This window comes from Marinobacter sp. S6332, assembly GCF_023016045.1.
In the GTDB taxonomy this organism is placed as follows: domain Bacteria; phylum Pseudomonadota; class Gammaproteobacteria; order Pseudomonadales; family Oleiphilaceae; genus Marinobacter.
Genome location: NZ_JALKAP010000006.1, coordinates 34,072 through 129,858 on the forward strand (window position 1 = coordinate 34,072; position 95,787 = coordinate 129,858).

At 52.9% G+C, this 95,787-nt stretch carries 92 protein-coding genes; 40 read left to right on the forward strand and 52 right to left on the reverse strand.

Annotated features, from left to right (window positions below; genetic code table 11):
• Positions 1-141: 141 nt before the first annotated feature.
• The 8 genes from bioF (at position 142) to MWU62_RS10190 (ending at position 8,892) form a co-directional block, all read left to right on the forward strand.
• Entirely contained in the window at positions 142-1,317 is a 1,176-nt protein-coding gene (bioF, locus tag MWU62_RS10155) for an 8-amino-7-oxononanoate synthase (protein ID WP_247114735.1), read from the forward strand.
• The gene (locus MWU62_RS10160; protein WP_247114736.1) at positions 1,314-2,066 is read left to right on the forward strand and encodes an alpha/beta fold hydrolase; all 753 of its coding nucleotides are present in this window, start codon (positions 1,314-1,316) and stop codon (positions 2,064-2,066) included. Before bioF ends, MWU62_RS10160 begins: the two co-directional genes overlap by 4 nt.
• Entirely contained in the window at positions 2,063-2,902 is an 840-nt protein-coding gene (gene bioC / locus MWU62_RS10165) for a malonyl-ACP O-methyltransferase BioC (protein ID WP_247114737.1), read from the forward strand. The genes MWU62_RS10160 and bioC overlap by 4 nt, the downstream gene beginning before the upstream one ends.
• Before the next feature lie 19 nt (positions 2,903-2,921).
• Positions 2,922-3,614, forward strand: a complete 693-nt coding sequence (bioD, locus tag MWU62_RS10170; protein ID WP_247114738.1) for a dethiobiotin synthase — start codon at positions 2,922-2,924, stop codon at positions 3,612-3,614.
• Positions 3,615-3,665: 51 nt separating this feature from the next.
• Positions 3,666-3,911, forward strand: coding sequence for a flagellar biosynthesis protein FlgE (locus MWU62_RS10175; RefSeq protein WP_200365128.1), 246 nt, complete (start codon positions 3,666-3,668; stop codon positions 3,909-3,911).
• A gap of 12 nt (positions 3,912-3,923) precedes the next feature.
• Positions 3,924-4,745, forward strand: a complete 822-nt coding sequence (locus tag MWU62_RS10180) for a putative metalloprotease CJM1_0395 family protein (protein WP_247114739.1) — start codon at positions 3,924-3,926, stop codon at positions 4,743-4,745.
• A 316-nt stretch (positions 4,746-5,061) separates the two neighbouring features.
• Positions 5,062-6,861 carry an acyl-CoA dehydrogenase C-terminal domain-containing protein gene (locus MWU62_RS10185; protein WP_247114740.1) on the forward strand — a complete coding sequence of 600 codons (1,800 nt, stop codon included), beginning with the start codon at positions 5,062-5,064 and terminating at the stop codon, positions 6,859-6,861.
• 234 nt (positions 6,862-7,095) lie between these two features.
• On the forward strand, positions 7,096-8,892 hold the full coding sequence (locus MWU62_RS10190; protein WP_247114741.1) for an acyl-CoA dehydrogenase C-terminal domain-containing protein: 1,797 nt from the start codon (positions 7,096-7,098) through the stop codon (positions 8,890-8,892).
• Between the two features lie 136 nt (positions 8,893-9,028).
• On the opposite strand, the gene MWU62_RS10195 is transcribed toward MWU62_RS10190, so the two are convergent.
• The 5 genes from MWU62_RS10195 to leuS form a co-directional block, all read right to left on the reverse strand.
• Positions 9,029-9,664, reverse strand: a complete 636-nt coding sequence (locus MWU62_RS10195) for an endonuclease (protein ID WP_247114742.1) — start codon at positions 9,662-9,664, stop codon at positions 9,029-9,031.
• 199 nt (positions 9,665-9,863) lie between these two features.
• The gene (locus MWU62_RS10200; protein ID WP_200365120.1) at positions 9,864-10,127 is read right to left on the reverse strand and encodes a hypothetical protein; all 264 of its coding nucleotides are present in this window, start codon (positions 10,125-10,127) and stop codon (positions 9,864-9,866) included.
• A gap of 109 nt (positions 10,128-10,236) precedes the next feature.
• Complete coding sequence (gene holA, locus MWU62_RS10205; RefSeq protein WP_247114743.1) at positions 10,237-11,244, reverse strand: DNA polymerase III subunit delta; 1,008 nt, start codon at positions 11,242-11,244, stop codon at positions 10,237-10,239.
• Positions 11,241-11,831 (reverse strand): LPS assembly lipoprotein LptE, encoded by a 591-nt coding sequence (lptE, locus tag MWU62_RS10210; RefSeq protein WP_247114744.1) that lies wholly within the window; start codon positions 11,829-11,831, stop codon positions 11,241-11,243. Before lptE ends, holA begins: the two co-directional genes overlap by 4 nt.
• Before the next feature lies 1 nt (position 11,832).
• On the reverse strand, positions 11,833-14,418 hold the full coding sequence (leuS, locus tag MWU62_RS10215; RefSeq protein ID WP_247114966.1) for a leucine--tRNA ligase: 2,586 nt from the start codon (positions 14,416-14,418) through the stop codon (positions 11,833-11,835).
• A 340-nt stretch (positions 14,419-14,758) separates the two neighbouring features.
• Between leuS and MWU62_RS10220 the strand changes: the two genes are divergently transcribed.
• Positions 14,759-15,307: a zinc ribbon-containing protein gene (locus MWU62_RS10220; RefSeq protein ID WP_247114745.1), complete on the forward strand. Its 549-nt coding sequence runs from the start codon at positions 14,759-14,761 to the stop codon at positions 15,305-15,307.
• Between the two features lie 182 nt (positions 15,308-15,489).
• Here MWU62_RS10220 and lnt read toward each other — a convergent pair whose 3' ends face one another.
• The 5 genes from lnt to miaB form a co-directional block, all read right to left on the reverse strand.
• Positions 15,490-17,040: an apolipoprotein N-acyltransferase gene (gene lnt, locus MWU62_RS10225; protein ID WP_247114746.1), complete on the reverse strand. Its 1,551-nt coding sequence runs from the start codon at positions 17,038-17,040 to the stop codon at positions 15,490-15,492.
• A complete protein-coding gene (locus MWU62_RS10230; protein ID WP_247114747.1) occupies positions 17,030-17,878 on the reverse strand; it encodes a transporter associated domain-containing protein in 849 nt (282 codons plus the stop codon). The genes lnt and MWU62_RS10230 overlap by 11 nt, the downstream gene beginning before the upstream one ends.
• Positions 17,875-18,348: an rRNA maturation RNase YbeY gene (gene ybeY, locus MWU62_RS10235; RefSeq protein ID WP_247114748.1), complete on the reverse strand. Its 474-nt coding sequence runs from the start codon at positions 18,346-18,348 to the stop codon at positions 17,875-17,877. The genes MWU62_RS10230 and ybeY overlap by 4 nt, the downstream gene beginning before the upstream one ends.
• Entirely contained in the window at positions 18,345-19,340 is a 996-nt protein-coding gene (locus MWU62_RS10240; RefSeq protein WP_247114749.1) for a PhoH family protein, read from the reverse strand. The genes ybeY and MWU62_RS10240 overlap by 4 nt, the downstream gene beginning before the upstream one ends.
• 464 nt (positions 19,341-19,804) lie before the next feature.
• Positions 19,805-21,151, reverse strand: a complete 1,347-nt coding sequence (miaB, locus tag MWU62_RS10245; RefSeq protein ID WP_247114750.1) for a tRNA (N6-isopentenyl adenosine(37)-C2)-methylthiotransferase MiaB — start codon at positions 21,149-21,151, stop codon at positions 19,805-19,807.
• Between the two features lie 331 nt (positions 21,152-21,482).
• Between miaB and trmH the strand changes: the two genes are divergently transcribed.
• Positions 21,483-22,214 (forward strand): tRNA (guanosine(18)-2'-O)-methyltransferase TrmH, encoded by a 732-nt coding sequence (gene trmH / locus MWU62_RS10250; RefSeq protein ID WP_247114751.1) that lies wholly within the window; start codon positions 21,483-21,485, stop codon positions 22,212-22,214.
• 147 nt (positions 22,215-22,361) lie between these two features.
• Here the strand turns inward: trmH and MWU62_RS10255 are convergent, their stop codons facing one another.
• From MWU62_RS10255 to MWU62_RS10280, 6 genes are all read right to left on the reverse strand, one after another.
• Positions 22,362-23,378, reverse strand: coding sequence for a nucleoid-associated protein (locus MWU62_RS10255; protein ID WP_247114752.1), 1,017 nt, complete (start codon positions 23,376-23,378; stop codon positions 22,362-22,364).
• Positions 23,379-23,623: 245 nt separating this feature from the next.
• A complete protein-coding gene (locus tag MWU62_RS10260) occupies positions 23,624-23,944 on the reverse strand; it encodes a helix-turn-helix transcriptional regulator (protein WP_247114753.1) in 321 nt (106 codons plus the stop codon).
• The gene (locus MWU62_RS10265) at positions 23,941-24,303 is read right to left on the reverse strand and encodes a type II toxin-antitoxin system RelE/ParE family toxin (RefSeq protein WP_247114754.1); all 363 of its coding nucleotides are present in this window, start codon (positions 24,301-24,303) and stop codon (positions 23,941-23,943) included. Before MWU62_RS10265 ends, MWU62_RS10260 begins: the two co-directional genes overlap by 4 nt.
• Before the next feature lie 192 nt (positions 24,304-24,495).
• The gene (gene cysN, locus MWU62_RS10270; RefSeq protein ID WP_247114755.1) at positions 24,496-26,154 is read right to left on the reverse strand and encodes a sulfate adenylyltransferase subunit CysN; all 1,659 of its coding nucleotides are present in this window, start codon (positions 26,152-26,154) and stop codon (positions 24,496-24,498) included.
• 1 nt (position 26,155) lies between these two features.
• On the reverse strand, positions 26,156-27,064 hold the full coding sequence (gene cysD / locus MWU62_RS10275) for a sulfate adenylyltransferase subunit CysD (RefSeq protein WP_247114756.1): 909 nt from the start codon (positions 27,062-27,064) through the stop codon (positions 26,156-26,158).
• Between the two features lie 168 nt (positions 27,065-27,232).
• Complete coding sequence (locus tag MWU62_RS10280) at positions 27,233-27,643, reverse strand: PilZ domain-containing protein (RefSeq protein WP_247114757.1); 411 nt, start codon at positions 27,641-27,643, stop codon at positions 27,233-27,235.
• A 330-nt stretch (positions 27,644-27,973) separates the two neighbouring features.
• On the opposite strand from MWU62_RS10280, the gene rimO reads away from it, so the two are divergent.
• Positions 27,974-29,317, forward strand: coding sequence for a 30S ribosomal protein S12 methylthiotransferase RimO (rimO, locus tag MWU62_RS10285; RefSeq protein ID WP_200365092.1), 1,344 nt, complete (start codon positions 27,974-27,976; stop codon positions 29,315-29,317).
• A 72-nt stretch (positions 29,318-29,389) separates the two neighbouring features.
• On the opposite strand, the gene oadA is transcribed toward rimO, so the two are convergent.
• Positions 29,390-31,195, reverse strand: a complete 1,806-nt coding sequence (gene oadA / locus MWU62_RS10290) for a sodium-extruding oxaloacetate decarboxylase subunit alpha (protein ID WP_247114758.1) — start codon at positions 31,193-31,195, stop codon at positions 29,390-29,392.
• A gap of 19 nt (positions 31,196-31,214) precedes the next feature.
• Complete coding sequence (locus MWU62_RS10295; protein ID WP_247114759.1) at positions 31,215-32,630, reverse strand: acetyl-CoA carboxylase biotin carboxylase subunit; 1,416 nt, start codon at positions 32,628-32,630, stop codon at positions 31,215-31,217.
• Positions 32,631-32,762: 132 nt separating this feature from the next.
• Here MWU62_RS10295 and MWU62_RS10300 point away from each other — a divergent pair, with 132 nt between their 5' ends.
• Entirely contained in the window at positions 32,763-33,713 is a 951-nt protein-coding gene (locus MWU62_RS10300; RefSeq protein WP_247114760.1) for a LysR family transcriptional regulator, read from the forward strand.
• Between the two features lie 221 nt (positions 33,714-33,934).
• Here MWU62_RS10300 and gatB read toward each other — a convergent pair whose 3' ends face one another.
• The 4 genes from gatB to MWU62_RS10320 form a co-directional block, all read right to left on the reverse strand.
• The gene (gene gatB, locus MWU62_RS10305) at positions 33,935-35,401 is read right to left on the reverse strand and encodes an Asp-tRNA(Asn)/Glu-tRNA(Gln) amidotransferase subunit GatB (RefSeq protein ID WP_348645643.1); all 1,467 of its coding nucleotides are present in this window, start codon (positions 35,399-35,401) and stop codon (positions 33,935-33,937) included.
• A 6-nt stretch (positions 35,402-35,407) separates the two neighbouring features.
• On the reverse strand, positions 35,408-36,865 hold the full coding sequence (gene gatA, locus MWU62_RS10310) for an Asp-tRNA(Asn)/Glu-tRNA(Gln) amidotransferase subunit GatA (RefSeq protein ID WP_247114762.1): 1,458 nt from the start codon (positions 36,863-36,865) through the stop codon (positions 35,408-35,410).
• Between the two features lie 39 nt (positions 36,866-36,904).
• A complete protein-coding gene (gene gatC / locus MWU62_RS10315; protein WP_247114763.1) occupies positions 36,905-37,192 on the reverse strand; it encodes an Asp-tRNA(Asn)/Glu-tRNA(Gln) amidotransferase subunit GatC in 288 nt (95 codons plus the stop codon).
• An 82-nt stretch (positions 37,193-37,274) separates the two neighbouring features.
• A complete protein-coding gene (locus tag MWU62_RS10320) occupies positions 37,275-38,675 on the reverse strand; it encodes a mechanosensitive ion channel domain-containing protein (RefSeq protein WP_247114764.1) in 1,401 nt (466 codons plus the stop codon).
• 291 nt (positions 38,676-38,966) lie between these two features.
• Here MWU62_RS10320 and MWU62_RS10325 point away from each other — a divergent pair, with 291 nt between their 5' ends.
• The 6 genes from MWU62_RS10325 to MWU62_RS10350 are packed head-to-tail and all read left to right on the forward strand — an operon-like array spanning position 38,967 to position 47,324.
• Positions 38,967-40,007, forward strand: a complete 1,041-nt coding sequence (locus MWU62_RS10325; RefSeq protein WP_247114967.1) for a rod shape-determining protein — start codon at positions 38,967-38,969, stop codon at positions 40,005-40,007.
• Positions 40,008-40,036: 29 nt separating this feature from the next.
• Positions 40,037-40,933 (forward strand): rod shape-determining protein MreC, encoded by an 897-nt coding sequence (gene mreC, locus MWU62_RS10330; RefSeq protein ID WP_348645644.1) that lies wholly within the window; start codon positions 40,037-40,039, stop codon positions 40,931-40,933.
• Positions 40,933-41,409: a rod shape-determining protein MreD gene (gene mreD / locus MWU62_RS10335; RefSeq protein WP_247114766.1), complete on the forward strand. Its 477-nt coding sequence runs from the start codon at positions 40,933-40,935 to the stop codon at positions 41,407-41,409. The genes mreC and mreD overlap by 1 nt, the downstream gene beginning before the upstream one ends.
• 2 nt (positions 41,410-41,411) lie before the next feature.
• Positions 41,412-42,014, forward strand: a complete 603-nt coding sequence (locus tag MWU62_RS10340) for a Maf family protein (RefSeq protein WP_247114767.1) — start codon at positions 41,412-41,414, stop codon at positions 42,012-42,014.
• Positions 42,011-43,492, forward strand: a complete 1,482-nt coding sequence (gene rng, locus MWU62_RS10345; RefSeq protein ID WP_247114768.1) for a ribonuclease G — start codon at positions 42,011-42,013, stop codon at positions 43,490-43,492. The genes MWU62_RS10340 and rng overlap by 4 nt, the downstream gene beginning before the upstream one ends.
• Before the next feature lie 37 nt (positions 43,493-43,529).
• Entirely contained in the window at positions 43,530-47,324 is a 3,795-nt protein-coding gene (locus MWU62_RS10350) for an AsmA-like C-terminal region-containing protein (protein ID WP_348645642.1), read from the forward strand.
• A gap of 19 nt (positions 47,325-47,343) precedes the next feature.
• On the opposite strand, the gene yjgA is transcribed toward MWU62_RS10350, so the two are convergent.
• The 12 genes from yjgA to MWU62_RS10410 all read right to left on the reverse strand — a co-directional run bounded on the left by yjgA (position 47,344) and on the right by MWU62_RS10410 (position 56,705).
• A complete protein-coding gene (gene yjgA / locus MWU62_RS10355; RefSeq protein WP_247114769.1) occupies positions 47,344-47,871 on the reverse strand; it encodes a ribosome biogenesis factor YjgA in 528 nt (175 codons plus the stop codon).
• 22 nt (positions 47,872-47,893) lie between these two features.
• Complete coding sequence (mgtE, locus tag MWU62_RS10360; protein WP_247114770.1) at positions 47,894-49,255, reverse strand: magnesium transporter; 1,362 nt, start codon at positions 49,253-49,255, stop codon at positions 47,894-47,896.
• 116 nt (positions 49,256-49,371) lie between these two features.
• Positions 49,372-49,641: an HPr family phosphocarrier protein gene (locus MWU62_RS10365; protein WP_200365066.1), complete on the reverse strand. Its 270-nt coding sequence runs from the start codon at positions 49,639-49,641 to the stop codon at positions 49,372-49,374.
• A 6-nt stretch (positions 49,642-49,647) separates the two neighbouring features.
• A complete protein-coding gene (rapZ, locus tag MWU62_RS10370; RefSeq protein ID WP_247114771.1) occupies positions 49,648-50,532 on the reverse strand; it encodes an RNase adapter RapZ in 885 nt (294 codons plus the stop codon).
• Positions 50,533-50,561: 29 nt separating this feature from the next.
• Entirely contained in the window at positions 50,562-51,032 is a 471-nt protein-coding gene (gene ptsN, locus MWU62_RS10375; RefSeq protein WP_200365061.1) for a PTS IIA-like nitrogen regulatory protein PtsN, read from the reverse strand.
• Between the two features lie 84 nt (positions 51,033-51,116).
• A complete protein-coding gene (gene hpf, locus MWU62_RS10380) occupies positions 51,117-51,425 on the reverse strand; it encodes a ribosome hibernation promoting factor (protein ID WP_247114772.1) in 309 nt (102 codons plus the stop codon).
• A 105-nt stretch (positions 51,426-51,530) separates the two neighbouring features.
• The gene (locus tag MWU62_RS10385; RefSeq protein WP_247114773.1) at positions 51,531-53,060 is read right to left on the reverse strand and encodes an RNA polymerase factor sigma-54; all 1,530 of its coding nucleotides are present in this window, start codon (positions 53,058-53,060) and stop codon (positions 51,531-51,533) included.
• A gap of 178 nt (positions 53,061-53,238) precedes the next feature.
• Entirely contained in the window at positions 53,239-53,964 is a 726-nt protein-coding gene (gene lptB / locus MWU62_RS10390; RefSeq protein ID WP_200365055.1) for an LPS export ABC transporter ATP-binding protein, read from the reverse strand.
• 27 nt (positions 53,965-53,991) lie between these two features.
• Complete coding sequence (gene lptA / locus MWU62_RS10395) at positions 53,992-54,528, reverse strand: lipopolysaccharide transport periplasmic protein LptA (protein WP_247114774.1); 537 nt, start codon at positions 54,526-54,528, stop codon at positions 53,992-53,994.
• On the reverse strand, positions 54,512-55,132 hold the full coding sequence (gene lptC, locus MWU62_RS10400) for an LPS export ABC transporter periplasmic protein LptC (protein ID WP_247114775.1): 621 nt from the start codon (positions 55,130-55,132) through the stop codon (positions 54,512-54,514). Before lptC ends, lptA begins: the two co-directional genes overlap by 17 nt.
• Before the next feature lie 2 nt (positions 55,133-55,134).
• Positions 55,135-55,698: an HAD hydrolase family protein gene (locus MWU62_RS10405; RefSeq protein ID WP_247114776.1), complete on the reverse strand. Its 564-nt coding sequence runs from the start codon at positions 55,696-55,698 to the stop codon at positions 55,135-55,137.
• Positions 55,699-55,724: 26 nt separating this feature from the next.
• Positions 55,725-56,705 carry a KpsF/GutQ family sugar-phosphate isomerase gene (locus MWU62_RS10410; protein WP_247114777.1) on the reverse strand — a complete coding sequence of 327 codons (981 nt, stop codon included), beginning with the start codon at positions 56,703-56,705 and terminating at the stop codon, positions 55,725-55,727.
• A gap of 266 nt (positions 56,706-56,971) precedes the next feature.
• On the opposite strand from MWU62_RS10410, the gene MWU62_RS10415 reads away from it, so the two are divergent.
• From MWU62_RS10415 to MWU62_RS10465, 11 genes are all read left to right on the forward strand, one after another.
• A complete protein-coding gene (locus MWU62_RS10415) occupies positions 56,972-57,784 on the forward strand; it encodes an ATP-binding cassette domain-containing protein (protein ID WP_247114778.1) in 813 nt (270 codons plus the stop codon).
• Complete coding sequence (gene mlaE, locus MWU62_RS10420; RefSeq protein WP_247114779.1) at positions 57,781-58,563, forward strand: lipid asymmetry maintenance ABC transporter permease subunit MlaE; 783 nt, start codon at positions 57,781-57,783, stop codon at positions 58,561-58,563. Before MWU62_RS10415 ends, mlaE begins: the two co-directional genes overlap by 4 nt.
• 34 nt (positions 58,564-58,597) lie before the next feature.
• Positions 58,598-59,047, forward strand: coding sequence for an outer membrane lipid asymmetry maintenance protein MlaD (gene mlaD, locus MWU62_RS10425; protein ID WP_200365039.1), 450 nt, complete (start codon positions 58,598-58,600; stop codon positions 59,045-59,047).
• A gap of 31 nt (positions 59,048-59,078) precedes the next feature.
• Positions 59,079-59,732, forward strand: a complete 654-nt coding sequence (locus MWU62_RS10430) for an ABC transporter substrate-binding protein (protein WP_247114780.1) — start codon at positions 59,079-59,081, stop codon at positions 59,730-59,732.
• On the forward strand, positions 59,729-60,037 hold the full coding sequence (locus MWU62_RS10435) for an STAS domain-containing protein (protein ID WP_247114781.1): 309 nt from the start codon (positions 59,729-59,731) through the stop codon (positions 60,035-60,037). The genes MWU62_RS10430 and MWU62_RS10435 overlap by 4 nt, the downstream gene beginning before the upstream one ends.
• A gap of 25 nt (positions 60,038-60,062) precedes the next feature.
• Positions 60,063-60,305, forward strand: a complete 243-nt coding sequence (locus MWU62_RS10440; protein WP_247114782.1) for a BolA/IbaG family iron-sulfur metabolism protein — start codon at positions 60,063-60,065, stop codon at positions 60,303-60,305.
• A 40-nt stretch (positions 60,306-60,345) separates the two neighbouring features.
• Positions 60,346-61,608 (forward strand): UDP-N-acetylglucosamine 1-carboxyvinyltransferase, encoded by a 1,263-nt coding sequence (gene murA, locus MWU62_RS10445; protein WP_247114783.1) that lies wholly within the window; start codon positions 60,346-60,348, stop codon positions 61,606-61,608.
• Positions 61,609-61,637: 29 nt separating this feature from the next.
• Entirely contained in the window at positions 61,638-62,276 is a 639-nt protein-coding gene (hisG, locus tag MWU62_RS10450; RefSeq protein ID WP_247114784.1) for an ATP phosphoribosyltransferase, read from the forward strand.
• 270 nt (positions 62,277-62,546) lie between these two features.
• Positions 62,547-63,857, forward strand: coding sequence for a histidinol dehydrogenase (gene hisD / locus MWU62_RS10455; protein ID WP_247114785.1), 1,311 nt, complete (start codon positions 62,547-62,549; stop codon positions 63,855-63,857).
• Positions 63,850-64,902, forward strand: coding sequence for a histidinol-phosphate transaminase (hisC, locus tag MWU62_RS10460; protein WP_247114786.1), 1,053 nt, complete (start codon positions 63,850-63,852; stop codon positions 64,900-64,902). The genes hisD and hisC overlap by 8 nt, the downstream gene beginning before the upstream one ends.
• Before the next feature lie 247 nt (positions 64,903-65,149).
• On the forward strand, positions 65,150-65,893 hold the full coding sequence (locus MWU62_RS10465; protein WP_247114787.1) for a Nif3-like dinuclear metal center hexameric protein: 744 nt from the start codon (positions 65,150-65,152) through the stop codon (positions 65,891-65,893).
• 14 nt (positions 65,894-65,907) lie between these two features.
• Here MWU62_RS10465 and MWU62_RS10470 read toward each other — a convergent pair whose 3' ends face one another.
• On the reverse strand, positions 65,908-66,336 hold the full coding sequence (locus MWU62_RS10470) for a YhcB family protein (RefSeq protein ID WP_200365020.1): 429 nt from the start codon (positions 66,334-66,336) through the stop codon (positions 65,908-65,910).
• Positions 66,337-66,529: 193 nt separating this feature from the next.
• On the opposite strand from MWU62_RS10470, the gene zapE reads away from it, so the two are divergent.
• The 4 genes from zapE to MWU62_RS10490 all read left to right on the forward strand — a co-directional run bounded on the left by zapE (position 66,530) and on the right by MWU62_RS10490 (position 74,018).
• Entirely contained in the window at positions 66,530-67,663 is a 1,134-nt protein-coding gene (gene zapE / locus MWU62_RS10475) for a cell division protein ZapE (protein WP_247114788.1), read from the forward strand.
• A gap of 255 nt (positions 67,664-67,918) precedes the next feature.
• Positions 67,919-69,772 (forward strand): DUF1302 domain-containing protein, encoded by a 1,854-nt coding sequence (locus MWU62_RS10480; RefSeq protein ID WP_247114789.1) that lies wholly within the window; start codon positions 67,919-67,921, stop codon positions 69,770-69,772.
• 33 nt (positions 69,773-69,805) lie between these two features.
• Positions 69,806-71,167 (forward strand): DUF1329 domain-containing protein, encoded by a 1,362-nt coding sequence (locus MWU62_RS10485; RefSeq protein ID WP_247114790.1) that lies wholly within the window; start codon positions 69,806-69,808, stop codon positions 71,165-71,167.
• A 163-nt stretch (positions 71,168-71,330) separates the two neighbouring features.
• On the forward strand, positions 71,331-74,018 hold the full coding sequence (locus MWU62_RS10490) for a LuxR C-terminal-related transcriptional regulator (protein ID WP_247114791.1): 2,688 nt from the start codon (positions 71,331-71,333) through the stop codon (positions 74,016-74,018).
• Between the two features lie 33 nt (positions 74,019-74,051).
• Here the strand turns inward: MWU62_RS10490 and MWU62_RS10495 are convergent, their stop codons facing one another.
• The 12 genes from MWU62_RS10495 to pilB all read right to left on the reverse strand — a co-directional run bounded on the left by MWU62_RS10495 (position 74,052) and on the right by pilB (position 88,005).
• Entirely contained in the window at positions 74,052-74,963 is a 912-nt protein-coding gene (locus MWU62_RS10495; RefSeq protein WP_247114792.1) for an acyltransferase, read from the reverse strand.
• A gap of 53 nt (positions 74,964-75,016) precedes the next feature.
• A complete protein-coding gene (locus tag MWU62_RS10500) occupies positions 75,017-75,934 on the reverse strand; it encodes a glucosaminidase domain-containing protein (RefSeq protein ID WP_247114793.1) in 918 nt (305 codons plus the stop codon).
• Between the two features lie 103 nt (positions 75,935-76,037).
• A complete protein-coding gene (locus tag MWU62_RS10505) occupies positions 76,038-78,227 on the reverse strand; it encodes a hypothetical protein (protein WP_247114794.1) in 2,190 nt (729 codons plus the stop codon).
• 26 nt (positions 78,228-78,253) lie between these two features.
• A complete protein-coding gene (locus tag MWU62_RS10510; RefSeq protein WP_247114795.1) occupies positions 78,254-78,814 on the reverse strand; it encodes a YfaZ family outer membrane protein in 561 nt (186 codons plus the stop codon).
• A gap of 169 nt (positions 78,815-78,983) precedes the next feature.
• Positions 78,984-79,172 carry a DNA gyrase inhibitor YacG gene (yacG, locus tag MWU62_RS10515; protein WP_200365002.1) on the reverse strand — a complete coding sequence of 63 codons (189 nt, stop codon included), beginning with the start codon at positions 79,170-79,172 and terminating at the stop codon, positions 78,984-78,986.
• On the reverse strand, positions 79,169-81,469 hold the full coding sequence (locus MWU62_RS10520) for a response regulator (RefSeq protein WP_247114796.1): 2,301 nt from the start codon (positions 81,467-81,469) through the stop codon (positions 79,169-79,171). Before MWU62_RS10520 ends, yacG begins: the two co-directional genes overlap by 4 nt.
• A 91-nt stretch (positions 81,470-81,560) precedes the next feature.
• Entirely contained in the window at positions 81,561-82,304 is a 744-nt protein-coding gene (gene tsaA / locus MWU62_RS10525; protein ID WP_247114797.1) for a tRNA (N6-threonylcarbamoyladenosine(37)-N6)-methyltransferase TrmO, read from the reverse strand.
• 5 nt (positions 82,305-82,309) lie between these two features.
• The gene (locus tag MWU62_RS10530; RefSeq protein WP_247114798.1) at positions 82,310-83,461 is read right to left on the reverse strand and encodes a hypothetical protein; all 1,152 of its coding nucleotides are present in this window, start codon (positions 83,459-83,461) and stop codon (positions 82,310-82,312) included.
• The gene (gene coaE, locus MWU62_RS10535; protein WP_247114799.1) at positions 83,433-84,044 is read right to left on the reverse strand and encodes a dephospho-CoA kinase; all 612 of its coding nucleotides are present in this window, start codon (positions 84,042-84,044) and stop codon (positions 83,433-83,435) included. The genes MWU62_RS10530 and coaE overlap by 29 nt, the downstream gene beginning before the upstream one ends.
• Positions 84,041-84,916, reverse strand: a complete 876-nt coding sequence (locus tag MWU62_RS10540; RefSeq protein ID WP_247114800.1) for an A24 family peptidase — start codon at positions 84,914-84,916, stop codon at positions 84,041-84,043. The genes coaE and MWU62_RS10540 overlap by 4 nt, the downstream gene beginning before the upstream one ends.
• Positions 84,917-85,069: 153 nt before the next feature.
• A complete protein-coding gene (locus MWU62_RS10545; protein ID WP_247114801.1) occupies positions 85,070-86,287 on the reverse strand; it encodes a type II secretion system F family protein in 1,218 nt (405 codons plus the stop codon).
• Positions 86,288-86,289: 2 nt separating this feature from the next.
• Entirely contained in the window at positions 86,290-88,005 is a 1,716-nt protein-coding gene (pilB, locus tag MWU62_RS10550; protein WP_247114802.1) for a type IV-A pilus assembly ATPase PilB, read from the reverse strand.
• Between the two features lie 399 nt (positions 88,006-88,404).
• Here pilB and MWU62_RS10560 point away from each other — a divergent pair, with 399 nt between their 5' ends.
• Positions 88,405-88,860, forward strand: a complete 456-nt coding sequence (locus MWU62_RS10560; protein ID WP_281494872.1) for a pilin — start codon at positions 88,405-88,407, stop codon at positions 88,858-88,860.
• A 698-nt stretch (positions 88,861-89,558) separates the two neighbouring features.
• Here MWU62_RS10560 and MWU62_RS10565 read toward each other — a convergent pair.
• Entirely contained in the window at positions 89,559-90,557 is a 999-nt protein-coding gene (locus tag MWU62_RS10565; protein WP_247114803.1) for a transposase, read from the reverse strand.
• Between the two features lie 120 nt (positions 90,558-90,677).
• On the opposite strand from MWU62_RS10565, the gene MWU62_RS10570 reads away from it, so the two are divergent.
• The 3 genes from MWU62_RS10570 (at position 90,678) to MWU62_RS10580 (ending at position 92,095) form a co-directional block, all read left to right on the forward strand.
• Positions 90,678-90,947, forward strand: a complete 270-nt coding sequence (locus MWU62_RS10570; protein ID WP_023011846.1) for a BrnT family toxin — start codon at positions 90,678-90,680, stop codon at positions 90,945-90,947.
• Complete coding sequence (locus MWU62_RS10575) at positions 90,931-91,236, forward strand: BrnA antitoxin family protein (RefSeq protein ID WP_247114804.1); 306 nt, start codon at positions 90,931-90,933, stop codon at positions 91,234-91,236. The genes MWU62_RS10570 and MWU62_RS10575 overlap by 17 nt, the downstream gene beginning before the upstream one ends.
• Positions 91,237-91,393: 157 nt before the next feature.
• The gene (locus tag MWU62_RS10580; RefSeq protein WP_247114805.1) at positions 91,394-92,095 is read left to right on the forward strand and encodes a Fic family protein; all 702 of its coding nucleotides are present in this window, start codon (positions 91,394-91,396) and stop codon (positions 92,093-92,095) included.
• Positions 92,096-92,117: 22 nt separating this feature from the next.
• On the opposite strand, the gene MWU62_RS10585 is transcribed toward MWU62_RS10580, so the two are convergent.
• On the reverse strand, positions 92,118-92,399 hold the full coding sequence (locus MWU62_RS10585; protein ID WP_247114971.1) for a pyrimidine/purine nucleoside phosphorylase: 282 nt from the start codon (positions 92,397-92,399) through the stop codon (positions 92,118-92,120).
• A gap of 244 nt (positions 92,400-92,643) precedes the next feature.
• Here MWU62_RS10585 and MWU62_RS10590 point away from each other — a divergent pair, with 244 nt between their 5' ends.
• Positions 92,644-93,714, forward strand: coding sequence for a transposase (locus MWU62_RS10590; RefSeq protein WP_247114806.1), 1,071 nt, complete (start codon positions 92,644-92,646; stop codon positions 93,712-93,714).
• Positions 93,715-93,735: 21 nt separating this feature from the next.
• On the opposite strand, the gene MWU62_RS10595 is transcribed toward MWU62_RS10590, so the two are convergent.
• The 3 genes from MWU62_RS10595 to MWU62_RS10605 all read right to left on the reverse strand — a co-directional run bounded on the left by MWU62_RS10595 (position 93,736) and on the right by MWU62_RS10605 (position 94,857).
• Entirely contained in the window at positions 93,736-94,011 is a 276-nt protein-coding gene (locus MWU62_RS10595; protein WP_247114807.1) for a type II toxin-antitoxin system RelE/ParE family toxin, read from the reverse strand.
• Positions 94,011-94,280, reverse strand: a complete 270-nt coding sequence (locus MWU62_RS10600) for a ribbon-helix-helix domain-containing protein (protein WP_144822404.1) — start codon at positions 94,278-94,280, stop codon at positions 94,011-94,013. Before MWU62_RS10600 ends, MWU62_RS10595 begins: the two co-directional genes overlap by 1 nt.
• Before the next feature lie 235 nt (positions 94,281-94,515).
• Positions 94,516-94,857, reverse strand: a complete 342-nt coding sequence (locus MWU62_RS10605) for a type II toxin-antitoxin system HicB family antitoxin (RefSeq protein ID WP_247114808.1) — start codon at positions 94,855-94,857, stop codon at positions 94,516-94,518.
• A 416-nt stretch (positions 94,858-95,273) separates the two neighbouring features.
• Here MWU62_RS10605 and MWU62_RS10610 point away from each other — a divergent pair, with 416 nt between their 5' ends.
• Together MWU62_RS10610 and MWU62_RS10615 are read left to right on the forward strand one after the other, a co-directional pair.
• On the forward strand, positions 95,274-95,537 hold the full coding sequence (locus MWU62_RS10610) for a BrnT family toxin (protein ID WP_247114809.1): 264 nt from the start codon (positions 95,274-95,276) through the stop codon (positions 95,535-95,537).
• Positions 95,521-95,766 (forward strand): BrnA antitoxin family protein, encoded by a 246-nt coding sequence (locus tag MWU62_RS10615; RefSeq protein WP_200364980.1) that lies wholly within the window; start codon positions 95,521-95,523, stop codon positions 95,764-95,766. The genes MWU62_RS10610 and MWU62_RS10615 overlap by 17 nt, the downstream gene beginning before the upstream one ends.
• Positions 95,767-95,787: the final 21 nt, after the last annotated feature.

Below are 95,787 nucleotides of genomic sequence, written 5' to 3' on the forward strand. Positions count from 1 at the left end.
GTGCGCTTGTTTCGGGCCGTCCTTGGCCCTCTACAATCCCGGAGCACACCGCCCGCACGGCACCTGTAGCTTTCGGAAGCCCTCGAACACACCTCAATATCAGTAAGCATGAATGCTTGTCATTTCACTGGATGCTCACTCGTGCGTGATTTCACAGCTGAACTGGAACAACGAAAACAGGCAGGTTTGTACCGAACACGCCGGCATATTTCCGGGCCTCAGCAGCCGGTTTTGGCCGCTGATGGTAAGCGGTTACTTTCGTTTTGCAGCAACGACTACCTTGGCCTTGCCAATCATCCTTCCAGTATTGAGGCTCTGAAGAACGCCTTGCCGGAAACGGGGTTGGGTGGTGCGGCTTCTCATCTTGTTTGCGGGCATCACGAGGCGCATCACTTGCTTGAGGAGCGTCTTGCAGCTTTTACCGGACGTAGTTCAGCACTGTTTTTCTCCACTGGTTATATGGCCAATCTGGGTGTGATTTCTGCGCTAGCAGGGCGGGGCGATACGGTTTTTTCGGATCGTCTGAATCATGCCTCCATTATTGATGGCTGTATTCTCAGCCGCGCGAAGGTGCGCCGTTATGCCCATGGGGATGTGGCGGCGCTTGCGGCCATGCTGGCTGAGACTTCGGGACACAAATTGGTGGTTACCGATGGTGTGTTCAGTATGGATGGTGATGTGGCTCCTCTGCGGGAGTTGGCATCATTGTGTCGTGAGCATGATGCGTTGTTGGTGGTCGACGACGCCCACGGTTTTGGGGTGCTTGGGCCGCATGGGCAGGGGAGTGTGGCGGAGTTTGGTTTGTCGGAAGACGATGTGCCGGTTCTTATAGGAACTTTAGGCAAGGCCGCAGGCACGAGTGGCGCGTTTGTGGCAGGGCCTGAGGTGTTGATGGACTATTTGGTGCAGAAGGCTCGTACTTATATCTACACAACGGCTATGCCTCCTGCGCTTGCGCTTGCTACCTGCGCCAGTATTGATTTGATAGAGGGTGGTGATGGGCGTCGGAGTCATTTGCAGAGCCTGATTGATCGGTTTCGGCGGGAGGCCACGGCTTTGGGCTATTCGCTTATGCCCTCTCGTACGCCTATTCAGCCGATTATGGTTGGTGAGAACTGGTTGGCTTTGGCACTAAGCAAGGCGCTTGAAGAGTGTGGGTTGTTGGTGACGGCGATTCGACCGCCGACTGTGCCGGTAGGTGAGGCGCGGTTGCGGGTTACGTTCAGTTCAGCCCATTCCCATGACGATTTGAGTCATTTGTTGGAGGCTTTGTCTAGCTGTCGGCATTTGCTGGATGAGAAAGGGATTGCGTCATGAGCGCTCAGCGAGAGCCGTTGCGGCGTCTTGTTGTGGTTGGGGGTTGGGGCGTTCGTGTTGAAATGCTGGAAGAGCTATACCGGTTCTGGCCGGGGCCTGTTGAGTTGGTATCTCTGGGTGACGATCTTGTCGGACGTTGTGAATCAGTGGTACAGGTGGCCGATGAGCTTCTGTCGCGATATACCGAGCCTTCCGTTTGGATGGGCTGGTCGCTAGGTGCTCAGGTTGTTATGGAAGCTGCTAGTCGGGGTACGGGAGAGGTTTCTGCGGCTATTACACTCGCAGGCTTTCCGAAGTTCATCGCTGATGAACGCTGGCTTAATGGCATGTCTGTAGAGGAATTTAGTGTGTTTAGCCGAGGTTTGAGCCGTGAGGCTGATCGGTATTGGATGCATTTTTTGCTGCTAATGATAAACGGCTCGGCAAGCGCTTTGTCCGAGCGCCAGCGTCTCAAGAAATGGCTTGGCAAAGGATCCCCGGTCTCGAAGGGCAATTTGGTAAAAAGTTTGGGCTGGCTGGAACAATCCGACCAGCGGCTGCTGTGGTCGCTAGTTGATCTTCCTGTTCTTCACATTACCGGTGCTTGCGATCAGGTCGTGGCGACTTGGGCTGGTGCTCTGGAAACTCGGTCATCGTCGGTGGAGGTCATTGTTCCGGGTATGGCCCATTGGCCCGGCGGTGCATTTGCGGACGACTGTCGCGTTGGTATCGAAAGGTTTCTTCAATCGCTGGAAGGGGTGAGTGCATGAGCGTCCTAGGTGCGGTTGTCTCTTGCCCTGCCGGTAAGGCCGATATAGCACGGGAGTTCGGCAAAGCGCGGGCTAGCTACGAGAGTGCGTCCCGATTGCAGCGGCTTATGGGTAACACCATGCTGGAGAGGCTTGGGCGCCAAACTCACATCAAGGGCGGAAAAACTCTGGATCTTGGCTGCGGAACCGGGTGGTTTAGCCGCGAGCTGGCTAATCTCGAAGGCTCTGAAGGTGTGATAGGCATAGACCTGTCGATTGGCATGGTAGAGCACGCCGGAGAGAATTCCCCTCCTGAAATTGCATGGATTGTTGCCGATGCTGAGGCGATTCCCCTCCCTGACCAGAGTTGTGATTTGGTATTCAGTAACCTGATGATCCAATGGTGCGCGACGCCGTCTCAGGTTCTGCGAGAGTGCCGGAGGGTGCTCAGGCCTGGTGGCAAGTTGATGGTCTCAACGCTTCTTGACGGCACCTTGAGAGAGCTGGACCACGCTTGGCAACGAGCAGATCCCGGGCAAAGGCACATAAATCGGTTTGAGTCAGAAACGGCACTCAGGCGCTCGGCTTCTCAAGAACTACCAGACGCTGAAATTGAAACAAAAACTCTAACGCTGCCCTACGACTCTCCTTTCACCCTCGCATCGGAGCTGAAGCAACTGGGCGCGGGTTATAAAAATGCCGACAGGCGCCCAACCGTAACTGCACCGGGCCGCTTTCGCGCCATGTGCCAGCATTATCCCAAGGGTCCGGAGGGAGGTGTTTTGGCAAGTTACGAGGCAGCATGGATTTACTGGGCATGCCCGGATTCCAACCACGATACACTGACCAATAAATAGAGTGGATTAACCTGCTGGTATGGCTAAAAAAACGTTTTTTGTGACTGGTACAGATACGGGCGTTGGCAAGACCATGGTGTCTGCTGCAATTTTGGAAGCTGCTAAATCGGCTGGCAAGCGCACTCTGGGTATGAAGCCCATCGCCTCCGGCTGTGAAAGCACGCCAGCGGGGTTGCGCAATGACGACGCGCTCATACTCCAACATGCCGCTACGGAACCCCTGAGCTACGAGCTTGTAAACCCTATTGCACTAGAGCCCGCGATTGCGCCCCACGTTGCTGCCGCGCAAGCAGGGCGTGTTGTGTCTGTGGATCGTCTGGTTGGTTTCTGTCGCGGCATGCAGATGCGACCTGCAGATCTTTTGCTGATTGAAGGTGCCGGTGGTTGGCGGGTGCCGTTGAATGATCGGGAAACATACGCAGCTGTGCCCCGGGCTCTGGATGTGCCTGTGATAATGGTGGTTGCTCTCAAACTTGGGTGTATTAACCATGCATTACTAACTGCAGAAGCAATCCGCAATGATGGGTTAATTGTGGCTGGTTGGGTGGCAAATCGAGCTGAACCGGATGTAATGAGCTGTGAGCAGGAAACCCTGAGTTACTTGATGGAGCAACTTCCGGTGCGTTGTTTAGGCGTTCTGCCTTGGATTGAGGGCGCTGGGCCAGAGGCTCTGAGCCGCTATCTCGATATCGATTTGTTGTTTGAAAATTGAACAACAATGTGGCCTAATGGGTTAAGTTAATGGTCACGGGAAGCAGCAGTCATGATCAATAATACGCTTGCAATGGGTGTCCAAGGTATTCAAGATGGTATGTACGGCATGGAAAATGCCGCACGAAAAATTGCTCGTGCGGGCATTGACGGCCCTCAGGGCAGTGCCGAGACAGGGAGTAGCCTGATTGAGCCGATCATCGACCTCAAGCTCTATGAACGCAGTGTTGAGGCCTCGGCGCAAGTGGTGAAAGTCGCGGATGAAACGCTTGGAACGCTTCTAGATATCGTGGTCTGAGAGCTTTCATTCGTGAGCCCGCTTTCGTCACTTCCCCCCGCATTGAATTACTCTGCCAGAGGCGTGTCTGGCAGTTTTCCAGCTAGCCAGCAATCCGGCCCCCTATCTAATTCAGATTACAGCTCTTCAGCGCCCGCTGTCCGTGAGTCCCGTAGTACGGGCAATGCGACGGGAGAGGCGTCTTCCGAAACAGGCCCTAAAGCAGTACGTGCCGCAGATGAGAACGAAGGTGCGGGCTCAAGCCGCAGGGCGCTCGAAGCCGATGCTTCTGATAAGAAAGTGGGTGGTTTGGATGAGGCGGAACTGAAAGAGCTTACCGAGCTCAAAGCCCGGGACCGGGAAGTTCGAGCTCATGAGGCGGCCCATCAGGCCGCGGGTGGTCAATATGCGGGTGCTATGTCGTTTTCATACCAGCGTGGCCCCGATGGCGCGCAGTATGCAGTTGGTGGCGAAGTGTCGATTGATATTTCTCCTGTCAACGGCAACCCTCAGGCAACTATTGAAAAAATGCGAGTTGTGCGATCAGCCGCCATGGCCCCAGCCGAACCTTCTGGCCAGGACCGTGCAGTTGCTGCTCAGGCAATGCAAATTATGTTGCAGGCCCAGTCGGAGCTTGCATCGGAGGGTGAATCTTCAAATCCTTCAAGCGAAGAGCCCGCGAATGATTCCGACGACCCCTCAGGGAGCTCTCCGGTAAGTGACGGTGATCAGGAACGTGTATCTGCACAGTCTCCCAGATCTGTTGAGCAGGCCAGAACTGCCTATCAAAGTGTTGCAGGTTTTGGGTCAGGGTTGGACTCACCGGGGGACGGCTTCCTTCCCATATCGGTTTGATTTCGTCTTTCTTTAGTCTGCTATTGTTTGGGCGTCTATCGTCGCTCCTCCATATTAATAAAAAACCAATTCAAATCCTTCGCAGGCACGGGAATGCGGCTGCCTGTAAGTTTTGCCCAAGCCTTGATAACCGTTTCGGTGACCAATTACTACACAAATTATGCGTCCGGCTATTGACAATTCTGTGCCTCTAAACGTATGTTTCAAACAAGTGTTTAATTAATGCTGCAGCAGACCCTGTTGCAGTGTCTGAGCAAACCTAAGGCCGCGAGCTGTTATTACTTTTCAGCCAAGACCGATAACCGAGGTGGTTTACATGCCTGAGTACAAAGCGCCCCTGCGTGATATCAAATTCGTAATGAACGAGCTGCTGGACAGCGAAGCCCACTACGCCAATCTGGAAGGCGCTGAAGACGCAACTCCGGATATGGTTGATGCCATTATTCAGGAAGGTGCAAAGTTTGCTGAGCAGGTACTGTCCCCGCTGAATGCGGTTGGCGACAAAGAAGGCTGCGTCTGGAGCGAAGACGGTGTAAAGACACCGACTGGCTTCAAAGAGGCCTACGATAAGTATGTTGAAGGTGGTTGGCCATCATTGGCAGCTGACCCCAACTATGGCGGTCAAGGCCTGCCAAGCTCGCTCGGGATTGTAATGAGTGAGTTGAACGGCACGGCTAACTGGTCTTGGGGCATGTACCCCGGCTTGAGCCACGGCGCCATCAACACTGTAGAAGCGCATGGTACAGAAGAACAGAAGCAAACGTATCTCACCAAAATGATCAGCGGTGAATGGACTGGAACCATGTGTCTCACCGAAGCACATTGCGGCTCAGATCTGGGAACACTGCGCACCAAGGCAGAGCCCAACGCAGACGGATCATACAGCATTACTGGCACCAAGATTTTCATCTCTGCCGGTGAGCACGACATGACTGACAACATTGTTCACATTGTGCTGGCGCGACTGCCGGGCGCACCGGAAGGCACCAAGGGTATTTCCCTGTTCATCGTGCCCAAGTGTTTGCCCGCCGAAGACGGCTCTGCCGGTGAGCGCAACGCCGTAACCTGTGGCTCCATCGAGCACAAAATGGGTATCCACGGCAACGCTACCTGCGTGATGAACTTTGATGGCGCACAAGGTTGGTTGATTGGGCCTGAGAACCGTGGCTTGAACTGCATGTTCACCTTTATGAACGTAGCCCGTATCGGTACTGCTATTCAGGGCCTAGGCGCTGCAGAACTAGGCTTTCAGGGATCACTGGCCTACGCCAAGGATCGTCTGGCCATGCGTTCACTGAGTGGCGCTAAGAATCCGGAAAGCTATGCCGATCCGATTATTGTGCACCCGGACGTGCGCCGTATGCTGTTGACTCAAAAAGCGGTTGCAGAAGGCGCCCGCGCATTGATCTATTTGACAGCACAGAAAGCAGATCTTATTGAGCGTGCGAAAACCGAAGAAGAGCGCAAAGAAGCCGACGAGCTTTTGGGCTTCTTGACCCCTATTGCCAAGGCCTTCCTGACCGAAATTGGTTACGAAGCATCTAACTTGGGCATGCAGGTATTCGGTGGCCACGGTTTCATCTCTGAGTGGGGCATGGAGCAGAACGTACGCGATGCCCGTATTGGCATGATCTACGAAGGCACGACCGGCATTCAGGCGCTGGATCTTCTGGGCCGTAAGGTTCTGATGACTCAGGGCGAGTCTCTAAAGGGCTTCACTAAGCAGGTTCACACCTTCTGCAAAGAGAATGCCGATAACGAGCAAATGAAGCCGTTTATCGAGCCTTTAGCAGCGATCAACAAGGAGTGGGGCGACTTGACCATGAAAGTGGGTATGACGGCCATGAAGAACCGCGAAGAAGTAGGCGCTGCCTCTGTGGACTATCTGATGTACTCAGGTTATGCAGTATTCGCATACTTGTGGGCCCGAATGGCTAAGATTGCACAAGATAAGCTTGCAGAAGGCTCCAGTGAAGAGTTGTTCTACAACGCTAAGTTGCAGACAGCACGTTTCTACTTCACCCGCATGTTGCCGCGTACTAAGACCCACGCTGCAACCATGCTGGCAGGAGCTGATACTCTGCTGGATATGCCGGAAGAAGCCTTCGCGCTCTGAGATAATTTGAGCATGAAAGTTTAACTGGTAAAAAAGCCCGTACTCCTTCAGGAGCCGGGCTTTTTTCATGAGTTGAGATCAACTTTAAGTTAGAATAACGTCCATAAAATATAACTAGCCCAGACACACGGCCCGAGTAGGTGAGTTGGTTTTATATCCACAAGCCGCCTACGCAGACAAGTTTTGAACTTGGACTTTTCGAAATTGAACTGTTTTTGATATTGGAGAAAGTTGATGGCTGATTATCAGGCACCCTTGCGTGACATGCGTTTTATACTAAATGAAGTTTTTGATGCTCCTGCGCTTTGGGCATCACTACCCAAAGTGGCGGAGAATGTTGATCCGGACACCGCTGACGCGATTCTTGAAGAGGCCGGTAAAATCACCAGCGGTGTTCTTGCCCCTTTGAGTCGGGAAGCGGACGAGCAGGGTGCTCATTGGAAAGACGGTGAAGTAAGTTCACCGGATGGTTTCAAAGAAGCCTACCAGACGATTGTTGAAGGCGGTTGGAACGGCCTTGGCGGCAACCCTGAATTTGGCGGAATGGGTATGCCAAAAACTTTGGTGGCCCAGTTTGAAGAGATGATGCAGGGCGCCAACATGGCTTTTGGTTTGGCCCCTATGCTGACAGCCGGTGCTTGCCTTGCACTCGACGCACACGGCAGTCAGGAGTTGAAAGAAAAGTACCTTCCTAATATGTACTCCGGTGTTTGGGCTGGTGCTATGGACTTGACAGAGCCCCATGCCGGCACGGATCTGGGTATTATCCGCACCAAAGCTGAGCCAAACGACGACGGGTCATTCAATGTAACTGGCACCAAGATTTTTATCACTTGGGGCGAGCACGACATGGCAGAGAATATTATTCATTTGGTGCTGGCCAAACTGCCGGGAGCCCCGAAAGGGCCCAAGGGTATTTCTCTGTTGCTGGTTCCCAAATTTTTGGTAAACGAAGACGGCTCTCTGGGCGAACGAAACAGCTTCAGCTGTGGTTCCATCGAGAAGAAAATGGGCATCAAAGGTTCCGCAACCTGCGTGATGAACTTTGATGGTGCAAAAGGGTGGCTTGTAGGCGAGGAAAACAAAGGCCTGAACGCTATGTTTACCATGATGAATTACGAGCGCTTAGGCGTTGGTATTCAAGGCGTAGGCGCAGCAGAGGCTTCCCTGCAAAGTGCGCGGGAATACGCTATGGAGCGCATCCAGAGTCGTGCTCCAACCGGTGCACAACAACCGGAAAAGGCGGCAGATCCGATTTTGGTTCATCCGGATGTGCGTCGTATGCTGCTGACCATGAAGGGCTACGTTGAGGGTGGTCGTGCTTTCTCAACCTATGTGGCGCAATGGCTGGATATTTCCAAGTACGCAGATCCGGCTGATGAAGATCGTCGCAAGCACGCCGAGGGCATGGTTGCGTTGCTAACGCCAGTCGCAAAAGCATTCCTAACTGACCGTGGTCTTGATGCCTGCATTATGGGGCAGCAAGTGTTTGGTGGTCACGGGTTTATCCGTGAGTGGGGCCAAGAGCAGTTGGTACGTGACTGCCGTATTACCCAGATCTACGAGGGTACCAACGGTATTCAAGCGCTGGATTTGATGGGGCGTAAAGTTGTTGGCAGTCAGGGCAAGCTGTATGAGCTGTTCGCTGAAGATGTCGCCAGCTTCATTGAAGAAAACAGCAGTGAAGAAAGTCTGCGTCCATATATCGAGCCACTCGCAGCTGCATTTGAGCGTTTGTCTGACGTGACTGAGCATGTTATCAAGCAAGCCTCCGACAACCCCAACGCTATCGGTGCAGCTTCAGTAGACTATCTGGATTTGTTTGGGCTGACGGCGTTGGGCTACATGTGGGCCCGGATTGTAAAAGCGGCCGCACCAAAGGCGGGTGATGATACGTCTGGCTTCTACAGTGGAAAGCTGAAGACTGCACGCTTCTACTATGACCGACTACTGCCGAAAACCGTGTCTCTTGCAGAGGGCATTCGCAGTGGTAGTGATTCTATGATGGCGCATACTGCCGAGGAATTCTAACGGCCCCGTGTCGGGGCCTCTAAGTAGTTGAGGCCCCTGTCGACCATAAAAAAAGCAGGCTCTTTGGCCTGCTTTTTTTATGGAATTTCAGTTTTGTCGTTGGGCACTTAGCACTTAGCTACGCTGGAGCACTAAACTAAAGGCGCTCCATGCGAGTCGGATCAGCGATAAAGGGATTTTCATTTCCTTGAATCTCCGCTATGCGTTTATGCCGCGATAGCTCTCTGTCGTCTGGTGGGTCGACTTGGTTCCAGCCTTGGAATACCTGAGCTGGCCCAAGCCAGGGCAGGCCGTAGGTGCCAACCATATAGCCCATGCTGCGGGCGACATCGCCTTTTACCTTGGGGGGAGGTTCGAAGAAGAGGCCGCTTTCTCGGATGCCACAATCGTTCTTTTCAATCGAGGTTCCAATATTGTCATAGCGGGTGTTTCGTCGCCGAAGTTCGGTACGGTTTCCTACCGGAATCATATTGTGAAGGTCAGAGGCAATTTGCCGATAGCGGTTGTCTTGCTCGCACTGACGTGTGGTGCCACATGAAAGAGCATTGCGTATATCGGCGAGAGGATAAATATATCCCTCTGTCAGCGAGAAGCCTTTCTTAGAGAATTCCTTGTCGCAAAAGAAGGATTTACCACCCTCCGAGTAGAGGTTCCCCCAGAACTCCTCCTTAATGACCGTGTCCGGATCGCTGAAACGTGTATTTTGTGCGACAACAAGTGCCGTTGCTAGAAACAGAACAAGAGCTGTAATGATGGTAAGCGAGTTTTTCATGAGCCAATGTTACCTCTTAGCGTCAGGCTGCGCCTTGGCGAACTGGGCCTCATTTGTCGCTGTAATTGGTAAAATAGGCCAGACTTTCTGGAAAATTATGACGCTCAGTTCACTTATGAAGAGGATTATGGCATGAGGGCTCTTGAAACAAGAGCCCTTGGATTAAAATTTACAGCGTAGTGTTAACGGCTTAACGTTTTTACTTCATTTTGTCGCGAATATTCTGGTAACTTGACTTCAAATCTTCGCCCAGCTTTTTTGCCGTTTGACGTGCTTCCTGAGATGCTTCGCTCGCCTCATCCATGACTTGATCAAACCGGACTCGGAATTTATCCCATTCCTGTTCGAGATCATCAAACTCATCTTTCACTTCCTGACGCGCCAAATGCAGCTGAACGCGTGCTTCGTCGCGGTATTGTTTGATTTTATCCGAGAGCGATTTAAGTTCTTCTTGAATACCCATATCAAGCACCTCTGTTAATGAGTGGTTCTCCACCATGCGCCGGGGTATGAAAAACAGTCAAGTGACAGTGAAGCAAGGAAGGTTATATATAGGTTGCGTTTGATCTATGTCAGGATCTGGCAGCTAGAAGCGCCGACATATCGCGTAAGTAGTGCCAGGGGGACAGGGTGTCAAAGCCTTTCGTTGCTCGATCTACCTGGCTGCACAGTCTCAAGGCTTCATGCAGTTGCAGCGGGTTTAGGCGCCGGGCCGCTTGCTCCAACGCCCGCGCTCGTTGGGGCTGGAAGACACCGCGCTTCTTGAAGAAGGTGGAGGGAGATTCAGCTCTGTTCTCACCCGTTTTTAATTCCAGAAGTAAATTGATGTCACGGGTTAGTACCGCGAGAAGTCCGAGGGGATTTTCACCTTCTTGCTGCAGCACACCAATCATCTTGCCAGCGTGTGGCGCACGGCCGCTAAGTAGCTCGGTTACCAGTTCAAACCCGTTAAAACGCGAACTGTCCTGAACGGCTTGCTCTATTGTTTCTTCATCTATCGTGCTGTTATTGCTCAGCAGTGACAGTCGGTCGAGCTCCTGACTGGCGGCTAGCAGGTTACCCTCAAGTCGTTCTGCCAGCATTGCGAGTGCTCCGCGGGTTAGGCTAAGGCCTTGGTTTTTAGCCCGCTGCTGAAGCCAACCAGAAAACTTGTCGGCATCCACCGGCCATACCGGTACATGCACACCTTTGGATTGGAGTTCTTTGTACCACTTTCGACGGGTTTCCGCCGCGTCCAGACGTGTGCTGATTAGCAGGAGGATAATGTCTTCCGGCGGTTGTGCGAGAACCCTTTCTAGAACGGTGCGGCCGTCTCCCAACTTACCTGTCGGCAAACGGATTTCGATTCGGCGCCGGTCGGAGAATAGGGACATGGCACTGAATTCGTCGGCCACAGTGTTCCAATCGAGTTGTTGATCCGCATGAAAGGTTAGACGGTCGTGAAAACCTGCATCTTTAGCGGCACTTCGGATTTGATCGCAGCATTCCTGTACCAGTAACGGCTCATCACCGGAAATTAGGTAGACTGGTGCGAGACCTTTTCGGAGCAGTTGTGTCAGTTGGCCCGGATTGGTCTTCATGGTGCGGCGTTTTGCGGTTTTACCGGAGAGTTGGGCTTCGGGTGCTGGTCTCGGATTTCCCGCAGCCGCTCTTTGGTGATCGGAGCAAGTCGGAATACGATCTGTTGAGCTAATCGATCGCTTAATTGCTGCTGCAGGTTGTCTTCCTCGCGCTGTTTGGCGAGTACATTGGTCTCGTCGTACCTGTAGCTCTCAGTAGTGCTGAGGCGGCTGTTGGCAATAACGGGAACGCCATCCGTGCTTATCAGCTCGAGGTTCACCGAGTGCCTAAGTGTATACTCTGCGGCTGCGGCTTGAATGGTAATAGCCGAGGCGCGACGATCTTGCTCAAAACTGTGAATCTTAAGCTGATAGTTTGAGTCTGCTTCCTCCGATGCCAGCTCTACGCCTCCAAGTTCAAGTTGCTGACGCACAGCTAAGCAAAGGGAAGCGGGAACAGGAGGCCGACAGTCCAACATAAGCGGCTCCAAGGCCGCAGAAACCGGCGGCGCACTCCGCAACTGAAAGCCGCAGGCACCTAGGTTGGTCGCCAGTAACCCGGCGACAACCCATTTGGCGGTGCCTGCATGCACAGTGCGGAGCTGCATATCAGTTAGCTACCACGTTAACCAGTTTGCCGGGCACGACAATGACTTTACGAACCGTGGCGCCTTCAGTGAAGCGCCGGATGTTTTCGTTTTCCAATGCTAAAGCCTCAAGATCAGCTTTGCTGATATCCGCAGGAACATCGACTTTGGCGCGCACCTTGCCGTTAACCTGTAGAACCACCTGAATCTGGCTGCGAACCATAGCGGATTCGTCGGCTACAGGCCAGGATGCGTCAACTACGGGATCGCTGTGGCCCAAAGACTGCCAAAGGGTGTGGCAAATATGCGGCACAATGGGTGCCAGCATCACCACAGCGGCCTCGAGAGCCTCTTGGCGCACAGCGCGCGTCTGCGGCTCATCGTTGTTCAAGCGGCTGACATCGTTCAGCAGCTCCATTACAGCAGCAATGGCGGTATTGAACGTGAGGCGTCGGCTGATGTCATCGCTCACCTTTGCAATGGTTTCATGGGTTTTGCGCCGCAAGTCCTTTTGGGCGTCATTCAGAGCATCGGCATCAAGGGCCGGGGCGGCGCCGCCCGCGACCTGTTCGTTCACTAAACGCCATAGGCGCTTGAGGAAGCGGTGAGCGCCCTCTACGGCACTGTCTGACCATTCAAGAGACTGCTCGGGAGGAGCAGCGAACATCATGAACAGGCGAACGGTATCGGCACCGTGAGCGTCAATAATGGACTGTGGGTCTATACCGTTGTTCTTGGATTTGGACATCTTGGTAACGCCACCGGCGATTACAGGTTGCCCGTCTTCCTTGTGTACCGCGCCAATGGCGTGGCCTTTGTCGTCACGCTCCACAATGACATCTGCAGGTGCAATCCAGACCTTGCCGCCCTTATCGTCTTCACGATAGTAGGTGTCTGCTAATACCATGCCTTGGGTCAGTAGCTGTTTGAAAGGCTCGGAGCTGTTTACCAAGCCGACATCACGTAGAAGTTTGTGGAAAAAACGTGCGTACAGCAGATGCAGGATGGCGTGTTCTATGCCGCCGATATACTGGTCCACTGGCAGCCAGTAGTTTGCAGCCGCCGGGTCCAACATGCCTTTGTCGTAATTCGGGCTGCAGAAACGTGCGTAATACCAAGACGACTCCATAAAGGTGTCGAATGTGTCGGTTTCCAGTGTTGCTGGCTGGCCGTTGAATGACGTCTTTGCCCACTCTGGGTCGGCTTTAATGGGAGACTGGACGCCGTCCATTTCAACGTCTTCCGGCAAACGCACAGGGAGTTGGTCATCCGGAACCGGGCGCTGGGTGCCATCTTCCATGGTCATCATGGGAATGGGCGCGCCCCAGTAACGCTGGCGTGACACGCCCCAGTCACGTAGGCGGTAGTTGACCGTGCGCTTACCGATGCCTTTGTCTTCAAGGTGTTCGGCTATGGCGTCAAAGGCTTCATCGCTGGTCAGGCCGCTGTATTTTCCAGAGGAAACCAGTACACCTTTTTCTGTAAAGGCCTTTTCTTGAACGTCGATTTCGCGGCCATCATTGGCGGCGATAACTTGTTTTACAGGCAAGCGATACTTGAGTGCGAATTCGTGGTCGCGGTCATCATGGCCGGGAACCGCCATCAGAGCGCCGGTGCCATAATCTGTAAGCACAAAGTTGGCGATCCAAACCGGAATTTCTTCCTGAGTCAGCGGGTGTATGGCCTTGAATCCGGTATCAACGCCTTTCTTTTCCATGGTGGCCATTTCGGCCTCGGCAACCTTGCTGTTACGGCAATCCTCTACAAAATTAGCCACATCTGTGTGCCGTTCTGCAGCCGCTTTGGCCAGCGGATGCTCTGCGGCTACGGCCATGTAGCTCACACCCATTAAAGTGTCGGGGCGGGTAGTGTATACCGTTAGGCCGTCTTCGCTGTCTTTCAGTGGGAAGGTCAGCTCAGTGCCAACAGATTTGCCGATCCAGTTGCGTTGCATGGTCTTGACCTGCTCAGGCCAGCCATCGAGATCGTCCATGTCGTTCAGTAGTTCTTCGGCGTAATCGGTAATGCGGATAAACCACTGGGGAATCTTTTTCTGCTCAACCAGAGCGCCTGAACGCCAGCCGCGGCCGTCAACCACTTGCTCATTGGCAAGAACGGTTTGATCCACTGGATCCCAGTTAACGGTGGACATTTTCTTGTACACCAAGCCTTTTTCGTAAAGGCGAGCGAAGAACCATTGTTCCCAGCGATAGTAGTCTGGCTTGCAGGTAGCCAGTTCGCGGCTCCAGTCGTAACCAAAGCCCAGTTGTTTGAGCTGGTTTTTCATGTAGTCGATGTTGGCGTAAGTCCACTTGGCTGGTGCCGTTTTGTTGGCGATGGCTGCGTTCTCAGCGGGGAGGCCGAATGCGTCCCAGCCCATGGGCTGCATGACGTTCTTGCCTTGCATACGCTGATAACGGGAGATAACGTCGCCAATTGTATAGTTGCGTACGTGGCCCATGTGCAGCTTGCCGCTGGGGTAGGGGAACATAGACAGGCAGTAGTATTTCGGCTTACCCGGCTCTTCCCTGACTTCAAAGGTTTTGTTCTCGTCCCAGAAGGTGCGCGCATTGTGTTCAACGTCACGGGGATTGTACTGCTCGTCCATACCTGCCATTACCAAAGTTACCCTGTATCAAAATGATGTGCGGAGCGGCCGAACATTCTAACGCACAGAAGGCGTAACAGGTAGCCTGCCAAAAGCCTGATACTGTGCCATGATGATAAATATGGTGAAGGTTGCCAGCCGATGGGTCTCCCCGGAACACGCCGTGAATCCCCCTGCGGGGTCCGGCCAGCAATCGCAGATTGCTGTCGTTCAGCTGCGCATGAAGCTTTGCTTCATAGACGCTTGCTTCACCCCTGTAGGCTTGACGGCAGTATCCCTGCTGCCGACAGTTCCGGGGAGACCCACCGGCTGACGCCCCGTTAATTATGAGGAGTCCTCAATGACAGAGCCCGAAAGAAGTCACTTATCCGGAAAAGCCCTCGAGGTGTATGACCGCATGCTCGAGCGGGTGCAGAGCCGCCTAAGAGCAATACAGGAAACTTCTTTGGACACTTTGGAAGAAGAAGTCGATAAAGCGATTGAGGCAGAGCAAGAGCTGGAGGAGATGACCAGAGATGAAATCAGCCTCCTCGGGACCTACCTTCAGCGAGATCTTGAGCACCTTATCCACTTTGTGGACGAAACCGGAGAAGGGCTGGCAGAATGGTTGCAGCTTGATTTGGCGTTGCTAGAACAGCGGCTTACCGAGCGCTTGCTGTCGGTTGCCGACCAAACCTTGGTCGACACTCTGGCACTGCGACAAAAACTCGAAAGCCATGACGCCGGGCAATACATCGCCGGGGAAGTCGCCACCGCTGGTATGTTCCAGTGTCTGAACTGCGAGCACATGCTGTGTCTCACATCGACTAGCCATTTAGAACCATGCGAAGCTTGTGGTTCGCAATACTACAAGCGGGTTACTAGTATTTGGCCGCGGAAAGAAGGCTGAAAAAACACGTTAGGTGGAAAGCGTGTTCGCTGGTGGGTTCTCGCTGGCTCAGAGGTAGCCAAGGCCGTGTAGGTTTTCAAAACTGTGCGGAGCCATGGATGGCGGAGCCAAGCGTACACGGACGTATTCACAGCGTGTTTTGAAAACCTACACGGCCTTGGCTGTATGCTCCTAGGCTAGAATCAGTTTTTAGGAATAACCCGCTCACGAACAAACACAATCAAAATCAACGCCAAGGTAAGAACCGGCCAAGAAGCCGTCATCATATACGGCGTGCTACCACTAGCCTTAAATACTTCACCAGTTAGCACCGCACGCTCAAACTGCGGAATACGTGCCGTAATCTGCCCCTTGTTATCAATGATCGCCGTCACCCCATTATTGGTACCGCGAATCATATAACGTCCGGTTTCCAAAGCTCGCATACGCGCAATCTGTAAATGCTGCAACGGTCCCACAGAATCACCGAACCAGCCATCGTTACTGATCGTTAGCAGCAAATCCGAATTAACCGCATTACGGGCAAGAAAGTCCGGGTAAGCCACCTCGTAGCAAATAAATGGCATCACCTTGGTACCGTTAGCAACCAAAGGTGACTGGTTTTCAGGGCCTCGAGTAAAGCTCGACATGGGTAAATCAAAGAAACCGATCAGCCCGCGTAAAACACCCTCAAGCGGAACATACTCCCCAAAAGGCACCAACTTCTGCTTGTGATAAATTCCTTCGCCGTTCCCAATGGCCGTAATACTATTGTGGAAGGTAAAGCCGTTGGCCCGCTCGCTGAAACCGTACCACGGGATACCGGTTATCAGCGTGCTCTCGTCACCAAGCTTCTCCGCAATGTGGTCAATGATCTTGCCTGCCTGATCCTGAGGGATGGGGATAGCCGTTTCTGGCCAAAGGATTAGGTCAGTGTTCCAGTGGGGTTCCGTCATGCCCAGATAAGCCACAATCTGGTCCTTCAAAAACTCCGGGTCCCACTTTACCTGCTGCGGAATGTTGCCCTGTATAGCGGCCACAGACGTGGGTTCGGTACTAATATTAGTCCAATCAACCTTGTTGAGCGCCGGGGCGGCAAGCCAAGGAATGAGTGCTGCAAATGTCACGACTCCAGCGCTAGTTAGGCTCTGCCTGACGATAAGCCAGCCTGCAGCGACAATGGCAGCACCGCTTGCCGCGATCACGAAAGTTAGACCGTGAACGCCGACCACGGGCGCCAGCCCTGCTAGTGGCCCATCGGTGTGTGCAGTTCCGAGATAGAGCCAGGGAAAACCTGTCAAAAGCCAGCCACGGAGCCAGTCGCCGAGAATCCAGATGGCCGGGAATAGAATAAGCCGCCGCACAGCGCTGTTTTTAGCCAGCTTGCCCCAGAACCAGAAGGCGAGTGCCGGGAATAAAGCCAGTACCGCCACAAAGGCCGCGGTGAGCAAAATAGAAACGGGAATGGAGGTGTTGCCGAATTCACTGATGCTTATGTAGACCCAAGTGGCACCCGAGCCGAATAGGCCCAAGCCCGTTAGCAAACCCGAAATAAAAAGCTTGTTTGCTGGTATGGGAATAGTAACCAGCAAAATTAGTACCACAGACACAGGCCCAAGCCACCAGAAGTGGAAAGGCGAGAAGGTCAGGGTTTGCAAAGCGCCGGCAACCAAAAGGGTTGCCGCACTCAACCAAGGGTTGGATAAAAACGAAAAAGCTGGGGTGTTAGAAGGCGATGCTTGATCAGGGCTCACTACGGGTTACCTGTAACAGACGGATGACACGGTTATCAGCGTTGGCTATGGTAAAGCGCAAGCCGCCAAACTCAACCGTTTCGCCACGTCTGGGCAGGTGACCAAATTCCTTGAGCACTACGCCGCCAATGGTGTCGAACTCTTCTTCATCAAATCCGGTATTAAAAAACTCGTTGAAATCATCAACCGGGGTGACCGCCTTTACAGCGTGAGAACCATCGCCCCGGGCTTTGATGTGTGTTTCTTCGTCGACATCGTGTTCGTCTTCGATTTCTCCGACGATTTGCTCTAGCACATCTTCAATGGTTACCAGGCCCGCTGTGCCGCCGTACTCGTCCACGACTATAGCCATGTGATTGCGGTTTTCCTTGAACTGCTTCAGCAACTGGTTCAGGCGTTTGCTTTCAGGAACAAAGGTGGGCGGGCGCAGAAGTTCTCGCACGTGCGACCAGTCCATATCGTCATCAAGCGCCAGAGGCAGGAGGTCTTTTGCAAGAAGTACACCGATGACATCATCCTGACTATCGCCAATAACCGGGAAGCGGCTATGGGCAGATCGGATAATTTCACCAAGGTACTCTTTAGGATCCTGAGAAGCGCGTACAGTGACCATTTGGGAGCGGGGGATCATGATTTCATCCACCCGCATGTCCACCACCTGCATGGCACCTTCGATGATGCTCATCGCATCGGCGTCGATGATACCTTCAGTTTCCGCGCTTCTTAGTACCTCCAGCACGTCTTCGATAGATTCCGGCCCGCTGGAGAAGGCGTGTGATATACGCTCCAGCCAGGACTTGTTGGAGCCCTGACTGCGACTCGACTGATCGTCGCTCATGAGTCTTTTACCGTTTCCTCTGCATCGTAGGGATTGCTGAAGCCAAACTTTGCCAGCAATTGAATTTCCAAGGCTTCCATGGCCTCTGCATCTTCGTCATTTATATGGTCGTAGCCCTGAAGATGCAACATGCCGTGAATCACCATGTGTGCCCAATGGGCTGATGATTCTTTGTGTTGAACATTTGCCTCATTTTCCACAACTGGGGCACAAATAACGAGGTCTCCTGCCAATGGAACCGTTATACCGGCTGGCGCTTCAAATGGAAAGGACAACACATTGGTGGGTTTGTCCTTGCCTCGGTATTGGTGATTTAATGACTGGCTCTCTTCAGTATCGACGATACGAATTGTAACTTCTGATGGATCCGCACCCAGCCAGGCTGCTTGAGCCCAAGCCTGAAAATGTGGCTCACCGGGTACGCCAGACCCATCGAATACATTCTGGAGGTCAACCGTCAGTTCATTCACTGTTTGCGGTCGCTCCCTTTGGTGCTTCCTTCGTCAATTGAATCATAGGCTTCTACGATTCGCTGGACCAGTGGATGTCGAACCACGTCTTTGGCTTCAAAACGAGTAAAACCGATGCCAGTCACATTTTTCAAAACGGTTGCCGCGTGGATCAACCCCGAGTTTTGGCCGCGCGGAAGATCTACCTGAGTAGTATCGCCGGTAATCACTGCAGTAGACCCAAACCCGATGCGGGTTAGGAACATTTTCATCTGCTCGCGGGTGGTGTTTTGGCTTTCATCGAGAATAATAAACGAGTTGTTCAGGGTGCGACCACGCATGAAGGCCAGAGGCGCAATCTCGATCACACTTTTCTCGATCAAGCGTGTGACGTTATCAAAGCCAAGCATTTCATAGAGGGCGTCGTATAGCGGCCGCAGATATGGATCGACCTTCTGCGCTAGATCCCCGGGCAGGAAGCCAAGCTTCTCACCCGCCTCGACGGCTGGGCGTACCAAAAGAATCCGTTTCACTTGCTCGTCTTTCAGTGCTTCCACAGCGCAGGCTACCGCTAGCCAGGTCTTGCCTGTACCGGCGGGACCAATGCCAAAGTTAATGTCGTGGGAGCGAATGCTGTGAACATACTTCTGCTGATTCGCACCGCGGGGTTTGGCGGTGAGTTTGGGGGTTTTGATGATGGTGACGGCGCCATCAAAGGGTATGTCTTCGGGCAGCCTTTCAAATCCGGTTTCCCGGATGTACAGGTGCACGGTGTCTGGAGATATGTCGTCTGTGGCTTCGGTTTCCCGATACAAGTGTCGAATCACTTCTACCGCAGCGGCAACGTGTTCGGTTTCACCCTCCACTCGGAAGTGGTGGCCTCGTCGGCTAATTGAGACTTGCAGGCGTCGTTCGATGTGTTTCAAATTCTCATCAAACTGTCCACACAGGGTGGTAAGCCTGCGCTGGTCTGCCGGGTGTAAATCAAATTGTCTGGAATCGTTGGTGTTCAATATTACTCCGGTTCTGGTGGCTCTCAATTTAGGGAGAATGCATATCTGACTTTAGCGTAACGGGCCGGAGCGTGGGCCTACCTCCCAAAAAACGCCCGTGAATACGTCCTTGTAGGGCTCGGTCGGGCCATCCTTGGCCCTCCACGTTTTTGGGAGGTAGGCCCACGCTCCGACCCTTTTTAGACTATGTGCAGGCCCGCAGTGGAAAAACAAGTAGGAAGGTTGTTTTTGGTACGGGAGAATTCAAAGTTGTTGGGTGTGCTTTGATAATCATTTTGTTTCTTCTGGACTACGAGGACTACTACTGGGTGACTAATAAAGAGCGCTTGAAGCCACTTCCCAAAAATGTAGAGGGCCAAGGATGGCCCGAAACAAGCGCACATGGATGTGCTTGTAGCGGTTTTTGGGAAGTGGCTTCAAGCGCTCTTACCACCACCCAAAAATGATTCGATGGGAAAGGAGCTTTAATACAACTCCGAACCCACAGGCACACCCCTCAACGAGTTAGCGTAGGCCTCGACAATTTCGACGTCTATGAAGTGCCCGATAATCTCTGGATTCTCATGCCGGAAGTTTACAATCCGGTTGTTCTCCGTACGCCCTGAATACTCCCCCGGATCCTTCTTCGATAGCCCGGTTACCAGAATGCGCTGAGTCGAACCTACCATCTTGCGGCTGATATCCATGACCGTTTGATTGATGCGATCCTGCAGGATTTTAAGGCGCTGCTTCTTCACTTCCATCGGCGTTTCGTCCGGCAAGTCCGATGCAGGCGTGCCGGGACGGGCGCTGTAGACGAAGCTGAAGGACATGTCGAAGCCGATATCGTTTATCAACTTCATGGTGTCTTCAAAGTCTTTCTCGGTTTCACCCGGGAAACCAATAATGAAGTCTGAAGAAAAGCTGATGTCAGGCCGAATCTTGCGCAGGCGGCGTAGTTTGGATTTGTATTCCAGTGCAGTATGGCCGCGCTTCATGGCGGCCAGAATGCGGTCGGAGCCGCTTTGTACGGGCAGGTGCAAGTGGCTGACGAGTTCGGGTACTTGCTCGTAGACTTCAATCATTGCATCGGTGAATTCAACCGGATGCGAGGTGGTGTAGCGAATGCGGTCGATGCCGTCGATGGTGGCAATTAGGGTAATTAGCTCCGCCAGATCCATTACATCGCCATCGTGAGTATCCCCGCGGTAAGCGTTAACGTTTTGGCCCAGTAGGTTTACTTCCCTAACGCCTTGGCTGGCTAAGTGGGCAACTTCGGCGATTACGTCGTCGGCTGGTCGGCTGACTTCTTCGCCGCGGGTGTAGGGCACCACGCAGAAGGTGCAGTATTTGCTGCAGCCTTCCATGATAGAGACGAAGGCAGACGGGCCGTCGGCGCCGGGTTCTGGCAGGTTGTCGAACTTTTCGATTTCCGGAAAGCTCACATCTACCACGCCCACGCCGTTACCTTTCATGCGCACTTCGGTAATCATATCCGGCAAGCGGTGAAGGGTTTGCGGGCCGAAGACCATGTCGACATAGGGCGCGCGATCAAGAATGGCCTGGCCTTCTTGGCTGGCGACGCAGCCGCCCACGCCGATAATCAGTTCTGGCTTGTTTGCTTTGAGCTTTTTCCAGCGACCCAGCTGGTGGAAAACCTTTTCCTGTGCCTTTTCACGTATGGAGCAGGTGTTTAGCAGCAGGATATCGGCGTCATCTGGCGATTCGGTCATTTCCACCGCTTCGCCGGTTTTAAGTAGGTCGGCCATGCGGGATGAATCGTATTCGTTCATCTGGCAACCGTGGGTTTTGATGTACAGCTTTTTGGCCATGGGTCTCAACACAACTGGATGTATTTGGCGCCCGGAATTATGAAATGTCCGGAATGGGCGCTCTGAAAAGGAGAACTGCGCATTATAACGGGGTGATCATTCTGCAACCAGCGTTGTCTCGGTAATCTGCCAGTTTTGCTGTGGTATTATTTGCGGGTTTTGTATTTCGGAGTGGGCAGCGATTGGTGCAGGTCTCTCCAAAAAGCGCCCGTGAATACGTCCATGTAGGGCTCGGTCGGGCCATCCTTGGCCCTCCACGTTTTTGGAGAGACCTGCACCAATCGCTGCTTCGACTTCGGAGTTTGATCGCCCAATACCTACAGTGAAAACGATGACCCCCGAACGCCTTGCCCGCATCAAACAGGTTTTGAACACCCGACAGCCGGACCTGACAGTCCTGACTGATCAGGTTCACAAGCCAAGGAACCTCTCGGCCATACTGAGAACCTGCGATGCCTTCGGGCTCGCTAATATGCACGTCGTGTGGCCAAAAGAAGGCTTCCGGGCCTTTCGGAAAACTGCCGGCGGTAGCTTCAAGTGGGTAACACCTCACACCCACCGCACCATGGACGAGGCTATCGCAAACCTGAAAGGGCAGGGCCAAAGGATTTACGCCGCGCAGCTTTCGGACCGGGCGATCGATTACCGATCTGCAGACTTCACCGTGCCCTGCACAGTGATCATGGGCAACGAAGTGGACGGTGTCAGTGCGGAAGCGGCGGAGCAGGCGGATGAGCACATCGTTATCCCCATGATGGGCATGGTCGAATCCCTCAACGTGTCCGCCGCCTGCGCTATTATCCTCTCCGAAGCCCAACGGCAGCGCAAAGAAGCTGGCCTGTTCGATAGCCGACGCATACCGGATGAAGACTACAATCGCCTGCTTTTCAGTTGGTGCCAGCCCGTCGTCAAACGCTACTGCGACGACCGAAACCTGCCATACCCGCCCATTGATCACGAAACCGGTGAGCTAATCGACGGAGTAGGCTGGATGCAGAAAGTAAGGGTGCAGCGGGCAAACCGCCCCCGCTGGAATGAAGAAAACCCAGTAGAAGCCAGCTAACGTAAACACCTTTTGCCCGGATCGGCCCGTGGCGTGGTGAAGCTTTTCTGCCGGAAAAAGATGTCTGAGCGAAGCGAGTTGTTTTTCCAGAAGAAAAGCTTCACCGCGCCGCGGAGCCAGCCCCCAAAGCGGCAGGCCCCAAATAGATCAGTCCTCGCGATTTTCCAAATACCGTTCCAACTGCTCCCGCAAAGCCTTAGGCAGGCGAGTAATCGTCAGCGCATCCTTGTCGCGGTCGTAGTAAATTGCCTGATTCACTAAATCTGAAGAAAACGAAACACTCATGCCGCCGCCAGAGCCCGCAATACGCACCAGCTTCTTTACCTTCCGATGGTCCGGATGCAACACACCGCTCTCCGGCATCTCCGCAGATTTACTGGCAAACTCCTTGAAACGCCCCGGCTCATCCTCATCCAGATAACCAGACAGCGCCTCAATGGCAACCGGTTCACCCAAGGCATGCTGTTCCTTGCAGAACTCATAAGCCCGTGTGCGCACTTCGCCAGCCTTCTCAGGCTCCGAAGACTTGGCAAACGCCTCCACCGCATCCAGAAACGTCAGAGTTTCCTTCTCAACATCGATCTGATTGGTGAAGCCGCACATCCGGATAAACAGCTCTCCCGGCTCGCCAGTTCCTCGCGCATGAACCAGCGTAAGGTAGTTCTCTGCGGCGTTATCCCCAAGCCAGTCATCCAGTTCAACCCGCATGGCAAGGTTCAAGCGCGATGTACTCAGCACATCCGTTGTATCAAGCGCCTGATTACCATCAAAACGCAGAGCTCCATCAGTCTCCAGAATCATCACGTAAACTACATCTGAATCTGCCAGCGCTTCGTGCACTACCACAAGTTGCCCCACAAACTCTTCTTGGCAGCTCGTAAGCAACTCCTGCCACTGCCCAAACACTCGATCCGTGAACGAAGCAAAACTTTGCTTTTCCTCCAAATAATCCTTAAGCCAGCTGCTCAAAGGGCTCTCCCCAATATCTTCCGAGAATCGCCCGTACTTCTTGCCCGGTTTGCTGTTAAACAGCCGCTTCATCTGCTTATGCAGGCCCTCATAATCACCACCCGGTTCCTGCATCGCCTCACCACTTTGAAGGCGGGCAGGCTGCCCCGGCTGATACTGACTGGAAAACGTAGTGCGCAGATGCTTGATAGCCATAAACAGATAATCCCGAATAAAGAAACAAAAAAGCCCCGAAGGAAACCTTCAGGGCCAAAGATTCTGCCATGGACACCAAATACATTCACGACTAATAGGAAGAATTACTCTCAAGCCTGATAGCCGTGGGGTGGGGTGTCTTTTCTGGCGGGAAAAAGATGTCTGAGCGAAGCGAGTTGTTTTTCCCGCCAGAAAAGACGCCCCGCCCGCGGCAGACATCATAGCATTCAGGCCAGTTGCAGCCCTCAGGCCTCCACCACAGAAACACGCCCTGCCGTTGTTGAGCGTCGCTCAGCACCGATCACTATTTGCACATCCCGACCCAGACGAGTCAGACACTCAAGCATTTTTGTTTCACTGATACCGCGAAACTTACCGTTCAGCAGGTTGGACAGCTTGGACTGGGTCAAATCCAGAACCTTGCAAGCCTCCGCCTGTGTCCACTGATTAGCTCTGATGATATTACGGATTTGCGCCGCCAACTGCGCCTTGAGCAGCATCGTGCCAGCGTCGCGGGAGCCAAGATCCTCGTAGACGTTAGCGCCACCTTCTTCAATACTGGTCATTTCCCTCCTCCCTCGGCGTGCCTTTTCGCCGCTTTCAGGCGCTCATTGATCACATCTATCTCAGGCTTCGGAGTGGCAATGCCCCGCGTTGATTTTTTCTGAAAACAGTGCAAAACGTACACAGCATCGCCATATTTAACGGTATACACGGCCCGGTAAGTGCCGTCACTGTCTCGCTCCACCACTTCCAGAACGCCCGCTCCCCCAAAGCCTTTCAGAGGCTTGGCTTTGTCGTGTTTGTATCCGGTTTGGGCCAGATGTAACGCAAAGCCAAATACATCTTTCACATCATCCGGCATGGCAATCAGGTCTTTTTTGGTCGACCCCATCCAGAATAGTGTTTTTGTTCTCGAGTCCATGAGTAATTTATACCTATTTAGATATAAATGGTAGCAGATAAATTAAGCAAAGGAGAATGACTACCAAGCATGATAGCCGTGGGATGGGGTGTCTTTTCTGGCGGGAAAAAGATGTCTGAGCGAAGCGAGTTGTTTTTCCCATAAGAAAAGACACCCCGCCCCGCGGCATACACCTTTTGACCAGTCCTGTCCTTAAACCCGCTTGTTACGAGCCAGCTCTTGCACCAGCGTTGCAGCAACACCTGAAACTTCGTCAGTGCTATCAGCTGCTATGGAAACGCTGGCTATGTCAGTACCCAGATTCACGGCAATGGCTATCAAACCGTAAGCCGTCAACAACTGCGCAGTGCGGCGGCGGTCGTCGGCATCACCGGCATTATCTTCGCTCAAAATCACCGACGTTTTGCCTTGATCAAACAGCGCCCGTTCAACCGCCAAGGCAAGGGCATGAGCCTGTTTGCCCGAGCAGCCAATAATCATCGGCTTCTGTGCCAATCTGCGCTCACGTTCCTCAGGGCTTACGGGCTCCAGAGTTCCTGCTGTATCTGCCAAGCTATCAATCATGCCCGCACCAACAGTCACGTTTGTAAGCCTGTCGATCACAATAAAGCTGCCAGTGGCATGGTTACGCTGGTAGGCGTCAAAGGCGATGGGCTGGCTCAGGGTCAGATCACACAGGCCAATTTCATTCACCTGCAACAGGGCAGGATTGGCATGCTGCTCCAGCGTGTTTACGTCAGTCTGATAGTGAATCTTGCGAACCGTGCCCGATGTGAATGTGGGCCCCAGTTTGATGTCGTAAAGGCGGCCGGTATGCAAAGGCGCATCTGCCATCCACACGATGTTGGCCTTAAAACGGTTGCCCACTTCCGGCTCGTCTTCCGGTTTAACCAGCATGTCGCCACGACTGATATCGATCTCATCTTCCAGCGTCAGTGTAACGGCTTGGTCAATATAAGCTTCGTCTAGATTGCCATCAAAGGTTACAACTTCCTTGATGGTACTGGTACGCCGCGAGGGCAGGGCCATTACCTTGTCGCCAGGGCGGATGGCGCCAGAGGCGATGGTGCCGCAGAAGCCGCGAAAGTTCAGGTTGGGGCGGGTGACGTATTGCACGGGGAACCGGAAGTGTTCCAGGTTCTTGTCGCGGTTTACTTCCACTGTTTCCAGAATGTCCATTAGTGGCTGGCCGTTAAACCAAGGGGTGTTCTCACTTCGGTTGACTACGTTGTCGCCTTCCAGTGCCGAGATGGGTACAAAGCGGATGTCTTTCAGCCCGAGTTTGGCGGCAAACGAGAGGTATTCTTCTCTGATCTCATTGAAGCGATCTTCGCTGAAATCCACCAGATCCATCTTGTTCACCGCCACAACGATGTGCCGGATGCCCAGCAGTGAGGCAATGTAGGAGTGTCGGCGGGTTTGCGTTAATACACCGCGGCGGGCGTCAATCATCAGAATCGCAACCTGAGCCGTAGATGCGCCGGTAGCCATGTTGCGGGTGTACTGCTCATGTCCCGGCGTATCGGCAATGATGAACTTGCGCTTGTCGGTGGAGAAGTAGCGGTAGGCAACATCAATAGTAATGCCTTGCTCGCGCTCGGCCTGCAAGCCATCAACCAGCAGAGCAAGATCCAGCTTTTCACCAGTGGTGCCCATCTTGGCGCTGTCGGTTTTCAGGCTGGCCATGTGATCTTCGTAGATCATTTTGGTGTCGTGCAGCAGGCGACCGATAAGGGTGCTTTTTCCGTCGTCGACGCTGCCGCAGGTGAGCAGGCGCAGCAGTTCCTTGTTTTCGTGTTGTTTCAGGTAGGCCTGAATGTCGTCGGCAATAAGATCAGATTGATGTGACATATCAGAAGTACCCTTCGCGTTTTTTCTGTTCCATGGAGCCAGCCGAATCGTGATCAATCACGCGGCCCTGACGTTCTGAGCTGGTGGCCAGCAGCATTTCCTGAATGATTTCCGGCAATGTATCTGCCTCGGATTCAATGGCGCCGGTCAGCGGGTAGCAGCCCAAAGTGCGGAAGCGGATGGATTTCATCATCGGCTTTTCACCCTCTTTCAGGGGCATACGGTCGTCGTCCACCATGATCAGCGACCCATCGCGCTCTACCACCGGGCGAACTGCCGAGTAGTACAAGGGAACAATCTCGATGTTTTCCAGATAGATGTATTGCCAAATATCCAATTCTGTCCAGTTAGACAGTGGGAATACGCGAATGCTTTCGCCCTTGTTCACTTTGCCGTTATACGTGTTCCAGAGTTCAGGGCGCTGATTTTTGGGGTCCCAGCGGTGGTATTCGTCGCGGAAGGAATATACGCGCTCTTTGGCCCGGGACTTTTCTTCGTCCCTGCGGGCACCACCGAAAGCGGCATCAAAGCCGTACTTGTCCAGCGCCTGTTTAAGGGCTTGGGTTTTCATCACGTCTGTATGCTTTGCGCTGCCATGGGTAAAGGGGCCAATGCCCTGATCCACACCATCCTGATTCGTGTGAACAATCAGGTCCATCCCATATTCCTTTACCTTACGTTCCCGGAAATCGATCATGTCCCGAAACTTCCAGGTGGTGTCTACGTGCATCAAGGGGAAAGGCATTTTGCCGGGGTAAAAAGCTTTGCGGGCAAGGTGCAGCATAACCGCTGAATCTTTGCCAATGGAGTAGAGCATCACCGGGTTATCAAACTCGGCAGCCACTTCCCGGATGATGTGGATGCTTTCCGCTTCCAGTTGTTTTAGATGCGTAAGGTTGTATGTGGTCATGATAATCCGTTGCCGCAGCGGGCCTTGAGGGCGTGCAAATTAGTTTATTGATTGTATCAGAGCCGATATGGCTATAAGAAGCGTTGCAGTTAGAGTTTTAAGTTATAGAAATATAGCGCTCCCGTTAGCGGGGCAACTAACGGGGTTGGGTGATCTGGTTTCGCGGGGTTAGGCTGGTTTGCGCATGTCGGATAGAAGTTTGCGTACATACCGGTCTACGTAATCAAAGCCATTGCCTTCAAAATCTTCAAACTGAATACCGAGCTGAAACTCGTCTCGTGCCATGCGCCTGAGGTGAACAATGTGCCCGGTGGCGAAAATAGATACAGGTTGAGTCGCAACGACTGGCACGGAAAAATGGGCTTTTACATCAATCCAGCTTCCCGGAGTAGGGGCTTGCAGGCGAGGAATAAGTTGGTCTGCCGTTTTTTGGTTGCAGCAAACCATAACGCCGGTACGCGACAGGTTGGATATCTTGCAGGTGAGTTGGCAACCATCCGGTTTTTCGATAACGATGTCACTCACAATATCCACACGTTGCTGGTTGCGCAGGTTTGGCTTAACTGTGGCTGCTTTCATGTGGACTCTTGTTGGCTAAGTTAGTTGGCAACGTTTGGGCGTTCTTAGATTTAAATACTGTTTCAGAACAAGGTGTAACCGATCAAAAGTGTAGTTGTTTGTTTTCTGATCAGCAACTTTCGTGTCGCAGCTTGTGGCAGGTTTTTATAGCTTTCCTGAACATTGGTTCATAATTTTGACTCAGATCACGCATCGTTCGCTTCAAAAGCCGTTCCGCTTTTGCTGCAGAAGAGGGTGTTACTGGTGTAAAATTGTGGGTTCTATTCATTAGCACGTTCCCGCCGGTCATTCGCGTGTTTCCGCCGGGCGTCAGGAATCCTGAAACGTTTTATGACAGAAAAAACCGAAAACACAGTATCCGGTAACGGCAAAGTTGGCTTTATCAGCCTAGGTTGCCCCAAAGCTTTGGTAGATTCCGAACGCATACTCACTCAGTTGCGACTGGATGGTTACGATGTGGTGCCCACATATAACGATGCGGACATTGTTGTCGTGAACACCTGCGGATTTATCGATGCGGCAAAGCAGGAATCTCTGGATGCTATTGGTGAGGCAATCAGCGAGAACGGCAAGGTGATTGTTACCGGTTGTATGGGTGTGGAGGCGGACAAAATCCGCGAAACCCATCCGGGTGTGTTGGCGGTTTCAGGCCCCCATGCCTATGAAGAAGTGGTGGGTGCCGTGCATCAGTTTGTTCCGCAAACCCGCGAGCATGATCCATTCACCGATCTGGTTCCGCCTCAGGGTATCAAGCTGACGCCAAGGCACTATGCTTACCTCAAAATTTCCGAAGGCTGCAACCATCGCTGCACCTTCTGCATCATTCCATCCATGCGCGGTGATCTGGTTAGCCGACCAATTGGCGATGTGATGGACGAGGCCCAGCGGCTGGTTGACGCAGGTGTGAAAGAGTTGCTGGTAATCTCACAAGACACCTCGGCCTACGGTGTGGACACCAAGTACCGCACCGGGTTCTGGCAGGGCCGCCCGCTGAAAACCAAAATGCAGTCGTTGTGCGAAGCCTTGGGCGAGATGGGCGTTTGGGTTCGCCTGCATTATGTGTACCCCTATCCGCACGTAGACGACATTATTCCGCTGATGGCCGAAGGCAAAATCCTGCCGTATCTGGATATTCCATTTCAGCATGCCAGCCCGAAAGTATTGAAGGCGATGAAGCGCCCGGCCCACGACAGTAAAACTCTGGACCGCATCCGTAAATGGCGTGAAATATGCCCCGAACTGACGATTCGCTCCACTTTTATTGTGGGCTTTCCGGGCGAGACGGAAGAAGATTTCCAGTATCTGTTGGATTGGCTTGATGAAGCACAGCTGGACCGCGTGGGTGCGTTTACTTACAGCGCGGTAGAGGGTGCCAAGGCCAATGAGATTGAAGGTGCTGTGCCTGAACACGTCAAAGAAGAGCGCTTGGCGCGCTTCATGACAAAACAGGCCGAAATCTCAGCTGCCCGTTTACAGGCGAAAATTGGCACGACCATTGACGTGTTGATTGATGAGGTAGACGAAGAAGGTGCCATCGGTCGCTCGAAAGCCGATGCACCAGAAATTGATGGTATGGTTTACCTCAACGATGCCACAGACCTGCAGCCCGGCCAGATTGTTCGCGCGGTGGTTGAACACGCAGACGAACACGATCTTTGGGCTGTTCTGGCCTGATCTGTTGTTGAAACTAGTAGGCCGCCCCTAAAATGGAGGCGGTCTACTAGTGTTTAGCGTTGCTTTAGCTGATCATACAATCTCGATCAGCACTTCGGCAGGCGTTACCCGGTCACCCTTCGTTACGTATATGGCGTCTACTTTTCCGTCGATATTGGCGTGTACCTCAGTTTCCATCTTCATGGCTTCGGTAATCAGTACGGCTTGACCAGCACTGACGGTGTCTCCCTCGTTAACCAGAACCTCAACCACGTTACCCGGCATGGCCGTGCTTACGTGGCCGGGCGTAGACGCTTTTTTGCGGCCACTACCGCCTTCAGCCACATAATCGTTAAGGGGCTCGAATACCACTTCTTCCGGCATGCCATCAAGTGAGAGATAAAGCTTTCGCCTTCCCGCACCTGAATCGCCAGAGCCGGTAACCGCCACTTCGTAACTTTCGCCGTGAACTTCAATGCGGAATTCCGTGGCTACGCCAGTGTTCAGGCGTTCCCGAGACGTGTCTTCCGGTGGCAACAGTGGCTCTGGTACAAGGGTGCCGTCTTTACGTTGCTGCAGGAATTCCCGGCCCAGATCGGGGAACATGGCATAGGTGAGGACATCTTCTGCGTTTAGGGCCAGCTCACCTATGTCTTCGCGCAGTTTGTTCATCTCTGGGTTGAGCTGGTCTGCGGGGCGGCCTTCATCAACCGGTTCGTTGCCAATCGCTTTGTTGCGCACATCGGAATTGACCGGAGCAGGTGGCTGACCATAACCCCCTTGTAGATAGCGTTTCACTTCGTTAGTGATGGTTTTGTAGCGTTGGCCAGCCAGCACGTTGTATACCGCTTGAGTGCCAACAATCTGTGAGGTTGGTGTAACCAGTGGTGGGAAGCCCAAATCTTCCCGCACCCGAGGAATTTCTTCAAAAACTTCGCGGATTCGGTCCAATGCATTCTGCTCTTTTAGCTGGTTCGCCAGATTGGACATCATGCCGCCAGGCACCTGATTGATCTGTACCGACACGTCCTCGCGGGTGAACTCGCTTTCGAACTGGCGGTACTTCTTGCGCACTTCGCGGAAGTAATCGGCAATTTCGCTCAACAGCGTCAAGTCTAGCCCTGTGTCGTATTCGGTGCCCTTGAGTGCGGCCACCTGAGATTCTGTTGCGGGGTGGCTGGTTCCGGAAGAGAACGAAGAAATCGCGGTGTCGATTCGGTCGACGCCTGCCTCTATGGCCTTCAGCTGGCAAAGTGGGGCCAAACCAGAGGTTGAGTGGCTGTGGATAACCAGAGGCAGATCTACTTCCGTCTTGATGGCTTTAACCAAATCGTAAGTTGCGTAAGGCGTTAGCAGCCCTGCCATATCCTTTATGGCAATAGAATCGGCGCCCATAGCCTGCATTTCTTTCGCTTGCTGCACGAACAATTCAGGAGTGTGCACCGGGCTGGTGGTGTAGCAAATAGTACCCTGCGCGTGCTTGCCGGCTTTCTTGACCGCTTTCATGGCGGTTTCAATGTTGCGCAGATCGTTCAGCGCATCAAATACCCGAAAGACATCTATGCCGTTATCGGCCGCTTTTTGCACAAAGGCTTCAACAACGTCGTCAGCGTAATGGCGATAGCCCAGCAGGTTTTGGCCCCGTAGCAGCATTTGCAGGCGAGTATTAGGCAGGGCTTCGCGCAGTTTGCGCAAACGCTCCCAGGGGTCTTCCTTCAGGAAGCGTACGCAGGCATCAAAGGTGGCTCCGCCCCAAACTTCCAGCGACCAGTAACCCGCTTGGTCCAGTTTGTTGCATATAGGTAGCATATCTTCGGTGCGCATGCGGGTAGCGATAAGCGACTGGTGCGCATCGCGCAGAACAAGGTCGGTGACTTCAATTTTCTTTGCATGGGTCATAATGTGTTACTCCTGCGGATTACCAGCCTGCGTGCGCAGCAATGGTGGCGGCGAGGGCAAGCGCAATTTCACTGGGGTGGCGCTTGGTGGAATAGTTCAGCAATTCTGGGTGATCGGGCACAAAGCTGGTGTTGAAATCCCCTTTGCGGAAATCCGGGTGATCCAGAATTTGCTGGTAGTAGTTGGCGGTCGTTTTGATCCCGTGCAGTCGCATATCATCCAGCGCCCGCTTGCCTCGGGCGATCACCTCGTCCCAAGTCAGCGCCCAGACTACAAGCTTTAGGCACATGGAATCGTAATAGGGCGGGATTTCGTAACCGGTATAAATGGCCGTATCTACCCGAACGCCGGGGCCGCCGGGGGCGTAGTAATGGGTAATGCGACCAAAGCTGGGCAGGAAGTCGTTTTTTGGGTCTTCCGCATTAATGCGAAACTGCAATGCATAGCCCCGGTATTGAATGTCCTCCTGCCGATAGCTCAAACGCAGGCCAGCGGCAATGCGCAGCTGCTCGCGCACAATGTCCACGCCCGTGATGGCTTCGGTGATGGTGTGCTCCACCTGAACCCGGGTATTCATCTCCATGAAATGCACTTCATTGCCCGATAGCAAAAATTCCACGGTACCAGCGTTCTCGTAGCCAACGGCCCTGGCTGCGCGCACCGCCAAATCGCCTATGTATTGGCGCTGTTCAGGCGTTAATTGCGGGCTGGGGGCAATCTCGATCAGCTTTTGATTGCGGCGCTGGATGGAGCAGTCGCGCTCAAACAGGTGGATAGCATTGCCCTGACTGTCTGCCAGAACCTGCACCTCAATGTGGCGCGGGTTCACAATGCACTTTTCCATAAACACTTCGGCGGAGCCAAACGCCTTGGTGGCCTCGGAAATCACTCGAGGGTACTGAACCTTTAGCTCTTGCGGCGTGTCGCAGCGGCGAATACCACGCCCGCCCCCGCCGGAAGTCGCTTTTAGCATCACCGGATAGCCGATATCGTTCGCTAGCTCCAGCGCGTCTTCAAGGCTATCTAGATTGCCTTCTGAGCCCGGAGTAATAGGAATGCCAGCCGCACGCATACTGTCTCGGGCCTGAGTTTTATCGCCCATGCCATGAATAACACTGGATTTCGGCCCGATAAACGCCACACCCTTCTGTTCGCACAAGCGGGCAAAGTTGGCGTTCTCCGACAAAAAACCATAGCCGGGATGAATAGCATCGCAGCCGGTTTCCACCGCCAGATTCACGATGCGGGCGGGGTCGAGATACCCCGCAAGTGGATCCTCACCCAGAGAGTAGGACTCGTCGGCCCTTTTTACATGCAAGCCATAGCGATCCGGTTCGGTGTAAATGGCCACCGAACGAATCCCCATCTCTGCACAGGCCCGCACGATGCGGACAGCAATCTCGCCGCGATTAGCGATTAACACTTTCTTCAGCATGGGAAATTCCTCATTGCTTCGTCCCGAATGAAGGTGGAGAAAGAATAACGAGGAGTACTGATCAGTAAAAATTGATATTATTTCGCTTGTGTATAACTGATTGCTTATGGGTGAAATCGTGGAGGAGAGTCCGTGCCGCTCAGTATTCAGAAGTTGGCGAATAGACTGACGTTTCGTCAGTTGCAGGTATTCAAGGCCGTCTATGATCTAAAAAGCTACAGCAAGGCCGGGGAATTGTTGGGCTTAACCCAACCCGCCGTCAGTAGCCAAGTACGCCATCTGGAACAGGCGCTGGACATGCCGATGTTCGAATACATAGGGCGAAAGCTCTATTGCACAGCGGCAGGAGAAGAAATGGCCGCATGTGTGCGAGCGGTGTTTGGCGAGCTTGCTAACATGCAAAACCGCTTAGCGGCGCTAGAAGGGCGAGTAGCCGGGGATTTGCGATTGGTTGCAGTGAGCACAGCGCAATACGTAGTGCCCTATCTGCTAGGCCCGTTTCTTCAACTCAACCCACAAGTCAACATATCCGTAGCTGTTGTCAATCGAGCGACAGCGTTGGAACGGTTAAACGAAAATAACGATGACCTCGTGATCATGGGCATGGTGCCGCAGGGCCGCCCACTTACTTCTCTCCCGTTTCTGGACAACGAACTGGTACCTGTGGCTGTGGCTGGCCACCCCTTGCTTAAGCAAAACACTGTCACCGCAGAGGAATTTTTGAATAGCAAGCTCCTGACTAGAGAGCCAGGATCTGGCAGCCGGTTGGCACTGGAAGTCTACTGCCAGCAACACCATTTGAAAATCAATCCAATTATGGAATTGGGCTCCAACGATGCGGTTAAACATGCGGTGTTAGCGAGCTTGGGTATAGCCGTGTTGCCCAAGTTAAGCATTCTTTCTGAGCTAGCCTTGGGCTCCTTGGTTGCTCTTGATATATCAGGCTTCCCGCTGAGGCGGAGCTGGTGTGTGGTCTATCCGCAGGGGCGTTACCCAACGCCTGTGATGAAGGCTTTTGTCGACTACGTTCAGGAGAATATTGCTCAGTTTGAGCAGTTATTTCGGCGGCTGGCTGCGAATTAAGATTGGTTTAGATCAAGCAATAGATGTGGTGGTTCTTAAGAGATATCTCAGATCCAGGTCGGGTGGGTTTAAAACCCCTTCCCAAAAATCTCGGAGGCCATGGATGGCCGGAGCGAAGCGCACAAGGATGTGCTCGTAGCGTTTTTTGGGAAGGGGTTTTAAACCTACCCCTCCCCATATCTAAAAGGCTAGGGCCGATTCAGAGGCCCTATCCAAACCCATCAACCACCAAGCTTCCGAACAAGAATCTCATTAAACAACTTGGGATTCCCTTGGCCTTTAGAAGCCTTCATTAAAGGCCCCATAAACCCACCCAACATCTTCTTCTGCTTCTTAGGGTCAGCTTCCTCCTGATACTGAGCAACCTGATCCGGCATCCCAGCCAGAACCTCATCCACCATCTGCTCCAAAGCACCGGTATCAGAAACCTGCTTCAAGCCTTGAGCTTCAATAATGGCATCCGCATTATCCGCATCCCCATTCCAAAGCGCTTCAAATACCTTCTTGGCTCCCGAGGACGACACAGTGTTATCGGCAATACGCGCCACCAACTGGCCCAGCTGCGAGCCAGTGATAGGCGCCTGAACCACGGTTTTGTCCTCGGCATTCAGACGTGCAGAAAACTCACCCAACACCCAGTTAGCAGCCAACTTGGCATCCTTACCCTGACTTACAGCCTCTTCAAAAAAGGCTGCAATCCGGGCGTCGTCACTGAGCAAGCGAGCATCATAATCGTTGAGGCCATACTGCTCCTTGAATCGAGCCTTACGCTCATCGGGCAGTTCCGGCAGCAAATCGCGGGCACTTTCAATAAACGCATCGTCGATCACAACAGGCAACAAGTCCGGGCAGGGGAAGTAACGGTAATCGTTGGCTTCCTCCTTGCTGCGCATGGAACGGCTTTCATCCCGCTCGCCGTTGTACAACCGGGTCTCCTGAATAATACGACCGCCGTCTTCCAGAATATCCATTTGCCGCTCTACTTCATGGGCAATGGCCTGCTCCATAAAACGGAACGAGTTCAGGTTCTTGGTTTCTGTGCGAGTGCCCAACTCATCCGAACCTTTCGGTTTGAGAGAGATGTTTACATCGAAACGCAAGGAGCCCTGGCTCATATCCCCGTCACAGATGCCGATTGATGACACCAAACTGTGCAGCTTTTTGGCAAAGGCAACGGCTTCTTCGGCACTGTTCATATCCGGTTCGGTAACAATTTCAATCAACGGTGTGCCCGCGCGGTTCAGATCGATGCCTGTCATGCCATCAAAATCTTCGTGCAACGACTTGCCCGCATCTTCTTCCAAATGGGCATGGTGAATGCGCACGCGCTTGCTGCTGCCATCTTCCAGATCAATATCCACAAAGCCGGGCCCGACAATCGGGTGGTCCAATTGTGTGGTTTGATAGCCCTTGGGCAAATCCGGATAAAAGTAGTTTTTACGATCGAACACCGAGCGCCGACCGATCTCGGCGTTCACCGCCAAGCCGAACATGACTGCATAGCGGAAAGCCTGCTCATTCGGAACGGGCAGGGTGCCCGGCATCGCCAGATCAACGGCACTCGCTTGAGTGTTGGGCTCGGCACCAAAGGCGGTGCTGGAGCCGGAAAAAATTTTGGTTTTGGTGGCAAGCTGAACGTGAATTTCCAGCCCGATCACAATATCCCACTGCATAACTGTTCTCCTGATTCGGGCTTACTGAGGAAGCTTCTGGTGCCAGTCGGTAACCTGCTGATACTGGTGCGCAGCGTTCAGAAGACGGGCTTCTTCGAAATAGTTCCCGATAATCTGCAGCCCCACTGGTAGGCCGTCTACAAAGCCTGCTGGCACAGACATAGCAGGCACGCCCGCAAGATTCACAGCGATGGTGAAAACATCTTCCAGATACATGGTCACCGGGTCGCTGGTTTTCTCACCTTGCACAAATGCAGGTGAGGGCGTTACCGGGCTCATCAGCACATCCACTTCTTTAAAGGCGTTAACGAAATCCTGCTGAATCAGGCGGCGAACCTTTTGGGCTTTGAGATAGTAGGCGTCAAAATAGCCTGCTGAAAGCGCATAGGTGCCAACCAGAATACGGCGCTTCACCTCGCCTCCAAAGCCTTCTGCCCGAGTGCGGGTATAAAGGTCGTTGAGATCCTTTGGGTTGTCACAGCGGTAGCCATAACGCACGCCGTCAAAGCGCGACAGGTTGGCGGAGGCTTCGGCAGGTGCAATTACGTAATAAGCGGCAATGGCCAGCTTCGCGCGGGGCAGTGATACTTCTTTTACCGTAGCGCCAAGCTTCTCGTATTCCTTCACAGCATTGCGAACCTGCTGCTCCATTGCGGGGCTGAGCTGGTCGGAGAAATACTCTTTTGGAAGACCAATGCGAAGACCTTTTAAAGGCTCATCCAGAGTGGCTGTATAGTCCGGCACCGCACGATCAACGCAGGTGCAATCCTTTGGGTCAAATCCGGCCATCACATTCAGCATTAGCGCATTGTCTTCAGCGGTGCGCGCCATAGTGCCGCCCTGATCCAGACTGGAGGCAAAGGCAATCATGCCGTAACGGGATACCCGGCCATAAGTGGGTTTAAGGCCAGTGACTCCACACAAAGCAGCAGGCTGGCGGATGGAACCGCCGGTATCCGTAGCCGTGGCTGCAGGCACCAAACGAGCAGCTATGGCTGCCGCAGAGCCGCCGGAAGAACCGCCGGGCACGCGCTTTTCGCCATTGTTCAGGCCCCAAGGATTGGTTACTGCGCCGAAAAAGCTGGACTCGTTGGACGAGCCCATGGCGAATTCGTCCATATTGGTTTTGCCAAGACATACTGCGCCAGCAGCGCGAAAGTTGGCGGTTACGGTGGCGTCATAGGGCGGCACAAAGTTGGCCAGCATCTTGGAGCCGCAGGTAGTGGCTACACCATTGGTGCAAAAAATGTCTTTGTGGGCGAAAGGTACGCCCGTCCAAACGCTGGCTTTACCCGCAGCACGCTGCTCGTCTGCCGTTTTGGCATCTGCCAGAGCTTGATCTTCGGTAACGGTAATAAAGCTGTTGTACTGGCGGTCTTCAGCCTTAATGCGATCGAGGAACTCACGGGTCAGTTCCACGCTTGAAATCTTGCCGCTTTCCAGCTCGCGGGAAAGCTCTGCTACGGATTTGTTATGCATGTTCAATCCTGATAGTGGGCTGATTATGGCTACGACAGATCACTCGATAACGCGTGGCACGAGATATAGGCCGCTTTCGGTGGCCGGGGCAATAGCCTGAAAGGCTTCCCTTTGATTCGTCTCGGTCACTTCATCGGCCCGCAAGCGCTGAACAGCATCAAGCGGATGAGCAAGGGGCTCTACGTTGTCGGTGTCGGCGGCGCTGAGCTCGTCGACCAGACTGAGGATGTTGCCTAGGTCGTTCTCCAGTGCAAGTATCTGCTCTTCGTCGAGGCGAATACGGGCCAGCACGGCGACTTTTTCAATGTCTTCGCGGGAAATGGTCACGTTGACTCCAAAGTATAAAACAGCGTTTTTAAGAAGGTCGTTATGGTAACAGATTCGTGGCTGGGCGGGAGGGGCCGAAAACCTACTCAATTGGCCGGGTATCATCCAGCAAATCTTCGGCTGCGGCGTCGCTCCGCTCCTCCTGCACTTGGCGGGAAATGTGAGTGTCTGGACGCACATCCAGTAACTCTTCAGCTGGCAATTCGGAAGTTGACGGGGCTTTAGTCTTTTCTTTCGCCGGCTCTTGAGTCTGTACTGGCTGTTCTGGAGCATCCAAGGGCGTCAGTGTGGCGGGCGTTTGATCAAAGCGTAGCCGGTAGATGGGCTCAGGTAAGGTAAAGCCCTGCGTTTCTAGTGCATTTTTGGCGGCACGAATCGAAAGGCTGCGAGCTTTGCCGTAATCGGATTCGCGTTGATCAATCCAGGCCATAAATTTAATCAGAATGTTCGAGTCACCCACGGACTCGATGATGCCGTTGGGCTCTGGATCATCCAGCACCCAGTCCAGTTGCTGCAGCACCGCTAAGCCTGTTTGTATTGCGAGGGCCGGGTCGTCTTCTGCGTCGACGCCTAACACGAAATCAAAGCGGCGTTGAGGGTTGCGGGAGTAATTCAGAATAACCGCTTTGAACACGGTGGCGTTGGGGATGCGCAAATGGTTGCCTTCCAGCGTCATTAAAACCGTTGAGCGGGATGTTAGCCGAACTACAACACCTTCGTAGTCGTTAATAAGGACATGCTCTTGGGCCCTGAATGGCTGGCGGATGCTCAGCATGATGCTGGAAATATAGTTCTCCATAGAGTCTTTAACAGCAAAGCTGATAGCTAGCCCTAGTACGCCTGCACCCCCGAGCAGAGTGCCCATCAGTGCGGTGGCTCCAAGAATGTTAAGAGCAAGCAACAAGCCCAGAAGAATCGTTACCAGCCTGACTGCGTGGCCCGCGAGTTCGGCGAGAAAGGGGTTTTTGGTTATTCGCGACCAGAGCGGAGTGTGTCCAGCCAGTCGATGCCCGGCAAAGGCTACAATAATGAAAATGGCCAGAGCCACTAGTAATAGGGGTAAGGCTCTTATCCATTCCCGCAGGGAATTTTGTAGTGAATCCCAAAGCGGGTTGAGATTGTCTTGTAAATCCAGCGTGCGAACGATTCTATCGTCAACGGCGATGGCGCCTTCAACCCGTTCAGACAGCTTTAACGCCCTTTGCGCTTGAGCTTCGTTGGCAATTTTGCCTGACAAGGCCACAACACCGCTGTTGACACCAACCTGTAAGGATTCGAACTGAGGGATCTGTTCAAAAATACTGTTAATGCGTTGAGCAATCAGTTTGTCGCTCTCGGCGCCGGGCTCTAAGGCGATGGTGCTAGCTTGCTCAGCATCACCCTGCTGAGCCAGTGCAAATGAAGAAGCCCCTGTCGTGAGAAAAAGCGCCAACGCCAGCAATAGGTGCAATGAAATGGAAGAGGCGGAAGAGCGTACTGCCATGCTAAATTTTGGTAGTGTCAACGGCAGCCTCGATTTTGGCGAATTTAGTAGAGGTGTGTATGGCTTTTTAGGCCGACTTTAGTGTGTAGCAAAGTTCAACTCAATGCCCGCGTCAACCAGCAAATTGCCCGCTTGCGGAATCTGATACTGCGAGTGCATGAACAATTGTTCATGCTGGGCAGGATATCATTTGCCTTAACAGCAGGCTGTGCCTTGCCTGAGAGGGGGGGCGCTGCTAAAGTTGCCGCATCTTTCTGCAACCGCAACTCTTAGGTTGAAACTACACGAATGTTGATTAAAAGACTCCGAGGCTTATTCTCCAGCGACCTGTCCATCGATCTGGGCACCGCCAACACCCTTATTTTCGTGCGTGACCGCGGGATTGTGCTGAATGAGCCATCCGTAGTAGCCATTCGTACCAGTAATTCCCAAAAAATGGTTGCCGCTGTCGGCGCCGAGGCAAAACGTATGCTGGGCCGCACGCCCGGTAACATCACTGCTATTCGTCCCATGAAAGATGGCGTAATCGCCGATTTTGTGGTGACCGAAAAAATGCTTCAGCACTTTATTCACAAAGTGCATGAAAACAGTTTTATTACTCCAAGCCCACGAGTGCTTGTGTGCGTGCCGAGCAAATCTACCCAAGTAGAGCGCAAAGCCATCCGTGAATCGGCTCTAGGCGCCGGTGCCCGGGAAGTGTTTCTAATTGAAGAGCCCATGGCGGCTGCAATTGGCGCCGGGCTACCGGTAGAGGAAGCCAGTGGTTCAATGATTGTGGATGTGGGTGGTGGTACCTCTGAAATCGCTATTATCTCCCTAAACGGCATTGTATACGCTGATTCAGTGCGGGTGGGTGGTGATAAGTTTGATGAAGCCATTGTTACCTACGTGCGCCGTAACTACGGTAGCCTGATTGGCGAAACCACCGCCGAACGCATCAAGCATGAAATCGGTTGCGCTTACGAAGGGCTGGAAATTCTTGAAATTGATGTGCGTGGTCGTAATCTGGCAGAAGGTGTGCCTCGCGCCTTCACGCTTAACAGTGAAGAAATTTTGGACGCCCTACAGGAATCATTGGCTCAGATCGTACAGACGGTTAAAAGCGCGCTGGAGCAGTCACCACCCGAGCTGGCTTCTGATATCGCCGAGCGTGGCATTGTTCTGACCGGTGGCGGTGCATTGCTGCGTGGACTGGACAAGCTGATCAGCGAAGAAACCGGGCTGCCGGTGATCATCGCAGAAGATCCGCTGACCTGCGTTGCCCGTGGTGGTGGCAAGGCGCTGGAGGTTATTGATCGGGGTGGTATTGGAATGTTCTCCCAGGAGGGATAATCCTTTGGGGAGGGATCGCCATTAAAACCATTTTTGTTCAGGGGCCGGTACCTGGCCTCAGGCTCTTGCTGGTTATTATTGTATCGGCGACGTTAATCGTTGCCGATTATCAGTTTGAGCGTGTAACTCCTATTCGCAGCACCTTGGCAACCGGCCTCACGCCAGTCTATTGGCTTGGCAATGCTCCTTATCAATTTAGTGATTGGGTTGCCGGGCTTTTTACCACCCGCGAAGATGTAAAGCAGGAAAACGAAGACCTGAAAGCCCGGTTGCTTATTCTTGAGCGCCGGGCCCTCAAATATGCCGCTTTAGCCTCCGAAAATAACGAACTCCGCCGCTTGATGAATTCCTCGGAACTCCTTGATGACCGGGTTATCGTCAGCGAAGTCGTGGGCGTGTCTCCCGACCCTTATTCCCATGAAATCGTTATCAATAAAGGTCGTAGTGATGGCTTGCAAGTGGGGCAAGCCATACTGGATGCCCACGGCCTGATGGGGCAAGTAGTACAGACCAGTCAGGTTACCTCCCGCGTACTCCTCGTTTCAGACAGCAGTCACGCTGTGCCGGTTGAGGTTGTGCGTAATGGGCTTCGTGCGATTCTGTTGGGCACCGGCGATTCCGACACCCTTGATTTGGTTCACGTGCCAGACACAGCGGACATCCGGGAAGGGGATCTGTTGGTGAGTTCCGGGCTTGGTGGGCGCTTTCCTAGAGGGTATCCGGTTGCCGAGGTGAGTCTGATCAACAAGGAACCGGGTGAGCCTTTTGTTGATATTCGCGCTCGCCCAAAAGCACAGCTAAACCAAAGCCGCCTGGTGCTGGTGGTATTTCCGCCATCAAGCGAATCCCCGGCTGGGTCTGAGGCGAACATTGAAACGCCTTCCTATGTTCCGGCATACGAAACGGCACAGGAGGGGCAGGGCTGATGCTATCCGTTATCAGTTACCCGGTATTTGTGCTGTCCGTGGTTGTATCGCTGGTACTGAGCATTTCGCTCTTCCCCGTGGGTTGGTTTGAATTTCGTCCTGAATGGCTTGGGCTTGTGGTGTTTTATTGGACCTTCCGCACACCGGCTCAGTTCGGCATATTACTGGCATGGTGTTTAGGCTTGCTGCTCGATGTGCTCGAGGCAACTCCATTGGGCGTGAATGCGCTGGCAATGGGGTTGATAGCCTTTTTGGTTCTCACCATTCATCAACGGTTGCGAATGTATCCTATGCCACAACAATGCTTGATGGTGTTTCTGTTGCTGGGTATCAATCAAATGTTGGTTCACTTCCTAAAGCAAATGTTTGGCGGTGAAGATGCCGGGTTCAGCTATCTTTGGCCCGCGCTCACCAGCGCTTTACTTTGGCCGGTGTTCTGCATACTGATGGATAACATTAACCGGAAGCTGGGTTAGCCATGACATCGATTATTCTCGCCTCAGCCTCACCACGCCGCTCGGAGTTGCTTACGCAGATTGGTGTGGCGTTTTCTGTGCAGCCTGCACACATTGACGAAACGCCAAAGGCATCCGAACCACCGGGTGATTACGTGGAGCGGCTTGCCCGGGAGAAAGCTCTGGCGATTTCAACCGATTTTCAGGGTGATATTGTTCTTGGCTCCGACACTTCTGTGGTTTTGGAAGGCGCCATTTTGGGTAAACCATCTGACGAGGCTGAGGCCACAACCATGCTGACACGGTTATCTGGCAAAACCCATCAGGTGTTGACAGCCATTGCAGTGACCAAAGGCGAACACTGTGAATCCTGCCTAGTAGTTACAGATGTGAGCTTCCGGGTGCTGTCGCAAGGCGAGATTGCAGCCTACGTAGCCACAGGTGAGCCGATGGACAAGGCCGGAAGTTATGGAATTCAGGGACTTGGTGGTATTTTTGTGAAGCAACTGAAAGGGAGTTACAGTGCGGTTGTAGGGCTGCCGTTGCAGGAAACCGCCGCCTTGCTGGCCAACGCTGGCTGTATTGTATGGAAACACTGGCCGAGTAGTAGGGAGAGCCAATCATGAGCGAAGAAATCCTAATCAACGTAACGCCGGTTGAAACCCGGGTCGCCTTGGTTGAAAACGGAATGTTACAAGAGGCCTACATAGAGCGTGCCAGCCGCAAGGGCATTGTGGGCAATATATACAAAGGCAAGGTTGTGCGCGTGCTTCCCGGCATGGAGGCGGCGTTTGTTGATATAGGGCTGGAACGCGCAGCGTTTATACATGCCTCTGATGTGGTTCCGAACCAGTCTAGCACAGCCGATTCCAGTGATGGCCCAAAAACCGTTCCGGATATCCGCACCTTGCTGAGGGAAGGACAATCACTGGTCGTGCAGGTCACCAAAGACCCTATCGGCACAAAAGGCGCACGCCTGACCACGCAGCTTTCAATCCCCTCCCGGTATCTGGTGTTTATGCCAGATGTTAGCCATGTGGGCATTTCACAAAGAATTGAGGATGAAGCCGAGCGCAGTCGTTTAAAAGCCTTAGTTGAGGAAGGCGCCGCAGCACACCCGGATATACAGGGTGGATACATCATCCGAACGGCGGCTGAGGCGGCAACGGCTGAAGAACTGCTCGCCGATATGAACTACCTGCACCACCTGAGCCAGTCCATCCATGACCGCATTGCCAAGGTGCAGGCGCCTGCAGCCGTCTACAAAGACCTGCCCCTGTTTATTCGCACTATTCGGGATCTTATTCGGCCGCAGACGGAGAAAGTGCGCATAGATAGCCGCGAGAGTCATCAGCGGGTTATGGAATTTGTTGATGAATTTGTCACGGAATTTGCCGACAAGGTGGAATACTACCCGGGTGAACGGCCCATTTTTGATCTTTATTCAGTGGAAGATGAAATTCAAAAGGCCCTGAGCCGCAAAGTGCAGCTTAAATCCGGTGGCTACGTGATCATTGATCAAACCGAAGCCATGACCACCATTGACATCAATACCGGTGCTTTCGTGGGGCATCGAAATCTTGAAGAAACGATTTTCAAAACTAACCTTGAGGCTGCGCGGGCGATCAGCCGTCAGCTGCGCCTGCGTAATCTCGGTGGCATCATCATCATCGACTTTATTGATATGGAAGATGTTGAACACCAGCGCCAGGTGCATCGGATGCTGGAAAAGATGCTTGAGCGGGACCACGCCAAAACCAAGATCACCGGCGTGTCTGAGCTTGGATTAGTGGAGATGACGCGAAAGCGAACCACTGAAAGCCTCGGCCAGGTTTTGTGCGAACCCTGTCCAATCTGTGATGGCAGAGGCTTCCTGAAAACCAGCGAAACCGTGTGTTTCGAAATTTTCCGGGAAATTCTGCGAGTGAATCGTGCCTACGATGCCGAGAGCTATCTGGTGATGGCATCGCAGAGCGTGGTAGACCGCCTCGTTGATGAAGAATCTGACAACGTGGCAGATCTCGAAACCTTCATTGCCAAGACTGTCCGCTTTCAGGTGGAGCCGTTTTACAGCCAGGAGCAGTACGATGTGGTTTTGCTCTGACTTCGAGGCGACATGTCGGCGTAGGGGGTGATTAAGCGTGACACCCCGAACGCCTTCCTCCGAACGACAACCGCCTTTACCGGAGAACTGCCCGGAAAGCCAACCTGTCCGCTTGATGGCTGTTTTAACCAATGCCGTTTGGTGGCTGCTGCTGATTGTCCTTGTATTACTCGCGCTCTACGCGGGCATTGGACGCCAGCTTACGCAAAATGTGGACGCTTTCCGGGATGACCTTTCCCGAGAACTCTCAATACGCCTAGGCCACGAAGTCAGCATTGGAAGCCTCTCGTCGCGCTGGTTCTGGCTCGATCCCTCGTTTACCGCACAAAACATAGACGTGACCAACCCGGATTCCGGAGTGCGGGTGGTGAGCTTGCAGCATTTAACCATCCGCTTTGATGCTCTGGCATCGTTAATGCGTTTTCGAATCGTGTTCGAGGATTTTGAGGCCGACGGGCTTGAATTGACGCTGAACCAAATGGATAGCGGTGAAGTGGGGGTTCGGGGTGCTGATTTCCCGGAACCCCTCAACAATCGTTTCCGCCATTGGCTCGAAGTTGCCGGAAAATGGCTGTCAGATCCCTATATAAAAGTGACTCGGGTGAACCTAGGCATTCGAGATAATCAAGGTCAGCTTCGCCACCTTGACATACCGCAACTCGATCTGCGATATCAACAAGGCTTGTTCCGTGCATCGGGGCGTGCCATGCAATCTTCCACAACCCAACAACTTGCCAGCTTTACTCTGGTTGGAAAACACTTCTTCCGCGGTGATTTCAGTGGCCAGCTTTACCTTGATGTGGATTCTGGCCGCCTGTTTGATGGCTTGATTGACGAATACCAATGGCGAGATATCCGTGTTGAAGGGTTTGATCTGGGAGGTGAAGCCTGGCTGACTTTTCGCAAAGGTACCTTGCAACAAGTCAGTGGCACCGTAAGAACGCCCTACATGCAGCTGGGCGTTGACGGCGAATCCTTGGCTCCCCTAGAAGATATCAGCGCACAATTTGGCTGGCGCCGCCATAGTACTGTGATGGAAAACCCCGAAGAGGGTAGTGACCAACCAGAGACCATCGGTGAGTGGCACCTTAAACAACTAGCCTGGACCTGGGATGGGGACGAGGTACCGCCGTTCAGCCTGAAGCTGCTCCCGGAGCCCGACGGCATAACCATCACCGCCGACGCTTTGCCTCTGCGCCCCCTAAGACGCCTAACTGCCAGACTCCCGATCCTGCCCCCATGGGCTATTGACGCGCTTAACGACTATCGCCCAGTGGGTTTTCTGGATGGTATGAAGGTTCGGGTGCCGGGGAGTGGAGACAATATGTTTGAGTTCTCAGGCCGATTACGGGATGCAGGGGTCGCGGCATACGATGGTGCCCCGGCAGCGAGTGGGGTGAACGGCTTTATATATGTGGATCAGGGTGCCGGATATGTGCGTGCGCGTTCAGGAGTGCAGCCGGTAACCCTAGGGTTCCCGGAACTGTTCGGCGGCGAATGGGCTTTTCCTGAGTTGTCTGCCACGGTCGCCTGGCGCTTGGATGGCCCGGTAACCCGGGTTTATGCAGATGACATAGGCCTGAGCTATGGCGAACGTACCCGTTTGCGCGGTGCTTTCGATCTCAGGCTAGATGAACAAGGCGAAGACAACCTCGGCCTTCGTGTGGGTGTCGAGAACGGTGAGGCTTCCATGCTATCGGCCTTCGTTCCACAAAAAGTGGTGGATGCAGGGCTCTATGAGTGGCTGACCACAGCCATTACGAAAGCTGATGTAACATCAGGTGTTTACTATGGGCACGGCCAAATTGGCGAAGACTCCCCCTCGGGTTCATTTGTATCTTCCATGTGGTACGAGTTTGAAAACGCCACCGTTCGCTACGACGACCAATGGCCGGAGGTAACGGACGCAAAAGGGCGCGTTGATGTGCAGAACGGCGACACGTTGGTGTCTCTGGCGACCGGAACAACCGGTGGCTTGGCATTGGAGCCAAGTACCGTAGCGGTTATCCCTGAAAAAGAGGGTGCGTTGGTGCGCGTGGACGTTTCAGCGCCGGTGCCGGCTAATGCCATCGTGTACTGGATGGCCAACACCCCGTTTGGCGATATGGCTGGCACCGAGGCCGCTAATTTGAAGTATGGCGGTAGCTACAAGCTCGATCTAGCCATTGATCTGCCGCTTAAAGACAAGGCAATCCCCGTGGTGGAGGCGGATATACGCACAAGGAACGGCTCGATAACCTACCCCGATGCGGATCTGCACTGGGACAGAATCTCCGGTGGCCTGACTTACCATTCTGTAAAAGGCTTTTCGGGAGCACCCTTAAGAGCAAACTTTCTTGGTGAGCCGGTGACTGTTGCGCTCAGTCAGCCCGGAGCGGCACGTGCGCTACGGATCGAGCAAACCGGCACTCTGTCTGTTCCTAGCGTACTCCGCATGGCAGGTATGGCCGACCAGAAGTCTATTGGCGATGATTCCACTAGCGGCCAGTACGGGCTCAAAGGCACGTTTGAATACTCTGCACAACTGGATATTTCGGAGGAAGGGCCCCCGCGTTTGACAGTTCGTTCCAATCTGGAAGGTCTCACTATCGATTGGCCAGAACCTTTTTCCAAAGAGGCAAGTCAGGCCGCACCTCTGATCGCCGAGATAGATACTGGGGCGGAAAGGGGGCTGGGCATTTCGGGTACATGGGAGAACCGTGGGACCTTTGATTTGTTGTGGAAAGATTCTGGGATTGAGCTGACTTTAGAAGAGCTTCACCTAGGGGGGCAAACCCTTACAAACATAGAGTTAGAGGCTCTTGATTTGGGCGACCGCTGGGTTTTAAGTACCATTTCAGAGCGGGCGATTGGCCGGGTTGTTATTCCTGACGATCGAAGCCTGATTACCGCCGATTTTGCTGTAGTGCGTTTGGTGCGGGACGAGACAGCAGCAAAGGAAGCCCCTGAACTGTTAACCATAGAGCAGCAACTGGAAGCCTTTCGCTCTATGGATATCGGAAGCTGGCCAGATGTGAATATCGCGATCTCCGATCTGCGCCTTAACGATGAAAGCCTTGGGCGCTGGTCTTTCCACATACGGCCCGAGCACCAGAGGCTCAACATAACCGGCATCGAAGGTCGTCTCAAATCGATTAGGCTACTGGGCGATATGTCGTGGAGTGTAGTAGATAATCGAGAGACCAGTCAGTTTGCCGGTTCGATTACGGGTGGCGCGCTGGCAGATCTTGGCGAGCTGTTTGATGCCGAAGTGCCTCTCTCCAACAAACAGACCAATATTGAATTGGATTTGGCTTGGCCCGGGAGTCCGGATGAGTTTGAGCTCGCGAGCCTAAGCGGAAATGTCAGCTTTCGTTTAGATGACGGCGTTATTCTTGAGAGCAACAATAGCGCGCAGGTATTTAGGATTTTCAATCTGCTCAATGCCGATACGCTTTGGCGCAGGCTCAAGCTGGATTTCTCTGATTTGTATGAACGGGGCGTTGCTTTCGATGCCATTTCTGGCCATGCCCGTCTTGAAGGTGGCCTGCTGACGATGAACCCAGAGCTTCAGGTGGTGGGGCCTTCAGGTGCTTTCAAACTCAGCGGAAGTACCAGTCTGGCACGCGAGGAATTTGATATGCGGCTGGTTGTGGTATTGCCGCTAACCCAAAACCTGCCCTTGGCTGCCTTGCTGATGGGAGCCAGCGCGCCCATTGGTGGCGCGCTGTTTGTGCTGGATAAGGTGCTGGGTGATCCCCTGAGCAGGCTTACAAGCGCCACCTACAACGTGACCGGAACCTGGGACGACCCTTTGGTTGATCTGCGCAGCGTATTCGATACGGGTGATTAACCGGGCGACGCTGGCAGAATCAGGCCTCCGCTTCGTCAACGCACTCTCGCAAGTAGCGGAATAGCTTACGGGCTTGTCCGGTATTTTTCTGTTTTTCCATATCCTTGCGGGCATTGCGAACAAGGTTACGTAGGTGTTGTATGTCAGCATCGGGGCAGTAATTGAAAAATTCGCCAGCTACCGAGTCGCCCTCTGCAATCATGCGGTCGCGCCAACGCTCAGCCAAGTGGTGGCGGCGCGTGTGTTCCTCGCTCCCTGAATCGAAAGCATCAATAGCCCGTTCCACAGCCTCGGGATCGTCTTCTTGCCGGATAATTTTACCGATGTACTGCAGGTGGCGGCGCTTGGCCTCGTTTTGCTTGATCCTGCGGGACTCTTCAATAGCACTTCGAAGCGTATCACTGATCGTCAAGGTATCAAGCTGTTCGTTGCTCAGCTCCAGCATGCGCTTTCCAATACCTTGGAGTGCATGCATATCCCGTTTAAGTTGAGACTTGCTTGGGCCCGAGTATTGCGGCGCCTCGTCGTCTTGGTGTTCGTCGATCATGATTTCATCCAAATTTGCCGGTTCAGGCGTAAAAAATGGTCGCAAGGCCGAGAAAAGACATAAACCCGACCACATCTGTGACGGTTGTCAGTATAACGCTGCCTGCCAGTGCTGGGTCGATATTACGGGATTTTAGGAACAGTGGCAGCACTGTGCCCACAAGCGCCGCGGCAACCAGATTAATAATCAGTGCGGCAGCAATAATGGCGCCTATCATTAAGTCCTGAAACCATATGGTAGCAGCCGCGGCCACCACGCCTGCCCAGAGCATGCCGTTGAGAATACCGGAAAGAAACTCTCGGTTCAGCAGCCAGCCCACGTTGGTGCCGCTGATTTGGCCAACCGCCATGCCCCTAATCACCAGTGTTAAGGTCTGGCTACCCGCGATTCCGCCCATGCTCGCCACAATGGGCATGAGCACCGCCAGCGCAACCACCTTCTCAATCGTGTCTTCAAACAGGCCAATCACGCCAGAAGCAATAAAAGCGGTTAGCAGGTTAACGCCCAACCAGACTGCCCTGCGGCGGGTTGTTTTCCAAACTGGCGCGAAGGTATCTTCATCGTCATCAAGACCGGCCATGCTCATCAACGAATGGTCTGCGTCTTCTCGGATAACATCTACCACGTCATCGATAGTGATTCGGCCTAGCAGGTGCCCCTCCTGATTCACCACCGGCGCGGAGATAAGGTCATAGCGCTCGAACAGGGTGGCTACCTTGGTATCCGAAAGTGTGACGGGTATGGGTTCAATGTCGGTATCCATTACCTCGCGAACGGTGGCCGCCTGATTGGAAACAAGCATTTTGGTAATAGACAGCATACCGATGAACTCGTCGCGTCGGCTTACTACAATCAGGCTGTCGGTCATCGGGGGCAGGGCGCGATGACGACGAAGGTAACGTAATACGACGTCGATACTGATATCAGGGCGGACAGTGATGGTGTCCGTATTCATCAGGCCGCCGGCAGTGTCCTCGGGGTAGGATAGGACTTCCTCAACCCGCTGCCGGTCTTGGTCATCCATGGTGTCCAGAACTTCTTGGATGACTTTGTCTGGCAGCTGTTGCAGAAGGTCGGCGAGATCGTCCGACTCGAAGTCTTCAATGATATCCGCCAGTTCCTGAGCGTTCAGTCGGCTTAGGTATTCGGCGCGAATATCCTCGTTAAGATACTGAAGAACATCGCCTTCCAGCTGCTTATCGACCAGGTTCCAGAGCAGGGCTCTCTGGCGCGGTGGCGATGACTCCAGTAGGTGAGCAATATCGCTGGGGCTCAGACCGCCGTTGAGAATGCGGGCGACCTGCTTCAGCGCGCCACTATCTAGCGCTTCACTCAGTGAGCGTAAACGTTGGCGGGCTTGGCTTTTTTCCAGAATATCGGACATGAATCACCTACAGTCAGAAAACGCCTGCATTATAGCGGAGTTAGCCGGTGCACGTGAGAAAGAGTTATAGGAATGTATCGGAGTAAAGAGGCAGGGTGACGCAAAAAAAGAGCGGTTTACTCGCCTTCGCCAAAATAGTCATTAATCAATTCGGACAAAGCCTCAATCGCTTTTTGCTCATCCGGCCCATCGGCCACCAATTCCACTTCGGTACCTTTGCTGGCGGCGAGCATCATCACCTGCATGATGTTTTTAGCATCCACCTCGCGGCCTTTACCACAAACCTTAACGGAGCTGTCGAACTGCGACGCGGTGGCTACCAACTTCGCAGTAGCCCGAGCGTGTAAGCCAAGCTTGTTAATAATTACAATGGGGTGACGTATCACGGTAAATCAGACCTCATTTCTGGCCTGCAGGTGGGGCAATTCGGTATGGCGTACTTGCACATTGCTGGAGTGCTCGCTGAAGTGCTGTTCCAATTGCTCGCAAATATACACAGAACGGTGTTGGCCGCCCGTACAACCAATGGAAATGGTCATGTAGCTGCGGTTGCTGTCAGCGAAGGCCGGTATCCAGTTTTCCAGAAACGCAATCAGGTCGTTCACCATTTTACGGCTAGCGGATTCGTTCTCGAGAAACTCGATAACCGGCTGGTCCAGACCTGTAAACTTGCGCAGGCTGGTGTCCCAGTAGGGGTTCGGCAAACACCGAACATCAAATACATAATCCGAATCCAGAGGCACGCCGTGTTTAAACCCGAAGGACTGGAACAGTAGCGCCAGCTCCTGATCTTTTCGGCCAGCAACCCGCTGCTTCACCATATCCCGAAGCTCGTACATCGACAGACCGATGGTGTTGATGTACAAATCTGAAAGTTTTGAAAGCGGTTCGAGCAGATCTTTTTCGTTGGTAATGGCTTCTCTTAGGGAAGTCTTGTCGTCGCTCAGCGGGTGCTTCCGCCGCGTGGCGTGGAATCGTTGCAGCAGAGACTGCTCGTCAGCGTCAAGGTAGATGATCTCTACCTGAATCTCTTCTTTGCGGAGCTTGCGGTAGATCTCCTCAAAATTAGCCAGCTCGCCAGACAGATTACGGGCATCAATGCTGACGGCCATCTTATCGAGCCGCCCTGGCGCGCTCTGATTTGCGGCTTCCCGTGTAAGAGGGAACAGAAGCCCGATAGGTAAGTTATCAATGCAGTAGAATCCCAGATCCTCCAGCACGTGAAGAGCGGTACTCTTGCCGGAGCCAGACCGGCCACTGACGATGATCAGCTTCATGGTGAAACAGCCTGTTGCCAGAGTGAATATCAGCCGCTTGTTGCGGTCATGCGTTGGTAAAGCGTTTGCGCATCTTCGCACTGTCGAAGACTGTCGCAAAATGTGCGCTCGTTGAACTTTTCGGCGAGTTGGCTCAGTAACTCAAGGTGCTCGCTGGTGGCTTCTTTGGGCACAACAAGTGCAAATACAAGATCAACCGGCTGGTTATCGATTGCATCAAAATCAACGGCCTCTTCCAAAGTCATCAATACGCCGATGACTTGCTCAAGCCCTTCCAGACGGCAGTGGGGAATCGCGATCCCCTGGCCGATTCCGGTGCTACCAAGTCGCTCGCGAGCAATCAGATTGTTGAAAATCTGGCCTTCGCTAACAACATCATTGTGCTGGCGAATCTGCTCTGCAATGAATTCCAGAACCCGCTTTTTACTGGATGCGGGTACCTTGCATAGCGTCAGTTCCGGCGCAAGGATATTGTCTATTGTTAGGGATGTGTCGCTCATGAATCGACCGCGCTTCCGTTAAAAAAGCTGCGACACGTTGCTCGCGCCGCAGCCTGATTAGATGACATGCCTGAAAACTATCGCCTAGCGGGCGGTGTTTCCCTGCATCCTGTCCAAATTTTTCTCTTTATGCTTGATGATCTGTCGATCAAGCTTGTCGACGAGGCCATCGATTGCCGCATACATATCTTCATTTTCAGCTTTTGCGTGGATTTCACCACCCACCACGTGGAGCGTCGCATCTGCAATCTGTCGAACCTTATCCACTTCCAGTGTCACCTGGCAGTTACTGATGTGGTCGAAGTGCCGCTCAAGTCGTTCAAATTTTTCAGCTACATAGTCTTTCAGGGCTGGAGTCAATTCTACGTGATGGCCTGAAATATTGAGTTGCATAGACGTCTCCTATTGTCATCCGTTCCGGCTTTAGTGGCCGGCCTGAGTGCCGGAGCATGGCTGCACCAGCGAAAAATCCACGTAAATCTATTTTCGGTGCCGGGTTTAAACCAGTCGCTTACGCTCGTTGGAAGGCGGAATGTGCATCGCCTCACGGTACTTTGCAACCGTACGCCTTGCCACCTTAATTCCCTGTTCTCCCAGCATGGCTGCAATTTTGCTATCACTCAATGGCTTTTTTGGTGTTTCTGCCGCGATCAATTTTTTGATCATGGCACGGATAGCCGTTGATGAGCATTCTCCACCTTCATCGGTACTGACGTGGCTGGAGAAGAAATACTTTAGCTCGAATACACCTCTAGGTGTGTGCATGTATTTCTGCGTGGTTACACGAGAAATCGTCGATTCATGCATTTCCACAAGCTGGGCGATATCCGAGAGAATCAGCGGCTTCATTGCCTCTTCGCCGTGATCTAGAAAACCTTGTTGGTACTCCACAATTCGGGTTGCAACTTTCAACAAGGTTTCGTTGCGGCTTTGCAGGCTTTTGATAAACCACTTTGCTTCCTGAAGCTGGTCGCGTAGGTAAGTATTGTCAGCACTGCTGTCCGCACGTTTTATTAATGAAGCATAGCTGGCATTCACGCGTATGCGTGGTGCAATTTCAGGATTTAGCTCGACTCGCCAGCGGTCATTGTGTTTGCGCACAATAACATCCGGAATTACGTAGTCCGGCTCAGTGCGGTCAATGATGTCTCCCGGGCGTGGGTTGAGGCTAGTTATCAGCGCGAGTACATCGCGTAGCTGGTCTTCTTTTAGGCGGCTGCGGCGCAGTAGTTGGGCGTAGTCTCGGTTGCCTAGAAGGTTTATGTAATGGGTGATGACCAGTCGCGCCTGAGCGAGCCACGGGGTTTCTGGCGGCAGTTGGTTTAGCTGAATCAGCAGGCAGTCCTGAAGATCTCGGGCGAAGACCCCGGGTGGATCAAAGTACTGCAGCCTGCGTAACACGGCCTCTACCTCGTCTAGCTCCAGTGGGTCTGCATCTGTATCGTCAGCCAACCCGCTGTAGATTTCCTCTACCGAGCTTGTGAGGTAGCCTTGCTCGTCTACGGCGTCCATGAGCGCATGGGCAATGGCTTGATCACGTTCGCTCAAAGGCGTGAGGTTTAGTTGCCACTCAAGATGGTCTCTTAGGGTTTCGCTAGGGGAGTTGCGGGTCTCGAAATCGTGATCGCTTTCGTCTTCGTTGCGCGCTGCCGGGGTAGGGGCAGACTGATAAATATCGTCCCAAGCAGTATCAACCGGAAGGTCGTCTGGAATGGTGTCGGGAATATCGTTTTCAGATTGCCAGTCAGGACCGTTTTCGCTCTCATCCCAGTCCGAGCCGGATGCATCTGTTACCGGTTCGGATGAGCTCTCGTCCGAGGTTTGGTCCTGATTCTGCTCGCCGTCGGCAGCAGGCATATCGACTTGATCGTCGTCTTCTTGGGATTCCAGCAGGGGATTGGATTCCAGAGCTTGCTGGATTTCCTGCTGAAGGTCGAGTGTTGATAACTGTAGAAGCCTGATCGCCTGCTGCAGCTGGGGCGTCATTGTCAGGCTCTGACCCAGCTTTAATTGTAATGAGGCTTTCATAACCATTGCTCAGTATCCGTCACTAATACCCACTCCGAATTTCTTGCATTGGCAAAAAGTCTTTGTATGTCGGCTACTTGCCGCCACCTAAGTATACCCTAGCAAGTTCTCTGCCGAGTTTACTTGCTCCGGGTCAGCAAAACAATCGAGCGGTCGTTCTGTCGCAGCGAAAACCAAGCTACAGGCGAAACTCGTTGCCAAGATAGACTTCTTTAACCAGTTGGTTGGCAAGAATGGTTTCGGAGTTCCCAGAGGCGATAATGTGTCCGCCAGAGACAATATAGGCGTTCTCGCAAATATCCAGCGTTTCCCGAACGTTGTGGTCGGTTATCAACACGCCAATGCCTTTGTCCCGCAAGTGGCGGATAATCTGTTTGATGTCACTGACGGAGATAGGATCCACGCCTGCAAATGGTTCGTCCAGTAGAATAAAGGCAGGCTCCATTGCCAGAGCCCGGGCAATCTCTACACGTCGCCGCTCACCGCCAGAAAGTGCCATGCCCAGACTGTCGCGGATATGGGTAATGTGGAACTCTTCCAGCAGTTGTTCAAGCTTGCTCAAACGCTCGGCCCGAGTGAGCTTCTTGCGAGTTTCGAGAATTGCCATAATGTTGTCCCGCACCGACAGCTTTCGGAACACCGACGCCTCTTGCGGCAGATAGCCAATCCCTTTGCGCGCCCGGCCATGCATGGGGAGAGGTGTAATATCTTGGCTGTCGATGGTTATACGGCCGTTATCAGCGTTTACTAGCCCTACAATCATGTAAAAGCATGTGGTTTTGCCTGCGCCATTGGGACCAAGCAAGCCGACGATTTCACCGCTGCGAATTTCCAGCGAAACATCGATAACCACTTTTTTTTGCTTGTAGCTTTTCGCCAAGTTGCTCGCTCTGAGAACTGCCATCGGATTCCTGTTTACTGTGATCAGCTGTTATTGGGTGGAGCCGGAGCTGTTGCCGCGGGGCTGGATAATCATCTCGACCCGGCCCGAGCCGCCACCGGTATCCTCACCGCCCTCTGCGGTAACCACGCGTTGCTCGGTGTCATAGCGAATAATATCGCCACGGAATATATTGCCATTTTGCTCAATTACAGCCTCTCGTTCAAAGATGAGCTGCTTGTCAGTGGCTGACCAGACAATGTTTCGGGCTCTGGCATCGGTTTCACCCTCGCCGCCGGCAACCGGTTGCTGGTAGCGGGCAGGGGAACCGTTGGCCTCGATGCGGTTGAGACCTTCGGCGCTGCGGTACAGCACGACCCGCTCAGCAGTAAGCCGGGTACTGCCTTGTGCCAGTTCAACCGCCCCGGTGTATGTGGCAATGCCCTGACCGTCGTCGAGCCGGGCGCTGTCGGCACTGACTGTGATTGGCTGATCGGAATCAAGATCAAAAGCCATTGCAGGGCTGGCAAGGCCTACAGCCAGAAAGGCCGCCAGAAGCTTGCGCATAAGATTATTGAGCGGTTTCATAGCGTCCTTTTACCTGAGAGTTGAGCTCCAGAATTCGTTCGTCGATCCACGCTTTCATTCCCGTCGCGCTTGTGGTGCCAACGCTGTCTGTAATTTCAACAGGGTCGCCGGTGTACACCGTGCCTTTCTTGTTGTCTAAGGTAAGGCTCTCGGTTTTGAGTGTAGCTTCCCGTTCTCCAATTGTTCGCACGACACTAACCTTCCCAGTGAGATAAAGCTGGTCTTCGTTTTGTCGCAGCTTGCCGTTTTCAGCATTCAGAACCCAAGGCCCTTCTCCTGTGGTGCCAAACAGTTCTGCTCTGGGAAATTCCATAGTGGCCAAATTTCCCTCTTCAAACTGTTCTATTCGCGGGCTTGTAAAAACGATCTTGCGATTGCCAGCTTCATCGTATGATGTGTAGCTGCCATTGATGACAAAACCGTCTGGCTCAGCGTCACCTCGGAGCTTTTTTGCGTCACTGTAGCTGCTAAGCGGTGGTTCATCGCTTTGCCAAAGCAGAAAAAAAGTGGCGGCAATGGTTACTGCCAAGCCAAGCATGCGCAATCTTGGCTTGTTTGCCAGAGCCGGTTTTGAGAGGCGGCTACTTTTGGCGCTTTCAGCCATGCTTACGGCTCCAAGTACGGTGTCAGGGTTGCATTTAGGTGCCCGCCGGCTGTCAACAGTAGGTCGCAGAGTTCGCGCACTGCACCCTGCCCTCCGCTGGCCTGAGTGCAGTAATCCGCATGCTCTTTGATCAGCCAATAACCGTTGGGTACCGTCACCCCTAAGCTGGCATAGCGAATGGCGGGTAAGTCCGGAAGATCGTCGCCCATGTAGGCAATGGCATCCGGTGCCATGTTCAGAGCGCTGGCCAGCTCTTCAAGTGCGACCTTCTTATCTTCACGCCCTTGCATTAAATGGGTGATTTTCAGGTCTGACATGCGCTTTTCAGTTAAGGGCGAGCTGCGGCCGGTAATGACCGCCACGGTGATCCCGGCGGCCATTAGCTGTTTCAGGCCAAGTCCATCCAGAATATTGAAGCCTTTAAGTTCGTCGCCTGTCGCGCTGAAGTAGACCGTGCCATCACTCATGATGCCGTCAACGTCCAAGGCAAGCAGCTTTATGCCTGCCGCTTTCGCAAGTAGCGGTTCTGGCCAGATATCTTCCAGCGGGCTTTTCAGTTCTGCCATGATGTTGCCCTTTTGATTTGTGTTTCTCAGATAACACCGGCGCGCAGCAGGTCATGCATGTTGATGGCTCCAACAAGAGCACCGCTTCCGTCAGTAACAGGGAGTGCACTGATTTTTAAGCCTTCCATAATGTTAAGCGCTTCAGCAGCCAGTTGATCCGCTTGGATGGTTTTACCATTTTGCGTCATTACATCCCGTATAGGGGTAGTGTGAACGTCAATGGATTTGTCCAGTGTGCGGCGAAGATCGCCGTCTGTGAAAATTCCGGTCATGGTGCCGGTGGCGTTCACTACCGTGGTCATGCCCAGACCCTTTCGGGATATCTCCAGCAAAGCGCCGCTGAGGGTAGTGTCTTCATCAACCATGGGAATGCGGTCACCAACGTGCATGATGTCTGATACCCTTAGGAGAAGCTTCCGCCCCAGACTACCGCCCGGGTGCGAGAACGCAAAGTCTTCTGCGCTGAATCCCCGAGCTTCAAGCAACGCCACCGCTAAAGCATCGCCCATTACCAGCGTAGCAGTGGTGCTGGACGTCGGCGCCAAGCCAAGCGGACAAGCCTCTGTTTTAACGCTGACATCCAAATTCGCCACAGCCTCTTTAGCCAGTGTGGAATCCGGATTGCCTGTCATGCTGATTAAGGGCGCGCCCATCCGTTTGATAAGTGGCAAAATGGTAACCACTTCGCTGGTGTTGCCGCTGTTCGAAATGGCAATAACCACGTCTTGGCTGGTAATCATTCCCATGTCGCCGTGGCTGGCTTCACCTGGGTGAACAAAAAAAGAGGGGGTGCCAGTGCTGGCAAGCGTGGCTGCAATCTTATGGCCAATATGGCCGGATTTACCCATGCCTGTAACAACAACACGGCCCCTGCATGCCATGATAACTTCACAGGCACGAACAAAATGATGGTCTACGCGGTTTTCTAGGGCGCTAATGGCGTCACGCTCAATGCGTATGGCTTGAAGTGCAGAGTTCCGGAAATCCTGTGCTTTGAGTTCAGTCATTGGGCGAAGGGCCTGCTTTCTCGTTAATGCTTTCTAATTGAAAGACGGGAGCGCGATTCGGTTGAAGGAGTATAACATTTCCCGCGGGTTGAGCAGTTCGGTTACGGTAAGTTCAGCGAAATTGATCATTGCTATCAATTCATTTTGGGAACCATAGATTGAGCTTGAAGGCTCCTTCGCATAATGTAGCCGCTCCCCCAAAGCGAAGCGTTATCGATTCAATAGCAAGTTACGGGGTGGAAGCTAAGGGCTTAAAGGTAAGAGCTATGGGTTTGGGTTCGTACATATCATTAAAAGACGTTGTGTTTTCCCGCTCAGGGCGCCGAATTTTTAACGGTGTGACTGTGGATATTCCCCGTGGAAAAATCACCGCCATTATGGGGCCAAGTGGCAGTGGGAAAACCACCCTGTTGCGCCTAATAGGTGGCCAGCTGCGGCAAGATTCCGGGAGTTTAACGGTGGATGGTCACGCGATCTCCGAACTTCGCCGCAAGGAGCTTTATAAGTTTCGGGAAAAAATGGGCATGCTGTTTCAAAGTGGTGCGCTGTTTACTGATCTGAGCGTGTACGAGAATGTGGCCTTCCCGATGCGAGTGCACACTAAGCTGCCGGAAGACATGATAAACGACATAGTGTTGATGAAGCTCGAAGCTGTTGGATTGCGCGGTGCCCGCAAGCTTATGCCCTCAGAACTTTCCGGCGGTATGAATCGGCGCGTGGCACTTGCTCGTAGTATTGCGCTGGATCCTGAGCTGATTATGTACGATGAACCCTTTGCCGGGCAGGACCCGATTGGCATGGGTGTGCTGGTAAAACTCATTCGTGATCTCAACAGCTCCATGGGGCTTACCAGCGTTCTGGTCTCCCACGATGTGAAAGAGTCTCTCAGTATCTGCCACTACGCTTGCATTATTGCGGACGGAAAAGTGATCGGAACCGGAACGCCGGAAGAGCTTCAGACGCACCCGTCGGAACAGGTGCAGCAGTTTTTAAACGGGCATCCTGACGGCCCAGTGCCGTTCCATTATCCATCTTCTGCGGCCGCCGAAGACTTCGGGCTAGCCGGAGGTGTTTCGTGATTGACAGAATCGCGTCCTTCGGGCGCAGCGGCATAAGCTTTGTTATATCTATCGGGCGCGCTGGCCGGTTTCTAGGAGGAGTGCTTTCAGGCGTTCCTCGCCCGGTAACGGGCTTCCCGCTCTTGTTGAAACAGTTGTACTCGGTTGGCGTGCTTTCGCTGGCTATCATTGTTGTTTCCGGCTTATTTATCGGTATGGTGCTGGGCCTTCAGGGCTACACCATACTTAGTGATTTTGGCTCCGAAGCCGCTATCGGTCAGATGATTGCGCTTACTTTGGTGCGGGAACTTGGGCCCGTAGTGACGGCGTTGCTATTTGCTGGCCGCGCAGGTTCTGCGCTGACTGCTGAAATCGGCCTAATGAAAGCCACAGAGCAGCTCTCCAGTATGGAAATGATGGGTGTAGACCCGTTGCGCCGGGTTATCGCCCCAAGGCTCTGGGCGGGTTTTATAGCTATGCCGGTATTGGCTATCATTTTTTCAATGGTAGGCATTTGGGGTGGCATGTTGGTTGGCGTTGAGTGGCTTGGTGTTTTTGAAGGCTCCTACTGGGGCAACATGCAGGCCTCTGTGGACTTCCGGGATGATGTTATAAACGGCGTGATAAAAAGCGTTGTCTTCGGTTTTGTTTGTGCCTGGATTGCTGTTTACCAAGGCTACGACTGTGTGCCCACCTCTGCGGGAATCAGCTCTGCCACCACAAAAACGGTGGTCTATTCCTCGCTGGCTGTGTTGGGTCTGGATTTTGTGCTGACTGCCGTAATGTTCGGCAACTTCTGATTAACGATTGACGAGATAACACCGGGAGCCGGTAATGACACAAAGAACAACGGATATTGCAGTTGGGCTGTTTATGCTTGCCGGGTTGGCTGCGCTACTGTTTTTGGCGCTGCAGGTAAGTGGGTTATCACCCAAGTCGGCCAAAAGCACCTATACCGTTTATGCTGACTTTAACGACACCGGCGGTATCACGCCCCGTGGCAGGGTTTCTATGGCAGGTGTAACCGTCGGTAGTATCGACTCCATTACCCTGAACAAAGAAACCTTTCAGGCGCGGGTTGCCATGTCCATTCACGGCGAAGTGGACAATATTCCGGCAGATAGCGCCGCAGTAATACGTACATCCGGTCTGCTGGGTGAGCAGTACATTGATATATCTATTGGCGGTGACATGGACTCCCTCAAGCCGGGTGACACGTTTTACGCCACTCAGTCTGCTATGAACATTGAGCGACTGATCAGCAATTTTGCGTCTGGCAAATAAGCCAGTTGAGCACCAGAGCAGGAGAAGCCAGATGATTGCATTTACACAACGATTTTTTCTCGCCCTGACACTGATGGCGTTTTGTGTGGCATCGGTTCAGGCAGGTCCGGAAGAAGATTTACAGCAGTACGTAGACGAAAATACCCAGCGGTTAGTGGATAAGCTCATGTCTGAGCGCGGGCTTTATGAGCGAGATCCCGAAGCGTTTTATCAAAATATGGATGAAGCGTTAGACGGTTTTGTTGATTTCCGCCGAATTGCAGCGCGAGTTATGGGCCGCTATGCCCGCCAAACCACCCCCGAACAACGGGATGAGTTTGTGGCCAAATTTAAGCGCAGCCTTTTCGACAGCTACGCGCAGGCGCTGGTGAGCGCTGAAAATTTTAAGATCAACGTGAACGATGCCACGATTAACCCACAGGACGACAACCGCGCTTCTGTGGCCATGGAAGTGATTACCGCTTCCGGAAACCGTCATTCAGTTACCTATTCCATGTACCGCAAGGAAGATAGTAATTGGATGATGGAAAATGTGATTGTTGAAGGTGTGAATATCGGGCTAGCCTTCCGGGACCGTTTTACCCAAGAGATGGAAGCCAACCGTGGACAGGTTCAGGTGGTGATTGATGGGTGGAGCGACGCCGTGAAATCACTCAACCTGGAAGACGAAATGGATAAGTCATGAGCACTGGAGCCCCGAGTGTTCAGCTGGAGGCAGGCGTACTGTTTGTCTCCGGCGCGATCGATGCCCATAACGTCGCGCCAATGCGCGCAGAGGGCGAGCGCCTGATTGCAGCCGCCAGCGAGGGGCTAGAGGTGGATCTGGCGGGCTTGGCTACGACCCACAGTGTTATCCTCTCAATGCTTCTTTGCTGGGCTCGGCTGGCGGAAAAGCAGGGCGTTTCTATATCTTTCACTGGTGCGCCTGATCGTCTCGTTTCGCTTGCCGCTTTGAGCAACCTCGCGGATTGGTTACAATCCCGCCCCTGATTTCATAAATACCTGAGGATTTACTATGGACGCCACCGAAGTCACCCAGTTGGTCAAACAAGCACTGCCCGATTGCGAAGTGCAGGTGCAGATCGACGGTAACCATTACATGGTGGTTGTTATAGGTGAGGTTTTTGAAGGTCTGTCGAGCATAAAGCGGCAGCAGCTGATCAACAAAGCGCTATTCCAGCAAATTATGGATGGCACTATTCACGCCCTTCACCCGAAACCGTTTACACCGGCTGAATGGGCTGCGCGCCAGAGCTGAGGTCAGAGCTGAACTGCTCGCATACGACAGGATTATTATTGTGGATAAATTATTAATCCGGGGCCGTAAGCCTCTGGACGGCGAAATCCGGATTTCGGGAGCCAAAAACGCCGCGCTTCCAATCCTTGCTGCAACCTTGCTGGCAGATGAGCCGGTAACGGTTGGCAACCTGCCGCATCTGCACGACGTTACCACCATGATCGAGCTGCTGGGCCGCATGGGCGTGGATCTGATGATCGATGAGAAAATGAGTGTGGAGATACACGCCAATACCATCACCCAGTTCCACGCACCCTACGAACTCGTCAAGACCATGCGTGCCTCTATTTTGGTTCTTGGTCCGCTAGTAGCGCACTTTGGAGAGGCGGAAGTGTCTTTGCCAGGCGGCTGTGCCATCGGCAGCCGTCCGGTAAATCTGCACATCCAAGGCCTTGAGCAAATGGGTGCACAGATCAAGGTAGAGAACGGCTATATCAAGGCAAAAACCAACGGCCGCCTGAAAGGTGCGCACATCTTCATGGATGTAGTGACGGTAACCGGCACAGAAAACCTATTGATGGCTGCAACCCTCGCTGATGGCAAAACCATTCTTGAGAATGCCGCCCGTGAGCCAGAAGTGGTGGATTTGGCCGAGTGCTTGATTGCCATGGGCGCGAAGATCACCGGTCACGGTACTTCGACCATTGAGATTGAAGGCGTCGAGCGTTTGCACGGTTGTCATTATAACGTGTTGCCAGACCGCATCGAAACCGGTACCTATCTCGTGGCAGCGGCTGCAACCGGCGGCCGGGTAAAATTGAAAGATACGCGTGCGGATCTTTTAGACGCGGTGTTGCTCAAGCTGGAAGAGGCTGGCGCTCACATCACTTCTGGTCCTGGCTGGATCGAGCTGGATATGAAAGGCCAACGGCCAAAGGCAGTCAATATTCGTACCGCGCCTTACCCGGCTTTTCCAACTGACATGCAGGCCCAGTTTGCTGCTATGAACGCCGTAGCAGAAGGCACAGGTACCATCATTGAAACCGTATTCGAGAACCGCTTCATGCACATACAAGAGCTGACTCGCATGGGCGCTGATATCACCCTTGAGGGTAACGCAGCCATTATCAAGGGTGTTGAGCACCTTACAGGTGCGCCAGTTATGGCGACGGATTTGCGCGCTTCCGCGAGCCTTGTTATCGCAGGCTTATTGGCCGACGGAGATACGATTATTGATCGTATCTACCATATTGACCGTGGTTATGAGTGCATTGAAGAGAAACTGCAACTGCTGGGTGGAAGCATCCGCCGTTTGCCAGCGTGACAGACACAAACGGGAAACCGGAAGGACGCATGACAGATTCCATTACCATCGCCTTGTCGAAGGGGCGAATCCTGGAAGAAACCCTGCCATTACTGGCGGAAGCCGGGATTGAGCTAGTTGATGATATTAAAAAATCCCGCAAACTGGTGTTTCCCACCACAGATCCTAATGTGCGGGTGCTTATTCTCCGCGCAACCGATGTGCCTACTTATGTACAGTACGGTGGTGCGGATTTGGGTGTAACGGGTAAAGATGTGCTGATGGAGCATGGCGGAGAAGGGCTTTATGAGCCGCTGGATCTGAATATTGCCCGTTGTCGTTTGATGACGGCTGGACCTAAGGGCGAAACGCCCCCTGCCGGCCGCATCCGTGTAGCAACCAAGTTCGTTAATATGGCCCGCCGATATTATGCGGCGCAGGGGCGGCAGGCGGACATCATCAAGCTGTATGGTGCGATGGAGTTGGCACCGATTTTGGGTTTGGCTGATGAGATTGTTGATATCGTAGATACCGGCAATACGCTGAAAGCAAATGGTCTTGAAGCCCGTGAGCTGATTGATCACATTAGCACGAGGCTGGTGGTGAATCGTGCTTCGATGAAGATGAAGCATCAGCAGATTAATCCCATCATTGAGAAGATGGCGGCTGCTGTGGATAAACGCCGCTAGAGTTACGTTGAGCATTGTGCGGGAAGAGCTTTGGGCACTGACCGTAGTGCACGAAGCAATTGGGGCCAGCTTTCCAAAACACGCTGTAAATACGTCCTTGTACGCTTGGCTACGCCATCCATGGCTTCGCACAGTTTTGGAAAGCTGGCCCCAATCGCTTCCTCGAACTGTAGGTGTTTGAAAGCTCTTCTCGAGCATTTTTTCTGGTCTGCAGTCGGTAGATTAGATAGCCTCAATAGTGAACCATCAATCCAAAGCAGGATTTGAGAAATGACCGTTAACATCAAACGATTAAACGCCTCCCAAAATGACTTCGATAGCCAGCTAGCTGCGCTGCTGGCTTGGGATGACAGTGTTGATCATCAGGTGAACGAGTCAGTGCGTCATATTCTGCATCAAGTGAAAACTCGCGGTGATCAGGCGGTTCTGGAGTTTACGGAGAAGTTTGATCGGCTGAGTGTGAGCAGCGTTGCTGAGCTGGAGATGAGCCAGGGCCGTTTGCAGCAGGCTTTGAAGGCGATTCCAGAAGACCAGCGCGTGGCGCTGGAGCAGGCTGCGGATAGGGTTCGGGATTATCACGAGCGCCAGAACCAGAAGTCTTGGCAGTATCAAGACGAAGACGGCACTGTTCTAGGCCAGAAGGTGACGCCATTGGATCGTGCCGGTCTGTATGTGCCTGGCGGTAAAGCGGCTTATCCTTCTTCTGTTTTGATGAACGCTATTCCCGCCAAGGTGGCCGGTGTAGGCGAAGTCATTATGGTTGTGCCCACTCCGGATGGTGTGGTGAACGATTTGGTTCTTGCCGCCGCCGCTATTGCAGGTGTTGATCGTGTATTCACTGTAGGTGGTGCGCAAGCCGTTGGCGCTCTGGCCTATGGCACAGAAACCATCCCTGCTGTCGACAAAATCGTTGGTCCTGGCAACATCTTTGTTGCCACAGCCAAGCGGGAAGTCTTCGGCACTGTCGGCATCGACATGATCGCTGGCCCTTCGGAAATTCTTGTGATCTGCGACGGCAAAACTGACCCGGACTGGATCGCCATGGATCTGTTTTCTCAGGCTGAACACGATGAGCAAGCCCAGTCCATATTGATCAGCCCGGATGCCGATTTTTTAGATGCCGTCGAAGCCAGTATCAACAAATTGCTACCCACCATGGAGCGAGCGGACATTATCCGCACCTCCATGACTGACCGGGCGGCTTTGATACAGGTTGTAGATCTAAGCGAAGCGGCCAAGGTGTCCGACCGCATTGCTCCCGAACACTTGGAGCTATCGGTAGAAGCTCCAGAAGCCTTATTGGATGAAATCCGTCACGCTGGCGCTATCTTCATGGGCCGATATACGGCTGAAGCTTTGGGCGATTACTGCGCAGGCCCGAACCATGTGTTGCCCACCAGCGGTACAGCCCGGTTCTCTTCGCCGCTGGGTGTATACGACTTCCAGAAGCGTTCATCTATCATAGGTTTCAGCGCCAAGGGCGCAGACCGTATGGGCCGTGTTGCGTCGGTTTTGGCGCGAGGTGAGGGGCTTACTGCCCATGCTCGTTCAGCTGAGTACAGGATTCAAAACGATGAGTAAATTCTGGAGTCCAATGGTGGAAAGTCTGGTTCCTTATGTACCAGGCGAACAGCCAAAAATGGCGAATTTGGTAAAGCTAAACACCAACGAAAACCCGTACGGGCCGTCACCGAAAGTTATAGAAGCTATTGAAGCAGAACTTAATGACAGCCTGCGCCTCTACCCGGATCCCGAAGGCGAAAGCCTGCGCCAAACCATCGCTGACTATCACAGCGTAAAACCCGAGCAAGTATTTCTCGGCAACGGCTCAGACGAAGTGCTGGCTCACATATTTTATGCCCTCTTCCAGCACGGCCAACCCATCCTGTTCCCGGATGTAACCTACAGCTTCTACCCGGTGTACTGCGGTCTTTACAATATTGAAGGCACCAAAGTACCCCTCACAGACAGCTTCGAAATCAATCCGGATGACTACAAACAGCCCAACGGTGGGATCATCTTCCCCAACCCCAATGCGCCCACGGGCCGTTATCTTGGGCTGGAGCATGTAGAGACTATCCTGCGGGCCAACTCTGAACGTGTTGTCGTGGTCGATGAAGCTTATGTGGATTTTGGCGGCGAATCCGCCATCAAGCTTGTGGATCAGTACCCCAACCTGCTTGTTTGCCAAACCCTCTCTAAAGCCCGTTCATTGGCTGGTTTGCGAGTTGGGTTTGCTATCGCCCAGCCAGACCTGATCGAAGCGCTAAATCGAGTTAAGGACAGCTTCAATAGCTATCCTTTGGACAGGCTCGCATTAGCCGGTGCCAAGGCTGCCTATGAAGATCAGGATTGGTTTCAGAAGTGTTGCGAGGGCGTTATCTCTGAGCGGGAGCGCATGACCAGTAGTCTGGAAGGCCTGAATTTTGAAGTTTTGCCTTCGAAAGCCAACTTCGTATTTGCCCGGCACAATGAGCAGTCTGGTGAAAGCCTGACGAAAGCGCTCCGAGAGCAAGGCATCATCGTGCGCCATTTCAACAAGCCAAGAATCAGCGAGTTCTTACGAATCACCATCGGCACTCCGGAGCAAAATGACGCACTAATTACCGGCCTTAAATCCCTGTAAACCACCAAAGTTTGATCGAGGCAGGCAGGGAGGTGGGGCTTTCCGGGAATGCCGGCGGCCAAGGATGGCCGACGACAAGCGCAGTTGGGTGAGGCAAGCGTATATGAAGCGAAGCTTCGTGCGCAGCCGAACGACAGCAATCTGTGATTGCTGTCCGGACCCCGCAGGGGGCTCGTAGCGGTTCCCGGAAAGCCCCTCCGTCCTGCCTGCCGATAACTCCAGTGTTTAAGTTAAAAGAGGGCAACTCATGGCACTCCGCAACAGCATTCTCGCCAAACTCAACGAATGGCTGAAGCCAGACGAATTCAAGGACTATTGCCCCAACGGCCTGCAAGTCGAAGGTAAAAGTGAGGTCAACACCATAGTCACCGGCGTAACCGCCTCCCGTGATCTTATAGAAGCTGCCATAGCAGCCAATGCCGACATGCTGATCGTTCACCACGGTTACTTCTGGAAAGGTGAGGATCAAAGAATTCGAGGTATGAAGCGTGAACGTTTAAAGCGCCTGTTGGACAACGACATCAACCTTGTTGCCTACCACCTACCGCTGGATGATCACCCAGAATATGGCAACAACCGCCAATTGGCAGATATCCTCGGTATTGAGAACCCCCGCCCGTTAAATGGACTGGTGTGGGAAGGCGAGCTGCCGGAAGCTATGAGCCCCGAAAAGTTTTCCCTTCATATTGCCCGAGCGCTCCACCGCGAGCCGCTAAAAGTCGGAGCCGGGAAGGCCGACATTAAACGGGTGGGGTGGTGCACCGGCGCTGCTCAAGGTTTCATCAATGCAGCCATTGATGCTGACCTCGACGCCTATCTCAGTGGCGAGATTTCCGAACCCACCACTCATACTGCCCGCGAGTGCGGAATCCATTATTACGCCGCAGGTCATCACGCCACAGAGCGCTATGGAGTGAAAGCACTGGGAGAGGCGCTAGAAAAAGAATTTGGAGTCAAACACCGTTTTATCGACTGCGATAATCCAGTTTAGATAGCTGCCCTTACTCAGGCCTCGGCAGCCTTATCACCCTTCTTTAAACCAAAGTCCTCAGAAAGCGTCCCGGAAGTCTTGGGCGCGTAATCTCTGGGTGGCTCAAGACCATCTTCACTGACTTCCTCCAAGCGCTTGCGGGAAGTCTGCTCAGCAAGCTCTGCCATCCAGTCTTCATCGTTGCAAAGACGATTAGCCCCGCGAGCCATATGCTGGTTCACATCCCGGTAAACATCATTGAACCGGCGCAGCAAATCCGCGGACTCCATAAAATGCTCGTTTACCTGAGCCTGATAGCGGGTGTACTCGTTACGCAACTCTTCTGCCTGTTGTTCCGCACGGCGCTGCCGAAGCGAAGAACCTTGTCCCGAACGGCCAAAAACCACTCCGATGACAATGCCAACAATCAATGCGGCAATCGCTGCCAGAATCAGGTTTGTCATATGCTGTGTCGTCCTGTTGCCTTAAAAATGAGCCAATCCGTACCAATGAGTATAACGCCCGCAGCCCCATCAGCCCATGCCTGAATGCTGCGCCAATCGTCGTATTGCCCAGAGACCTGCCAGCGTGGCGAAAAAAACGTAAATACGCGATAATACGCCGCCAAAATCAACGATCAGACCCCGGGAATTCCTGATGACAGATTCTATGCCTTCTGAAAGCACTGCAAACCAGACACCTTGGCAGCGTTACCAAAAGGATCTTGAGCACCCGGAGTTTCATAAAGACCCTGCACAGGCCGATGCCGTGCAGCGTCTGCAGACACTGTACGACAAACTGGTGGAAGCGGAAAGCGAACGCAGCAAACCCGTAACCAAATTGCGGCGCAAGTTTAAAAAAGGCAAAGAAGAACCCGTTAAAGGCCTTTACTTCTGGGGTGGGGTAGGCCGTGGCAAAACCTACCTAATGGACACTTTTTACGAGTCCCTGCCGTTTAAGCGCAAAATGCGCGTGCATTTCCACCGCTTTATGCAACGTGTTCACCAAGAACTGAAAAGCTTCAAAGGCGAAAAAAACCCCTTGGATTTGGTGGCTAAAAAGTTTGCTGATGAAGCCCGTGTAATCTGCTTTGACGAGTTTTTTGTTTCCGATATCGGCGATGCCATGATCCTCGCAACCCTGATGGAGGGGCTGTTCAAGCGGGGTGTAACACTGGTGTGTACGTCCAATATTATTCCCGATGGCCTATATAAAGATGGGCTGCAAAGGGCGCGTTTCCTGCCAGCCATTGCGCTTGTAAATAAATACACAGACGTGGTGAATGTAGACGGCGGCGTAGACTATCGTCTGCGAACGCTGGAGCAAGCCGAACTCTATTACTCGCCGCTGGGTGCCGATGCTGACGCCAGCTTGCGACAAAGTTTTGAAGCGCTGGCGGTTGAGGCCGGCAAGCACAGTAAAAGCATGGAAATTAATGGCCGTAAGATTCCGGCCCAAGCGCACGCGGATGACGTGGTTTGGTTTGATTTCAAAGACGTGTGTGACGGGCCGCGCAGCCAGAATGATTACATTGAAATGGCTCGCCAGTTTCATGCAATCATTATCAGTAATGTGCCTGTGCTCGGAGGTGACAAAGATGACCAATCTCGTCGCTTCGTAAACATGATTGACGAGTTTTATGATCGCAATGTAAAAGTCATTATCTCCGCTGCAGCACCTATCACAGAGCTATACTCCGGCGGACGCTTGAGCTTCGAGTTTGAACGCACGGAATCGCGCCTTCTGGAAATGCAGTCTCAGGAGTATCTGGAAGCACCGCATAAGCCCTAACCGTGGAAAAAACCATCAAAAGCAAAGTGGTTGCATCCGGAATTCTTGTCTATAGTGAATGCGTGCGAGTAAACCCGACACTGATCGGAGCGGTGAGCAGGTAGTGAGAGCAAAATCATACTTTTGACTGATCAAAGCACTGGACAGCGTTAGCTATAGTGCCTACATCACGAGCACTGTGCATGAAGCCTCCAATACTTCGTGAATACCAATAATCAGAGCAGCGACTCAGAACAACAATGGAGTAGCCTTCCAATGACAAGAAAAACACATCAATGGCAGCGTTGGACAAGATTACCGCTTGCCGTGGCAGTGGCGGCCGGTATGTCCGGCCACGCATCTGCATACTCTTTTTACATCGGGGATGTGGAAGCGCAGTTCAACACCACGCTCTCTGCTGGTGCAGGGTGGCGAGTTGCCGAACGCGATCAGCGCCTGATAGCACAAGGTAACTTGGGCCCGCAGTTTGCCAACACCACTCAGGGCGCATCAACAAACAACTATGATGACGGTAACCTGAACTTTGATAAGGGTGACACCTACTCCAAGATTGTTAAAGGTAACAGTGAACTGTTCCTTGATTATGCAGTCGATAGCCAGTACCTGACTCGTATCGGTGGTTTGGTTCGCGGTCGTTACTGGTATGACTTCGAACTGAAAGACGAGAGGCGAGCAGTTGATGATGTGGGTCAGCGCCGTGAACTCAACAGCTCTGCCAAAGGCAACGCATCGGGTGGTGAAATTCTCGACGCTTATGTGTTTACCGACTGGTATCTGGGTGATGTTCCCCTGAGCGTACGTTACGGTAAGCAAGTGCTGAGCTGGGGTGAGAGTACCTTTATTCAGGGAGGGATAAACACGATCAACCCTGTTGATATACCCGCTTTCCGTGCACCTGGCTCTGAGCTCAAAGATGCTCTTCTACCTGTTGAGATGTTCTACATGTCAGCAGGTGTTACAGAGAACGTCACACTGGAAACGTTTGTACAGACAGATTGGGCGCCTGTCCGCCCGGATGACTGCGGAACATTTTTCTCTACTAATGACTTTGCAGCCGATGGCTGTGGCCCGGTATTGCTTGCAGGTCAGCTGCCAGACTCTCAGGCTCTTGCTCAAGGGTTTATAGCCCCGCGTCTTGCTGATGAGGAAGCCGGCTCAAAAGACCAGTTTGGTGTGGCAATGCGCTGGTATGTGCCTGCGCTGAACGATTCGGAACTGGGCTTCTATTACATCAAGTACAACAGCCGTCTGCCTTATGTAAGCGGCACTATCAAAGACACTGGTGAACAGTTCCCGAGCTACTTTATTGAATATCCTGAAGATATTAACCTTTACGGTATCAGTATCAACACCAACACTCCGGGTGGTTGGTCATTGGGCGCGGAGTACTCCTATCGCGACAAAATGCCTCTGCAATGGAACGCGTTTGAGCTGATATACGGTGGTATTCGATTACAAAACCCAGTCGACGGCAGCCCAGTCAGTAAGTTGGAGCAGCAACGCCTTGAAGAAGCGGGTGGTACGCTTTTGCCAGGATCCAAAGTCTCGGGTAACGACCGGTTTGGCGTGTCTCAGGTCCAGTTCACACTGATTAAGTTCTTTGATCAGATTATGGGCGCAAGCCGTGTGTCGCTGATTACAGAGTTTGGCGCCACTTACATTCATGACTTCCCAGGTCTTGATGAGGCTCGTTACGGCCGTTCAGGTACCTTCGGCCTTGGCACATTGCCAACGGATGATGGCAGTGGAAACATGGTTGACGTTTGTGCGGCAGGCATCAACATCAACGCAAGCTACTGCACGAATGACGGGTTCACCACAGACTTTTCCTGGGGCTACCGTTCCCGTCTGGTATGGAGCTACCCGAATGCCTTTGCGGGTATCAACCTATCGCCGCAGTTGGCTTGGAGTCATGATGTAGAAGGTTATGGCCCGCAGCCCGGTGGTGCCTTTAACGAAGGTAACAAGGCGATTGGCTTGTCCGTTGAAGCGGTTTACCAGAACAAAATTACCGGTAACATCGGTTACACAAACTTTTTCGGTGGCAAGCCGTATAACGAGTTGACTGATCGGGATTTCGTGAGTGCTAGCGTTTCCTACTCATTCTAAACCGTCAAGAATTCGTTTAACGAGGTATTTTAAATGAAACTAAACAATAAACTACTGGCCACGGGTGTTCTGGCGGCGAGTCTGTTTGCAGGTCAGGCTTGGGGTGCAGTTTCTGCCGAAGAAGCGGCTAAATTGGGTGACACTCTAACGCCCATGGGTGCAGAAAAGGCAGGTAATGGCGGTGCTATTCCTGCGTGGGATGGCGGCCTTACAACACCACCAGCCGGGTACAAGGGCGACGGCATTTATGTAAACCCGTTCCCGAACGAGAAGCCACAGTTCACCATTGATCAGAGCAACGTTGCAGAGTACGCCGATAAACTGTCCCCCGGGCAGGTGGCGATGATCAAGCAGTACTCAGACTACGTCCTTCCCGTATACGAGACGCACCGTACAGGTGCCTACCCGAAAGACGTAATGGACGAGACAATTAAAAACGCGACGAAAACGGAATTGATCAAGAATGGTAACGGCATGGCTAACTACCAGAGCGCGACGCCATTCCCGATTCCCCAGAACGGGTTGGAAGTGATCTGGAACCACATCACCCGTTACCGTGGTGGCTCTGTTCAGCGTAATGTTGGGCAGGCAACACCTACAGCAAACGGTGCTTACTCCATTGTAAAGTTTCAGGATGAGCTGAGCTGGAGAACCTACCTGCAGGATTACAAGCCGGGCGAAGATGCCAACGTGCTGTTCTACTTCAAGCAGGCTATTACTGCTCCAGCACGTTTGGCTGGTAACGTGTTGCTGGTTCATGAAACGCTTGATCAGGTGTCAGAGCCACGCCGTGCATGGGTTTACAACGCTGGCCAGCGACGTGTTCGCCGTGCCCCGCAGGTAGCGTACGACGGACCGGGTACAGCATCTGATGGCATGCGTACCTCGGATAACTTTGACATGTTTAACGGCGCCCCAGACCGTTATAACTGGGAACTGCTTGGCAAAAAGGAAATGTACATTCCATACAACTCCTACAAGCTTGTTGACCGTGACTTAACTTATGACCAGATCGTTAAAGCGGGGCACATAAATCAAGATTTGACCCGTTACGAGCTCCACCGTGTATGGCATGTACGCGCAACCCTTAAAGATGGTGAGCGTCACATATATGGCCAGAGAGACTTCTTTTTTGATGAAGATACCTGGCAGGCTGCCGTTATCGACCATTACGATGGCCGTGGTGAGCTCTGGCGTGTGGCGGAAGCCCACTCCATGCAGTTCTATGATCAGGTTGTGCCCTGGTATGCGGTTGAGACCCTGTACGACCTTCTGTCCGGTCGCTACTTAGTGCTAGGCCTGACAAACGAAGAGGTGGATCCGTACCAGTTTGGTGTTCAGCGCCAATCACGAGATTACACGCCAGCGGCATTGCGCCGTGCGGGCACCCGCTAAGGGTAAAGTGGATCTTTCAGAAACGGCGGGCCTTGGCCCGCCGTTTCTGTTTCTGCGATAAAAAATTGCCGCCAAATTAATAGCTTCCACGTCAAAACTTTGCAGCCGGACCCTTAGTTGGTTTAACCTTCTAACACTACTAAAGTTGTATTCGGGGCAGCGTGTGAAATCATTCCGTGATGGCTATGCAGCCAATGACGAGTTCCAATCTGCAAACAGTGGGCTGCAGCGAGGCGAGCTTGTAAGAGACTTGCTTAGGCAAAGACTGCAGGCACCCGTTTTGCCTGAACATTCTTTGGAGCGTCCCCATCTGGATGCTTTGGTTAAGGATGCCCTAGCCCCGCAGGGCGTGCTTTTTGTTGAGGCCCCCTGTGGCTACGGTAAATCCCACACGGTTGCAACGGCTGTTAAGGCAGCTGGCATACCGGAAGGTTGTGTGCGGTGGCTGCCGCTTAACTGTCAAGACAACGCGCCCACCCGTTTTTTAAACCTACTGTCTGTGGCTTTGGATGTTCCCGAATCTTGCGATATTAGTCTGCAGGGGGGCACCACTTTTCACGATGTTCTGGCCATAATGCTGCTGGCGTTAAAAAGAGAGCCAACTGAGCAACGCTCTGTTCTGGTTCTGGATGGCCTGCACCAGATTACAAACCCCGCGGTCATTGTTTTGCTGCAGCAATTGGTTGCAGATATTCCGTCACACTTTTCTGTTGTCATGCTCTCCCGGCAGGCATTGCCTTATGAAACCCACGCTTTGGAGCTGGAAAACCGGTTCACCCGTATAGGGCCTGAAAAACTGGAGTTCAGTCGGGGTGAAACGTTTGAACTTTTCCGCGATGTGCTGAACACTCAACAGCTCACCAGTGTAGCCATAGATCACTTATACGACCTGACAGAAGGCTGGCCCACGCCCCTTGCTCTGTACCGCCGCGATATTCTTCAAAGCGCCGACAGGCACGCGGTTTCAGAAGCGCCCGGCGTGGAGCGGTTCCTAAAGGAGTCTGTACTGGGCGGCTTGGCTCATGGCCAGCTGCGCTCTTTAAAAGCTATGTCAGAACTTGGGCTCTGTTCCGATGAGTTGCTTTTGGCTTTGGAGCCGCTCATTCCAGACGGTTTTCTTCTGCCATCCGAGGCTTACGAACGTGGCTTGCCGGTAAAGGTTATGCCGGGGTGGGGGCGCTGGTACCGGCTCAATCCGCTATTGATGGAGTGGTTGAGAACCCCTGTTATGGCTGGGTATAGCGATAGAATGCTCGCTGCGAGCCGATGGTTCGGCAGTCGCGACCAGTTCCCCGAAGCCTTGAAATACTCATTGTTAGCCGGGGACTCGGAAGAAGTCATTCGCATTGCATCTGAAGGATCCGAAGCGCTTCTTCTGGGGCAGGACACTGCCTCGCTACTGCGCTTGCGCAAGAGCCTACCCGTCCAGTTGCTCGAGCGCAGCCCAAGGTTGAGAATTGTGTACAGTTGGGTACATGCTATCGGGGGGCAGTTCAAGCAGGCAAAAACGCTGTTGGATGGCATGGATGATCAGAGCTATCAGGAATACGAAGCACGGATCTATGCGCTTAAGGCGTTTATTCTGCGTGGCGAAGGGCAGGTGGTACCAGCGCTAGAAATGGCGGACCTTGCTCTTTCTGGCGGCGAGTTTTCACCTCAGGGCCAGCTTGTTACGCAAATGGTTCGCGCCAGTGCATTGTGCGCCTCTGGTCGGTTTTCGGATGCTCGCGAGGCTAACCGGGCGGCGTCGCGTTTGGCCAGAGAGGCGGGCGACTCCGGGTCTGAAGCGCTGGCAGTCTACGCCCATGCCCGAATTGAGTTGGGGAAAGGTGCGTTGAAGCATGCAGAACAGCTGCTGCGAACTGCACTGGATACAGTAATACAGGAACAGGCGCGGCCTGCGCGCATTGGCGAAACCAGGCTTCAGCTGAATCTGGTGCTTGTGCTTTGGCATCAGGGGCGTGACGCCGAGGCAGATCGTTTACTGGTGTCCTGTGGTCGCCACGCGGAACAAACACGCGATCTCGGTTTGTTATTGGCCATGGCTATTCGAGTGCTGATGTGTCGCTCTCAAGGTCGCTTGGAAGAGGCTTTCGCTTGGGTTGGCAGGGCTGAGCGAACCATGCATACCTGGCAAGTGGATGAATCCCTATACGTGCCAGTGCTCGAAGCCCTTAAAGCGAGTTGCTGGCTAGCTCAGAATCAGCTGGAGAGCGTTGCACAGGCACTTAAAAAGCTACAGCCCTACAGAGAAGCTGGCTGTGTGCCAGAACTGTTCCCAATGATGCCGGGCTTGCTCGACTGCCTTCAGGTGCGGCTAGACCTCGCCAGAGGTGAAACCCTTAACGCCCGTGAGTCGCTATCCAGCACGCGCAAGCGCCATGGCGAAGCCATTCCCTGGGGGGTAGACCTACACATGCGCTTGTTGGAAGCTATATTGGTCAACCAAGACAAAGGCTTTGCAGCTGCGCAAAATATACTTATTGCGGTAGTATCCGAGGCAGCCAAGGAGCATTTCATAAGCCCGTTTGCGGAATTGAAACTGGAATTAAGCGATCTGATGGCAAAAGCGTTCAGCCAGCTCCCGAAAACCCCATTTCGGGATGCTCTTGGTCGCCTGTTTGGTTTAGCGGCAGGGGAGTCACCGGCTTCACTGGCTGAGCCCATCAGCGAGCGGGAGCTGGTTGTGTTGGAACTGATTGCCAAGGGGTTGTCGAATCAGGAAATTGCCGACACCTTGCATATCTCGCTACACACGGTCAAAACCCATGCCCGCCGGCTGAATGCAAAACTTGAAGTGCGTTCCCGAACTCAGGCAACGGTTCGGGCCAGAGAGCTCGGGCTGCTGTAGCAAACCCGCTGATTGTGGGTTATGGGGTTTGGGTTATAGGTTTTTAGAGCTCTCGTTTTTCAGGGCTTCAATGCGAGCGTCTTTTTCAGCCCAGAGTGCACTGACCCAGCGCTGAAACTCCACCCGGGTTTCACGGTTATTCTCGTAGTCCATTCCTAAAAACTGAGGCGGAATTTCTCGCACTTCAATATCAATAGTAATTTTTTGAATGCGCCCGCTGAGATAGTCCCAAATGCCGACAGGCTGTTCTGTGGGGTAAACGATGGTGACATCCAGCATGGTATGCAGCATCTCGCCCATCGCCCCCAAAACAAAAGCTGTACCTCCAGCGCGTGGTTTGAGAAGGTGTTTGTATGGAGAGTTTTGGCGCTGATGCTTGGCGGGTGTAAACCGCGTGCCTTCCATAAAATTAAAAATAGTCACCGGCGTATAACGAAATTTTTCGCAGGCTGCCTCTGTTGCTGCAATATCTTTACCTTTCAGCTCCGGCCGCTTGGCAATCTGTTCTTTGGTGTGGCGATGCATAAATGGAAAGTCCAACGCCCACCAAGCTACGCCTAGCAGTGGTACCCAAATCAGCTCTTTTTTTAAGAAGAACTTGAGCAGCGGAATCTTGCTGTTAAGAACATACTGTATTGCCGGTATATCGGCCCAGCTCTGGTGGTTGCAGGTCACAAAGTACCAATGCTTCTGACTGAGATGCTGCGCGCCTCGTACATCCCACTCAATCTTGTGTAGGGTATCCATTACAAGATTGTTGAATCCTATCCATAGCCGAGCAATGCCGTTCAATATGACTGTGCAGCCTTTGCGAATAGCTGTAACCGGTAGCACCAGTTTCAGCAGTGCAAAAAACATCAAAAACGGAAAAAGTACGAGGGTACTCGATATTACAAGCAGAACCGCTAGAGTGCCTTTTAGCGGTGCAGGCAAAAAATAAAGCATTCGAAAATGTCTCTGTTATTTGAAAGCAAGAATGTTTAAACGTTAGTTGACTCTTAGCCCTCAGCAGGAGAGCCACTGATATGCCCGGGCAGTAAGACCTGCTCAGCACTAGCTGATGCCAGACTCTTCAAATGCAAAGGGCTGCGATCGTTTAAAATCTTTCGGAATTCGGTATCGTAGAACTCAAGGTTGTTATAACGAATCATTGACCGAATTTCATCAACATATTCCTCCCCGCGCTCAGAATAGCTTACCAGCCCCCGAGCTAAAGTAAGCCCCGAGAGCGGATCGCCTGAGTCTCTGTCATCAAGGCGGGTGTTTCGTAAGCCTTGATAGCTCGCGTGCCGGTTAAGGTTCTGAATATAAGCCCTAACGGAGTGATATGGCGAAGGAAAGGCGGCTACTTCATGGCTGGCGCCCTCTACGCGGTTTCGTGGCACTAAACCGCAGCCTTTCGAGAAACACCATTGGCCGAACAGATTATTCCCGCGCAGGGCAAAGCGCGACGTGCCCCAGGCGGACTCATTGGCTGCTTGAGCCAAAATAAGCGAGGGCGGGATAACGTCTAGCCGCTTTCGCAGAAGATTGAACTGCTCTGGCGTGCCGGGCTCTTCATCCACGCGTAAACGCTTGGCTTGAGCTGCAAGCCAGATGTGCTCTTTTTTGGATAAGGTCTCTTTACGGGTGAGGCTATCAAGGTAATCCCGCTCAATTAGGATGCGGGAGTTGGCAAGCACAATGCGCGGATATAGAAACGAGAAAAAAGCGACTTTCTTTTCGGTGGTGTCCCGGTAGCTAGAAAAATCTGGCAAACCGGCGAGAGCCCAAGCAGGCAGGGGCGGGAGTGAATCCAGAGCAGGCTCTGAGCCCGTGTTGTTCCCTGAAGGATTCGACGGTGTGTGAAGGCCACCTGCGATGGCAAAAACCATTAAGGGGATAACCAGCATCAACGCACGCGTTGCGGGGAACATAAAACCTCTCGTAACAACTTGTTTTTGTAGTCTGCAAACTTATAAACACTGGGCGCAATGTTCAAGATTATAACAGGTTGTACGAGCTAGGTTGCCAGAGGGTTCACGGCAGCTTGGTTGCCATAAGAAGGCCTCGCTGCTCCTCGCCATTAACCGTGTTGCGGAATAATAAGAAGAACTGGGTTTGATCAGGCGTTACAAAACCTGTGAGCGACAGATCTCCGGCAGTAAAGCTCACTTCGCCATTGCCTTTGTCGCTGTACTCCAAAGTTGTAGACACTTGTCCGGAGGAAGGCGCCGCCACCGTTGCATTATCAACGGAGTGAACAACGTTTAAGGTGTTGCTGTTCAGGTTAGCGGTGCTACCGGAGAGAATGAGCGTGCCGTCGTTCAGGTGAACCAGCCTATTGAGGCCATCACCCATGCCCATAGCAAAACCTTGAACCCGGTAACGGCCAGATTGTGGCGCAGGTGACGGGCGCCGTTCTGCAGCGATGAGCAGGCCATCGCCAATAATGCCGCTAGACGACGCAGCATTGACAAGATTAAACGCCATCAGGGAGCCATCGGGCACGCTGGCGCCTACGCCCAAATCCGGCTGTCCGAATGGCCCAGCCGGGTTATTTACATCGAGATTGAGCCGCCCGATATTTTTATCTCCCGTGCTCAGGCGTGCGGTGCGAGGCGTGATGATCCAGTTGTCTGAGCGGCCGCTGGCACCACCCACCAAAACGGCTCCAGAGCTGTCGCGGCTCAAGGTGTTATAGGTTTGCGTTTGCGTGATGGCGCTGTTGTCTGCGTTAGCACGCACTTGCCATGACCCATTTCCTGACTCAACTTGTAGCGGCGTTGTGGACTCTGAAAACCGAGTGGCAAAATAAACGAGGTTGTAATCCCGGCCGTTCAGAGTGTTCGCATCAAAGCCTTCCTGCCGTAATAGGTTTAGCTGAAGTGAAGATACGTACTGGGTTTCCAGCGTCTGTTTACGTGCAAGTTTGCCATTCTCTGATTCCAATTGAATGGCTTTGCCTGCGCTAAAATAGCCCGCCAGAGCTCGGTCTGGACCAAGGTTGTCGCCGCCCGCTTCGCCAACGTAAGCGTCTAGAAAGTAAGGGTTGCGGGTCCAACCTATGGTTCTCGAGCTGTTTCTGCCGGTAATGCTTTGATAAAGGGCGCGCACGGCCAGCAAACGAGTATCTCTATCGAGTGTAGCGCCACCGGGGGAGGTTGAATGGGAGTTCAAAGCCCAGGTGTCCGTACCCCGGGTAAAAAACTCGTTGCCTTGTTTATGGATCAACGTTTTTCGGTCGTAAGGAATCTGCGAGGCAAGGGAGGTAACGTTGATATTGAAAACATCAAGGCTGGCCAAGGTTAGCCCGGGATAAGTGTAGGCTGTTTCGGCACTGGGGCTGGTGGACTCCTCACGCCCGGTGCGAATACCCCACTGGCCAGAGCCGGTTAAGCTACTTTCGAGAAACGTCTGGCCCAGCTCTATTCCCATAAAAATAGAGTTGTATTCCGCTGAGCTCGCAGAAATGCTGTCTGACGACTGGTTATCCAGCAACGGGTAACTTGCCGCTGAAACAACATAGCTGGCAAAGTCTGCCCGCTGGGCGAGTAGATCCAGTGCGCCTGCAATGCTAGCTCCGGTTGGGATATCAATCTCGAAATCGTGAACTTGATCAGCCAACGCGGGCCAAACGTATTTGTTGATGCACAGAGTGTCGCTGGTTTCATCTGCGCAATCCAGAATGCGCTGGAACTCGCTGGCGGAGTATTGCGTAAGTGTGTTGCGCACGAGGTATTCGGAAAACGGGTTAACCTTGATATCGCGGTCAGCGTCGGCTGCTAACGCCCGTAAAACAGCATTGCCATATTGGGCCTCAATGACAACGTCTGGAGCTAGGGGTTGCCCGTTCTCAAAGGTGATCACAGTTACGCCGTTGCTATCCTCCCGGGTGGTGTATTCCGGGGCGCCAAGTACCTGCAGGTTTCTATTGGTTTGGTACACCCGAACAGTATCGGGTTTCACAATGCGAAGGTTGCGGCGAGTTGGCTCTCCGTCTGGCGCAAGGCCACCGGGCAACTCCATGGTTACGCGAACTTCATTGGCTGCGAGACCGCTGTTATCTCCAGAGTCTCCGGTGCTACCGGGGCTAAAATCGTTCGCGGGATTTTTCTCACCCGCAAACGAATTGGGCTGCTCTCTTGCCCCGTCAATAGCGGAATCACCGCTGCATCCGGTTGTTAGCGTAATCGCAGAGAAAAGAAGTAGCCCCAGTGTCAGTCGCATATCAGGTTGCCCGTGCAAAAGCAGTGTTAGAAGAAAATTGTCATACCAGCCATGACGCCTTCATCCAGATTTACATCAGGGTCGGATGGAAAGTCCAGTTCTGTGTTCAAGTAGCGGTAACCGGCAAAAACCTCTGCATTGCGAATAACCCGGTAGTTGGCGCGCAACTCAATGCTGGTCATATCAGCCGAGTCGCCAAACGAGAGAATGCTGGGCGCATAATGCAGGCTGCCCATAAACGATAGGCCCGGTGCTTTCGGGATATTCACAATCGCAAAACCGCCCAGCCCCACTGCGCCACCGTTAAACCTGTCTTGATCCCAAACAATGCCGCGCATGCCGATGCCAGCGGTTGTGGGTAGGTTGCCAAGAGCGGTGCGGCCTTGCGCGTGAAAGTCGATATTGCCAATGTGGCGGCTGCCTTCATGGTAGGTGTAGCCGGTACCCAGTTGCAGTTCGCTGTTGTTTCCGAAGTAGTTAACCTGTGCCTTTACGGACTCGTTGGTTAGGCTCAAGTTCAGGTCGCTGGCAAACGCTGGGGCAGCGGCTAAAGAAAGAACCAAAACGGAAACACGGGATACATTCATACTTTTACCTTGTTAATTGCAGTGCGAGTAATAAGCCGGAACTGCCGACAATAACGATAGATATAACGGTTTGAATGGTAACGGGCTACCTGCTGCACCACAACTTACAAGCGTGTAAGCCCATTACGGGGACGAGATAGAACGAAGACGGACCTTGGCCTGAGGAGGGTTAGTGGCGTGTTGTATCGCCGCCTTGATCCAGATCTTCGGGAGACGCTGTCTCTGCAGGAACCCGATATTCCTCATTGGCCCAAGCGCCGAAATCAATCAGCTTGCAACGCTCCGAGCAGAATGGGCGCCAAGGGTTGGTGTCTTTCCATTCCACGGATTTCTTGCAGGTAGGGCAGTTTACGTTCATTTCGAAGCTCCACGGGCGTATTGGTCCAGCACTGCCCGCAGCGTTTCAATGTTAACAGGCTTGGCAACAAAAGAGTCCATGCCTGCCCGGCGGCAGCGTTCTTCATCTTCTTCCATGGCGCTGGCTGTTAGCGCCACCACAGGCACTCTGGTGCGATTGTGGGTTGCTTCCCAAGCGCGGAGGCGCCGGGTTGCTTCAAAGCCGTCAACTTTGGGCATTATGCAGTCCATAAAAATAAGGTCAAATGCATGCAGCTGCCACAGGCTGTTTGCCGCCTCGCCGTCATTGGCCGTCATCACTTCACACCCAAGCTTCTCTAATAGCCTGCGGGTGAGGGTACGGTTTACCGGGTTGTCTTCTACCAACAACACCCTCATGCGGCGCAAATCCAGTTTCTGATGTTTGCCCGTTTCATGGGTAGCCTGGAGGGAAAACCGAGTACGGAAGCGCCGCTTATCCTTTGATAAATCTTCAAAAAGCTTGTTGAGAATAGGCGTTAGGCAAGACTCCCGCAGAGACTTGCTGAGAAACGCATCTGCACCCGCTTGGCGGAAGTGCTCGGCATCGCCGCGCTGGGGGTTTGAAGAGAGAATGAGAAGCCGTGTATCGGCCCACAGGGAGTTGTCTCGAACCTGCTTGCAAAGCAAATCACTGTCCATATCCGGCAAAAAGCCATCCAAAATGATGGCATCAAACGGCTCCTGATTGTCGAACGCCAAGCGTAACGATGTGAGAGCTTCCCCAGCGGACTTCACCGCCTCTATGTGAACCTCATGGCGCGACAGCATTTCCAGTGTGATTTTACGGGACAGCTCGTAGGAATCCGCCACAAGAACACGCTTACCCCGAATCATACGTGCATCCGGGCGCACCCTTGCTGTGCTCTCGGGTGCCGTCGGTAGGGTTAGCTCAACCCAAAACGTAGAGCCTTCCCCGGGCCGGCTTTCCACATCCAAAGAACCATTCATTAGAGTAACGAGTTGGCGGCAAATCGTTAGCCCCAGCCCGGCACCGGGAAGTTGGCGCTGAAATCTCTGGCCTAGCTGAACATAGGGCTCGTACACCAGCGGCACATCTTCCGGGTTGATACCAACCCCCGTATCTTCCACAGCCAAACGCAGGCGAACTTTATCGTCGCGCCGCCCCAGCACCTCAATGCTAATCAGCACATGCCCTGAATCTGTGAATTTAATCGCATTGGACACCAGGTTGATGAGCACCTGCCGAATGCGTACAGGATCGCCCCGCAAGGCCCAGGGTAGCTCTTCCTCAATGCGTAGTTCCAGTGCGAGCCCTTTTTCGCGGGCGCGCCCGCCGAGCATGTGCACCAAGTCGTTTAGAGTCTCCCGCAAGTCGAAGGGAATCTTCTCAAGCACCAGTTTTTGGGCTTCCATGCTGGATATGTCGAGAAGGTCGTTAATAATGGCAGAGAGGCTTTCAGAGGCGTTGAGCAGCGTGTGTACGTAGTCTCGTTGTTCCTGATCCAGCGGTGTGTCTGTCAGCAGATTGGCGTAGCCGAGCACTGACTGCAAAGGCGTGCGCAGCTCATGGCTCACATTGGCCAGAAATTGATTTTTCGCACGGTTGGCTTGAATAGCCTCATCGCGCTCACCCTGCGACTGCAGGGTGGCTTGCCGGAGTGAACGGGTGTCTTCAAGAATTTGCAGGCGCATTTTATTAAGCGCGTGCTCAAGCTCAGACAGCTCATCCGGGGTTCGGGGCGGTTTGCGCTTGAGTTGCAGTGGATCGACCAACGCGTCTAAATTAAGCTTGGCCGCGTAATCAGCCATCGATTCCAAGTGGCGGGAAAGCATAAGACGAACGATCACCACTAGCCCCAGAGTGCCCAACATCACCACAATCGACTGGAACAAAAGATTGATCAGCGCGCCATTGCGAAGGTCTGAATACACTTGTTCTACGGAAGAGGTGAGGGTTAGAGTGCCCACATCTTCCGGGCCTCGAAAGGCGGACCGGTTGAACACCAGCGGGAACGTTTGGGAAATAACCCGGCCTTCCGGGTAGCTGCCTGTGGTGAACTGCTCGCCGGTTGAGGTGACAACTCTGGCGTAATGAATGGCTTCTACGGCCCGCATGTCATCCAAGCTGTTGGCCACCTCGCTAAAATTCATCAGCCAGATATTATTGCTCATGGCCCCAGAAACTAGGCCAGCGGCGCGTTTTTGAGTCTCTTGAAGGTCTGATTTTCGGCGTTCGAACTCACCAATCATCTGCACGCCGGTGGCTACCAGCGAGATGATCAGGCTGAACAGCAATACGTATGCAAGCAGCCGCATTGCGAGCGGCCGAATACCCAAACGCGAGAAAAACCGGGTTGAAGGCAAGGCACAAATTCCCTGTGTCGACTGAAAAATCGTCAACGCGAGTTTAACAGACCGTCAGCACTTCGACACGCTTGTGTGAATCATCATTTACAAACCGAAACCTAACGTTCAAATCGTAAAGGTGTGCGCCGTATACCCGTTCCTCGTCGCGGCCCCGCCGGAACGACGGGCGAGGGTCGTAGCTCACCACATCGGTAATCAACAACTTCAAATCGGGGTAGTGCGTTTGCGAAAGCTCTGCAAGCTGGGCCTCTGCCTCTGGCAGAAACACAACGTCCAGCCTTTCTGTAGGTGCAGATTCGGCCCAACCAAGGCTCGCGTTGGGTATTGAGTCTGCAAACGGCAGGTAGGGTTTAATGTCTAGAATAGGTGTGCCATCAATCAGGTCGTGGTCGCTGATCTGTAGGGCCAGTTTGCCATTTTTGCGCACAAGCCCTTCGTTGCGCACCACAGATAGCCCCAAACTGTTCGGCCGAAAGGGGGACCGGCTGGCGAATACACCCATTTTTTGATTGCCACCAAGGCGAGGAGGTCGAACTACCGGCCGCCACTCTGCCCGCACAGCTTCGTGAAACTGAAAGATTAACCAAAGGTGGCTGGAAGTCTCCAAGCCCCGGAACGCATCCTCGCGATCATAGGGCGTTTGGATGACCAGATCTGCTCTGGCATAGCGGGTAAGCCCGGGTTGCCTTGGAACCCCGAACTTATCCTTAAAACAAGAGCGGGTGATGGCAATGGGGTTCAAAGCCAAGGCTTCTGCTGCTGGGATGGCATGGTGTCGGGGCATGGGCGTTAAAAATCTGGGTTAATGCTACCGGAAAAAAACATCTCGATACGAAAGAGTACCGAACCTTGGTCTTTAAAATTGCGTTCTCTAGGAAAAGTTAACGCCGGAATCAGCTCAGCGAACAACCAATCGCTGTGCAACCTGTAGCGCCAAGTGAGGTCAGCAAACGCTGAAGTGGTACGCCAGCTCGGCTGGCTTTCACCAAGAACACCCACCCGGGGCGTGATTATCGAGCGGTTACTAAGCCGCTTGCGAACACTAAAAATTTGCGCTGCCTCAAACTTTCTTTTGCGATGAACCCATTCCAGTTCAGCGCTGGACCTGAAAAACCAATCATTACCAACATTTCGGGCCGCACGGATCATAGAGCGGGCGCCCCAACCGTCTTGATGGTAATAGTAAAACCTCTGCTGGGCTCGCAGCCCCCAATCCTCATCCAGCTTCCAGCGCTTCTCTGCCGTTGCCCGCCAGAACGCGTCCGGTGGAAAACGTAAACGCGCACCCACGTCATTAGAGAGATTGATGGCATCGCCAATTTCCGAGATGTACCGCAAAGCACCGGTGGTTTGTGTTTCTGAACGGTCTGGCTCCGTAAGCTGGCGGTCGCGCTGGCGCTCTTCCAAAGGAATGAGCTCGTCGCTTTCACTTTCGATTACCAATCGCAATTTGCGCTTGGTTGTGGGTATATCCAGCCGGAACCGAACTTCCGGTTCGAATTGCGCCGGGTCGCCGTATTCGGACTCTGTAGCGAAGCCAACGCGCAAATAACTGTCGTTGGTTGGCAACCTGTGGGTTTCACCGGAAAGCGTCCTATCTGCCCACTGGCCAAGAGCCTGAACCTTTGGCCCTTGAATACGCTCTTGGCGCAAAATAAAGTTACTGAAATCCAGCCAATAAGAATCCTCAGGCTCAGCCCAATACTCGTCTGGATCAAACGTATAGAAAGCTAGGGGCAGCTTTTCGGGCAACAAGGTGCTTGAAATAGAGCGCTCCTGCATCTCAAACACCGGCTCCACGCCATAGCTGTTTGCACTGATTAAGAAGAGTAGGGTGGTTATTGGGCCAGCAAAAGTGAGGCCGATACCGTTCCTGATGCTGCTCTTCATAACACGCACGAAGTAATGCCGATCAACCAAAGTCCACCATGAATGCTTCATGTAATGCACGAACCTCGGCTGCAACCTTGTTGGAAGGTTGGTTATTATTAATGACAACATCTGCACGGGCAAGCCGTTGCTCGCGGGGCATCTGAGCGGCAATAATGCGCTCCACCTGCTCCCGGGAGTTGGTATCACGCCCCATAGTGCGCTGTATCTGCACCTCCACTGGCACATCCACTACCAGCACCTGCCTTACCAGATTATGTTGGTCGGTTTCTAACAGTAGAGGCGATACTAGAAGAACATAAGGTAACTTATAGGCTTGCGGATGGAGTTGGCGAATCAACTCCTCGCGGATAATCGGATGCAACAGACCTTCCAACCACACACGCTGCTCTGGCTGCTCAAACACGATTTGCCGCAGGTGGGCTCTATCCAAACTGCCCTTATCCGTAAGAATGCCTGCCCCGAAGTGCTCGGCAATAGCGGCCAGCGCCGGAGTGCCCGGTTCAACTACCTCGCGGGCCACATCGTCTGCATCTACCCAGTGCACTCCCAAGCTGCCGAACTGCCGCGCAACCGTAGATTTGCCGGAACCAATGCCCCCTGTTAGCCCTATAACCACCGGTTCATCCGTCATGCTCCCAGCAGCCCGAACCAAAGCGCTTGAATTTCCGCGCCGAACCACAAACACAGCAACCCAGCTGCCGCCAAGTAAGGCCCAAACGGAATCGGCACTTCGCGCCCGTGCTTTTTAAAGATCATTAAACTGATACCCACCACCGCACCCACGAGGGATGACAGCAAGATAATCGCGGGCAGCAACTCCCAGCCCAACCAAGCGCCCAATGCGGCAAGCAACTTGAAATCCCCGTGCCCCATGCCTTCTTTGCCGGTGGCCAGCTTAAATAGCCAATAAACAGACCAAAGGGAAAGGTAGCCAATTACCGCGCCCCAAAACGCACTGGTGAACTCACCAAGAAAACCAAAATAGCTCAAAATCAACCCCAGCCACATCAAGGGCAGGGTAATGCTGTCTGGCAATAACTGAGTATCGAAATCAATCACCGTAAGCGCAACCAACGCCCACACCAGTAGCAGCGCCCACAAAGCAGTGACCGAAGGGCCAAGGATCACAATCGTCAACACCGAAAATAGCGCCGTAACTGCTTCTATGGCCGGGTAACGAATAGAAATGTGCGACTTACAACCGCTGCACTTACCACCAAGAAGTAGGTAGCTGACAACCGGAATGTTCTCCCAAGCGCGAATCTTATGTCCGCAAGAAGGGCAGGTAGAGGCAGGGCTGGAAAGCGTAACCCGGTCTTCCTGCTTGCGTTCACCCTCGGCCACCTCCAAAAAGGCTTCGCACTGGCAGCGCCATTCTTGCTGCATCATCTTCGGCAGGCGAAGAATCACTACATTCAAAAAGCTACCGATGCACAGAGAAACGAAAGTGACAACAAAGTACAAAAGCCAAGGTGTCGAGAGGAGGATATCTAAGGTAGCCATTCAAAAGCTCAAACGTTGCAGTTTTAAAGCCCCTCTCCCCTCGCGGGAGAGGGGTTGGGGAGAGGGGGTGTCTTTCAAACTCCCCTCTCCCCCTGCGGGAGAGGGGCCGGGGCGGTCCGACGTATCGGAGAGGGGGGAAGGCCCAACCTCCCCCTAAACAACCTGCCCCATCTGAAATATCGGCAAGTACATGGCAATAATCAATCCACCCACAAGCACACCCAACACAGCCATAATCATCGGCTCCATCAGTGCAGTCAGGTTATCCACCATGTCATCAACCACAGCCTCATAATGCACAGCCACTTTCTCAAGCATTTCATCCAAATTACCAGATTCCTCACCAATAGCCGTTAACTGCACAGCCATCACCGGAAATACATCTTGCTGGCGCATGGAGGCCTGCAACTGAGTACCGCTAGAAACATCGTTCTTAATACGGTCAATCGCATCTCGATAAACCGCATTGCCCGTGGCGCCCGCTACGGAATCCAGAGCATCAACCAGCGGAACACCTGCCGCAAAGGTAGTAGAGAGAACGCGCCCGAACTTGGCAACAGCAGACTTGTCCAGAATTTCGCCAACCACAGGTAGTTTAAGAACATATTTGTCAACAATGTCTGAGAATTTAAGTGAGCGGCGCTTGGCTTCTTTAAATAGGTAAATGCTACCCACAATTCCTAAGAGCACGACAAACCACCAGGACTGCATCCAGTCAGAAAGCCGCACAACCATCTGAGTGAACACAGGAAGCTCTGCGCCAAAGCCGGAGAATAGGGCTTCGAATTGAGGAACAACTTTTACCAAGAGAATAGCGGTAACTATAATGGCTACGACTATAATGGCGGCCGGGTAAGTCATCGCTTTTTTGACTTTTTTCTTCAATAACTCTGTTTTCTCGAGATAGAGAGCGATGCGGTCAAGCATTTGCTCCAGCGCGCCAGCTTTCTCACCGGAGTCCACCAAATTGCAGTAGAGATTATCAAAATATTTCGGGTGCTTGCGGAGAGACCCAGCAAAACTGGTGCCGGAGGAAATGTCATTCCGAATAGACATTACTAATTCTTGCAGTCCTTTGTTCTCAAGACCATCAGCAACTATGTCAAAGCTCTGAACCAAAGGCACGCCAGCCTTCATCATCGTCGCAAGTTGGCGGGTGAGCATGGCAATATCGAAGGGCGTGATCTTCTTGTTGCCACCAAACAAAGGCTTGGGTTTTTTCTTAACCTTATCCGGAATTATCCCCTGTTTACGGAGCTGGGCCTTTGCTAAAGCCAAGCTAGCACCTGCAAGCTCACCCTTTGCTTTGTTGCCTTTTCGGTCTTTGCCTTCCCAAATGTACGATTCAAGCTTTTGCGTTTTCTCTGACATGCTTAATCCTTGGTCACACGGTTGGCTTCCTCAAGGCTAGTTACACCTTCAATCACCTTCAAAAGTGCTGACTGGCGCAAATTCCGGAAGCCCTCGGCCTCAGCCTGCTTTGCAATTTTAATAGAGCTGGCTTCTTCCATAATCATACTGGCCAGCTGCTCCGTAATCTTAACCACCTCGTAAATCCCGACGCGGCCTTTATACCCACCATTGCATTTATCACAGCCTTTAGGTCGGTACAACGTGAAGCCTGTATCAATTTGTTCCTGTGAGAACCCTTCGGTCAAAAGGACGTCTTTTGGAATATCGCTGGGTTGCCTGCAGGCACTGCAAAGTCTTCGGCCCAGACGCTGAGCAATAATCAAGCTTACAGACGTTGCTATGTTGAAAGCCGGCACGCCCATATTCATCATTCGCGTGAGGGTTTCTGCTGCGCTATTAGTGTGCAGTGTGGACAGAACCAAGTGGCCGGTTTGAGCAGCTTTAATGGCGATGTTGGCGGTTTCAAGGTCACGAATCTCACCCACCATGATCACATCTGGATCTTGCCGTAGGAAAGCACGCAGTGCTTCAGCAAAGCCCAGCCCGACCCGGTTATTAACGTTAACTTGGTTAATGCCTTCCAAGTTAATCTCTGCCGGATCTTCCGCCGTCGAGATATTGATATCCGCCGTGTTAAGAATGTTAAGGCCGGTGTAGAGAGAGACTGTTTTACCTGAGCCTGTTGGGCCAGTAACCAAAATCATACCTTGAGGCTGTTGTAGTGCATCCATGTACAGCTTTTTCTGGTCATCTTCATAGCCTAGCGCATCAATGCCCAGCTTCGCCTGACTGGGGTCAAGAATCCGCAATACGATCTTCTCACCCCAAAGAGTCGGGAGCGTGTTCACCCGAAAATCAATCGCCTTGGTTTTGGATAGCTTCATTTTTATGCGGCCATCCTGAGGAACCCGGCGCTCCGATATGTCCAGCTGCGCCATGATCTTAACGCGAGCGGAAATCTTGGGTGCTAGCTTTATAGAAGGTTGTGACATTTCTTTCAAAATGCCATCCGTTCGATAGCGCACCCTGTAGGTTTTTTCGTAAGGTTCGAAGTGCACATCTGAAGCGCCAATGCGTATGGCATCCAAAAGCATTTTGTTTACATATTTAACAATGGGGGCGTCATCAACATCGCTTTTTGCGGAAACGCTGTCGTCATCTTGGTCTCCCCCTTCCGTCTCGACGCCTTCTAAATCAGCGTCGTCTAGATCACCCATAGTGGTGTCTTGGGACTCTAAATACTTATCGATAGCATCCCGAAGCTTTGCGTCATCCACTAAAATGGCGTCTGTGCTCAAGCCGGTATTAAACTTTATTTCGTCCAGCGCTTGGATGTTGGTTGGGTCGGATACCGCAATAAAAAGACGGTTTCCTCGTTTGTAAAGAGGAAGAGCGTTGTGCTTACGCACCAGCTTATCGTCAACTACGCCTTCCGGCATCATCTCAGGAAGAAAGGACGATAGGTCTAAAACTGATACCCCAAACTCCATAGCTGCCGAAAACGCGAGCTTTGCACTATCTGCCAGTTTGTTCTGGGTGAGGTAGGTAATCAGCGGAATGCGGTTCTGAGATGCTTGTAAAAAGGCATCCTTAGCGGCTGCTTCATCAATAAGCCCGTCATCTACAAAACGCCGGGCTAGGCCGGTTAGCGTGATATTGCTTTTGTTAGTAGCCATAAATTGTATAAAAAGTGCTGCCTAAGTGATTGAAAAAAAATTGAAGAATTGCATAGAGTTTAGATGGCTGGCGCGGGTTTGGAAAGGGATTGGGCAGCTCATCATTCGTTAAGTTGGCGGCAAAGTTGGTTGTCCTGACGCTGGTGAGTGACAAAAAACGTCACTGAGTGACGAGGCGAGTCCGGAGCTGCCTCGTTAGCATATGTCGGTTTTAGCATCAGGAAACGACTTAGTGATTGATAAAGGTGACTTTTTGCTTGGTTTTGATTTTTGGCATGTAAGCTGCTTTGCTAAACGTAGGCTCATGAAAACCGGTTGCGGGGCAAAGCTCCACCGGCCCCGGGCCATTTTGAGTTAATAAACGACACTGCAGAGGTCTATATTATGAAAAAAATGCAAATGAATCAGGCTCAACAGGGCTTCACGCTTATCGAACTGATGATCGTTGTGGCGATTATTGGTATTTTGGCGGCTGTGGCTATTCCTGCTTATCAGGATTATACCGTGCGTGCGAAGATGTCTGAGGCAATTGGTTTGGCTTCTAATGCTAAAACCACTGTCTCCGAATACATCATTACTGTAGGTGCATTGCCTGCCGATGCTGCGGAAGCTGGCTTCACGGATACTATTGGTGGGGCTGTTGTGAATACCATTACTTGGGATCAAACTAATTCGGCACTGATTATCGCTCTTGCTTCTACCTTTACGGACGGTGACCTGTCCGGCGGTGAAGAGTTCGCGTTAGAAGTGACATCCTCCCTAGGCGACGCTAGCGTGACGTGGGATTGCAATGTCAGTAACTCTGGTGTGACAACCGCTGTGCCGCAGAAGTACCTCCCAGCAAACTGCCGGTAAAATATGAATCGCAGTTTGACTTGATAGTAAAGGTCCGACGGTAGCCCGTCGGACCTTTTTTGGGTTTCTGTCGACCTTAGATCGTGCCGGCTGATAAAGGGTCTGTTTCGAGTTTTTGGGGGGGGGGCATTATAAGTCCCAGCCCCTCAAGCAACTCATCACATTTCAGCATCTAATCTAAGCAGCTGATTCCGGACCCTTTTGCATATCGCCTCAGCCGCCACTGGCCTACCGTGGGTACTATATCCTATCCGGGTGCCATTTTCCGTGTTGCTTGGATGAGGTGCGAATTTGGGGTGGCGCTGTCGTGACTTGACGCTTAACGTCCAGCGTCAGAGTGACCATGGACAGGCACTAGCCTGACCCACCATGGACAGGCACTAGCCTGACCAGATCCCCAAAGGCCCGGCGGTTTCGACCCCGGGCCTTTGTCGTTCCTGGCTTTCGATTTGCTGCGTCTAATTCGGGGTTATCAATGATCATGGACAGGCACTAGCCTGACCAGATCCCCAAAGGCCCGGCGGTTTCGACCCCGGGCCTTTGTTGTTTCTGGTTTTTGATTTGCTGCGTCTAATTCGGGGTTATGACAAAACGGCGGCGGCATTCCACCGTGAATTCTGGAAATCCCCCGATTTCAGGCGAGCGAAATTCTCGGCGGGAACACCGATAAAGGGATTGGAGTAATTGGGGGTGGCTGTCTAAGCCGCTTGTCGTCGCCGTCCAGGATTCCGGTAATCCTGATAGCTATCTTCAAACGCGGTCGCCCGGTGGCACCATCGTTCCGGGTCCAGATTCAGCCGTTCCAGAATCGGTAGCGCCTTCTCATCAATAGCGCCCCGTTTGTCACTCCGGCTGATCCGCCCGGTGCAATCTACCAGTTCCAGGTAATCTTCAAAGCTGAACAGGATGCCTCGCTGGAAGCCGTTTCGAATGACGCCTTCAAAACCCAGTAGTGGTTTTAACGGTACCGAAAACTCATTCAGCGCCTGCTGTTCTGTTTGCCGGGCAATGGCTTCTGCCAGATCAAAGGTGGGATGAATTCGCTCCTTGATGCTGGTGTGTTCGGAGGTTTCTGGCGTCTCCGCCATGGCAGCGCGGATTGGGTTCAGATCGACGTAGACCATGCAGGAGAGAAGGGCCTCCTCGGTATCCAGAGCCTGGGATTTGAATCTGCTTTCCCAGAAATGGCCGGTGCACTCATCTTCCCGGTTGGCCTGCCTCGCAATTGGCTCATTCAGGCATTTCATAAACCAGCTCAAGTCCGCCAACCGTTGCCGGAAGGTTTCCACGTACGCCTCCACTCGCCGAAGCTCTGCAGCACACAACTCGTCGCCCCGATGATAACGCTGAACCAGTGGCGGCCCTTTGTAAAGGCTGCACCAGCGCGCCAGCACCTCATCCATACTCCAGGGTTCCACCTCATCCGGGCTGAGCTTCACCACCAGGTGGTAGTGATTCGACATCACCGCATAAGCGGCAACATCTACCGCGAACACAGATGCCAGAAGCCGGATTCGCTCTTCAATCCAGCCCCGCCGGTGCTCATAACAGCGCCCGGTGGCGCGGTCCTGCCCGCACAGGAATGTGCGGCGCACGCAGCGTGAGATCACGTGGTAGAAGGGGGTGTCTGAAACGCTGACCAGTTCTGCTCTGGCTTTGGGCATGGTGGGGTCCTTGTCTTCCGTGACTGTTGACATGCTCATATCATGCATCAATAATTCGGATCTGTATAGATGTACAGTATTTTGGTGTTTTAGTGTGCTTCCCTTATTTCTGCTATTTCTCAAACTCTATTTTTGTATGTACAATAAATCCAGATGAATATTGAATTCGATCCAAGGAAGGATGAGAAGAACACTGAAAAGCACGGTGTTTCGTTAGCTGATGCCGCCAGGCTCGAATGGGATTGGGTGTGGGCTATGGAGGATTTTCGTAATGATTATGGCGAGCGCCGAATGATTGGGTATGGCCCCATAGGCGATCGTGTCTACTGTGTTGTTTACACAGAGCGAAAAGGCATCCGCCGCATAATCAGTCTTCGAAAGGCAAATCGTCGGGAGGTGAGGCTTTATGCAGACAAAATCTAAATCAGGTCGGAAGTTTACACTGCCTTCGAGCGATGAAGAGTCAGGCATTAACGAGGGGATTGCACAAGACGCAGATACACGCGAGCTCACGGAAGAAGAGTTCCGCCGGTTGCGTCCGGTTGGTCGGCCAAAGGCAGAGGTTACGAAGGAGCGGATAACTATCAGACTTTCACCGGAGGTCGTTGAGCAGTTTCGCGCCACAGGCAGCGGCTGGCAAACCCGAATGGACAAGGCGCTTCAGGAGTATCTGAGAACCCACAGTCAGTCCGATATTGAGAGGTTGGGATAATGCACAACAATCGAGGGAATCTACTAAAGATCATGTAAAGATCATGGACAGGCACCAGTGTCCTCCATAGCAAGTGTAAACTCAGCTTTTAACGCCCGGTATGGTAAATTGGCAGTCTTGAAAACAACTGACAGTTGCACCGCCAACCGGAGCCGCAATGCCCACCGCCACAGACAACCACTGGTCAATGCCACCCAACCCCGAAAAAGCACTTATGCTTGCACAACGTGCGGTGTCGGTATTTGTTTACGATGCAGTGCGCCTGGAGGGCATCAACTTCACGTTGCCGGAGGTGCAAACCTTGCTACAGGGTGTCACAGTGGGTGGGCACCGGCTGAGCGATCAGCAAATCGCGGTTAATCAGGGCGAGGCCTGGAAGCTGCTGTTTCAGATGATCCGGGAAAGGATCTTCAGTTTATCGGCCGATTGCGCGATGGCTCTGCATGCGGTTGCTGCAAGGGAAGAAGCGTTGGAGTGGGGCTGTTTTCGCAGTGGCTCCGTACTGATTGCCGGCACTGATTACGAGCCGCCTGCTGCCAGCGAACTTCCAGCACGTTTTGACCGCATGATCGATGACCTACAACACATGGATGATGTTTACGATCAGGCTGTCCACCTGTTCCTGACCATGGCCCGTTGCCAGTTTTTCTACGATGTAAACAAACGCATGGGGCGTTTTATGATGAACGGCCACCTGCTGAGCAACGGCTATCCTGCCATCAATATCCCGGCTTCACGCCAACTCGAGTTCAATGAACTTATGCTCCGCTTTTACGAGTCCGGCGATCAGTGTGAAATGAATGCATTCGTGCGTAGCTGCATGGACGAACGGGTCGTTCGTATTATGAAAGAAGAGTAGGCGGGTCAGACCCCCGGCGAGCTTACTCGTAAGTGCAGAAGTAAGCCGTATCCAACTCAGTCTTCACCTTAAAACTGGTATTCGCGGCCACCTCAAAAGCCTTTCCGGCATCGTATCGAACCCAGCTCTCACTGCCCGGCAGCTGCACAGTCAGCGCGCCACTGACAACCGTCATCACTTCCTTTTGGCTGGTACCGAACTCATACTCACCCGGGCTGATGACGCCCACGGTGGCAGGTAGTGTCTCGCCCTGGAAGGCGATGGATTTTACTTTGCCGTCGAAGTACTCATTTACACTCAGCATCATGTGAGGCCATGGACAGGCACTCGAAGCTGATCATGACAACGGGTCATTAGTTGTAACGGCTTGCATTCCATCGCGGCGGGTTCAGGCTTTCTGCAAATATCGGTTGCCGCGATGGCCTGAGATCCTTATCACCATGCGCGTAAGACTCCTTCCAAATGCCCGGTAGGGATTTGGTGGGAGATACAAGCGCGGCCTCGATAGAGGCCTTGTCTAATAAAAAACACTGTGCAAATATACAGGTATGGCTGAATTCACGAAAACCCTCAAAGTCCGAGTTCGCGACAAACACGCGAAAGGGCTGCGCTGTCAGGCAGCAGCGGTGAACTTTGTGTGGAATTTTGTGAACGAGCTCAGCCATCGAAGCATTCGGGAGCGAAACACCTTTCTGTCGGCGTATGACCTGCACCCCTACACCAAAGGAGCGGGGAAGCTTCTGGGTTTGCATAGTCAGACTCTTCAGGTCGTTGCTCAGGAGTACGTCACCCGCAGTAAACAATTTCGCAAAAGCCGGTTGGCGTGGCGCAAAACCCACGGCGTTCGCCGCTCCCTCGGCTGGGTGCCGGTGAACACCGGCGCGGCCCAGTGGAAAAACGGACAGGTGTTTTTCAACGGTCAGCACTACCAGGTTTGGGACAGCTATGGGCTTTCCCAGTATCGGTTCCGATCCGGATGTTTTGTCGAAGACGCCCGTGGCCGATGGTATTTTTGCGTTGTCGTAACGGTGAAGCCTGACAAGCGGTGCGGCACCGGCAGCGTCGGTGTTGATCTCGGCCTAAAAACCACCGCCACACCCAGCACCGGCGAGCCGCTGGAAGCGGGTCGCTTCTACCGAGATCAGGAGCGAAAGCTGGGCATCGCCCAACGTGCTCGGAACAAGCGGAGAGTGCAGGCCATCCACGCCAAGATCCGCAATCGGCGTCACGATGCCCTGCACAAATTCAGCCGGGAACTGGTGGACCGAAACGCCCTGATCGTCGTGGGCAACGTGTCCAGCTCCGGGCTTGCAAAAACCAACATGGCCAAGTCGGTGCTCGACGCCGGATGGTCAACATTGAAAACGCTGCTGGCATACAAATGCGAATTCGCAGGCAGCGTTTTCCTGGAAATCAATGAAGCCTACACCACCCAAACCTGCTCGTGTTGCGGAGCACTCTCCGATAACAGTCCGAAAGGTAGAGCGGGTTTGCGAATAAGAGAATGGATCTGTGAGTGCGGTGTCGCTCACGACCGCGATATCAACGCGGCCAGGAACATTCTCGCGCTCGGACATGAGCGTCTAGCAGTAGGAATCCCCCTCCAAAAAGCCGGTTAAGGCGTTTGGTGGGGGAGGATGTCAACGCTTCTCCCGTGTGTGCCACAGTCGCAGAACATAAATCATCTCGCCCGCAATCTCATACCGGATTTCGTACTGGTCAATGAGGATACGCCGCACCTCGCGCGGCTCGAATAGGAATAGCTGCTCGCCGACGCGCGGGTTGCTCAACAGCAGCGTTGGCGCCTTGGTCAGCGCTTGGATCGTGCGTGCGGCCGCCGCAGGATTCACTGGCGCCAGGAACTCGTAAAGCCGTTCCAGGTCGAAGAGCGCCTTGCTGGTCCACTTCAATTCCATCAACGTGGCGCCGATAAGGGCGCATCGGTACCGAGACTGTCCGCCCAGGCCTGTATCGCCTGGTGGTTGATGACCTGGCCAGCATCCACGTCGGCCAGCGCTTCTAGAGTCAGGCGATCGCGCTCTTCCTCCTGAACTATCCAGGAGGAAAGCGCCTGCTTCATGATCCAGCCGCGCGAGCGCTCAAGACGGTGGGCCAACTGGTCCACCTTCTCGGCCAGCGGGACGGGGACGTGTGCGGTCAGCACACGGGTTTCGGCTTTGGCCATGGACAATCTCCTTACCTGAAATGATTGCCTTCAATCATAATGATTAATATTAAATCACGCAATCAGGAGAAAATTATCAGGGACGCATGGTCATGGACAAAAATAATCATGGACAGGCGCGGCTTAGCCTGACTTGATTCCCAAAGGCCCGGAGGATTTCGATCCCTCGGGCTTTTTCATTTTCGCTACCGCTGAGCAAAGCGGAGCGTCATACGCGTCTGTCTTTCGTCGCTTGTTAAGGTCTGCGCTCGATAGAGCCTGAAAGAGCTTCAACTACCCATTGGTTTATGCTCTTGCCCTCTGATGCCGCAGCAACAACGAGATTCTCATGCAGGTCAGAGCTTAAGCGAACATTAAACTTACCTGAGTAGTGTTTTTTTGGCTCCACGCCATCTTTTTTGCACATATCAAGAAACATTGCTAAAGAAATTTCACCTTCTTTATGCAACCCTTCTATATCTGTGGCATAAAAGTCAGCTCCGCCGTTTAGATTGATAAACTCACCCCGAAACATTTCTATTTCAGGATCATAAGTGATAACTGCTTGATGGCCGTTAAAATTCATTAAATTAATCATGGTTTTACCCCGTTTATATCTAACCACCGACGAATACTGCTGACCGCTCCTTTATCTGTATCAGGGGACGGGTGTGGTCGGTGAAATACTCTTCTTTCTCCAAACAACCTAATTCCAACTCGAGAGCCTTCACCCTCTTCGAGAGTGCCCCCAAGCTCGCGAAGTAGGGCTTCAATATCTTTCCATTTAATACTGCCACTCACTGGTCGTGCAAAAATGAGTTCAAGTGTTTTTTGGTGTTTTCGTTTCATAGAGGTATTTTAGTACCACTTTATAGTACTGTCAATTCTGTCAGTTGAATGTCGAATGTCGAATGTCGAATGTCATGGACAGGCACGTCTTAGTCTTGGGCACGTCTCAGTCTTGGACGCGTCTTAGTCTTGTGATAAATAGTTTTTGTTACTACAATATTTCCCATGAAAATCGAATTTGATAACGCCAAGAACGAGCGCAACATAAAATTGAGGGGACTCAGCTTCGAGTTGGCAGCAAAGTTCGATTTCGACGGAGCGATTGAAGTAGAGCAGGTGGTAAGTGGCGAGCAACGCTACTTTGCGCTCGGTCACATAGGCCCCCGCCTTTACGCTCTGGTTTATACGCTACGCACGGACTTTGTTCGTGTGATCAGCCTGCGCAAAGCCAATAAACGCGAGGTGCGACGCTATGAGCAATTCAACTGATCCAGAAATGACAGATAGAGACAATCCAGAGTGGTCTGATGCTATGTTTGCCAAAGCAAAGCGAGGCACGGCAGCCCGACGGGCAGGGCGACCAAAGTCGAAATCCCCCAAACAGTCCACCACGCTGCGAATTGATGAAGACGTTATCGAATTTTTCAAAAGTGGCGGCAGTGGCTGGCAGACCAGAATGAACGAAGCTTTGCGGCAATATGTGTCGGAGCACAGTTGAATAACGATCATGGACAGGCAC

Coding starts and splice junctions, on each gene's coding strand:
- MWU62_RS10160 (WP_247114736.1), top strand. CDS start 1,314: ATGAGCGCTCAGCGAGAGCCGTTGCGGCGTCTTGTTGTGGTTGGGGGT.
- bioC (WP_247114737.1), top strand. CDS start 2,063: ATGAGCGTCCTAGGTGCGGTTGTCTCTTGCCCTGCCGGTAAGGCCGAT.
- bioD (WP_247114738.1), top strand. CDS start 2,922: ATGGCTAAAAAAACGTTTTTTGTGACTGGTACAGATACGGGCGTTGGC.
- MWU62_RS10175 (WP_200365128.1), top strand. CDS start 3,666: ATGATCAATAATACGCTTGCAATGGGTGTCCAAGGTATTCAAGATGGT.
- MWU62_RS10185 (WP_247114740.1), top strand. CDS start 5,062: ATGCCTGAGTACAAAGCGCCCCTGCGTGATATCAAATTCGTAATGAAC.
- MWU62_RS10190 (WP_247114741.1), top strand. CDS start 7,096: ATGGCTGATTATCAGGCACCCTTGCGTGACATGCGTTTTATACTAAAT.
- MWU62_RS10195 (WP_247114742.1), bottom strand. CDS start 9,664: ATGAAAAACTCGCTTACCATCATTACAGCTCTTGTTCTGTTTCTAGCA.
- MWU62_RS10200 (WP_200365120.1), bottom strand. CDS start 10,127: ATGGGTATTCAAGAAGAACTTAAATCGCTCTCGGATAAAATCAAACAA.
- holA (WP_247114743.1), bottom strand. CDS start 11,244: ATGAAGACCAATCCGGGCCAACTGACACAACTGCTCCGAAAAGGTCTC.
- lptE (WP_247114744.1), bottom strand. CDS start 11,831: ATGCAGCTCCGCACTGTGCATGCAGGCACCGCCAAATGGGTTGTCGCC.
- leuS (WP_247114966.1), bottom strand. CDS start 14,418: ATGGACGAGCAGTACAATCCCCGTGACGTTGAACACAATGCGCGCACC.
- MWU62_RS10220 (WP_247114745.1), top strand. CDS start 14,759: ATGACAGAGCCCGAAAGAAGTCACTTATCCGGAAAAGCCCTCGAGGTG.
- MWU62_RS10230 (WP_247114747.1), bottom strand. CDS start 17,878: ATGAGCGACGATCAGTCGAGTCGCAGTCAGGGCTCCAACAAGTCCTGG.
- miaB (WP_247114750.1), bottom strand. CDS start 21,151: ATGGCCAAAAAGCTGTACATCAAAACCCACGGTTGCCAGATGAACGAA.
- trmH (WP_247114751.1), top strand. CDS start 21,483: ATGACCCCCGAACGCCTTGCCCGCATCAAACAGGTTTTGAACACCCGA.
- MWU62_RS10255 (WP_247114752.1), bottom strand. CDS start 23,378: ATGGCTATCAAGCATCTGCGCACTACGTTTTCCAGTCAGTATCAGCCG.
- MWU62_RS10260 (WP_247114753.1), bottom strand. CDS start 23,944: ATGACCAGTATTGAAGAAGGTGGCGCTAACGTCTACGAGGATCTTGGC.
- MWU62_RS10265 (WP_247114754.1), bottom strand. CDS start 24,303: ATGGACTCGAGAACAAAAACACTATTCTGGATGGGGTCGACCAAAAAA.
- cysN (WP_247114755.1), bottom strand. CDS start 26,154: ATGTCACATCAATCTGATCTTATTGCCGACGACATTCAGGCCTACCTG.
- cysD (WP_247114756.1), bottom strand. CDS start 27,064: ATGACCACATACAACCTTACGCATCTAAAACAACTGGAAGCGGAAAGC.
- MWU62_RS10280 (WP_247114757.1), bottom strand. CDS start 27,643: ATGAAAGCAGCCACAGTTAAGCCAAACCTGCGCAACCAGCAACGTGTG.
- rimO (WP_200365092.1), top strand. CDS start 27,974: ATGACAGAAAAAACCGAAAACACAGTATCCGGTAACGGCAAAGTTGGC.
- oadA (WP_247114758.1), bottom strand. CDS start 31,195: ATGACCCATGCAAAGAAAATTGAAGTCACCGACCTTGTTCTGCGCGAT.
- MWU62_RS10295 (WP_247114759.1), bottom strand. CDS start 32,630: ATGCTGAAGAAAGTGTTAATCGCTAATCGCGGCGAGATTGCTGTCCGC.
- gatA (WP_247114762.1), bottom strand. CDS start 36,865: ATGCATAACAAATCCGTAGCAGAGCTTTCCCGCGAGCTGGAAAGCGGC.
- MWU62_RS10320 (WP_247114764.1), bottom strand. CDS start 38,675: ATGGCAGTACGCTCTTCCGCCTCTTCCATTTCATTGCACCTATTGCTG.
- mreD (WP_247114766.1), top strand. CDS start 40,933: ATGCTATCCGTTATCAGTTACCCGGTATTTGTGCTGTCCGTGGTTGTA.
- MWU62_RS10340 (WP_247114767.1), top strand. CDS start 41,412: ATGACATCGATTATTCTCGCCTCAGCCTCACCACGCCGCTCGGAGTTG.
- rng (WP_247114768.1), top strand. CDS start 42,011: ATGAGCGAAGAAATCCTAATCAACGTAACGCCGGTTGAAACCCGGGTC.
- yjgA (WP_247114769.1), bottom strand. CDS start 47,871: ATGATCGACGAACACCAAGACGACGAGGCGCCGCAATACTCGGGCCCA.
- mgtE (WP_247114770.1), bottom strand. CDS start 49,255: ATGTCCGATATTCTGGAAAAAAGCCAAGCCCGCCAACGTTTACGCTCA.
- rapZ (WP_247114771.1), bottom strand. CDS start 50,532: ATGAAGCTGATCATCGTCAGTGGCCGGTCTGGCTCCGGCAAGAGTACC.
- ptsN (WP_200365061.1), bottom strand. CDS start 51,032: ATGAGCGACACATCCCTAACAATAGACAATATCCTTGCGCCGGAACTG.
- hpf (WP_247114772.1), bottom strand. CDS start 51,425: ATGCAACTCAATATTTCAGGCCATCACGTAGAATTGACTCCAGCCCTG.
- MWU62_RS10385 (WP_247114773.1), bottom strand. CDS start 53,060: ATGAAAGCCTCATTACAATTAAAGCTGGGTCAGAGCCTGACAATGACG.
- lptB (WP_200365055.1), bottom strand. CDS start 53,964: ATGGCAGTTCTCAGAGCGAGCAACTTGGCGAAAAGCTACAAGCAAAAA.
- lptA (WP_247114774.1), bottom strand. CDS start 54,528: ATGAAACCGCTCAATAATCTTATGCGCAAGCTTCTGGCGGCCTTTCTG.
- lptC (WP_247114775.1), bottom strand. CDS start 55,132: ATGGCTGAAAGCGCCAAAAGTAGCCGCCTCTCAAAACCGGCTCTGGCA.
- MWU62_RS10405 (WP_247114776.1), bottom strand. CDS start 55,698: ATGGCAGAACTGAAAAGCCCGCTGGAAGATATCTGGCCAGAACCGCTA.
- MWU62_RS10410 (WP_247114777.1), bottom strand. CDS start 56,705: ATGACTGAACTCAAAGCACAGGATTTCCGGAACTCTGCACTTCAAGCC.
- MWU62_RS10415 (WP_247114778.1), top strand. CDS start 56,972: ATGGGTTTGGGTTCGTACATATCATTAAAAGACGTTGTGTTTTCCCGC.
- mlaD (WP_200365039.1), top strand. CDS start 58,598: ATGACACAAAGAACAACGGATATTGCAGTTGGGCTGTTTATGCTTGCC.
- MWU62_RS10430 (WP_247114780.1), top strand. CDS start 59,079: ATGATTGCATTTACACAACGATTTTTTCTCGCCCTGACACTGATGGCG.
- MWU62_RS10435 (WP_247114781.1), top strand. CDS start 59,729: ATGAGCACTGGAGCCCCGAGTGTTCAGCTGGAGGCAGGCGTACTGTTT.
- MWU62_RS10440 (WP_247114782.1), top strand. CDS start 60,063: ATGGACGCCACCGAAGTCACCCAGTTGGTCAAACAAGCACTGCCCGAT.
- hisG (WP_247114784.1), top strand. CDS start 61,638: ATGACAGATTCCATTACCATCGCCTTGTCGAAGGGGCGAATCCTGGAA.
- hisD (WP_247114785.1), top strand. CDS start 62,547: ATGACCGTTAACATCAAACGATTAAACGCCTCCCAAAATGACTTCGAT.
- hisC (WP_247114786.1), top strand. CDS start 63,850: ATGAGTAAATTCTGGAGTCCAATGGTGGAAAGTCTGGTTCCTTATGTA.
- MWU62_RS10465 (WP_247114787.1), top strand. CDS start 65,150: ATGGCACTCCGCAACAGCATTCTCGCCAAACTCAACGAATGGCTGAAG.
- MWU62_RS10470 (WP_200365020.1), bottom strand. CDS start 66,336: ATGACAAACCTGATTCTGGCAGCGATTGCCGCATTGATTGTTGGCATT.
- zapE (WP_247114788.1), top strand. CDS start 66,530: ATGACAGATTCTATGCCTTCTGAAAGCACTGCAAACCAGACACCTTGG.
- MWU62_RS10480 (WP_247114789.1), top strand. CDS start 67,919: ATGACAAGAAAAACACATCAATGGCAGCGTTGGACAAGATTACCGCTT.
- MWU62_RS10485 (WP_247114790.1), top strand. CDS start 69,806: ATGAAACTAAACAATAAACTACTGGCCACGGGTGTTCTGGCGGCGAGT.
- MWU62_RS10495 (WP_247114792.1), bottom strand. CDS start 74,963: ATGCTTTATTTTTTGCCTGCACCGCTAAAAGGCACTCTAGCGGTTCTG.
- MWU62_RS10500 (WP_247114793.1), bottom strand. CDS start 75,934: ATGTTCCCCGCAACGCGTGCGTTGATGCTGGTTATCCCCTTAATGGTT.
- MWU62_RS10505 (WP_247114794.1), bottom strand. CDS start 78,227: ATGCGACTGACACTGGGGCTACTTCTTTTCTCTGCGATTACGCTAACA.
- MWU62_RS10510 (WP_247114795.1), bottom strand. CDS start 78,814: ATGAATGTATCCCGTGTTTCCGTTTTGGTTCTTTCTTTAGCCGCTGCC.
- yacG (WP_200365002.1), bottom strand. CDS start 79,172: ATGAACGTAAACTGCCCTACCTGCAAGAAATCCGTGGAATGGAAAGAC.
- MWU62_RS10520 (WP_247114796.1), bottom strand. CDS start 81,469: ATGCGGCTGCTTGCATACGTATTGCTGTTCAGCCTGATCATCTCGCTG.
- tsaA (WP_247114797.1), bottom strand. CDS start 82,304: ATGCCCCGACACCATGCCATCCCAGCAGCAGAAGCCTTGGCTTTGAAC.
- MWU62_RS10530 (WP_247114798.1), bottom strand. CDS start 83,461: ATGAAGCATTCATGGTGGACTTTGGTTGATCGGCATTACTTCGTGCGT.
- coaE (WP_247114799.1), bottom strand. CDS start 84,044: ATGACGGATGAACCGGTGGTTATAGGGCTAACAGGGGGCATTGGTTCC.
- MWU62_RS10540 (WP_247114800.1), bottom strand. CDS start 84,916: ATGGCTACCTTAGATATCCTCCTCTCGACACCTTGGCTTTTGTACTTT.
- MWU62_RS10545 (WP_247114801.1), bottom strand. CDS start 86,287: ATGTCAGAGAAAACGCAAAAGCTTGAATCGTACATTTGGGAAGGCAAA.
- pilB (WP_247114802.1), bottom strand. CDS start 88,005: ATGGCTACTAACAAAAGCAATATCACGCTAACCGGCCTAGCCCGGCGT.
- MWU62_RS10560 (WP_281494872.1), top strand. CDS start 88,405: ATGAATCAGGCTCAACAGGGCTTCACGCTTATCGAACTGATGATCGTT.
- MWU62_RS10565 (WP_247114803.1), bottom strand. CDS start 90,557: ATGTCAACAGTCACGGAAGACAAGGACCCCACCATGCCCAAAGCCAGA.
- MWU62_RS10570 (WP_023011846.1), top strand. CDS start 90,678: ATGAATATTGAATTCGATCCAAGGAAGGATGAGAAGAACACTGAAAAG.
- MWU62_RS10575 (WP_247114804.1), top strand. CDS start 90,931: ATGCAGACAAAATCTAAATCAGGTCGGAAGTTTACACTGCCTTCGAGC.
- MWU62_RS10580 (WP_247114805.1), top strand. CDS start 91,394: ATGCCCACCGCCACAGACAACCACTGGTCAATGCCACCCAACCCCGAA.
- MWU62_RS10585 (WP_247114971.1), bottom strand. CDS start 92,399: ATGCTGAGTGTAAATGAGTACTTCGACGGCAAAGTAAAATCCATCGCC.
- MWU62_RS10590 (WP_247114806.1), top strand. CDS start 92,644: ATGGCTGAATTCACGAAAACCCTCAAAGTCCGAGTTCGCGACAAACAC.
- MWU62_RS10595 (WP_247114807.1), bottom strand. CDS start 94,011: ATGGAATTGAAGTGGACCAGCAAGGCGCTCTTCGACCTGGAACGGCTT.
- MWU62_RS10600 (WP_144822404.1), bottom strand. CDS start 94,280: ATGGCCAAAGCCGAAACCCGTGTGCTGACCGCACACGTCCCCGTCCCG.
- MWU62_RS10605 (WP_247114808.1), bottom strand. CDS start 94,857: ATGATTAATTTAATGAATTTTAACGGCCATCAAGCAGTTATCACTTAT.
- MWU62_RS10610 (WP_247114809.1), top strand. CDS start 95,274: ATGAAAATCGAATTTGATAACGCCAAGAACGAGCGCAACATAAAATTG.
- MWU62_RS10615 (WP_200364980.1), top strand. CDS start 95,521: ATGAGCAATTCAACTGATCCAGAAATGACAGATAGAGACAATCCAGAG.